Origin of the sequence: Rhizobium leguminosarum, from assembly GCF_019798305.1 — a bacterium.
Classification (GTDB): Bacteria; Pseudomonadota; Alphaproteobacteria; order Rhizobiales; family Rhizobiaceae; genus Rhizobium; species Rhizobium leguminosarum_U.
Genome location: NZ_JAAXDD010000012.1, coordinates 170,901 through 265,497 on the forward strand (window position 1 = coordinate 170,901; position 94,597 = coordinate 265,497).

Annotated in this window: 85 protein-coding genes (1 of these 85 running past the window's edge); 38 read left to right on the forward strand and 47 right to left on the reverse strand. The window is 61.3% G+C overall.

The features are described 5' to 3' along the window. The 10 genes from ltnD to HFO99_RS22085 all read left to right on the forward strand — a co-directional run. Positions 1-864 carry the 3' portion of an L-threonate dehydrogenase gene (gene ltnD / locus HFO99_RS22040; protein ID WP_222247566.1) on the forward strand. Its footprint begins 81 nt before the window's first position, so 864 of the gene's 945 nt are visible here — the last part of the coding sequence; its start codon lies beyond the left edge, outside the window; its stop codon occupies positions 862-864. 14 nt (positions 865-878) lie between these two features. After that, positions 879-1,655, forward strand: coding sequence for a 2-oxo-tetronate isomerase (otnI, locus tag HFO99_RS22045; RefSeq protein WP_222363591.1), 777 nt, complete (start codon positions 879-881; stop codon positions 1,653-1,655). Positions 1,656-1,658: 3 nt separating this feature from the next. Beyond that, entirely contained in the window at positions 1,659-2,939 is a 1,281-nt protein-coding gene (gene otnK, locus HFO99_RS22050; protein WP_222363592.1) for a 3-oxo-tetronate kinase, read from the forward strand. Between the two features lie 155 nt (positions 2,940-3,094). After that, positions 3,095-3,931, forward strand: a complete 837-nt coding sequence (locus HFO99_RS22055; protein ID WP_222363697.1) for a GNAT family N-acetyltransferase — start codon at positions 3,095-3,097, stop codon at positions 3,929-3,931. A gap of 13 nt (positions 3,932-3,944) precedes the next feature. Beyond that, positions 3,945-5,321, forward strand: coding sequence for an aspartate aminotransferase family protein (locus HFO99_RS22060; RefSeq protein WP_222363593.1), 1,377 nt, complete (start codon positions 3,945-3,947; stop codon positions 5,319-5,321). Between the two features lie 213 nt (positions 5,322-5,534). Continuing rightward, positions 5,535-6,248: an HAD-IA family hydrolase gene (locus HFO99_RS22065; protein ID WP_222363594.1), complete on the forward strand. Its 714-nt coding sequence runs from the start codon at positions 5,535-5,537 to the stop codon at positions 6,246-6,248. Positions 6,249-6,311: 63 nt separating this feature from the next. Then, the gene (locus HFO99_RS22070) at positions 6,312-7,922 is read left to right on the forward strand and encodes an ABC transporter substrate-binding protein (RefSeq protein ID WP_222363595.1); all 1,611 of its coding nucleotides are present in this window, start codon (positions 6,312-6,314) and stop codon (positions 7,920-7,922) included. Positions 7,923-8,013: 91 nt separating this feature from the next. Beyond that, positions 8,014-8,964, forward strand: coding sequence for an ABC transporter permease (locus HFO99_RS22075; protein WP_222363596.1), 951 nt, complete (start codon positions 8,014-8,016; stop codon positions 8,962-8,964). Then, positions 8,961-9,827 (forward strand): ABC transporter permease, encoded by an 867-nt coding sequence (locus HFO99_RS22080; RefSeq protein WP_222331829.1) that lies wholly within the window; start codon positions 8,961-8,963, stop codon positions 9,825-9,827. The genes HFO99_RS22075 and HFO99_RS22080 overlap by 4 nt, the downstream gene beginning before the upstream one ends. Next, positions 9,824-11,479, forward strand: coding sequence for an ABC transporter ATP-binding protein (locus HFO99_RS22085; RefSeq protein ID WP_222363597.1), 1,656 nt, complete (start codon positions 9,824-9,826; stop codon positions 11,477-11,479). The genes HFO99_RS22080 and HFO99_RS22085 overlap by 4 nt, the downstream gene beginning before the upstream one ends. A 331-nt stretch (positions 11,480-11,810) precedes the next feature. Here the strand turns inward: HFO99_RS22085 and HFO99_RS22090 are convergent, their stop codons facing one another. Further along, positions 11,811-12,287 (reverse strand): Lrp/AsnC family transcriptional regulator, encoded by a 477-nt coding sequence (locus HFO99_RS22090; RefSeq protein ID WP_003562931.1) that lies wholly within the window; start codon positions 12,285-12,287, stop codon positions 11,811-11,813. A 216-nt stretch (positions 12,288-12,503) separates the two neighbouring features. Between HFO99_RS22090 and HFO99_RS22095 the strand changes: the two genes are divergently transcribed. Beyond that, a complete protein-coding gene (locus HFO99_RS22095; protein ID WP_222363598.1) occupies positions 12,504-13,829 on the forward strand; it encodes an NAD(P)/FAD-dependent oxidoreductase in 1,326 nt (441 codons plus the stop codon). Positions 13,830-13,941: 112 nt separating this feature from the next. On the opposite strand, the gene HFO99_RS22100 is transcribed toward HFO99_RS22095, so the two are convergent. Genes HFO99_RS22100 through HFO99_RS22115 form a run of 4 tightly spaced genes read right to left on the reverse strand, consistent with a single transcriptional unit; the run spans position 13,942 to position 18,570 of the window. Then, positions 13,942-14,793: an alpha/beta hydrolase gene (locus HFO99_RS22100; RefSeq protein WP_222363599.1), complete on the reverse strand. Its 852-nt coding sequence runs from the start codon at positions 14,791-14,793 to the stop codon at positions 13,942-13,944. 11 nt (positions 14,794-14,804) lie between these two features. After that, positions 14,805-16,295, reverse strand: a complete 1,491-nt coding sequence (locus tag HFO99_RS22105) for an NAD-dependent succinate-semialdehyde dehydrogenase (RefSeq protein WP_222363600.1) — start codon at positions 16,293-16,295, stop codon at positions 14,805-14,807. Positions 16,296-16,309: 14 nt separating this feature from the next. Further along, positions 16,310-17,539 carry an iron-containing alcohol dehydrogenase gene (locus HFO99_RS22110; protein WP_222363601.1) on the reverse strand — a complete coding sequence of 410 codons (1,230 nt, stop codon included), beginning with the start codon at positions 17,537-17,539 and terminating at the stop codon, positions 16,310-16,312. Then, positions 17,536-18,570, reverse strand: a complete 1,035-nt coding sequence (locus HFO99_RS22115; protein WP_222363602.1) for an Ldh family oxidoreductase — start codon at positions 18,568-18,570, stop codon at positions 17,536-17,538. Before HFO99_RS22115 ends, HFO99_RS22110 begins: the two co-directional genes overlap by 4 nt. Positions 18,571-18,666: 96 nt before the next feature. Here HFO99_RS22115 and HFO99_RS22120 point away from each other — a divergent pair, with 96 nt between their 5' ends. Together HFO99_RS22120 and HFO99_RS22125 are read left to right on the forward strand one after the other, a co-directional pair. Further along, positions 18,667-19,365 (forward strand): GntR family transcriptional regulator, encoded by a 699-nt coding sequence (locus HFO99_RS22120; protein WP_222363603.1) that lies wholly within the window; start codon positions 18,667-18,669, stop codon positions 19,363-19,365. Positions 19,366-19,421: 56 nt separating this feature from the next. After that, positions 19,422-20,015: a DJ-1/PfpI family protein gene (locus HFO99_RS22125; RefSeq protein ID WP_064246445.1), complete on the forward strand. Its 594-nt coding sequence runs from the start codon at positions 19,422-19,424 to the stop codon at positions 20,013-20,015. 72 nt (positions 20,016-20,087) lie between these two features. On the opposite strand, the gene HFO99_RS22130 is transcribed toward HFO99_RS22125, so the two are convergent. From HFO99_RS22130 to HFO99_RS22145, 4 genes are read right to left on the reverse strand one after another with little or no spacing between them, the layout of a single operon-like run. After that, on the reverse strand, positions 20,088-21,278 hold the full coding sequence (locus tag HFO99_RS22130) for a M24 family metallopeptidase (RefSeq protein ID WP_222301614.1): 1,191 nt from the start codon (positions 21,276-21,278) through the stop codon (positions 20,088-20,090). 32 nt (positions 21,279-21,310) lie between these two features. Next, positions 21,311-21,724: a cupin domain-containing protein gene (locus HFO99_RS22135; protein WP_222301615.1), complete on the reverse strand. Its 414-nt coding sequence runs from the start codon at positions 21,722-21,724 to the stop codon at positions 21,311-21,313. A gap of 25 nt (positions 21,725-21,749) precedes the next feature. Further along, positions 21,750-22,592, reverse strand: coding sequence for a phosphoenolpyruvate hydrolase family protein (locus HFO99_RS22140; protein WP_222301616.1), 843 nt, complete (start codon positions 22,590-22,592; stop codon positions 21,750-21,752). Between the two features lie 11 nt (positions 22,593-22,603). Continuing rightward, positions 22,604-23,800: a Tm-1-like ATP-binding domain-containing protein gene (locus HFO99_RS22145; protein WP_222301617.1), complete on the reverse strand. Its 1,197-nt coding sequence runs from the start codon at positions 23,798-23,800 to the stop codon at positions 22,604-22,606. Positions 23,801-23,899: 99 nt separating this feature from the next. On the opposite strand from HFO99_RS22145, the gene HFO99_RS22150 reads away from it, so the two are divergent. From HFO99_RS22150 to HFO99_RS22185, 8 genes are all read left to right on the forward strand, one after another. Further along, positions 23,900-24,538, forward strand: coding sequence for a TetR/AcrR family transcriptional regulator (locus HFO99_RS22150; protein WP_222247525.1), 639 nt, complete (start codon positions 23,900-23,902; stop codon positions 24,536-24,538). Then, a complete protein-coding gene (locus HFO99_RS22155) occupies positions 24,535-24,723 on the forward strand; it encodes a hypothetical protein (RefSeq protein ID WP_222363604.1) in 189 nt (62 codons plus the stop codon). Before HFO99_RS22150 ends, HFO99_RS22155 begins: the two co-directional genes overlap by 4 nt. A gap of 170 nt (positions 24,724-24,893) precedes the next feature. Further along, positions 24,894-26,204 carry an ABC transporter substrate-binding protein gene (locus tag HFO99_RS22160; protein WP_222301619.1) on the forward strand — a complete coding sequence of 437 codons (1,311 nt, stop codon included), beginning with the start codon at positions 24,894-24,896 and terminating at the stop codon, positions 26,202-26,204. 156 nt (positions 26,205-26,360) lie between these two features. Beyond that, positions 26,361-27,266 carry a carbohydrate ABC transporter permease gene (locus tag HFO99_RS22165; protein ID WP_017956807.1) on the forward strand — a complete coding sequence of 302 codons (906 nt, stop codon included), beginning with the start codon at positions 26,361-26,363 and terminating at the stop codon, positions 27,264-27,266. Between the two features lies 1 nt (position 27,267). Then, positions 27,268-28,227, forward strand: coding sequence for a carbohydrate ABC transporter permease (locus HFO99_RS22170; RefSeq protein ID WP_130745959.1), 960 nt, complete (start codon positions 27,268-27,270; stop codon positions 28,225-28,227). Next, complete coding sequence (locus HFO99_RS22175; RefSeq protein ID WP_222301620.1) at positions 28,224-28,427, forward strand: hypothetical protein; 204 nt, start codon at positions 28,224-28,226, stop codon at positions 28,425-28,427. The genes HFO99_RS22170 and HFO99_RS22175 overlap by 4 nt, the downstream gene beginning before the upstream one ends. Beyond that, positions 28,424-29,533 carry an ABC transporter ATP-binding protein gene (locus tag HFO99_RS22180; RefSeq protein WP_222363605.1) on the forward strand — a complete coding sequence of 370 codons (1,110 nt, stop codon included), beginning with the start codon at positions 28,424-28,426 and terminating at the stop codon, positions 29,531-29,533. The genes HFO99_RS22175 and HFO99_RS22180 overlap by 4 nt, the downstream gene beginning before the upstream one ends. Next, complete coding sequence (locus HFO99_RS22185) at positions 29,533-30,609, forward strand: ABC transporter ATP-binding protein (protein WP_222301622.1); 1,077 nt, start codon at positions 29,533-29,535, stop codon at positions 30,607-30,609. Before HFO99_RS22180 ends, HFO99_RS22185 begins: the two co-directional genes overlap by 1 nt. Before the next feature lie 75 nt (positions 30,610-30,684). Here HFO99_RS22185 and HFO99_RS22190 read toward each other — a convergent pair whose 3' ends face one another. The 4 genes from HFO99_RS22190 to HFO99_RS22205 are packed head-to-tail and all read right to left on the reverse strand — an operon-like array spanning position 30,685 to position 34,492. Beyond that, complete coding sequence (locus HFO99_RS22190; RefSeq protein WP_222301623.1) at positions 30,685-31,659, reverse strand: NAD(P)-dependent oxidoreductase; 975 nt, start codon at positions 31,657-31,659, stop codon at positions 30,685-30,687. A gap of 21 nt (positions 31,660-31,680) precedes the next feature. Continuing rightward, positions 31,681-32,373: a FadR/GntR family transcriptional regulator gene (locus HFO99_RS22195; protein WP_222301624.1), complete on the reverse strand. Its 693-nt coding sequence runs from the start codon at positions 32,371-32,373 to the stop codon at positions 31,681-31,683. Positions 32,374-32,375: 2 nt separating this feature from the next. Next, a complete protein-coding gene (locus HFO99_RS22200) occupies positions 32,376-33,545 on the reverse strand; it encodes a mandelate racemase/muconate lactonizing enzyme family protein (protein WP_222301625.1) in 1,170 nt (389 codons plus the stop codon). 59 nt (positions 33,546-33,604) lie between these two features. Next, on the reverse strand, positions 33,605-34,492 hold the full coding sequence (locus HFO99_RS22205; protein WP_222301904.1) for a sugar phosphate isomerase/epimerase family protein: 888 nt from the start codon (positions 34,490-34,492) through the stop codon (positions 33,605-33,607). A 335-nt stretch (positions 34,493-34,827) separates the two neighbouring features. Between HFO99_RS22205 and HFO99_RS22210 the strand changes: the two genes are divergently transcribed. The 3 genes from HFO99_RS22210 to HFO99_RS22220 all read left to right on the forward strand — a co-directional run bounded on the left by HFO99_RS22210 (position 34,828) and on the right by HFO99_RS22220 (position 38,372). Next, the gene (locus HFO99_RS22210; RefSeq protein WP_222331812.1) at positions 34,828-35,679 is read left to right on the forward strand and encodes a sugar phosphate isomerase/epimerase family protein; all 852 of its coding nucleotides are present in this window, start codon (positions 34,828-34,830) and stop codon (positions 35,677-35,679) included. 599 nt (positions 35,680-36,278) lie between these two features. Then, positions 36,279-37,679 carry a selenium-binding protein SBP56-related protein gene (locus tag HFO99_RS22215; RefSeq protein ID WP_222301627.1) on the forward strand — a complete coding sequence of 467 codons (1,401 nt, stop codon included), beginning with the start codon at positions 36,279-36,281 and terminating at the stop codon, positions 37,677-37,679. 24 nt (positions 37,680-37,703) lie between these two features. Beyond that, positions 37,704-38,372 (forward strand): hypothetical protein, encoded by a 669-nt coding sequence (locus HFO99_RS22220; protein WP_168267021.1) that lies wholly within the window; start codon positions 37,704-37,706, stop codon positions 38,370-38,372. 234 nt (positions 38,373-38,606) lie between these two features. On the opposite strand, the gene HFO99_RS22225 is transcribed toward HFO99_RS22220, so the two are convergent. From HFO99_RS22225 to HFO99_RS22285, 13 genes are all read right to left on the reverse strand, one after another. Next, entirely contained in the window at positions 38,607-40,313 is a 1,707-nt protein-coding gene (locus tag HFO99_RS22225) for an adenylate/guanylate cyclase domain-containing protein (protein ID WP_222363606.1), read from the reverse strand. 400 nt (positions 40,314-40,713) lie between these two features. Continuing rightward, complete coding sequence (locus HFO99_RS22230; RefSeq protein WP_222247504.1) at positions 40,714-41,760, reverse strand: ABC transporter ATP-binding protein; 1,047 nt, start codon at positions 41,758-41,760, stop codon at positions 40,714-40,716. A gap of 13 nt (positions 41,761-41,773) precedes the next feature. Continuing rightward, entirely contained in the window at positions 41,774-43,474 is a 1,701-nt protein-coding gene (locus HFO99_RS22235; RefSeq protein ID WP_222363607.1) for a glycoside hydrolase family 32 protein, read from the reverse strand. 2 nt (positions 43,475-43,476) lie between these two features. Next, positions 43,477-44,370 (reverse strand): carbohydrate ABC transporter permease, encoded by an 894-nt coding sequence (locus HFO99_RS22240; protein ID WP_222363608.1) that lies wholly within the window; start codon positions 44,368-44,370, stop codon positions 43,477-43,479. Beyond that, on the reverse strand, positions 44,363-45,295 hold the full coding sequence (locus HFO99_RS22245) for a carbohydrate ABC transporter permease (protein ID WP_222363609.1): 933 nt from the start codon (positions 45,293-45,295) through the stop codon (positions 44,363-44,365). Before HFO99_RS22245 ends, HFO99_RS22240 begins: the two co-directional genes overlap by 8 nt. Positions 45,296-45,368: 73 nt before the next feature. Beyond that, positions 45,369-46,661: an ABC transporter substrate-binding protein gene (locus HFO99_RS22250; protein WP_222363698.1), complete on the reverse strand. Its 1,293-nt coding sequence runs from the start codon at positions 46,659-46,661 to the stop codon at positions 45,369-45,371. A gap of 46 nt (positions 46,662-46,707) precedes the next feature. Next, positions 46,708-47,718 (reverse strand): LacI family DNA-binding transcriptional regulator, encoded by a 1,011-nt coding sequence (locus HFO99_RS22255; RefSeq protein WP_222363610.1) that lies wholly within the window; start codon positions 47,716-47,718, stop codon positions 46,708-46,710. Between the two features lie 170 nt (positions 47,719-47,888). Then, entirely contained in the window at positions 47,889-48,638 is a 750-nt protein-coding gene (locus HFO99_RS22260) for a ribonuclease activity regulator RraA (protein ID WP_222363616.1), read from the reverse strand. Between the two features lie 21 nt (positions 48,639-48,659). Beyond that, the gene (locus HFO99_RS22265; RefSeq protein ID WP_222363618.1) at positions 48,660-49,823 is read right to left on the reverse strand and encodes a mandelate racemase/muconate lactonizing enzyme family protein; all 1,164 of its coding nucleotides are present in this window, start codon (positions 49,821-49,823) and stop codon (positions 48,660-48,662) included. 31 nt (positions 49,824-49,854) lie between these two features. Further along, positions 49,855-50,952, reverse strand: coding sequence for an ABC transporter ATP-binding protein (locus tag HFO99_RS22270; protein ID WP_222363619.1), 1,098 nt, complete (start codon positions 50,950-50,952; stop codon positions 49,855-49,857). Between the two features lie 11 nt (positions 50,953-50,963). Beyond that, on the reverse strand, positions 50,964-51,854 hold the full coding sequence (locus tag HFO99_RS22275) for a carbohydrate ABC transporter permease (protein WP_222363621.1): 891 nt from the start codon (positions 51,852-51,854) through the stop codon (positions 50,964-50,966). Further along, the gene (locus tag HFO99_RS22280; protein WP_222363700.1) at positions 51,851-52,810 is read right to left on the reverse strand and encodes a carbohydrate ABC transporter permease; all 960 of its coding nucleotides are present in this window, start codon (positions 52,808-52,810) and stop codon (positions 51,851-51,853) included. The genes HFO99_RS22275 and HFO99_RS22280 overlap by 4 nt, the downstream gene beginning before the upstream one ends. A gap of 73 nt (positions 52,811-52,883) precedes the next feature. Further along, the gene (locus HFO99_RS22285; RefSeq protein ID WP_222363623.1) at positions 52,884-54,362 is read right to left on the reverse strand and encodes an ABC transporter substrate-binding protein; all 1,479 of its coding nucleotides are present in this window, start codon (positions 54,360-54,362) and stop codon (positions 52,884-52,886) included. Positions 54,363-54,569: 207 nt separating this feature from the next. On the opposite strand from HFO99_RS22285, the gene HFO99_RS22290 reads away from it, so the two are divergent. The 4 genes from HFO99_RS22290 (at position 54,570) to HFO99_RS22305 (ending at position 59,145) form a co-directional block, all read left to right on the forward strand. Then, positions 54,570-55,280 carry a GntR family transcriptional regulator gene (locus tag HFO99_RS22290; RefSeq protein WP_222363625.1) on the forward strand — a complete coding sequence of 237 codons (711 nt, stop codon included), beginning with the start codon at positions 54,570-54,572 and terminating at the stop codon, positions 55,278-55,280. A gap of 53 nt (positions 55,281-55,333) precedes the next feature. Then, complete coding sequence (locus HFO99_RS22295; protein WP_222363627.1) at positions 55,334-56,500, forward strand: mandelate racemase/muconate lactonizing enzyme family protein; 1,167 nt, start codon at positions 55,334-55,336, stop codon at positions 56,498-56,500. A gap of 67 nt (positions 56,501-56,567) precedes the next feature. Next, positions 56,568-57,929 (forward strand): mandelate racemase/muconate lactonizing enzyme family protein, encoded by a 1,362-nt coding sequence (locus tag HFO99_RS22300; protein ID WP_222363629.1) that lies wholly within the window; start codon positions 56,568-56,570, stop codon positions 57,927-57,929. A gap of 16 nt (positions 57,930-57,945) precedes the next feature. Next, entirely contained in the window at positions 57,946-59,145 is a 1,200-nt protein-coding gene (locus tag HFO99_RS22305; RefSeq protein WP_222363631.1) for a mandelate racemase/muconate lactonizing enzyme family protein, read from the forward strand. 154 nt (positions 59,146-59,299) lie between these two features. Here HFO99_RS22305 and putA read toward each other — a convergent pair whose 3' ends face one another. Next, a complete protein-coding gene (gene putA, locus HFO99_RS22310; protein ID WP_222363633.1) occupies positions 59,300-63,007 on the reverse strand; it encodes a trifunctional transcriptional regulator/proline dehydrogenase/L-glutamate gamma-semialdehyde dehydrogenase in 3,708 nt (1,235 codons plus the stop codon). 27 nt (positions 63,008-63,034) lie between these two features. Then, positions 63,035-63,241 carry a hypothetical protein gene (locus HFO99_RS22315; protein ID WP_222363635.1) on the reverse strand — a complete coding sequence of 69 codons (207 nt, stop codon included), beginning with the start codon at positions 63,239-63,241 and terminating at the stop codon, positions 63,035-63,037. 172 nt (positions 63,242-63,413) lie between these two features. Between HFO99_RS22315 and HFO99_RS22320 the strand changes: the two genes are divergently transcribed. Next, positions 63,414-63,908, forward strand: coding sequence for an Lrp/AsnC family transcriptional regulator (locus tag HFO99_RS22320; RefSeq protein ID WP_222363637.1), 495 nt, complete (start codon positions 63,414-63,416; stop codon positions 63,906-63,908). Positions 63,909-64,141: 233 nt separating this feature from the next. Here the strand turns inward: HFO99_RS22320 and HFO99_RS22325 are convergent, their stop codons facing one another. Next, positions 64,142-65,038 carry a LysR family transcriptional regulator gene (locus HFO99_RS22325; RefSeq protein ID WP_222363639.1) on the reverse strand — a complete coding sequence of 299 codons (897 nt, stop codon included), beginning with the start codon at positions 65,036-65,038 and terminating at the stop codon, positions 64,142-64,144. A gap of 95 nt (positions 65,039-65,133) precedes the next feature. Between HFO99_RS22325 and HFO99_RS22330 the strand changes: the two genes are divergently transcribed. The 3 genes from HFO99_RS22330 to HFO99_RS22340 are packed head-to-tail and all read left to right on the forward strand — an operon-like array spanning position 65,134 to position 67,583. Next, a complete protein-coding gene (locus HFO99_RS22330; RefSeq protein WP_222363641.1) occupies positions 65,134-66,321 on the forward strand; it encodes an MFS transporter in 1,188 nt (395 codons plus the stop codon). 31 nt (positions 66,322-66,352) lie between these two features. After that, complete coding sequence (locus HFO99_RS22335; protein WP_222363642.1) at positions 66,353-67,099, forward strand: SDR family oxidoreductase; 747 nt, start codon at positions 66,353-66,355, stop codon at positions 67,097-67,099. A 13-nt stretch (positions 67,100-67,112) separates the two neighbouring features. Then, positions 67,113-67,583: a cyclophilin-like fold protein gene (locus tag HFO99_RS22340; RefSeq protein WP_222363645.1), complete on the forward strand. Its 471-nt coding sequence runs from the start codon at positions 67,113-67,115 to the stop codon at positions 67,581-67,583. Between the two features lie 134 nt (positions 67,584-67,717). Here HFO99_RS22340 and HFO99_RS22345 read toward each other — a convergent pair whose 3' ends face one another. Continuing rightward, positions 67,718-68,614: a LysR family transcriptional regulator gene (locus tag HFO99_RS22345; RefSeq protein WP_168255784.1), complete on the reverse strand. Its 897-nt coding sequence runs from the start codon at positions 68,612-68,614 to the stop codon at positions 67,718-67,720. Between the two features lie 128 nt (positions 68,615-68,742). Here HFO99_RS22345 and HFO99_RS22350 point away from each other — a divergent pair, with 128 nt between their 5' ends. Continuing rightward, a complete protein-coding gene (locus tag HFO99_RS22350; protein ID WP_222363647.1) occupies positions 68,743-69,600 on the forward strand; it encodes an NmrA family NAD(P)-binding protein in 858 nt (285 codons plus the stop codon). Positions 69,601-69,764: 164 nt separating this feature from the next. Here the strand turns inward: HFO99_RS22350 and HFO99_RS22355 are convergent, their stop codons facing one another. Further along, positions 69,765-70,802: a class I SAM-dependent methyltransferase gene (locus tag HFO99_RS22355; RefSeq protein WP_222363649.1), complete on the reverse strand. Its 1,038-nt coding sequence runs from the start codon at positions 70,800-70,802 to the stop codon at positions 69,765-69,767. A 180-nt stretch (positions 70,803-70,982) separates the two neighbouring features. Here HFO99_RS22355 and HFO99_RS22360 point away from each other — a divergent pair, with 180 nt between their 5' ends. Next, the gene (locus HFO99_RS22360; RefSeq protein ID WP_222363651.1) at positions 70,983-72,980 is read left to right on the forward strand and encodes a putative bifunctional diguanylate cyclase/phosphodiesterase; all 1,998 of its coding nucleotides are present in this window, start codon (positions 70,983-70,985) and stop codon (positions 72,978-72,980) included. 324 nt (positions 72,981-73,304) lie between these two features. After that, positions 73,305-74,957, forward strand: a complete 1,653-nt coding sequence (locus tag HFO99_RS22365) for an acyltransferase (protein WP_222363652.1) — start codon at positions 73,305-73,307, stop codon at positions 74,955-74,957. Between the two features lie 11 nt (positions 74,958-74,968). Here HFO99_RS22365 and HFO99_RS22370 read toward each other — a convergent pair whose 3' ends face one another. Further along, positions 74,969-75,856: a LysR substrate-binding domain-containing protein gene (locus tag HFO99_RS22370; protein WP_222363654.1), complete on the reverse strand. Its 888-nt coding sequence runs from the start codon at positions 75,854-75,856 to the stop codon at positions 74,969-74,971. Positions 75,857-75,967: 111 nt separating this feature from the next. Between HFO99_RS22370 and HFO99_RS22375 the strand changes: the two genes are divergently transcribed. From HFO99_RS22375 to HFO99_RS22385, 3 genes are read left to right on the forward strand one after another with little or no spacing between them, the layout of a single operon-like run. Beyond that, positions 75,968-77,221, forward strand: a complete 1,254-nt coding sequence (locus HFO99_RS22375; protein WP_222363656.1) for an aromatic ring-hydroxylating oxygenase subunit alpha — start codon at positions 75,968-75,970, stop codon at positions 77,219-77,221. A 10-nt stretch (positions 77,222-77,231) separates the two neighbouring features. Beyond that, positions 77,232-78,302, forward strand: a complete 1,071-nt coding sequence (locus tag HFO99_RS22380) for a hybrid-cluster NAD(P)-dependent oxidoreductase (protein WP_222363658.1) — start codon at positions 77,232-77,234, stop codon at positions 78,300-78,302. 41 nt (positions 78,303-78,343) lie between these two features. Beyond that, positions 78,344-79,624 carry a M24 family metallopeptidase gene (locus HFO99_RS22385; protein WP_222363660.1) on the forward strand — a complete coding sequence of 427 codons (1,281 nt, stop codon included), beginning with the start codon at positions 78,344-78,346 and terminating at the stop codon, positions 79,622-79,624. Positions 79,625-79,725: 101 nt separating this feature from the next. Here HFO99_RS22385 and HFO99_RS22390 read toward each other — a convergent pair whose 3' ends face one another. The 15 genes from HFO99_RS22390 to HFO99_RS22460 form a co-directional block, all read right to left on the reverse strand. Further along, complete coding sequence (locus HFO99_RS22390; RefSeq protein WP_222363662.1) at positions 79,726-80,754, reverse strand: GlxA family transcriptional regulator; 1,029 nt, start codon at positions 80,752-80,754, stop codon at positions 79,726-79,728. A gap of 55 nt (positions 80,755-80,809) precedes the next feature. Beyond that, positions 80,810-81,808 carry a 4-hydroxyproline epimerase gene (locus HFO99_RS22395; RefSeq protein WP_222363664.1) on the reverse strand — a complete coding sequence of 333 codons (999 nt, stop codon included), beginning with the start codon at positions 81,806-81,808 and terminating at the stop codon, positions 80,810-80,812. A gap of 16 nt (positions 81,809-81,824) precedes the next feature. Next, positions 81,825-82,676: an ABC transporter permease gene (locus HFO99_RS22400; protein ID WP_222363666.1), complete on the reverse strand. Its 852-nt coding sequence runs from the start codon at positions 82,674-82,676 to the stop codon at positions 81,825-81,827. Next, positions 82,673-83,521: an ABC transporter permease gene (locus HFO99_RS22405; protein WP_222363668.1), complete on the reverse strand. Its 849-nt coding sequence runs from the start codon at positions 83,519-83,521 to the stop codon at positions 82,673-82,675. The genes HFO99_RS22400 and HFO99_RS22405 overlap by 4 nt, the downstream gene beginning before the upstream one ends. 5 nt (positions 83,522-83,526) lie before the next feature. Further along, on the reverse strand, positions 83,527-84,633 hold the full coding sequence (locus HFO99_RS22410; RefSeq protein WP_409994943.1) for a glycine betaine/L-proline ABC transporter ATP-binding protein: 1,107 nt from the start codon (positions 84,631-84,633) through the stop codon (positions 83,527-83,529). Positions 84,634-84,718: 85 nt separating this feature from the next. Continuing rightward, positions 84,719-85,570, reverse strand: a complete 852-nt coding sequence (locus HFO99_RS22415; RefSeq protein WP_222331777.1) for a glycine betaine ABC transporter substrate-binding protein — start codon at positions 85,568-85,570, stop codon at positions 84,719-84,721. 77 nt (positions 85,571-85,647) lie between these two features. Further along, positions 85,648-86,994, reverse strand: coding sequence for an NAD(P)/FAD-dependent oxidoreductase (locus tag HFO99_RS22420; protein WP_222363672.1), 1,347 nt, complete (start codon positions 86,992-86,994; stop codon positions 85,648-85,650). After that, a complete protein-coding gene (locus HFO99_RS22425; protein ID WP_222363674.1) occupies positions 86,991-88,508 on the reverse strand; it encodes an aldehyde dehydrogenase in 1,518 nt (505 codons plus the stop codon). Before HFO99_RS22425 ends, HFO99_RS22420 begins: the two co-directional genes overlap by 4 nt. Then, a complete protein-coding gene (locus HFO99_RS22430; protein ID WP_222363676.1) occupies positions 88,501-89,412 on the reverse strand; it encodes a dihydrodipicolinate synthase family protein in 912 nt (303 codons plus the stop codon). The genes HFO99_RS22425 and HFO99_RS22430 overlap by 8 nt, the downstream gene beginning before the upstream one ends. Further along, positions 89,409-90,125 (reverse strand): GntR family transcriptional regulator, encoded by a 717-nt coding sequence (locus tag HFO99_RS22435; protein ID WP_222363678.1) that lies wholly within the window; start codon positions 90,123-90,125, stop codon positions 89,409-89,411. Before HFO99_RS22435 ends, HFO99_RS22430 begins: the two co-directional genes overlap by 4 nt. A gap of 393 nt (positions 90,126-90,518) precedes the next feature. Continuing rightward, entirely contained in the window at positions 90,519-91,091 is a 573-nt protein-coding gene (gene gfa, locus HFO99_RS22440; RefSeq protein WP_222363680.1) for an S-(hydroxymethyl)glutathione synthase, read from the reverse strand. A 54-nt stretch (positions 91,092-91,145) separates the two neighbouring features. After that, a complete protein-coding gene (gene fghA, locus HFO99_RS22445; RefSeq protein ID WP_222363683.1) occupies positions 91,146-91,982 on the reverse strand; it encodes an S-formylglutathione hydrolase in 837 nt (278 codons plus the stop codon). A 3-nt stretch (positions 91,983-91,985) separates the two neighbouring features. Further along, on the reverse strand, positions 91,986-93,113 hold the full coding sequence (locus HFO99_RS22450; protein ID WP_222363685.1) for an S-(hydroxymethyl)glutathione dehydrogenase/class III alcohol dehydrogenase: 1,128 nt from the start codon (positions 93,111-93,113) through the stop codon (positions 91,986-91,988). Between the two features lie 148 nt (positions 93,114-93,261). Then, complete coding sequence (locus tag HFO99_RS22455) at positions 93,262-93,957, reverse strand: dimethylsulfonioproprionate lyase family protein (protein ID WP_222363687.1); 696 nt, start codon at positions 93,955-93,957, stop codon at positions 93,262-93,264. A 14-nt stretch (positions 93,958-93,971) separates the two neighbouring features. Next, positions 93,972-94,597: electron transfer flavoprotein subunit alpha/FixB family protein (locus HFO99_RS22460; RefSeq protein ID WP_222363689.1), on the reverse strand; the 626-nt coding region annotated here is incomplete at its 5' end.

Consider the following 94,597-nt stretch of genomic DNA (forward strand, 5'->3'; position numbering starts at 1 on the left):
CTGTCGATGAAGCGCGCAGGTCTCGACGTCGTTGGATATGACGTCACGCCGGCGGCAGTGGACCGCTTCGTCGACGAGGGTGGACGTGGCGCGTCAACCCCCGCCGCTGCGGCAAAGGACGCCGACATCGTCGTCTCCGTGGTCGTTAACGGCGCGCAGACCGAGGCCGTGCTGTTCGGGCCTCAAGGTGTCGCGTATGTGATGAAGCCCGGCGCCGTCTTCATCTCATCGGCAACAATGGATCCAGCCGTCGCGCGCGATCTGGCCGGGCGGGTGGAAGCTCTCGGCCTGCATTATCTCGACGCGCCGATTTCAGGCGGCGCGGCCAAGGCGGCGCGTGGCGAACTGACGATCATGGCATCGGGCTCCAGACAGGCCTTCGACACGGCGCGCCCGGGTCTCGACGCCATGGCGAGCAAGGTCTACGAACTCGGCGACGAGGCTGGAAAAGGTGCGGCCTTCAAGATGATCAACCAGCTTCTCGCCGGGGTGCACATCGCGGCCGCCTGTGAGGCCATAACCTTTGCTGCCAAGCAGGGCCTCGACCTCGACAAGGTCTATGAGGTGATCACGGCCTCGGCCGGCAATTCCTGGATGTTCGAAAACCGCGTGCCGCACGTGCTTGCCGGCGATTATACGCCGCTCAGCAGCATCGAGATTTTCGTCAAGGATCTCGGTATCGTCCAAGACATGGCCCGCTCCGAGCGTTATCCGGTGCCGCTCGCGGCAGCGGCCCTGCAGATGTATCTGGCCGCCTCCGGAGCCGGCATGGGCCGTGATGACGATTCCTCGCTCGCGCGGCTCTACGCCAAGCTTTCCGGCGCTGAATTGCCCAGTTCCACCAGAGAGCCGCAGAGCCTGTAAAAGGAACGCTAGACATGCCGGTTTTTGCCGCCAACCTGACGATGATGTTCAACGAATGGGCGTTCCTCGACCGCTTCGACGCCGCAGCCGATGCCGGCTTTGCCGCCGTCGAATACCTCTTTCCTTATGAAGCCGCGCCCGAGGCCATCGCCGAACGGCTTGCCCGCAACAATCTGCAGCAGGCCTTGTTCAATCTGCCGCCGGGCGACTGGGCAGCAGGCGAACGTGGCATAGCGGCCCTTCCCGAACGGTTCGATGCGCTGAAAGCCGATGTCGAGCGGGCACTGGACTACGCGGCGGCGACGGGCGTCAGACGGTTGCACTTGATGGCAGGCATCGCCGACCGTCATGACGAAGACGCCGCCGCCTGTTACCGGCGCTCCGTCACCTATGCCGCCGGGCGGCTTGCGGAAAAGGGCATCGACCTGCTGCTCGAGCCGATCAACGGGCGAAACATGCCTGGATATTTCCTCAACGACTTCGGCGCGGCTGAGCGGCTGATTGCCGAATCCGGCCTGCCGAACCTGAAGCTGCAGTTCGACATCTATCACCGTCAGATCATCCATGGCGACGTCACCATGGCATTACGACGCCTGCTGCCGATCACCGGCCATATCCAGATCGCCAGTGTGCCGTCACGCAATGAGCCGGATGGGGAGGAGTTGAACTATCCCTATCTGTTCGGCGAAATCGACCGCCTGGCTTTTGACGGTTTCGTCGGCTGCGAATACATCCCGCGCGACCACACACTCGACGGTCTTGGCTGGTTCAAACCTTTTGCACGGAGCTAGACGATGGCTATTTTCCTCGGATCAATCGCTGACGACTATACGGGCGCATCCGACCTCGCCAACACCCTGACGAAGAACGGTCTGCGCACGGTGCAGACTGTCGGGATCCCTGATCCGTCGCTCGCGCTGCCGGATGTCGACGCCGTGGTCGTTTCCCTGAAGATCAGATCCGTCCCGGCCTCGGACGCCGTGACGGCTGCCACCAGCGCTGAGCGATGGCTGCGCCAGCGGGGCGCCGGCCATGTGCTCTACAAGATCTGCTCGACCTTCGATTCCACCGATGCCGGCAATATCGGTCCGGTCACCGAGGCCTTGAGCGAGGCGGCCGGTGGCGGCGTCGTGCTGGTGACGCCCGCCTTTCCGGAAACGGGACGCACCGTCTATCTTGGCCATCTCTTCGTCGGCGGACAGCCGCTGAACGAAAGCCCGCTCAAGCACCACCCCCTCAATCCGATGCATGACGCCAATCTCGTGCGGGTTCTCACCCGCCAATCGCGCAATGCCGTCGGACTGCTCGATCTCATAGCCATCGCGGCCGGACCTGATGCCGTCAAGGCGAGGCTCGATTCCTTTCGCACCGCAGCCGTTACTGCTGTTATCGCCGATGCAATTTTCGAACGGGATCTTGAAACGCTCGGCGAGATCGCTCTCGAAACGCCGGTGTCCACCGGTGCGTCCGGCCTCGGCCTCGGCCTTGCCCGCGCGCTCGTCCGCTCCGGCCGGATATCCTCCAGCGGTGCAACGACGACGGACGCCATTCGCCCGGTGGGCGGGCTTTCCGCGATCGTTGCCGGCAGTTGCTCCAAGGCGACGCTCCGCCAGCTCGACATCGCCGAACGGTCGATGCCCGTCCTGCGGCTCGACCCGGAGCGGCTGCTTGCCGGTCCGGATGAGATCGCCGCGGCGATTTCCTGGGCCGGAGACCGCATCTCCGCCGGCCCCGTCGTCGTCGCCGCGAGTGCTGCGCCTGAAGCCGTGTCCCGGCTGCAATCGCTTTATGGACGAGAGGCCTCCGGCCACGCGATCGAGACCGCAACGTCGATCATCACAGCCGAACTGGTGGAAAGAGGCGTCCGGCGCCTTGTGATCGCAGGCGGCGAAACCTCGGGCGCGGCCGTCGACAGGCTCGCCATTCCGGCATTTCTGATCGGCCCGGAGATTGCGCCCGGCGTGCCGGTGCTGCGCACGATCGGCAATGCGCAGGGCGATATGCTTTTGGCGCTAAAATCAGGAAACTTCGGAGGCGAGGATTTCTTTACGGCCGCGCTGGCGATGATGCACTGACAGGGCCTCGTTTCGATGAGTATCGGTCGGTTCCAGCATAAGATGCGGCGCCCCATGACAGCAGCGCTATAAGATACTGCATGAACTATGGCCTTCAGACGATCTGCCCGCCGGCGCTCCGGCAGACTGACGGGTACGAGATGAAGGACGCCCCCATGCAAGCAAGTCAGATCGAAATCGTCCCATTCGGCCCCGATCATCTGGAAGCCGCCGTTGCGCTCTCAAGGCAGGCGGGCTGGCCGCATCGGACCGAAGACTGGCAGCTGGCGCTCGCCTTGAGCGACGGGATGGTTGCAGTCGAGGACGGCAAGCTCGTCGGCACCGTCCTCGTCACGCCTTACAAGAAAGATTGCGCGACGATCAACATGGTCATCGTCAACGAGACGATGCGCGGCAGGGGTCTCGGCCGGAAACTCATGGACGCCGCATTGCTGGCCGCGGGAGACCGGCCGCTGAGGCTGGTGGCGACGACGGCAGGCCTGCCGCTCTACCAGAAGCTTGGCTTCCACGAGACGGGAACCGTGGCGCAACATCAGGGCCTTGCCGGAGACATCGCCGCACCGGTGGAAACGCAAGCGGCTACCGACGCCGACCTCCCTGCTATCGCGGCACTCGATCGCCGTGCCTTCGGCGCCGATCGCGAGGGGCTGCTCTCTTATTTCGCCGGGATCGGCGCATTCGCCGTCATTCGCCGCGACGGCCACGTTTCGGGGTTCGCTTGCCTGCGTCCCTTCGGCCGTGGCGAAGTGATCGGACCCGTGGTGGCCGCCGACCTCGATCAGGCCAGGAAGCTCATCGAACATTTCATCGCCAGGCGGCCCGGGCGGTTCCTCAGGGTCGATACCACTGATGAGACCGGGCTTTCCCCGTGGCTTGCCGAACACGGGTTCGCCCATGTCGGCGGCGGAATCACGATGAAAAAGCCCTTCGTCCAGCACGCCGCCGACCCGGCCGTTACCACCTTTGCCCTCGCCAGCCAGGCGCTCGGCTGATCCGGAGATCTCCATGTACAGCAATTCCCTCATCGAACTCGATCGCGCCCACCTCATCCATCCGGTCGCCTCCTATCGCGGCCATGAAAAGCTTGGCGTGCGCGTGCTCGCCTCGGCCAAGGGCGCGACGGTCACCGACGCCTCCGGCAAGCAGCTGATCGACGGCTTCGCCGGCCTCTGGTGCGTCAATGCCGGTTACGGCCACGAGAGCATCGTCGAGGCAGCGGCCCGGCAGATGCGCGAGCTTCCCTATGCGACGGCCTATTTCGGCCTCGGCTCAGAGCCCGCGATCCGGCTAGCCGGCGAACTCGCCGACCGCGCACCGGGCGATCTCAACCACGTCTATTTCACGCTCGGCGGCTCCGATGCAGTGGACAGCACGGTCCGCTTCATCCGCTACTATTGGCATGCCCGTGGACAGCCTCAGCGCGATCAGTTCATCTCGGTTGAACAAGGCTATCACGGTTCCTCGACGGTCGGTGCGGGTTTGACCGCGCTGCCTGCCTTCCATGCCGGCTTCGGCGTTCCATTCGATTGGCAGCATAAGATTCCGTCTCACTACGCCTATCGCAACCCGGTGGGCGACAATCCGCAGGCGATCATCGACGCCTCGCTTGCGGCGCTGAAAAGCAAGGTCGAGGCGATCGGGCCGGAGCGCGTCGCCGCCTTCTACGTCGAACCGATCCAGGGCTCGGGCGGCGTTCTGGTGCCGCCGAAAGGCTGGATGAAAGCCATGCGCGAATTCTGCCGCGCGCACGACATCCTTTTCGTGGCGGACGAAGTGATCACAGGCTTTGGCCGCACCGGCCCGCTTTTTGCCTGCACCGAGGATGAAGTCGTGCCCGATTTCATGACGACCGCCAAGGGCCTCACCTCCGGCTACGTCCCCATGGGCGCTGTCTTGATGGCCGATCACGTCTATCAAACGATTGCTGAGGGCGCGGGTGCGGCCGCCGTCGGCCATGGCTACACCTATTCGGCCCATCCCGTTAGCGCCGCGGTCGGCCTCGAAGTCCTGAAGCTTTATGAAACCGGCCTTCTCGAAAACGGCGTCAGGGCCGGTGCGCGGCTGATGCAGGGCCTGGAATCGCTGAGGGATCATCCGCTCGTCGGCGATGTCCGCGGCCGCGGCATGCTGGCCGCCGTCGAACTGGTGGTCGACAAGGTGAACAAAACGCCGTTGCCGGCATCTGCCGAACCCGCCCGCCGCATCTTCGATCGTGCATGGGAAAACGGCCTCGTCATCCGCGCCTTCGGCAATGGTGCAATTGGCTATGCTCCGCCGCTTTGCTGCACAGAGACGGAGATTGACGCGATCGTCGAGCGCACCCGCATCACCCTGGACGAGACGCTGGAGGACCCGGACGTGCGGCGGGCGTTGCAGGCCTGAGAATATCGCGAAACGGTCAGATTCGGTATTTTGTGCCGCCTCATGATGCCTATTCGGCGAATCCGGCACACTGCAGGTGACACACTGAAAACAACGAAAGGCCCCGGCAGATGCCGGCCTTGAAAAGAGCGGGACAAAGACCCCGCCAGCGGAACAGAATTTTCTTCTTCGAGAAGCCGAGCTCCCATCGGAGCCGAACACTGGGGAATTCACGTGAGCAAGAGCCTTTCGGAATTCAAATACATGACCTTCGACGTCGTCGGCACGCTTATCGACTTCGAGGGCGGCCTCAAGACCTGCTTCGCCGAGATCGCGGCCGAGGTCGGAAGCACCGTCAACGGCGAGCAGGCTCTTAGCCTCTACCGCGCAGCCCGCTACTCCAAGGATGCCGATCTCTTTCCGGACGACCTCGTGCGCGTCTACCTGGCGATCGCGCCGAGGCTCGGCCTGCCCGCTGAGCAAAAATATGGCGAACGCCTGCGGGATTCGGCGAAGAGCTGGAAGGGTTTTGCAGACAGCGGCGCAGCGCTGGCCAGTCTTGCGAAAGATTACCGCCTCGTTGCGATGACCAATGCCCGCCGCTGGGCATTCGATTTCTTCGAGAAAGAGCTCGGCAATCCCTTTTATGCCGCCTTCACTGCGGATGATACCGGGACCGAGAAACCCGATCCCGCCTTCTTCGAGAAGGTATTCGACTACGTCGCCTCGGAAGGACATTCGAAGGACGACATCCTGCATGTCGCTCAGAGCCAGTACCACGATATCGGGATTTCCAGGAAACTCGGGCTGACCAATTGCTGGATCGAGCGGCGACATGCCGAGAAGGGTTACGGCGGCACGATTGAACCGGCCGAGTTCACCAAACCCGATTACCATTTCACCTCCATGGCCGGCCTTGCCGATGCCGTGGCCGCCGCGCGCGCCTGACTTTGAAAGCAGATCGGACCTGCCCGCAACGGGCAGCCCGCCACACAAGAAAAGGGGAATGAGATGAACGACAAGATCACCAATTGGACCAGCTCCGACGATGCCAAGATCGAAAGCGCCATCCGTCGTGGCGCCACTCGTCGCGAGTTGCTGCATATGATGCTTGCGGGCGGCGTGGCCATATCAGCTGGCGGGCTCGTGCTTGGCCGCGCCGGCAAGGCGCTCGCCGCCACGCCGGTTTCCGGCGGCTCGCTCAAGGCGGCCGGCTGGTCGTCCTCGACGGCCGATACGCTGGACCCCGCAAAAGCGTCGCTCTCCACCGACTATGTCCGGTGCTGCTCGTTTTATAACCGCCTCACCTTCCTCGACAAGAGCGGCACGCCGCAGATGGAACTTGCCGACGCGATCGAGTCCAAGGATGCGAAGACCTGGACGGTCAAGCTGAAGAACGGCGTTACCTTCCATGACGGCAAGCCGCTGACCGCCGAAGACGTGGTCTTCTCGCTGAAGCGCCATCTCGATCCGTCCGTCGGCTCGAAGGTCGCCAAGATCGCCGCCCAGATGACCGGCTTCAAGGCGGTCGACAAACAAACCGTCGAGATCACGCTGGCCAGCCCGAATGCCGACCTGCCGACCATCCTGTCGATGCATCACTTCATGATCGTCGCCGACGGCACGACCGATTTCACCAAAGCCAACGGCACCGGCGCTTTCGTCAAGGAAGTCTTCGAGCCGGGCGTTCGGTCCGTCGGGATCAAAAACAAGAATTACTGGAAATCCGGCCCGAACGTCGATTCCTTCGAATATTTCGCCATCAGCGACGACAATGCCCGCGTCAACGCACTGCTTGCGGGCGACATCCATCTCGCAGCCACGATCAATCCGCGCTCTATGCGCCTCGTCGAGGCCCAGGGCGACGGCTTCACCTTGTCGAAGACGACGTCCGGCAACTATACCAATCTCAACATGCGACTGGATATGGAGCCCGGCAATAAGCGGGACTTCATCGAGGGCATGAAGTATCTCGTCAACCGTGAACAGATCGTCAAATCGGCGCTGCGCGGTCTTGGTGAAGTCGGCAACGATCAACCCGTTTCGCCGGCGAACTTCTATCATGACGCAGAGCTGAAAGCGCGAGCCTTTGATCCTGAGAAGGCGAAGTTCCACTTCGAAAAGGCCGGAGTGCTTGGCCAATCCATTCCGATCATCGCTTCCGATGCGGCGAGCTCGTCGATCGACATGGCCATGATCATCCAGGCGGCCGGCGCCGAAATCGGCATGAAGCTCGATGTGCAGCGAGTGCCATCCGATGGATATTGGGACAATTACTGGCTCAAGGCGCCGATCCACTTCGGCAATATCAACCCGCGGCCGACCCCCGATATCCTCTTCTCCCTGCTCTACACCTCGGACGCTCCATGGAACGAAAGCCACTACAAGTCGGAGAAGTTCGACAAGATGCTGATCGAGGCGCGCGGCTCTCTCGATCAAGACAAGCGCAAGACGATCTATAATGAGATGCAGGGCATGGTCGCCCAGGAAGCTGGTACAATCATTCCGGCCTATATCTCGAACGTCGATGCCACGACCGCCAAGCTCAAGGGCCTGGAAGCCAACCCGCTCGGCGGCCAGATGGGATACGCTTTCGCGGAATATGTCTGGCTTGAAGCCTGACTAAGCAAAGGAGACTGGGGCTGCAGCCCGCGCCCCAGTTTCCTCCATCTGCATTGATGGAACTTAACTCGAACGCAAAGGGAAGACGCCCGTGAACCGCCAGGTCTTATCCCTTGTACTGAGCAGATTGTTCGTCGCCGTGATCACCCTGGTGATCGTCTCCTTCGCCGTCTTCTTCGCGACAACGCTGTTGCCTGGAGATACGGCGACGATCCTGCTCGGCCAAGCCGCCACGCCGGAAGCCGTCGAAGGCCTGCGCAAGGCCATGCATCTCGACGAACCGGCGCTTTTTCGTTTCCTGCGCTGGATCGTCGGATTGCTGCAGGGCGATCTCGGCACGTCCTATGCCAACGAAATGCCGGTCGCCGCTCTCATTGCCGGTCGCTTTGTCAATACGTTGAAACTTGCCGGCGTCACCGCGCTTTTCTCCGTGCCGATTGCGCTGACGCTCGGGATCACCGCGGCGATGCTACGCGGCACCCTTTACGACCGGATCGTCACGGTGATCACCATCGGCGTCATCTCCGTGCCGGAGTTCATGGTCGCGACCTCCGCCGCGCTCATCTTCGCCGTCTATCTGAAATGGCTGCCGGCGCTGTCTTTCGCCAATGAGGTCCACAGTCTGACCAACCTGTTACGCGTCTATGCCATGCCGGTGATCACCCTCACCTTCGTCGTCTCGGCCCAGATGATCCGCATGACGCGCGCGGCTGTCATCGAGACGCTCAACACACCCTATGTCGAGATGGCGCTGCTCAAGGGCGCCTCCCGGCCGCGCATCGTCTTTCGCCATGCACTGCCGAATGCGCTCGGCCCGATCGTCAATGCCGTTGCGCTTTCGCTGTCCTATCTGCTCGGAGGCGTCATCATCGTCGAGACTATTTTCAACTATCCTGGTATCGCCAAGCTGATGCTGGATGCCGTCGCCACCCGCGACCTGCCGCTGATCCAGAGCTGCGCGATGATCTTCTGCCTGGGCTATCTGCTCCTGATCACCATCGCCGATATCATCGCCATCCTTTCCAATCCGAGGCTCCGATGACCATGACCAGTTCCGAAACCACCTCCGGCCGGCTGTCCGGAACCCGGTTTGGCTATCGCTTCAACATCGTCGGCGCGATCGGCTTCACTGTCATCTTCTTATGGGCGCTCGTCGCGATCTTCGCGCCGTGGATCATTCCCTACCCCGTCGGCGAAATTATCGATCTCGACTATTTCGGCCCGATGAGCCGGGAACTTTGGCTCGGCTCCGATTATCTCGGCCGCGACATGCTCTCGCGGATTCTGATGGGCGCGCGCTATACGGTCGGCATCTCGCTGGCGGCGGTCACGATCGCATGCTTCAGCGGCGTCGTGCTCGGCATGATCGCAGCGGTGGCCGGCGGCTGGCTGGACACGATCCTCAGCCGCTTCCTCGACGCTCTCAACTCCATCCCGAGCAAGCTGTTCGGCCTGGTGGTCGTCGCTGCCGTCGGCTCCTCGGTCCCGGTGCTGATCCTGACGCTGTCGGTGATCTACATCCCCGGCGCTTATCGCTTCGCCCGGGCGCTCGCCGTCAACATCAATGCGATGGATTTCATCACCGTCGCGCGCATCCGCGGCGAAAGCACCTTCTATCTCATTCGCTCGGAAATCCTGCCCAACATCGTCGGGCCGGTGCTTGCCGATCTCGGCATCCGCTTCGTCTTCATCGTTCTGCTGCTCTCCGGGCTTTCCTTCCTCGGCCTTGGCGTCCAGCCGCCCTATGCCGATTGGGGTGCGCTGGTGCGCGAGAATATCGGCGGCCTGCCGTTTGGTGCGCCGGCGGTGATGTTTCCCTCGCTTGCCATCGCCAGCCTGACGATCAGCGTCAACCTGCTGATAGACAACCTGCCGCAGAAAATTCGCGATCGGAGCACGCCATGAGCAATTTCATTGAAATCCGTGACCTGAAGGTCGAGGCCACCACCGATTCCGGCCGGCGCGTCGAGATCATCAAGGGTGTCAGCCTCGATGTCGCCGAGGGCGAGATCGTCGCGCTGATCGGCGAGAGCGGCTCAGGCAAAACTACCATCGCCCTGACCCTGATGGGCCACACCCGTGCGGGCTGTCGCATCTCCGGCGGCAGCGTTTCGGTCGGCGGCAAGGACATGGTCAGGCTCAGCGAGAAGCAGCGCGCCAAGGTACGTGGCACCGAAGTCGCCTATGTCCCGCAATCGGCCGCCGCCGCCTTCAACCCGGCCAAATCGATCATGGATCAGGTGATCGAAGTCACGCGTATTCACCAGCTGATGTCGCCGGACGATGCGCGTGCCAGGGCGGTCGAGCTCTTCCGGGCACTGTCCCTGCCCGAACCCGAGACGATCGGCAGCCGTTATCCGCACCAGGTTTCCGGCGGCCAGCTGCAGCGACTTGCCGCCGCCATGGCGCTGATCGGCGATCCCACACTCGTCATCTTCGACGAGCCGACGACGGCGCTCGATGTCACGACCCAGATCGAAGTGCTGCGTGCTTTCAAGTCAGTCATGAAGAAGGGCGGCATATCAGGCGTCTATGTCTCGCACGATCTTGCCGTCGTGGCACAGATCGCCGACCGCATCGTGGTCTTGAAAGGCGGAGAGACGCAGGAAACCGGCGCCACGGAAGAGATCCTCAACAATGCCAAGCATCCCTATACCAGGGAACTGCTCGCTGCCTTCGAGCCGAAGCCGCGCGGCGCGGCAGGCCCGGCCGAACCCGCGACCACTCCCCTGCTGAGCATCGAAGATCTCGTCGCGGGCTATGGACAGCGCCAGGCTGATGGCCTGCCGCTCGTTCGCGCGGTCGAGCACGTGAGCCTGAAGGTGGAAAAAGGCCGTAATCTCGGCATCATCGGCGAATCCGGTTGCGGCAAGTCGACGCTCGCCCGCACCATCGCCGGCATCCTGCCGGCCGCGGTCGGCAAGATCGTCTTCGACGGCACGGAACTGAATCGCAATGCGCGCAGCCGTTCACGTGATGAGTTGCGCGAGATGCAGATCGTCTTCCAATATGCCGATGCCGCACTTAATCCGGCAAAATCGGTCGAGGACATCCTCGACAGACCCTTGGTGTTTTACCACGGCATGGATCGAAAGGCGCGGAACGCCCGGATTGATCAATTGCTCGATATGGTACGCCTGCCCCGCAACCTGCGCCATCGCCGGCCGGGCGAACTCTCGGGCGGCCAGAAGCAGCGTGTCAACTTCGCCAGGGCGCTCGCCGCCGATCCGAAGTTGATCCTCTGCGACGAGATTACATCGGCGCTCGACACGGTGGTGGCCGCCGCGGTCATCGACCTGCTCAAGGAATTGCAGCGGGAACTCGGCCTCTCCTACATCTTCATCAGCCACGACCTCTCGGTGGTGGAGGCCATCTGCGATGAGATCGTCGTGATGTATGGAGGCCGGAAGGTGGAGGAAATCACCTCCTCGACGGTGAAGGCGCCGCAACACCCCTATTCGCAACTGCTCTTCTCATCGGTGCCGACGCTCGATCCGGCCTGGCTCGACGGGCTCCAACAGGATCCGGAACTGGTGCGGGCCTATTGCCGGCACTGAGCGCCGGTCTCCTGCAGCTTGCCAGACACGGCGCGCACCCGGTCAGGTCGTGTTGAAAAGCCTGGGCTCCACGGCACGAGATCTGCAAGTGGCGGCGAACATGGCTTTGGAAAGCAAGCCCGAACTCCTGTCGCAAGTCCTTCCAACCAGTATGAAACCTATGATTATAGGGAGAACAACCTGCGACAGAGAGAATCGGCATCTGGCAGGGCGGATTAGTCGGGGAGATACAGCTGGGTGAGGTCGGCCTGGAACCCTGAGAGATTGCGTTGCGGCCAAGGGGGATGAAAGCACATGCAGTTGTGATGCCGGCTGCGGTCCTTCTCGCCGGCTAATGCGGAAACAAGGTGGTCAACGGCATGTGGGCCTTGATGATCGGCGACTTCAGGACGACGAAGCTGAAATATTTGTCGATGCCGACGTCCAGGTCGGTAAGCCGCTCCATGATCGTCTGGTATTCGTCTATCCCCGCAGTGACGAATTTCAGCATATAATCGTAGCCGCCCGAAACCAGATGGCATTCGATCACCTGGTCGACCTTCTCGATCGCCGCCAGGAAGCGGGCGAAGTCGATCTGCCGGTGGTTTTTCAAGGTGATCTCGGTGAACACTGTCAGCGTCTGCCCCAGTTTGCTGACGTTGATCTGGGCTGAATAGCCTTCGATATAGCCCTCCGACTGCAGCTTCTTCACCCGCATCAAGCAGGGGCTCGGCGACAGATTGACCAGTTCGGCGAGTTCCACATTAGTGACGCGGCCATTCTTCTGCAGTTCGTAAAGGATTTTTACGTCGATCCGGTCGAGTTTCATCTCACACGCCCTCAATGACGCAGCAGATTATGCTGCTTGTTTCCCAGATCAACCTTAGCACATGACGTTGACCTGTCGATCGCGTTGCGAGACAGGCCGAAGCACAAACCGCTGCTGGCATCCTCCCAACACGGAATCTTCTGCTGCCACGAACCGATCTCCGGCAAAGCCGTGGCGTCGGATCCGCTACATTATGGTTAAAACGGAGACTCTCCCATGCCCGCACCGCTCAATCGCGTCGACACCACGCCGGAACTGCCTTCCACCGCTGATGTCGTGGTCATCGGCGGCGGCATCGTCGGCGTTTTTGCGGCCTATTATCTCACTCGGCGCGGATTGAAGGTCGCCCTCGTCGAGAAGGGCCTGATCGGCGCCGAGCAATCGAGCCGCAACTGGGGCTGGTGCCGCCAGCAGAATCGCGATGCCCGTGAACTGCCGATGTCGACGAAGAGCCTCGATCTGTGGGAGCGTTTCGCCACTGAGACCGGTGAGGACACCGGGTTCCGTCGTTGCGGTCTTTTCTATCTCAGCAATAGCGACGCCGAACTGTCCGGCTGGGCGCGCTGGCGCGATTTCGCCCGCTCGGTCGGCGTCACGACGCATATGCTGAGCAGCACGGAGGCAACCGAACGCGGGCATGCCACCGGCACCTCTTGGAAAGGCGGGGTCTTTTCGCCGACCGACGGCACCGCCGATCCGGCAAGCGCTGCGCCGGCCGTCGCGCGTGCGATCCTGAAGCTCGGCGGCACGGTGCATCAATCCTGTGCAGCCCGCGGCCTCGAGGTCGAAGGCGGAAGGCTCTCCGGCGTCGTCACCGAGCATGGCACGATCCGGACAAAGATCGCGATCCTCGCCGGTGGCGCCTGGGCCTCCTCCTTCTGCCGCCAGCTCGGCATTCGATTTCCGCAAGCCTCGATACGCTCGTCGATCCTCTCCGTATCGGCAGGTGCCGCCGGCCTGCCGGATGCATTGCATACATCCGCCGTGTCGGTGACGCGACGCCGCGATGGCGGCTACACGCTGGCGATCAGCGGCCGCGGCCGCGTCGATCCGACGCCGCAGCAGCTCCGCTTCGCGCCGCAGTTCCTGCCGATGTTCGCCCGGCGCTGGCGCAGTCTCGCACCCGGCGGGTTGGAAGGTTTTCGCTCAGGTCATGAATCTCTGGCACGCTGGCGGCTGGACAGGCCGACACCGATGGAGCGCATGCGCATCCTCGACCCGGCGGTAAACGAGACCACCGTTGCCCTCACGCATTCGCGGGCGCTCGAACTTCTTCCCGCACTGAAGAAAACCGATATCAGCGCGGCCTGGGCAGGCTATATCGACAGCACACCTGACGGCGTGCCGGGGATCGGCGAGATCCCTACCCTCCCGGGTTTCATCCTCGCTGCCGGCTTCAGCGGCCACGGCTTCGGTATCGGGCCGGGCGCCGGTCATCTGATTGCCGATATCGTCACAGGCGATGAGCCGATCGTTGATCCCAGGCCCTACCACCCCGACCGCTTTGCGACATCCGCTTGGGGCAAAGTCGCCGATTTTTAGGACGCGGTCGACCTTTGCGCGACGTTCGACGACGCGGATCGGCACGACTTGGTACCGGCCATAGGAGCCTATGCATCACGCTTCGATTGCCACGATCACGAAAACCAGGCGGTCAAGGGAAGGTGTATCGCTTCGGTTCCTCACTCACATTATTGGCAATAAAGGTGCGTAATGCTGCCGCCACAGGCGTGTCAGCGACGGCGAGATCGCGTACCGTGCTCATGTGATTGCCGTCTGCGACCTGCGATGCCCGCACGTCAAGCCCTTGGGCGGCAAGAATGTCCCTGAACGCATTCCCCTGAATTTTGAACGGATCAGTTTCCAGTTCGCCGGTCATGATAGCCACACGCGTTGCAGGATCGTGCTCGTGACGCATGGGCGTAAACGATCGCACCTCCTCGTCGCTTAAGGCGATCTCGTCATGCAGGAAAGACGCCTGCAGGGGTTCGAGATCATATAGGCCGCCGAGCAGGAAAGCAGCAGCTACGCCCGAAGGCGCCGGCGAGCGATGGAAGAGAAAGGTTGCAAGATGTGCGCCGGCGGAGTGACCGCTGACGGAGAATTGCTTCGCTGTGGCGCCAAAACGATCGGCATGCGCCAGCAGGAAAGCCTTGGCTTTCAGGACCTGACCAACCAGGACGTCCATTCTCGCACCGGGCATCAAGGAATAATCGACGATGGCTGCGACCGCGCCAGCGCCGGTAATGGTCTCAGCGACGCAGGAGTAGTCCTCCTTGGAGAACATCCGCCAATAGCCTCCATGGATGAACATGTGGATCGGCAAGTCCGAGCCGGCGCTATCTGGCAGGAAGATGTCGAGCGTCTCGCCAGGTCCAGCCCCGTAGGCGACGTTGGCCTCCATGGCTACAGCATGCCGCGTCGCAAGGCTGCGGGCCCGGAGATCGCCAACGATCGCGTCGAAATCTGCGACATGGTCACGAATGCGGAACGGATCGGCGGCCACAGGTTCCTCCCTCAGAAACTTGTCGCAATGTACTTGGCTTCCATGAACTCCGCGATACCGTGATGCTGTCCTCCTTCACGTCCAAGTCCGCTCTGTTTCACACCGCCGAAGGGGGCAGCGGGATCGGAGACCAATCCACGATTAAGCGCAATCATGCCCGCCTCGACCTTGGAGGCGACGCGCATGCCACGGCCAATGTCGCGGGTATAGATGTAGGCGGCAAGGCCATACTCCGTAGCGTTGGCGGCAGCGATGACCTCTGCCTCGGTCTCGAAACGGTAGAGCGGCGCGACGGGACCGAAAATCTCCTCGCACCCCATGTCGGAAGCCGGGGGAACATCGACAAGCACCGTCGGCGGATAAAAAAAGCCGGGCCGCCCTGCCAATGTTCGTCCGCCGCAGAGGGCGCGCGCGCCGCGCGAAATGGCGTCCGCAACCAGGCGCTCGATCTTCTCCACCGCCTTGCGCGTAATCATCGGACCGCATTCCGTATCCGGATCCACACCCGGGCCGACCCTGAGGGCGGACATGCGTCGGGTGAATTTTTCCGCGAAGACATCATGGATACCAGACTGGACATAAATCCGGTTTGCCGCCGTGCAGGCTTCACCCGCGTTGCGCATTTTCGCGACCATCAGACCTTCGATCGCCGCGTCAATGTCCGCATCGTCGAAAACGATGAATGGCGCGTTGCCGCCGAGTTCCATGGAACAGGAGATGACATTTTTCGCCGCTTCCGCCAGTAGCGTGCGGCCGACGCCGGTCGAACCTGTGAAGGAAAGTTTTCGCACGCGCGGGTCGGCCAGCATGGCTGCGATGACAGGGCCCGGCGTCGATGTTGACATCACGTTCACGACGCCCGGCGGCACGCCAGCCTCCTCGTAGAGAGCCGCAAGCGCATAGGCCGTCAGCGGCGTCTCGCTCGCCGGCTTCAGGATGACGGTGCAGCCTGCGGCAAGGGCCGGAGCGATCTTGCGGGTCGCCATCGCGGCCGGGAAATTCCACGGAGTGATGAGAACGCAGATGCCGATAGGCTGGTAATCGACGACGATGCGGTTTCCGCCGGCCGGGGCAATGCCGAACTCACCAGAGATGCGCACCGCCTCCTCGGCATTCCACCGAAAGAACTCTGCCGCATAGGCCACCTCGCCGCGCGCGTCGCGCAACGCCTTCCCGTTCTCGAGCGAAATGAGCCCGGCGAGCGTTTCGGAACGCTCCACCATAAGTTCAAAGCAGCGGCGCAGGATCTCCGAACGCTTTCTCGGCGGCATCTCGCGCCAGCCTTCCGCCGCACTTGCGGCAGCCTCTACGGCCGCCGCCGCATCCGCGACGGTGGCATCGGGCACAGAGGCAATGACCGCCTCGGTCGAGGGGTCGATCACCTCGATCCGGCCCTCGCCCGCCGCAGGCCGCCAGGCGCCGCTGATATAGAGGCCGCGGGAGAACGCGCTGAGGCCGAAGAAATCGTGGTCCGAATGCGGAGAATGCTGGTTGACGTTCATGATGATTTCCCAGGTCAGAGGGCGGAAGCGGGCAGGTCGCCGTCATAGGCGGCGCGCACCAGGCCGCGCATGGCGGCCGCATCGAAGGAGCGTGGATTATTCTTGATCAGCCGGCCGATGCCGAGCGCCTGCTCTGCGGCCCAGTCGATCCGGTCTTCCGGCAGGCCGAGCCCGGCAAGCGTCGGCGCGATGCCGATCGCGGCGAAGAGGCGGCAGACCTCGCCGATCGCCGCATCGGCAACTGTTTCGTCGTCCTCCACCCCGGTGGGATCAAGGCCGAGCGCCCTACCGACAATGGCGATGTCCGCGCCCGCGACGCGGCGATTATATGTCATGACATAGGGCAGCATGGTCGCAACCCCGAGGCCGTGCGGCGTATGGGTCAAGGCACCGACCGGATATTGCACGGCATGGGCCGCGGCGGTACCCGCCGTTCCGAAGGCGCAGCCGGCTGCGAGCGCACCCATCATCACATCGGCGCGCGCATCGATGTCGGAGCCGTCGACGAAGGCCTTTTCCAGGCTCCGGCTGAGGAGCCGGATGGCATGCAGCGCGAACTGGTCGGAGAGATCGCTCTTGCCGATGAAGACATGCTGCTGCGCGAGTTCAGGATCGCCGGGGCGGCGCATGGCCGTGAAGGCTTCGATGGCATGCGTCAACGCATCCGCACCGGCAATCGCGGTGAGCCCTGGCGGGCAGGATAAGGTCAGTTCCGGGTCGCAGATCGCCGCTGCGGCGATGAGATATGGGCTGGAAATGCCAACCTTCAGGATACGATCGGGATCGGAAACAACAGCAACCGGCGTCACCTCGGAGCCGGTCCCTGCCGTCGTCGGCACGGCGATGACCGGCAGGACGGGCGCCGGCACCTTGAACTCACCGTAGTAATCGGCGAGCGCGCCGCCATGAGCGAGCAAGAGGGAAGCGCATTTGGCCATGTCGAGACAGCTGCCTCCACCGATGCCGATCACCATGTCGGGCTCAAAGCCGCGCGAGGCTTCAATGCAATCCGCGACCGTATCTTGCGGCACGTCCGGCAGCGTCTGGTCATGCACCAGGACGACGATGCCGACCGCTTCAAGCGCGGCGATCATTTCCGCGAAGACCGGTGTTGCGGCAAAACGCGCATCCGTGCAGACCAGTGCGCGCCGGCCGGTCCTGCTGGCGACGCTCGCGAGCGCGTGGCGCTGGCCGACGCCAAACAGGATTTCCCGCGGCAACCTCAAGGCGGCAAACAGGCTCATGATCTTTGTCCCTCGAAGGCCAGAATGCGCGGGCGCGAAAGCCCGTTGAGGTCTTCCCAGAGGCGCTGGTCGATCTCGAACCCGTTGCGGCTTGCCGCCGCTCGCCGCCCACGGGCACGATCGCCCGGGATGAGAACCGGTTCGCCGGCGCTGGCGGGTGGTGAAGCGCGCACGGCATCGAGATAGGTCGACAGCCGCTCCGGCAGTCCCGGCGCCAGACTGGGCTCGATCAAGATGAAGACGTCGCCCTTGTTGCATGGCGACTGGCTGTCGAGCGTGCCGCGCACATCCGGCGCCAGCGCCGAGCCGGCAAGAGCTGCCACCAGCAGCTCCAAAGCGATGCCGACGCCGTAGCCCTTCGCGTCGCCGAAGGGCGCAATCGCGCCGGCCTTCGCACGCCCCGGATCTGTCGTCGGCTTGCCGGCCGCATCGCGCGCCCATCCCTCGGGAATGGGTCTGCCGGTCGCCGCGTGATGATGGATCCTGCCCATCGGCACGAGGCTGGTGGCGAGGTCGAGCACGAGCGGTTCCTCGGCCGTTGGTACGGCGATGGCGATGGGATTGGTGCCCAGCATCGCCCGGGTGCCGCCGAAGGGATGGACCAGCGCCTCACTCGACGAGAGCGCGATGCCGACGAGACCCAGTGCGGCGATGGCCTCCACATAATGCGCGAGCATGCCGAGGTGGTTGGCATTCCGCACGGCGACAAGGCCGATGCCGAGATCCGGAATGTGAGGCGCCAGCCGCTCGATCGCGGCCATGGCGACGACGGGCCCAAATCCCGACGAACCCTCCACCTCCAGCACCGCATCCGCGCGCCAGCGCTGCGTGCCCTTCGTCTGCGGGTCAATGACACCGCGATCGATGCGCTCGACCAGCCGCGGAAGCCGGTACAGGCCATGCGAGGGGTGCCCCTTCATCTCGGCCGTCACCAGGATGCGAGCCTGCAGCGCCGCATGGTCACGCGGTGCGCCATGCTCTTCCAGCAGGCGGGTGGCAAGTGCAAGCGCTGAGGCTTCGGATATGCGCATGATTTTTCCTCCCTATATTAAATCGTATAGGATATAGGATTGTCTTGGGCGCAGCATCGTGCTAGCGATTGAACCTGTCAAGAGGCAAGGCAGCAGATGATTTCGACGAGACCGAAGGAACCCTCGACGGGCACAACCCAGATACCGCGCGCCAACAGCCTGGCGGGCGACGTCTACGAGGCAATCTTCAACCAGCTCATGTCGTTGAAGATTGCGCCGGGGACGCGCATCACGGTCGACAACCTGGTCAAGGAGTTCAACGTCTCCCATACGCCGATCCGCGAAGCCCTCGGCCGGCTTGAAGGCGAAGGCCTCGTCGTCAAGCAGCATCTGGTCGGCTATCGTGCCGCGCCGCAGATCACGCGCCACCGCTTCGACGAGCTCTATGAACTGCGTCTGCTGTTGGAACCTGCCGGCGCTGCGAAGGCAGCCGAGGCGATGAACAACGAAAAGCTGGCCATTCTCACCGAGGCCGCAGGCGTGATGACCCGCAGCGACAACAGGGACGAACGAGCGAACTATTCGGCCTTCGCGCGCCAGGACGCCATCTTTCACGACCGGATCATGGAATTTGCCGGCAACGAGTTGATCCGCGAGATGCTGACATTCCAGCACACGCATTTCCATATCTTTCGCCTGATGTTCCATCGCCGCGTCACCGAGGAGGCGCTCGCCGAGCATCAGACGCTGCTCGATGCCTTTGCGGCGTGCGACCCGGACGCGGCTGCGAACGCAATGCGCATTCATATCGAACATTCGCGCGATCGGCTGTTGCCGGCATTCGACGAAATCTGAGCAACTGCGCCGGGCAGGGACGAGCCTGCCCGACCTGACAACGAGGAGGAGAACCCATGCCAGGCAAGAAAATCCTGATGCTCACCGGCGATTTCACCGAGGAGTACGAAATCTTCGTCTATCAGCAGGCGATGGAGGCGGTCGGCCACACGGTGCACGTCGTGTGCCCGGATAAGAAGGCCGGCGACATCCTCAGGACATCCCTGCACGATTTCGAGGGGGATCAGACCTACACCGAAAAACTCGGGCACAACGTCACCATCAACAAGACGTTTTCCGAGGCCGAGAACCAGCTCGACCAGTATCATGCCGTCTACTGCGCCGGCGGGCGTGGACCGGAATATATCCGCACCGACAAGCGGGTGCAGGCGATGGTGCGTCATTTCCACGAGCAGAAGAAGCCGATCTTTACCATCTGCCACGGGGTCCAGATCCTGATTGCGGTCGACGGTGTCGTTCGCGGCAAGAAGGTGGGTGCACTTGGGGCCTGCGAACCCGAGGTCACCCTGGCGGGCGGAACCTATATCGACCTCTCGCCAACCGAAGCCTATGTCGATGGCACGATGGTTTCGGCCAAGGGCTGGACGGCGCTCGCCGCCTTTATCCGCGAATGCCTGAAGGTGCTGGGAACAGAGATCCACCACAGCTGAGACGACGGTACCAAGGAACAAAAGGCCCGGCAGGTGACATCTGCCGGGCCTTCTTTGCGGTTGGGCCTGCAATCACGCTCGGCCGCGGTTCCAGCCGCGGCCGCGGTCGCCGAACATTTCATAGCCGCCATCGGTGATGGCAAGCGTATCCTCCAGCTTGATGAATCCGCGCTTCGGGTGAAGCATCGTCGTCTCGACCGAGATCACGCTCCCGGCTTCCAGCGGTTTGTCGCCATCGATGCCATCATAGGTGACGGGGTGATTCGTCATGAGGAATGGCGCTTCGTGGGCGATGAGGCCCATGCCATGGCAGAAAAAGTCGGTGAAGGCCGCCGACGGCGAGGCCTTGAGCTCGGCTTCTGCTGCCTCAATCATTTCACTGCCCGGAGCGCCTGCCCTGACCTTGGCGAAGGCTGCTTGCTGGATGCATTCGACTTCGGCCAGAAGGTCCTCCAGCTCCGCATCCGGCTCGCCGAGCACACCCATGCGGCAGAGGTCACCGATATATCCGTGATAGTTGCCGCCGGAATCGATCGACAGAATCTCGCCCTTGGCCCAGGCCTGCGGCGAGCCCGCGCGATTGTGGCTGGAGCCGAGCGTCAGCAGGCAATATTCGAAGTGCAGGCCGCGGTTCGTTTCCTCTCGGCGCAGCTGCTCGATGATCTCCATCTTCGTCGAGCCGGCGCGGGCCGCCGCGATCGTCGCCAGCATCGAGTCGGTGATCAGTTCGGAAGCGCGTCTCAGCTTTGCCAGTTCATCCGTCGTCTTGACGGCCCTCAGCCGCTCCAACACATGCGTGGCATCGACAAATCGAGCGCCATCCAGCCGAGAGGCAAGCAGGTCGCGGGCGTCGGAGGGCAGGAAGGCTGGCTCGATGCCGATGCGCCCACCGGCCTTGCCGATCTTCTTCAGGTGCTCGACGGCGAGCCCTGCGGCATCCTGCGTGCCCCAGCTCGCCGTATGTACGGCGGGCGTCCAGAATGGGTTGTTCTGGTGCTCCGCGCCCTCCATGCGGTTGCCCACATAGGCGGAGTGATCGGGCGCGCCCTTCTCATAAATCACCATCGGCAGGTACCGGCTATGCCCGATCGCATCCATAGCGGCGAAGAAGATGAACTTATAGCCGCCCATGAGATATTGGGTGTTGTGTTTGGAGGTGGCGACGATGACGTCGATACCGGCTTCCTCCATGAGACGGTCGAGCTTGGCCGTATCGAACGGCGTCACGGCGGCCTGCCTTGTTTGCCCTGCATTGTCGTTCATTGTCTTTCCTCCCAGAAAATGGATGCGCTGCCTCAGAAGCCCGGCGGCAGCAGGCGGAAGTCCGGCAAATCGCGAAGTGCGAGCTCCGGCCCGGCCGGTGAGTAGACCACGAAGAGAAGCATCTTCCCGCCACCAGTGTTCTTCGTCGAATGAAAGCGACTTTCGGGAATATAGATCGTGCAGCCGCTCGCGACCTGCTGCGTGATCGGATTACCCTTCTCGTCCTCGACCATCTGCTCGCCCTCGCCGGAAATCACAAAAATGATTTCCTCCGCGCCCGGATGGTTGTGGCGGGAATGGCCCTCGCCGCTTGGCAGCTCGACGACGCCGCCGGAAAAGCGGCTGGCGCCGTTGACCTCGGGCGCCACAGTCAGCGACAGCTTGCCCCAGTCGAAGCCGAAGGCGCTCACATCCTCAGGATAGATAAAGTACTTGTCCTTTACCATGAAACCGCCTCCTCCACACCCTTCCTCAGACGACCGCGCCGATGGCGAGCGCCTTGAAATCTTCGGTCTGCTTGCGAATTGCGGCCTCTGCCGGCAGGCGCTCCATCGAGCTTGCGCCATAAAAGCCGTGGCAGCCAGGGCAACGCTCGAGAATGTAGCGCGCATCCTCCGGCATCGAGATCGGGCCGCCGTGGCAGAGCACGATGACGTCGTCGCGCACGGAACGCGCTGCCTTGGCGATCGCGGTGATCTCATCGATGCAGTCATCAAGCGACTTGCCGGATGTGGCGCCGATCGTGCCGCCGGTCGTCACCCCCATATGCGCCACGACGATGTCGGCCCCGGCCGCCGTCATGGCGATAGCCTCGCTCTCGTCGAAGACATAGGGCGTCGTCAACAGGTCGAGCCCGTGGGCGGTGGCGATCATCTCGACCTCCAGATTGTAGCTCATGCCTGTCTCCTCGAAACTCTGCCGCATCCGGCCGTCGAAGAGGCCTATTGTGGGGAAGTTCTGCACGCCGGAAAAGCCCATTGCCTTGAGGTCGGCGAGGAAGCGCGGCATCAGCACGAAGGGGTCCGTGCCATTGACGCCGGCGAGCACCGGCGTCTTTTTCACGACCGGCAATACTTCAAGCGCCATGTCCTTGACGATCTCGTTGGCATTGCCATAGGCGAGCAGTCCGGCCGCCGAACCGCGGCCCGCCATGCGGTATCGCCCGGAATTGTAGATAATGATGAGGTCGATACCGCCTGCCTCCTCGGCCTTGGCGGAGATGCCGGTGCCGGCACCGCCGCCGACGATCGGCACGCCGGCTGCGATCATGCCGTGAAATTTTTCGAGGATGGTGCTGCGCGGGATGACTGGCATCGATTTGTCTCTCAGGGGTTGGTTATGTCACGATAGGCCGCGACGGCGGCCTCGGCGAAATCTGGATCGTTGATATGGAGCGGCAGGCGAATAATATGTCGCGATGCCGTCGGCTTCACCGTCGCCTCGAGCGCGGCGAAAAGCGCGGCGTCGGCTTGCGGATCGAAGAACGGACCGCCATCGATGTCGAGGGCCGAAACGCCCTTTTCGGGAATGAGGAAACGTACGAGGCCGTGGCAGAGATTGAGTTTGTCGCCGATCCAGCGGCCGATCTGCGCGCATTCGGCCGGCGTCGTGCGCATCAAGGTGACGTTCGGGTTGTGCCGGTAAAACAGCCGGCCGGCATAACGCTCCGGGACGGTCTCCGGCGCCCAGAAGTTCACCATATCGAGCGCACCGACCGAGCCGACATAGGGCAAGCCTTTGCGAGCAATGGCGCCGAAACGGTCCGAGGTGGCGGGCAAGACACCGCCGAACAGCAGGTCGCAGACCTCGGTCGTCGTGATGTCGAGCACGCCAGAGATGAGCTCGCTGTCGGCAAGCTTCTCCATCGCCCGCCCGCCCGTGCCTGTCGCGTGGAAGACCAAGCAGTCATAGTCCGCTCGGAGGCGCTCGACCATAGCGGATACCGCAGGTGTCGTAACACCGAACATGGTAAGCCCGAGGGCTGGTTTGGATGCAGTCACCTCAGCCGGTCGGCGGGCCATGGCAGTGATCGCCTGGGCGGCGTTGTGAAGAATGATGCGGCTCAGCCGGTTCAGGCCCGCCATGTCCGTGACCGAGGGCATCATCACGATGTCTGAAACATCGACAAAGGGAGCCACATCGCCGGATGCGAGCGTCGAGACCATGATCTTTGGCAGACCGAGCGGCAATTGGCGCATGCCTGCGGTAATGATCGAAGTGCCCCCGCCTCCACCGATACCGATGACGCCAGCGATGTCCTGGCGCTCCACGAGGAAGCGCGCAAAGGCAATGCCCATCGCCTCGACCGCCGTTCCGCGGTCGCCGCTGGCAAGAACGGCTCCAGCCCCGTCCGGATGGCACGCCGCCACTGCGACGGCCCTCACATCGACGGAGGTTTGAGGCTCGCGGATGCCGACGTCGACACGGACGGCAGCCCCGCCCGCCGCTTCGATGCAAGCGGCCAGATAAGCAAGCTCCTCGCCCTTCGTGTCGGCCGTGCCGACCACGTAGATCTGCTTCATTTCCCCTCCGAGACCGGTTGGGTTTCCTCCCAGCATATCCCACGTCCGGGCAAAGCGATGGGCCCTTGCAAATTTGTGAGACGCGCGTATCATAAAGATATGGATGTCTCACGTCAACAGAACGAAACAGCCAGGACCGAGCGAGGCCCGCGTGCCCGAACGCGAAAACTGATGCTGGAAACGGCAACGCGGCTCATGCAGTCCGGCATTACTCCGTCGGTAAGTGAAGTCGCCGAGGCTGCCGAAGTCTCGCGCGCGACGGCCTACCGTTACTTTCCGAGCCAGGCCGCGCTCGTGCATGCCGTGGTGGATGAGGCTCTGGGGCCGATACTCAGCTGGTCGTCGGACAGTCCGGATGCACGCACCCGCGTTGCCGACCTCTTGGCGACCGCAATGCCGCGCATCGATGAGTTCGAAGCCACCTTCAAGGCGGCGCTGAAACTTTCGCTGGACCAGTGGGCGCAGCGCCAGGCCGGCACGCTCGGCAACGAGCCGCTGTTCACGCGCGGCCACCGGGTCGACCTGCTCAAGTGCGTGACGGCTCCCCTGCAGGGCACCGTGCCGGCCGAATCCCGCGAACGTCTTGCGCAGGCGCTTTCGCTTGTCTTCGGCGTCGAGGTGCTGATCGTGTTGAAGGATATCTGGGGCCTGACCTCCGAAAGCGCGCAGTCTGTTGCCGAGTGGGCCGCCAGAGCGCTTGTTGATACGGCGTTACGGCAGGCGGAGAGCAAAGCATGACGTGGGGAACCTTCAGATTAATCCAACAATTGGTTCGACCAGATGAAGCAAATGTGGTCGGGATTGGCGAGCAGGAACGTGAGTTCGCCCGACAAGTCTACACGAGCGAGCCGCAATTGTGGGAAGAGATCCAGAAGTCTGGAAGACGAACCTTCGCGAAAATGCTCTCCGAGGCTCACTCTTGACGATATTGGCATTTGGTACTACCAGATTAGAGAATAACATTCAGGCTTGAGATCTGAAACGCGCCAGGGTCGGGGAGGACCCCAGCACGAAAATCACCCAGGAGGATCGGGAAGCCGGATCGGGAGGCCCGCGATGACGCGGGAAGCGTGCATAAATGGGAGGAAACGTTATGCGCAAAACTATGGCCGGTCTCTTTGCCGGTGTCGGATTGATGTGGGCCTGCGGAACATCCGCACAGGCCCAGGAACTGACGATTTTCTGGGCCGAGTGGGACCCGGCAAATTACCTTCAGGAACTCGCCAACGAATACGAGGCTGAAACCGGCGTCAAGGTCACGGTCGAGACCACACCATGGTCCGACTTCCAGACTAAGGCATTCACCGAGTTCAACGCAAAGGGCTCAGCCTATGACATGGTCGTCGGCGACAGCCAGTGGATCGGGGCTGCGTCAGAAGCTGGACACTACGTCGATCTCACCGACTTCTTCACCAAGCACAATCTGACCCAGGTAATGGCTCCGGCGACGGTCAAATACTACTCCGAGTATCCGGCGAACTCGAAGAAGTACTGGTCAGTTCCGGCCGAAGGCGACGCCGTCGGCTGGTCCTATCGCAAGGACTGGTTCGAAGATCCCAAAGAGATGGAGGCGTTCAAGGCGAAATACGGTTACGACCTCGCCCCGCCAAAGACATGGGCCCAGATGCGCGACATCGCCGAATTCTTCCATCGCCCAGATCAGAAGCGCTTCGGAATCGCCATCTACACCGACAATTCTTATGACGGTCTCGTCATGGGTGTCGAGAACGCAATCTTCTCGTTCGGAGGCGAACTCGGCGACTACCAGAGCTACAAGGTCGACGGCATCATCAACTCTGACAAGAACGTCAAGGCGCTCGAATTGTATCGCGAGCTCTACGGCTTTACGCCTCCGGGCTGGGCCAAGTCCTTCTTCGTCGAGAACAATCAGGCGATCACCGAGAACCTGGCGGCGATGAGCATGAACTACTTCGCCTTCTTCCCGGCCCTGGTGAACGAGGCGTCGAACCCGAACGCCAAGGTTACCGGCTTCTTTGCCAATCCGGCGGGGCCGAACGGCGAACAATTCGCAGCGCTCGGCGGCCAAGGCATATCGGTCATCTCCTACTCAAAGAACCAGGAAGAGGCGATGAAATTCCTCGAATGGTTCATCAAGGACGAGACCCAGAAGCGCTGGGCCGAACTCGGCGGCTACACGGCAAGCGCCAAAGTGCTTGAATCCCCGGAATTTCAGAACGCCACGCCTTATAACAAGGCTTTCTACGAGACCATGTTCAAGGTCAAGGACTTCTGGGCAACACCTGAATATGCCGAACTGCTGATCCAGGCGAACCAGCGCATTTATCCCTTCGTCACCGCCGGCCAAGGCACGGCGAAGGAAGTGCTCGACTCTCTAGCAGCGGACTGGAAAGCGACGTTCAAGAAATACGGACGCAATCAATAGCAAACGCGATCAGCGGAGGGGCTCCGTCGCCCCTCCGTTTGCATTCTGCATCTCGCGTCCAAAGGCGCGGTTCGAGAGGGCGCGGCGCCCGGAATTCACTTCGCGCATCGTGATGCTTTTCCGGCATCCGGCGCCGACTCTCGGAGGAGGAGAGGATTGGCAACCGCAGTCATGACATCGCTGGACACGAAATCGCGTGCCGCATCCCGCGGCATGAGCGACATCCGCATTCGCAATCTCTTCATCATCCCGACGATCCTGTTTCTGATCATCTTCAACATCTTTCCGCTGATCTATTCGCTCGGCTATTCGTTCACGGATTTTCGCGCCTCGACGAACGCGCCGGCCAACTTTGTCGGCCTGCAAAACTACCGCGAATTGCTGAACGATCCTTTCATCTGGTCGAATTTCGCCATCACCGCGAAATATGTGATCGTCTCTGTGACAGGGCAGGTGATCGTCGGCTTCGGCACCGCGATGCTGCTCAACCGCGACATTCCGCTGAAGGGTCTTTTGACGACGCTGCTGCTGCTGCCGATGATGCTGTCGATGGCCGTGGTCGGCCTGTTCTGGAAGCTGCTCTACGACCCGTCCTTCGGCATCATCAATTACGCGCTCGGCCTCGGCTCCTTCGAGTGGCTGTCGAATCCGGACATGGCGCTCTATGCGGTCGCAATCACGGACATCTGGATGTGGTCGCCCTTCGTGATGCTGCTGTCGCTTGCCGGCCTTTCGGCCGTGCCAAAGCATCTCTACGAGGCAGCGGCGATCGACCGGGCGGGACCGTTCTATACCTTCTTCCGCATCACGCTGCCACTGGTGGCGCCGATCCTGATGATCGCAATCATCTTCCGTACGATGGAGGCCTTCAAGACCTTCGACCTCGCCTACATCCTGACCAGCCAACCGACGACCGAGGTGATCTCCATCCGGCTCTACAAGATGGCCTTCCAGGAGTGGCAGACGGGGCGCTCCTGCGCACTCGCCTACATCGTGCTCATCATGGTTCTTGCGATCACAAACATCTACGTCAAGTACCTCAACAAAGTGAAGGAGCGCTGAGATGGCTGCCGTCCAAACCCGCTCCGAACGCGCGCTGAACCGGGTGGCGATCGCCGCCGTATTGGTCATCACGTTGATCTTCCTGGCGCCGATCTACTGGATCACCTCGACGGCCTTCAAGCCGCGCAATCTCGCGACCACCATTCCGCCGACGGTGCTCTTCGAGCCGGAACTCTCGCCCTTCGTGAAGCTCTTCACCAAGCGCTCGCAACTGCGCGGGGCGCCTACCCCTGAAGAATATGCCGCCGCCCCCTGGTGGGAGCGGATGGTGTTCGACGGCGGCGAGAAGATCGTTCGCTCCGGCCGCGGCGAGGTGCAACCCTCCGGCTATCCGAACCGCTTCATGAACTCTCTGATCGTCGCCATCACGTCCACGGTGCTGGCCGTCGGCATGGGAACCTTCACAGCCTACGGCTTCTCGCGCTTCAAAGTGAAGGGAGAGGCAGACCTTCTCTTCTTCATCCTGTCGACGCGCATGCTGCCGCCCGTCGTCGTGGCGATCCCGATGTTCCTCATGTACCGCGTCGTCGGCCTCAACGACACGCATTGGGGGCTCATCATCCTCTACACTGCCTTCAACCTTTCCTTCTCCGTTTGGCTGATGAAGGGCTTCATCGACGAGATCCCTAGGGAATACGAGGAGGCCGCGCTCGTCGACGGTTACACGCGGATGGAGGCCTTTTTCAAGATCGTCATCCCGGAAGCGGCGACCGGCATCGCCGCGACCGCGGTCTTCTGCTTCATCACGGCCTGGAATGAATATGCATTTGCGCTGATCATGACGAACCGGCGCGCGCAAACGGCTCCACCCTTCATTCCGAGCCAGGTCGGCTCAGGCCTGCCGGATTGGACGGTCATTGCGGCCGGCACGTTCCTGTTCCTGCTGCCGGTCGCCATCTTCACCTTCCTGCTCAGGAACCATCTCCTGCGCGGCATGAGCTTCGGAGCGATCCGCAAATGACCTTGCGCGCCTTGAACCAGAAATATCTCGAACCCGGTGCGCAATATCTGATGATCCTCGGCATCATCGCGCTCTGCCAGCCCTGGAACCTGTTTCTGCATCGCTACGGCATAACGATGACGCTTGTCGGACTGATCGCCTTCATGGTGACGACCAAAATCCCGCGCGACGCGAAACCAGACGAAGGCAGCCATTCATGACGCAGATCGAACTTCGCGGGATTCAGAAATATTTCGGTGCCGTCCAGGTCATCAAAGACCTTAATCTCGCCATCGCCGACAACGAATTCATCGTGCTGCTTGGACAATCGGGCTGCGGAAAGACGACGACATTGCGCGCCGTCGCGGGGCTGGAGACGATCGACGAAGGCGACATTCTAATCGACGGGCAGCCGGTGCAGCATATCAAGGCATCCGGCAGGGACATCGCCATGGTGTTCCAATCCTTCTCGCTCTATCCGCACATGACGGTCTACGAGAACATCGCCTTCCCGCTCCGCGCGACCCGGATGAGCCGTGCAGATGTCGATGCGTCGGTCCGCGAGATCGCCGGTGTGCTGCGCATCACCGGTCTGCTGGCCCGCAAGCCTTCGGCGCTGTCAGGCGGCGACATGCAGCGGGTCGCGATCGGCCGCGCGCTCGTGCGACGTCCAAAGGCCATGCTGATGGACGAGCCGATCGGTGCGCTCGACGCGAAGCTGCGCGAGGAGATGCGGGCGGAAATCAAGCGTTTGCATATCAAGCAGGGTTCAACCACCATCTACGTGACGCATGACCAGGTGGAGGCGATGTCGCTCGCCGACCGCATCGTCATCATGCACGAGGGCATCCTCCAGCAGATCGGCACGCCGGAAGAGGTTTACGCGCAACCCGCCAACACGTTCGTCGCCCAGTTCGTCGGAAGCCCGGTCATGAACATGGCGCCGGCGACCGTCAGCGAAACGGGCAGCCATACCAGCGTGCAGGTCGGCGACGGGACGATCGGCTTCGAGTTCCCCGCCGTGCTGGCCAACCGCCTCTCCGACGCAAGAGCCGAGAACGGCAAGCTGACACTCGGGGTCCGGCCTGAGGGCGTGCTCGTTTCACGGGAGCCCCGCGAGGGCTTCATGCCGGTCGAGGCGCATATCATCGAGCCCCTCGGATCGCACGACATCGTGGACCTGAAGGTCGGTCACCAGATGATCAGGGCACGCACCAAGAGTGGTTTCGTGCCTGGTCCCGGCGAAGCCGTCTGGGCACGCATCGACCCCGCCCAGGCACATTTCTTCAACACCGCGACCGGCTCGTCGCTGGGGATCAGACTCTGATGGCGCATATCGAACTCAAGGGCATTACCAAGACCTTCGGCAACCACACGGCGCTGAAAAACCTGAACATCGACATTGCCGACGGCGAGTTCTTCGTGCTGCTCGGGCAGACCGGCGCCGGCAAGACGACGACGCTGCGCCTGATCGCCGGTCTCGAGAAACCGACCGCAGGCCAGATCTTCATCGACGGGCAGGACGTCGCCGACTGGGGTACCGCCGAGCGCGACGTAGCCCTGGTGCTCCAGCAATATTCGCTTTATCCGCGCTATACGGTGCGGGAGAACCTGGAATTTCCATTGAAATCCCGTATCCGCCGTGTTGAACCGGGGGAAATCAAGGAGCGCGTCGACCGCGTTGCGAAGACCCTACGCATCGAGCATCTGCTCGACCGCAAGACGGACCGGTTGTCGGGAGGCGAGATGCAGCGCGTATCGATCGGCCGGGCCATCGTGCGCAAGCCGCGTGTCTTCTTGATGGACGAACCGCTTTCGGCGCTCGACGCCAAGCTTCGCGAAGCACTTCGCACCGAGCTGAAAAACCTGCAGATGAATCTCGGCGCGACCTTCCTCTTCGTCACTCACGACCAGATAGAGGCCATGTCGATGGGCGACAAGATCGGTGTCCTGAACAATGGTCAACTGGTGCAGACGGGTACGCCGCAGGATATCTACCGAAACCCCGTCAACACCTTCGTCGCGCGCGCGGTCGGTTCGCCGCCGATGAACCTGATTGCCGGCACGCTTGCCGGCGGCGAGGCAGTGGCCAGCGAGGGCTACCGGCTGCCCCTCGGCAACGGACACGGGATCGCGACAGACGGTCGCCCGCTCACCTTCGGCATCCGTCCCGAGGACATTTTTCTCGACAACGGCGCGCCCGGCGAAGCACGGGTCCACGACGTAGAAAACCATGGGGTCGAAAAGATCGTGACGCTGCGCACCGGCGAGAAGTTCATCCACGCGACCGTGCCGACACAGACGGCGCTTCGAATCGAGGATGAGGTTCGCTTTTCGTGGAATCCGGAAAAGGTCGTGCTGTTTGACGCCGGAAGCGGTGTAAGCCTGCGGCACGCGGGCTGACCTCATCCGAACAATGGAACCGGTCTGGGCGGCACGGCGCGGGCGGGCAGCGTTTCATGCTGTCGCGATGGGGCGCTATGCGGGAAAGCGCCGGCGGTAGTGTTCTACCACTTCGGGATTGCGCAAGTTGACGGGCAAGTCGCCCTTGATGACGCGCAGGGCTTCGCTCGCAACACCTGTTCCCATGCGCATCATGCTCTCTTCCGTCAGGCCAGCCAGATGCGGCGTGACGATGACGTTGTCAAAGCCGAAATAGGGATGATCGAGCGGCAGCGGCTGCGTTGCGAAGACGTCGAGCGCGGCTCCGCCGATGCGGCCGTCGCGCAGCGCCTCGATCAATGCCGCGTCATCGATCACCGGGCCGCGCGAGACGTTGACCAGAATGGCAGCGGGCTTCATGCGCCCGATGCGACCAGCATTGAGCAAGCCGGTCGTCTCCGGCGTCAGCGGGCAGCAGAGCACCACGATATCGGCCGTCGCAACAAGCTCATCGATAGCCACGAAACGCACGCCGTCCGGCACGTTTTCCGGCGACCGGCTCGTGGCGACCACCTCCAGGCCGAAACCGAACTTCGCGATCTTGAAAATCGCCTTGCCGACATTGCCCATACCGACGATGCCTATGGTGCGGCCGACGAGGTCGACGGCCGTATCCGACTGGGCGCGGCCCGCCACCCAGCCGTTCTGACGCAGTTGGCGGTCCATCAGGCGGAAGCGCCGAAGCAGGGCCAGTGTCACGAGGAAGACGTGCTCGGCGACAGTCGAAGCATTGGCGCCCGGGACGTTGGCGACAAGCACGCCGGCGCGGGTCGCCGCATCCATCGGCACCATGTCGAGCCCGGCGCCATGGCGGATCGCCGCGCGCAGCGCCGGCGCATCCTCGAAGAAGGCCGGCGGGATCGGCGCGCGTATGACGACGATGCCCGCGCCCCGGCCTTCTCGCAGCAACGTTTCGGGATCGGGCGCGGAAGCGACGCGCAGATCACCCGCAGCCTCCAGCATGGACTTGGCCGCAGGGTGCAGTGGATGTGTGGAAAAGATGAAGCTCATCGGCCCTCCCGCCGGTTGCGCCTATCCGGCTGCCTTCGCTGGACCGCCGATGAGACCCTTCCAATAGCTTTCCGCACCTTGAAGATGCGCGCTCATCAGCGCTTGGGCCAGATTGCCGTCTCGGGCAAGCAGCGCCTCGTAGATGCGGATATGTTCCTCATGCGAGCGCCGGCTGCGGGCGGCGTCGGCAAAATAGATCGGCAGGCGGTGCTCGCCCATGACGTAGTAGACGCTGCACACCCGATGGAAGACGCTATTCTTGGTGGCGCGGACGATCTCCAAATGGAAATCCCGGTCCTCGCGCGCCAGCCCCTCGCCGGCGGAAAGCTTCGCCTCGGACGCGGCGAGGATATCGCGCAAGTGCTCGTAATTCTCCTCCGTCGCCCGATCGCAGGCGAGCTCCGCGGCCTTGATCTCATGGATCTTGCGAAGCTCCACGGTCTCGTAGATCAGGATGGGATCAAGCGGCACGCCGGCGCGGGCAAAGAGGGCCATTGCCTCCACGCTCGCCTCCGTAGTCGTCAGATAGATGCCCGATTTGGCCCGGCGCTCGACGATGCGCATTGCCTCCAGAATAGCGAGTGCCTCGCGAACCTGGCCCCGGCTGACGCCGAAATGCTCCGCAAGCTCTCGCTCCGAAGGCGTACGGCCGTTGCCGCTCGAGTTCGAGAAAAGATGGGCCGCGAGATCGGAGAGGAGGGAGTTTTCTTTCATCGTCACTGTCTTTGCGCGTGAGTCTCCAGGACCCGCTGATTGATCGTGAAGCCCAGGCCAGGCCTGTCCGGGATCTCTATCATACCGTCTTTCACCGACACAGTGTCCTCGACAAGATCATGGATCATCGGATTGGCGCCGAGCGAATATTCGATGATGAAGCTTGCCGGGGAGGCCGCGCACAAGTGCAGGCCGGAAAAGAAGCAGGGCGCACCGGCCCAGAGATGCGGTGCGAAACGGAGATTGAAGGCACTGGCCAGCGAACTGATGCGCATCGCCTCCGTAATGCCGCCGCAAAAGGCGGGATCGGGCTGGAATATGTCGGCGGCCCGAAGCATGGCAAGATCTCGGAAGGCAAAACGCGTCGCCTCGCTCTCGCCGGCAGCGATCGGCACGTTCCCAGCCGCGCGCACCTCCGCCATGCCCGGCTTGTCATCGGCTATCACCGGCTCCTCGAACCAGGCGAGGTCGCAATCGGCAACCATCTGGATGAAGCGCTTCGCATCGGCAACAGTATACGTCCCGTGCGCATCGACCATCAGGTCGACGTTGGGGCCGACCGCTTTGCGCGCCGCCCGCACGCGCGATGCCGAGACATGCGGCGCACGATCCATCGCGCCGACGCGCATCTTTACTGACTTGAAGCCGCCGGCCGCGATATAGGACCGGAGTTGATCACCGATCCGCTCCGCACTCTCCCAACCGCCCGAGGCATAGGCGGGCAACCTGTCGGCCTTGCGGCCACCCAGCAGCTTCCAAACGGGAACGCCGAGCGACTTGCCGAGAATGTCCCAGAGCGCGATGTCGACCGCGCTGATCGCCGCGACGGAAAGGCCGCGCCGCGCGATCTCGGGCATGGAGTGACCCGAACGCGCCGCCGTCTCGTGGCGTACGCCGTTATAGAGCATCTCCCATATGGTGGAGATGTCGGCAGGATCGCGGCCGATGAGCTTCGGCCCCACCTCGTGGTTGATCATGTGGACCAGCGTGCCGTAGGTGCCCGCACTGCCCGCGGCATTCTTACCCTCTCCCCAGCCCACGATGCCGTCGTCCGTTTCGATCCGCAGGATCGCGCTATCGAAGGTCGTCAGGCGGCCGAAGTCGCTGCGGTGCTGACGGCTGGCCTCGATGGGAATTTTAACCCACCAGGCCTCTACGGTCTTGATGCGCATGTCTCGGATCCCCTGCCCCGCACGGCCCGCGAGCCGCATGGCATATGTCGTTCCGTTCGTTACTTGATCAGCGGCAGGATCGTCTCGGCAGTGATCCGCATCTGATCGTCGTAGAACTTCTCAGTGAGAAGGCTCGAGCCGTGGTCCTGGATGAATTTCAGCTGCTCCGGCGGAATATCGACGGGGTTGCGCTCGACCATGTCGGGATATTTGGCGGCCGGCGTCCGGTCGACCGGAGCGACGAATTCGTTGGTGACCGCGCCGTCGTAACCAATCTCCTTCAGCGTACCGATGATCTTCCGCCAGTCGAGGTGACCGAGGCCGGCGGCAAAACGATTGTTATCGGCGACGTGGAAATCGAACAGGCGCTTTCCAGCGAGCCGGATCGCTTCATACATGTCTTCCTCCTCGATGTTCAGGTGGAAGGCATCCAGGCAGACCCCGCATTCAGGGCTGACGGCATCGGCGAGCGCCAACGCTTGGGCGGCACGATTGAAGAAATAGGTCTCGAAACGGTTGAGCGGCTCGACTGCAATGCGCACGCCCCTCTTCTGCGCATGGGCAAAACACTCCTTGGTAGCGTCAACCACCCATGTCCACTCTTCCTCCTCGGTGCCATCCGGCACCACCTTGCCGACGGTTGCCGGCACCAGGGTGAGGATCTCGCCATCAAGTTCGCTGACCATGGTGATGACGCTCTTGACATAATCTACCGACCTGGCGCGCTGGCCTTCATCCCTGGCGGCAAGATTTCGTTCGCCGAGCGTCAGCGTAACGGCGCCCCAGCAGCGGATGCCATGCTCTTTCAGCAGCGCACGCGTCTCCTTGACGTCGTACTGTGCCGGCTCGCCGGATATCTCGATGCTCTCGTAGCCATATTTCTTGATGCGCTTCAGCGTGACGGCGAGCGGTTCCGCCCGCATCCAGTTGTGTGTCGAAAGATGCATGAGGTCCTCCCAGACAGTTGCAGCACGTTCGACCGCCAAGCGGGCGGCAAAGGTCATGTTATCGTTGGCCATCTCGCCGGCTTCGGCAATCTGGTTTGGCCAATTCTCGTTATTTGAAAGCTCTAGCTCAATTCTTGACCCTCTGCAAGACGGAGCCAAAACCTCGATATTTCTTTGGCCGGTCGGGATTTAATCCTGCATTTCTTGCTCAGACGCGAATCCGACACCCCAAGCGTGCAATAATCTGGCTTGACCAGATTCGAAGTTTTGGTATGACCAGATCTGAAAAAGTGATAGGGCGTCGCGCAGTGGCGGCAGGGCCAAGTGGAGGGGAGATGAAGATCGGCATGTGCATGTTCCTCTGGACGACAAGTGTCGGCCGGAAACACGAGGCACTGTTACGCGATATCAAGGACACGGGGTTTGACGGTGTCGAGATCCCGATCTTTTCGGGCACACCTGATGACTACCATCGGCTGGCAGACATGCTCGACCGGATCGGCCTGGAACGGACCGCAGTTTCTGCCATGGGCGACCCGCAGATGAACCTGATCGCCGCCGACGCCGCGACCCGCAGACGCGGCATCGACTACATGAAATGGGCCATCGACTGCAGCGATGCACTCGGCGCGACGATGCTGAGCGGGCCGCTGCATTCGACGCTCGGCAAATTTTCCGGAAGCGGGCCGAGCGCGGCGGAACTCAAGCGCTCGGTTTCCTCGCAACGCGCGATCGGCGATCATGCAGCAAAGCACGGCGTCACGATCGGGCTTGAGGCGCTGAACCGCTTCGAATGCTACCTGTTCAACACGATGGACGACCTTGCGGCCCATATCGACGCGGTCGGACATCCGAATATCCGCGCCATGTACGACACCTTCCACAGCAATATCGAAGAGGCCGATCCCATCGGCGCCTTCACGCGAAACAGTGACCGCATCGTCCATGTCCACATTTCGGAGAACGACCGCGGCGTACCGGGGCGCGGCAACATTCCCTGGGCGGAGACGTTCAAGGCGCTACGTGCGAGCGGCTACGACGGGTGGCTGACAATCGAGGCCTTTGGTCGGGCGCTCAAGGAACTCGCCGCCGCGACAAGGGTCTGGCGCGACTTTTCCGAGACACCGGAAGCGGTGTATCGCGAAGGCTTGCGCCATATCCGCGATGGATGGCACGCGGCGGCGTGAATACCAACCGATTCTCGCCGCGGTCGATAAGGGAACCGTCCGCCTGAACGCTGCACTGGCAGGCCACGCCTTACGCCTGAGCAATCACTTCTGCCTGCTCTCATTGAGCACCAGGTTCCCTTGCATATCGGAGGGATTTCCGAAGGCGTCCGCTCAGGAGACATCCGCTCAGGAGACCAGTGACATCGGCGGGCGAAGCGCCGCCGCCACATACCTCCGAGCGTCATTGACCGACAGGACCTAGCGGCCAGTCACCTCGATGACCTCGCCACCCTTGTGTGCGCATGTTGGCAATGCTGAATTCGCCGGCCGTTCAATGTGGGGATAACAGTATCACTCGTAACGATGGCTTCGCGCGGCCGCCGGGCATCGATTTTGTGATGCCAACCAAGCTCCTCGTAGCATCTGTAGTCCATGTCATTGATTCCTCTTCCGGTGCAAATCGAGATTGTAGTTCTCTAGAATCCGTGAGATTCTTCAAAGTCGGATGAAAATAGCGCGCGAACAACAAAGCGTCTCGACGTTTTCGGCGGGCGTCCAAACGCAGGTCGTGCCCTGATTATCTGACGGGCTGCTTAACCCGCCAAGGGAGGACGACGATGACTGTACGGCCAGACCGGACTTTCCACGCGACTGCCAAGCTCGCAATGCAGGCGCCAGTCGAAAATTTTGCATACACTTTGATGTTGAGTCCCGACTTCTCTCGGCCTGATGGATTAGCAATAGTTGACGTAGACCCGAAGTCAAAGGACTACGGCAAGGTCATCCATAGCGTGATAATGCCAAACAAGGGCGACGAGTTTCACCACTTCGGCTGGAACGCGTGCTCTTCGGCCCTTTCGCCGCTGAACGGTCATCCGTTTCTCGAGCGCCGGTTTCTGATCATTCCCGGTATTCGATCTTCGCGCATCTACGTAATAGACACCAAGGGCGGACCGACCAAAGCCAAAATCCACAAGGTCATCGAGCCAGAAGAAGTGTTTGCCAAGACGGGCTATTCTAGGCCTCATACGATTCACTGCGGTCCGGAAGGTATTTATGTCTCGACGCTTGGAGGCGGTGGCCCTGAGGGCACCGACGGACCTCCCGGCATCTTTGTCATGGATTGCGAGACGTTCGATGTCATCGGGCGCTATGAGATCGATCGTGGGCCACAGGACAAGCAGTATGATTTTTGGTGGAACCTGCCACGCGACTACATGGTATCGAGCGAGTGGGCACTTCCGCCGCAGTTCGAGAAGGGCATCGTCCCGGAAGATCTCCTGTCGAACAAATACGGACACCGGGTGCATTTCTGGGATTTGCGCGAACGCAGGCACGTGCAGACCATTGATCTGGGAGCCAATCACCAGATGGCACTGGAAGTCCGCCCCGCCCATGATCCGGTAAAGGAATACGGTTTCCTTGGAGTGGTCGTTGACACGACAAACCTTGAGGGATCGATCTGGACATGGTGGCGCGAGGACGGCAAATTCCATTGCGAAAAGACGGCGACTATCCCGCCCGAGGCAGCCGCGAAAGATGACCTTCCCCCGCTTTTGCAGGGCTTCGAGGCAGTCCCGCCGCTGGTAACCGACATAGACCTATCGCTCGATGACCGCTTCCTCTACGTATCCTGCTGGGGGACCGGTGAGATGCGCCAATATGACGTCACCGATCCTATGAAGCCTAAGCTTGCAGGGTCCGTCCATATTGGCGGCATCACGCGCAAGACCAAGCATCCCGGCGGCGGCGACTACAGGGGCGGACCGCAGATGGTCGAGATCAGCCGTGACGGCAAACGCGTTTACTGGACCAACTCCCTGTATTCGACCTGGGATGACCAATTCTATCCCGATGGTATCCCGGCAGCCATGGTCAAGGCCAGTGTCGGCGAGAACGGTGGGATCACCCTGGACAAGGACTTTTTTGTCAAGTTCCCCGAGGGGTATCGCTCGCACCAGATTCGTTTGGAAGGCGGCGATTGCTCAACGGATTCATTTTGCTATCCATCGGTGTAACGGACTGCTCGGATCAATGAAGCGATGAGCGAGTGGACGACTGCCGGGTCTCTCTGGTTGGCCGTCATCGCCAGCGGCATTTATCATGGCGTCAACCCCGGCATGGGCTGGCCGTTGGCCGTCTCGGCCGGACTGTTGGACAGACGTGCCAGCGAATTGTTCCGGGCGCTCGGCCTTTTGGCAATGGGCCACTTTGTGGCGATGATTGGCATCCTGCTGCCCTTCGGCGCGATGCTGACGCTGATTGTCTGGGAACGACAGATCCGCATCGCAGCCGGGTTGATCGTGATCGCAGCCGGAATCTATCTCTTGATCAACCGGCGCCACCCGCGTGTTCTTGCCCGTATCCCGCCGGCGCAACTGGCGTTGTGGTCCTTCGCGGCTGCCACCGCGCATGGCGCCGGGCTGATGCTGGTGCCGATTTATCTAGGCCTGTGCTTGGCCGCGGAACCGGATGTCGGACACCGAGCGGCTGCCACGCTCATGACTGGTAATCTGATCACCGCCACCGCCGTCTCCGTGGTCCACGCGGCCGCTATGATTGTAAGTGGCGGCGTTATCGCCATTGCCGTCTATCGATGGCTCGGACCCAAGTTCATCTCACAAAGCTGGTTCAATCTCGATATCGTGTGGGCCGCGAGCCTGATCCTGGTGGGGGGAATTGGGATCGCGAGCCTCGGATTCGCTCAGTAGGCCTGAGGCCCTCGATGGTAACGACAACCTTACGGTATGATGAATTCGGGGCTACGGGCTCGTCGCCACCATGATGCAAGCGGTCCAGCGGAAAGTCATGCGAGACTCGGGCTGGTTGACGCGTTTTGTGGAGCGTCTGATGAAGCTTGGCACTGCGATCCAGGCCGCCGTTCTCGCGCAGCGCATATCCGTTGATAAAGTCCTCGAACGCGTCGCGATTGTCCCCACCCGCTGTCACATCTCCGGCAGGCCGGCCTTTCGAAAGCCGTCGACAAAGTGGTCTCGTACAGATGCATCGCGCAGCGGCTGGGAACTGAGCCAATGGCGGATCGTGAAATGAGGGTGGGCGATCAGGAACAATTCTGCTTCTCGCCGCGCCTCCTCAAGGTGGCCCAACTGCGCAAGCGTAGCAGCCAGGAATTTGCGTGAGTTGGTACGATACGTGCCTTCCCTGCGGAGTGTCGCGGCTGCCGCCTCATAGTCACGCGCGGCGTACTGCGCCTGCCCAAGATGACAAAGATACCAGCAGGTTGGATGGGGATTGAGCCGCAGAGCCTTTTCGATTTGCGCTAGTCCGTCGGCAACCCTGCCGTCCAGCACGGACATGTCCGACATGGCGGCCCAGGTGTCGGCGTGGTTGGGGTCCAGCTCCAGGGCCTTGGCGAAGGCGGCGTCCGATTCCTCCCATCGCCGCTCATAAGCCAAAATGGTCCCCAGAACGTAACGGCAGCCGGCATCGTTGGGATCCAGGTCGACCGCCTTCTGCGCGAACGTCACCGCCATTCGACGGTTAGGATCTTCGGGCTCGCCGAAATGAGTCCAGGCAAGCCAACGGTTATAGGCGAGCAGACCGAGCGCCTCGGCATATGATGGCTCGAGCTTGACCGCGCGTTGGAGCAGCATATAGGCCTCACGCTCAGTTTGCGGCGACTCTTCCGTCAGGAGGCGGGCGCGCACGCACAGATCGTACGCCTCGAGGTTCTTCGGCCGGTTGCGCTGCTTCGGGATGGTCAGCCGGCCGACGAGGGCTTCAACAATCTTGGCGTTAACTTCGTCCTGCAATTCGAAAACATCTTCCACCGTCCTGTCAAACCGGTCGGCCCACAAGTGCTGGCCGCCAAGCGCATCGATCAATTGGGCATTGATGCGGACACGGCCCATTGCGCGTCTGGCGCTCCCCTCCAGGACGTAGCGGACGCCGAGTTCCTGGGCGACCAGCCGGACGTCGACCGGCTTGCCCTTGTAGCAGTACACCGAATTGCGCGCGATGACGAACAGGCCAGCCGTACGGGAAAGGTCGGTGATCAGGTCTTCGGTCAAGCCGTCGACGAAAGGCGCGTCCGCTTCATCCCCGCTCATATTCGTGAACGGCAATACGGCGATCGAGGGACAATCGGGCAGCGGCAATGTGCTCTGCAGCGCATCCGGCCAATGCCACACGCGGACCGAGCGAGTGAGATTCTTCAGGTAGCGTTCGCCTGCATCAAAGAACCGGTCGCCGATCTTGCCGACGATCTCACCGTGAACTTTGGCTGAAATGCATATACCGCCCGGTGCGGCCTGCGTCTCGAGTCGCGCCGCGACATTGACGCCGTCGCCGAGGATGTCTGACCCGTCGTCAATGACATCTCCCAGATTGACGCCTATACGCAAAAGCAGGCGCCGGTCTTCGGAAGCCTCAACAGCAGTGGTGGCCCGTTGCATTTCCAATGCTGCTGCGACCGCGTCGACCGCGCTACCGAATTCGATCAGGAATCCGTCGCCCACGACCTTGAAGATGCGACCCTTGTGGCGCATCACGGCCGGCTGGATAACGCCAGAACGGAGTTCCCTGAGGTTCGCCAGCGTTGCGACTTCATCAGCCTCCATCAGGCGTGTATATCCCACCACATCGGCAACGACGATGGCGGCAAGGCGACGCTGAATAGATTGGTTCGTCATGTGAGGACAAGCCTGATGACCAAATTAGCAAGTTATTGTTCAACCGCAGGTAAGTCAACAAATCGTAAGAGGTAAATTCCAAGCGATCTCCACCTCCATCGAGCCGCAATCCTTCTTTGTGACCGACGGCGTCGAGGTGGACGACACGGAAATGAGTATCCACGAAAAGCGGACGGTTCTTGAACGTCTGGTGATGGGCGGGACGGTCCGGTCGCTGCTACCTGCACCGCCCTCGGAGCACGTTTGGCAGGCGCGTGGCAACAGATCGCCGTGCAATTGGCTAATTCGATCAACTGAAGGGCCGAACACCCAAAGCTAAGTTGTCGCAAGCCTGGACGGCACCGGCACCGAACCGCGCCCGTCAATTGACGGACGCGGCTCAGCGGGAGGCGCCGGGGGATCAGCCTATCCGACTGCCTTCGGCGGAGAAGAGGTGGACTTTCTCGGATTTGGGCGCGAGGTGGATTTGCTGGTCAGGTTTTAAATCCACCCGCCGGTGCAGCACGACGGTTGCCGTCTCCGTGCCGACACGCACCGAAAGATGGGTCTCCGCACCGGTCGGCTCAACAGTCAGCACGGTGGCCGGAATGCCCGTCTCCGCAATGTCGAGGTCCTCAGGGCGGATGCCGTAGGTGCGCGCCGCGCTTTGGCTCAATTGCGGCGGAAGCGGCAGGGAAACACCGCCTTCGATACGGAAGCCGCCGTCGCTGACGCCGCCCTCGAAAAGGTTCATCGACGGCGAGCCGATGAAGGCGGCGACGAAGGTGTTATCTGGGCGGTCGTAGAGATCGAGCGGCTTGCCGATCTGCTCGATGCGGCCGGCGCGCATGACGACGATCTTGTCGGCCATGGTCATCGCCTCGATCTGGTCGTGAGTGACGTAAACGATGGTCGTGCCAAGGCGCTGATGCAGCTCCTTGATCTCGCTGCGCATGGTCACCCGCAGTTTGGCGTCGAGGTTGGACAGCGGCTCGTCAAAGAGGAACACTTTCGGATGGCGTACGATGGCGCGGCCCATGGCGACGCGCTGGCGCTGGCCGCCGGAAAGCTGTTTCGGCAGGCGCTCCAGCAGGGGTTCGAGTGCGAGAATGGCGGCGGCTTCGCTCACCAGCTTGTCGATTGTCGCCTTATCGCGCCCCTGCAGCTTCAGGGCAAAGCCCATATTTTCGCGCACCGTCATGTGCGGATAGAGCGCGTAGGACTGGAACACCATGGCGATATCGCGCTCCTTCGGCGCGACGTCGTTGACGACGCGGCCGTCGATGCGGATTTCACCGCCGCTGATATCCTCTAGCCCCGCCAGCATGCGCAGAAGCGTGGACTTGCCGCAGCCGGACGGCCCGACGAGTGTGACGAACTCACCGTCCGCGATATCCGCGGAAACCCCGTGGATAACGCTGGCCGCGCCGTATTGCTTCAGAACCCGGTCGATTGCCACCGATGCCACTGTCTGTCCTCCCTCACAGTTTCAATTGCCAGACGCCGGCCGCGGCGACGGCGCCGGTGAGCGTTGCCGAACGTGCGGCGGCAAAGCCCGGAATGCGTTTGGACCCGGTCCAGCGGCCGTTGTCAGCGAAGACCTCGATGGAGCCGGCATCGAGGAAGATGCGCAGGCTCGACGGTTTCGCCCCGGTGGCGACGTAACGTGGCGGCGTTTTACCGGTGCGAGCGTCGAAGACAATCGCCAGACCATCTGCATCGAGTTTCACGCCTAGATCGACATCCGGATGATCGAAGGTGAGATCGAAGGCGGCGCCCGGCGCGGTGAGATCAAGTACGATCTCGACGGCGCCGGTGCCGAGCGGCACGGTCTTGCCGGCGACAAGCGCGGTGTCATCAAGCAACTGATGGCGCAGGCTTTCGACGGCTGCGACCGGTGGGGTCAGCACGGTGTCGCCATCGAGAAGCACGCGGCGCGGCAGGGTCATGGTCGTCGGGAAATCATCCTTATTGGAAAAATCCGTCCAGTTGGCGAGCCAGGCGATGCCGACCGGCTCATTGCCATCAACGAAGGCCTGGAAGGCATAGGCATCCGAACCGAAATCCAACTCCTGCACGAATTCCGCGATGAAGGTGCGGCCATCGAAACCACCGACGGTGACAGAGGTGAGGTTGCGGCGGCCGGTGGCCGGGTCGCGGCTGGTGAGCAGACCGAAGATCAGCCCCCAGCGGGTTTCTGCGTTTTTGCCGGAAAGCGGCACCATGCAGGGGCATTCCGCCGCCGTCATGCCGAAACTGTCCTCGCGATGGATGATGCCGAGGAAGGTCCAGCCATCGGCGCCTTGCGGGTCCGCGGTTTCATAGAGCAGTACGACGCCGCCCTGCCTGTCGCGGCTGCCGAGCAGCATCTTCCAGCGCCCTTCCGGGCCTTTGAAGACATAGGGGTCGCGGAAATCGGTGGTGAGGTTCAAGCCTTCCGGGCGCAGCGGCATCACGATTTCCGGCGGGCCTGCGACGATGCCGTCGCCGCTGACAGCGGAAAGCTGGATTTGCTCTTCCGGTTGCCGGTCACGCACATGCTCGGTGTAGAAGACGCGGATTTCCTCACCTTCCGGGCCGCTGCCGGGGATCGCCGAGCCGGAGAAGGCGCCGCCGCGGCCATCGTCCTTTTCCGATAGATGCGCCGCCGGGAAGAGGAACATGGGCAGATGCGTCCAGCGGACGAAATCCTTCGAGACGGCATGGCCCCAGTGCATGGTGTTCCAGCGCGGCTCATGGGGATAATGCTGGTAGAAGAGGTGAACCTTTCCGCCGAACCGTCCAAAACCGTTCGGATCGTTCATCCAGCCGAAGGGCGGGCGGAAATGGTAGCTGTCGGGCACGTCGGGGGCGGCGGTGCGGGCATCGCTGTGCAGGACGCGGATGCCCTCCTTCATCACGGTTTCCGGCCGGAAGGCATAGGCGACGGAAAGCGCTGTGGTTGTCGCATCATAGGACAGCGTGGCACGACCGCCCTTCGCGAGGGTCACAGCGCAGAACTCAAATTCCCCCGTGCGGCGGGTTGAGGGCTCGCCGACGTCGTTGCCATCGACCGCGACGAAGAGCTTCGCCTCGCCGCCGGCATGGCGCGCCTTCAGCCACAGATGCAGAACCGTGCCTTCGGACAGCGCCGCTTCGATGGTTTCAGGTGCTGACGTTTCGGATTTTGCCTGCAGAGACATGATCAACCTTTCACGGCGGAGCCGACGAATGAACTGACGAACCAGCGCTGGAAAGCCAGATAGAGAATGAGGACGGGGATCATCATCAGCACCGAGGCGGCCATGGCGCGGTCCCAGTAGATGCTGTCCTGTCCGAAGAAGGTGGCGATGGCGACCGCAATCGGCCGAGCGTAGTCGGTCTGGGTGACCAGCGTCGGCCAGAGATACTGGTTCCAGCTTTCGATGCCCATGAGGATCGAGACCGTGGCGAGCGCCGGCAGGCTGAGCGGCATGTAGATCGACCGGTAGATGCGGAAGGCCGATGCGCCATCCATTTCCGCCGCTTCATAGAGTTCCTTCGGCAGCTGCGCGAAGAACTGGTAGAAGAGGAAAACATAAAGCGGGCTTGCCACCCAGGGCAGGATCTGCACCGCGAAGGTATCCGTCAGCCCCGCCCGCGACATCATGACGACGAGCGGCATGATGATGCTTTCCTGCGGAATGACATAGAGCGCGACGACCAGCGCCAAGAGCGCCGCCTTGCCGCGCAGCGAGCCCCAGGCGAGAACGAAGCCCGCCATGGAATTGACGACCAGTCCGGAGACGACAGTGGCGACGAGGATCACCAACGAATTGAAGAGATATCGGCCATAGGCCAGTTCGCCGGAGAAATGGGCGACCTCCTTGTAGTTCGACAGCGTCGGGTCGCTGACCCAGAAGGCGCGGAAGCTGCCCATGTCAGCGAGGATGCGGAAGCGGTCGTCCTTCAGGCTGGCGATCAGCAGCATGAACAGCGGCGAGATCATCACCAGCGCGATGACCAGGATGCAGAGGCTCTGCACGATGCGCAGGCTTCTCGTGCCGTTGCCCCTTGCGATTGCCAGCGGAACGGGCTGGCTCAAAGCGAGATCAGACATCGAAGCGCCTCAGGAGTTTGCGCTGCAGGAGCGCGATCAGAAGAACGATGACGAAGAGGATGACGGAAACGGCCGATGCGTAGCCGAGTTTCTGCTCCTCGAAGCCGGCGCGCACCATGTAGTGGACAACGGTTTCGGTGCTTTCGTTCGGGCCGCCCTGGGTGAGGATCGCCACCTGCGTATAAAGCTTGAAGGCCTGGATGGTCGTGATGACCAGCACGAAGACATGGGTCGGGCGAAGGCCGGGCATAGTGACATGCCAGAAGCGGCGCAGCGCGCTTGCCCCGTCGATGCGGGCGGCATCGTATAGTTCTTCGGGAATGCCCTGCAGGCCGGCGAGATAGATGATCATCTGAAAGCCATAGGCCTGCCAGGCTGAAAGCAACACGATGGAGAACATCGCCCAGTTGGGGTCGCCGAGCCAGTCGATCGGCTGAATCGTACCGCCGGAAAGGAAACCGACGATCTGGTTGAGCGGGCCGCTCGGATACTGGAAAAGCGTGCCCCAGATGACGCAGACCACCACCATGGAGGTGATCGCCGGCAGGAAGAACAGGCCGCGCAGCAGGTTTTGCATCGGCAGCTTCTGATGCAAGAGTAGCGCGGTCAGGAAGGCGAGGCCGCACTGCAGCGGCAGCACCCAGACGGTGAAGCGCGTGACGTTCCACAGCGAGGTCCAGAACAGCGGATCGGTGAAGACGCGCTCGAAATTCAGGAGGCCGACGAAGCGCACCGGCGTCGGGCGCGGCACGAGCGGCTGGTTGGTCATCGCCGTCCAGAAGGACAAGAGGAACGGCGTGATCAGGAATATAGCCATAAGCAGAAAGGCAGGCGCGATCATCGCCATTTCCTGCCAGAGCCGCCGCTTGTCGCGGCGTTTCGCCGGACGCCGCAAAGCGGGGGTGGAGGTCTGTTGCAAAGTCATTGTTTCCTCCTCATCGGTCATCCTTCCCGAGATGGACAGGGCCGGCAGGACGAGCCGGCCCCGTCAAAACCCCTTACTGCTGCTCGTCGAAGGGCGGGTAGCCGGCGTTGTCCTCGATATCCTCGTCGATCTTCTTGGCAGCGGCCGTCAGCGCTTCCTGCGCGTCACCACCATTGAAGATCTTGTCGACGGCCTGCATGAAGGCCGAGGTGATCGTCGGATAGGCCGGGTGCGGCGGACGGGCGATCGCGGTCTTGGAAGCCTGCTCAAAGGCGATGGCGAGCGGACCGCCTTCCGCATAGAGCGGCGATGCGGCGGCGAAGCTCTTCAAGCCCGGATAGGCGGACTGGGTCTTGGCGTACTCCCGGTACTCCTTGTCCTTCAGCAGGAAGCTCAGGAACTTGCCGGCAATCGCAGGGTTTTCCGAGGTCGCGGAAATGCCCCAGATCCAGGTTCCGTTCGGGCTCACGCCCTTGTCGCCGATCTTCGGCAGCGGCATGACGACGATATTGTCCTTCATCGCTGCCGATGCCTCCGCGTAGAACCAGTGGCCGCCCATGGCGAGCGCGGCCGGCTGTCCCTCGGCGTAGAACTGGTTGGTGCCCGACGAAGTCGGTACGACCCAGCCCTTCTTCACCCAATCCTGCATCATCGTCAGCGCCTTGACGCAGGACTCGCCATCGAGCGTGCCGCTGGCCTTCCAAGTCTTGCGGTCGATCAGGTCGCAGCCGGCGCTTTCGAGCAGGGGGCCGTAGGCATAGGTGATCCACTCGGTCTTGATGCCGTAACCCCGGAAGGTGTCGATCGGCCACTTCACGCCTTCAAGCTTGGAAAGCTTTTCGAGATAGCCTTCGAATTCCTCGCGGGTCCAGGCATCGTCGACCGATTTCGGAATGCGGGCGCCAATGGCTTCAAGGTATTTCTTGTTGCCGTAGAGCACGACCGAGGAGTCGGTGAGGCCGATCGCATAGAGATCCTTGTCGATCGGATAGGTGCCCTGGGCAATATTCGAATCCGTCATGTCATCGAGCAGGTTCTTGTCAATCAGCGGCTTGACGGGTTGCAGATAGCCGGACCAGACATAATTGGCGAGGAACGGAGCATCGAGTTCCATGATATCGGGCAGCTGCTTGGCCATGACGGCGGCGCTGAACTTTTCGTTATAGGCATCGTGCGGCGCGTAGATCATCTCGATGTCGACATCGGGATTGGCGGCCTCGAAGCGGGCGGCAACATCGCCATAGGCCTTCACCCAGCCGGGATCGCCCTGGTGCATGACGTGGATGACGGTCTTCGCCTCGGCGAAACCGGCGGTCGCGACCAGCGCGGCGGACGCTAGGAGCGCGTAAAGTAAACGATTACCCATTGAAGTGCTCATTGATATTCTCCTCCTGTTAGACACTATTCGATGTTCAGACGGATGCCCGTTCGACCAGATGGAACGGCAGTTTCCGCAGATGCGGCGGTTCGGGCTGCTCGGCCAGGAGGATCTCCATGGCAAGGCGGCCCATGGCGCGGTGCGGCAGGGCCATCGTCGTCAACGGCGGGTCCAGCCGCGAGGCAAGCTCGACCTGGTTGTCGAAGCTGGCCACCGCGATATCATCCGGAATGCGAAGGCCGGCGCGGGCGAGCGCCGCATAGACTTCCATCGCTACGCGGTCATTGCCGCACAGGATGGCATCCGGCCGTTGACCGGATTTCAGAAGCGCCTCCACATGAGAGGCAACAAGGCTTGGCGCGCGGTCGCTGTAAACGCTGCGGCGCACCGCCGGGAACACGCCGACGGGGTCGATGCCCCCCTCCTCAAGCGCCGCACGAAACCCCACCTCGCGCAGCGTGCCAGCGAGAATGCCCGGCAGGTTGATAAAGGCGATGCGCCGGCGGCCGGCGATGAGCAGATAATGCACGATCTCCCGCGCGCCGCCCTCTTCGTCCGGCACCAGCGCGGTGACGCGGCCGGCAGCCTCGCGGCAGTTGATCATGACGCCGACGGCGCCCGCCAACCTGTCCGACAGGGCGACATGCTTGTGGTACATGGCGGCATAAGCAACGGCGCGCGGCCGGAACTGCTGCACCTCGTCGAGCACCGAGCCGATAGACTGGCCGCTTCTGTGGTTGACCGCAAAGACCGCCATGCCGGCGCTGCGGGCCGCCCCGTCGAGGCCACGCACGATCTCGGTGGCGAAGGGCGAAGTGATGAGGCCGTCGGAGACGACGCCGACCAGCGGCAGCCAGCCCTGACGCACGCCACGCGCCGCCAGGTTGGTGACGTAGCCGAATTCTTCCGCAATGGCCTTGATCTTCTGGCGCGTATCGTCCGACATGCGGGCGGAGCCGCCGTGCAATGCGCCGGAAACCGTCTTTACCGAGACGCCCGCACGTTCCGCGATGTCAGAAAGCGAGACTGCCACGATCTTCACCATCCTCCTTGGGTTATCGATTACCCAATAGTGGCAGAGGACGCGTTTTGTCAAGCGGATATTACGCGCACTGCTCGACGTTCCGCTGGCAATTGAGGGAGAACGCCAGCCTTTCTCGACGCGGTGCGCAAGTCGATGCGGCAGGTCGCCGCCCGCCTCCGGTAATCGAAAGGCTAACTTCGGTTCTCCAAGCGGTTTGTTTTGCGCCACTCTTCGTACTCTCCGCGGGCATCGTCATGCAGCGGATAGTAGCGCTGCAACGGCCCGCCCTCCATAAGCTTCACTCGCGAGAACTCCTCCCAATCGTGATGCTTTTGCGATTCTTCGATTACCTTCGAGGCCATTGCGACTGGAAGCACCACCACCCCGTCGTCGTCGGCGACGATGATGTCGCCTGGGATGACCGTGACACCGCCGCAGGCAATCGGAACGTTGACGGCATTGGGATAGATGCTGGTCTGCACATGGTAGTTGGGAGTCCAGCCGCGCAGCCATAGGGGGAGATCTAGCTTCTCGACATTGGGCCGATCGCGCATGCACCCGTCGATTACGATGCCAGCGCCGCCTCTGCCTTTGAAATACGTCGACATCATATCGCCAAAGACGCCCGAGCTCATGTCGCCGCGCGCGTCGACCACGACCACATCGCCCTCCTGCGCGTGATAGAGCACGTGCCGGTGCAACTGCGTCTCCGGATCGGCATATTCTCCCTCGGTGAAGAGGTCCGGCCGCTGCGGCATGAACTGGAGCGTCAGCGCCGGACCGACGATCGACTTCCCGCGGTTCTGCGGCACGGGACCGACCATGTGCGGATTGCGGAAGCCCATGTGGCCAAGCGTGCCGGCAACCGTCGCGGCGCCGATTTCCTTCAGTGCGTCGATCAGGTCTTTGGGCGGTCGCGTAATGTCGGGAGTATGGGTCATTTTAGACTCCGGTGGATGAAACTACCAGTTTGTAACAGAACCGTCGCGGCGCTTCAGGTGAGGCGCTTCCCAGAAACGAAAGCTCTCCGCCTTGACCGCCTCTTCGTTGACCTCGACGCCGAGCCCCGGCAGATCGCTGACCGGATAGTCGGGGCCGTCGAGCCGTGGTTGCACGGGGAAGAAGTCGGAATTATCAAAGCCCAGCTTTGCTTCGGGCGCCCTGGTCTCGAGCCAAGCGAAATTCGGTACCGCGGCGGCAAGATGGATGGTCGCGGCCGTGCAGACTGGGCCAAGGGGATTATGCGGCATCAGGTCCACATAGTGCGCCTCGCTCCAGCCAGCCACCTTCATCGCTTCGGTTAGCCCGCCAACATTGCAAACATCGAGCCGGTTGAACTGATGGATGCCGCGCTCGATGTAGGGCAGGAACTGCCACTTGCTGGCAAATTCCTCGCCGATGGCGAACGGGATGTCGGTCATCGTGCGCAGGGATTCGTAGGCCTCCGGTGTCTCGTCTCGTATCGGCTCCTCGAGGAAATCAAGCACGCCACGGCCGAGCTTGTTGCAGAAGCTCGCCGCCTCTGCCACCGACAGCCGATGGTGATAGTCGATGCCGAGGACGACGTCGTCGCCCAACGCCTCGCGCGCCTTGTTCAGCATGCTTGCGGTAGCGCCGATCGATTCGCGCGGCTCAAAGATGTCCTTGCTGTTTTGCCCGATGGGAAAGAAGCGGATCGCTTGCCATCCTTGTGCGCGTAGTTCGCGGGCTCGTTCGATGGCAACATCGCCTTCGGCCTCGTCACCGGTCGAGGCGAAGGTAGGAATGCGGTCGCGCTGCTTGCCGCCCAGCAGGTCGTAGGCCGGCACCCCCAGCGCCTTGCCCTTGATGTCATGAAGGGCAATGTCGATAGCGGAAATCGCCGCCTGCAGAACGCGCCCGCCTTCGAAGTATTGGCTGCGATAAACTTCTTGCCAGATCCGACCAATCTGCATCGGGTCGCGGCCGATGAGAAACTCGCGATAGTGCTCGATTGCGCCGAGCACGGCCTTCTCGCGACCGCTCAAACCGCTCTCGCCCCATCCGAAGATGCCGTTGTCGGTCTCGACCTTGACCAGCATCTGGTTGCGGGTTCCTACCCATACTGGATAGGGCTTGATAGCGGTGATTTTAAGCTTCGTAGTCATCCACACCCTCGTTCCAGACGCATCGGCTGTCTCAGTCGGCCTTGAGGGCCATTTCTGTTTCGCCGTCGAACAGATGCATCCGCTCCTGGTCGAACTCGAGCCAAATCGGCTCGTCCGGCGCAACGGCAATGGTCGGCGGCACGCTGACATTGACGATGGCGCCAGACAGGAACGCCTGTACGAAGGTGACGTCTCCGGTCGGCTCGACCGTGTAGGCCTTGGCAGGAAGGCTTCCTGGCACCGCACTCTTGTGCAGTTTGATCGTCGAGTGACGTGCGCCGAGCACGACTTTCCTGGTGGTTGCCCTAGCGACCTTCTGGGCGTTGTGTGACGAGAGCTCGAGGCGCCAGCCCTCTGCGCTGGTCAACACGGTATTGCCGCTTGCCGTTGATGCCTCCAGCGGAACAAGGCTCATCGCCGGGCTGCCGACGAAGCTGGCGACGAATATGTTCACCGGATTGGCAAAGACCTGCGCCGGTGAATCGTATTGCTGCAGGTAGCCGCCGTTCATCACCGCCATCCTGTCGGCCATGGTCACCGCTTCGAGCTGGTCGTGCGTCACATAGATGATCGTCGCCTTGAGGTCCTGGTGGAAGCGCTTGATCTCTGAGCGCATCTGTACGCGCAGCTTCGCGTCGAGGTTGGAGAGTGGTTCATCCATCAGGAATACCGCCGGATCTCGAACGAGGGCGCGGCCGAGCGCCACGCGCTGCTGTTGTCCTCCCGAAAGTTCGCGCGGCTTGCGCTCGAGCAGCTGCGTCATGTCGAGCACTCGCGCTGCTTCCCTGACCTTCTTGTCGATCTCGTCACTTGGCAGTTTGCGCATCTGCAGCGGGAACGCTAGATTTTTATAGACCGATTTTTGCGGATAAAGCGCGTAGTTCTGGAACACCATTGCGATGTCGCGGTCCTTGGGGTCGAGGTCGTTGACCACCCGGTCGCCGATGACGATGTCGCCCGATGTGATGGGGATCAGCCCCGCTACAAGATTGAGCGTGGTCGTCTTGCCACAGCCTGAAGGGCCTACGAGCGCAACGAATTCGCCGTCGTTGACCGTCAGCGAAACACTGTTGACAGCTTTGAAGCTGCCATAGGTCTTGACCAGATCTTTGAGGACCACGTGGGCCACCGGCAACTCCCCTAGTGCTTGACTGCGCCTTCCGTAAGCGCCCGTACGAAGTATCGTTGCAGGACGAGGAACAGGACCACGACGGGCACGCTCATCATAAAGCTGGCCGCCATAAGGCCCGGAAAGTCCGTCGTATTTTCCGAGAAGAAGCGCTGGATGCCGACCGGCAGCGTCAACTGGTCGTTCTTGGAGAGGAAGGTGTAGGCGTAGATGTACTCGTTCCACGCGCCGATGAAGGCATAGATTGCCGTGGCGATGATTCCTGGCGCCGAGAGCGGCATCACGATCAGGACAAAGGCTTGGAACCGCGTCGCTCCGTCGATGCGTGCCGCCTGCTCGAGCTGCACCGGGATGTTGTCGTAGAAGCCCTTGAGGAGCCAGATTGCCAGCGGCAGGCCGAATGTGAGGTAGGTGAGGATGAGCGACGCATGCGTGTTCACCAGCCCGATCGCGCGCATCAGGATGAAGAGCGGCACGAGAAAGATCACGGCCGGGAACATGTTGCGAAGCAAGACGGCGAAGAACAGAAAGTTTCGGCCCGGGAAGGTGAAGCGCGAAAACGCGTAGGCCGCAGGAACTGCCACGATGACCGAAAGGATGGTCGTGGCGGTGGAGACGAAAAGGCTGTTCCAGAAGAAGCGGAGGAAGTCCTGGCCGACGCTGTTTTGCGGATCGAGCAGCTTCTGGTAGCTGGCAAGAGTGGGTTGGTCAGGCCACCATTGCGGCGGGAATTGCATGGCCGCGAAGCCGGACTTGATCGAGGTGATCAGCATCCAGATCATCGGCAACGCGGTGTAAAGCAGCATGAACACGAGGAAGATGCGTCCGCCCCACCGCCATCCGTCGACGCGCATACGGCGACGGGCCTTGCCTCGAGAAACAGTCTCGGCAATCGTGCTCATGCGCTCCCATCCTTCCGCTCGTTGCCGCTTAGCGCACGGACGTAGAAGTAACCGAGCGACATCAGGATCAGGAACAGCAGCACCGAATAAGCCGATGCCACCCCCCAGCGCTGGCGGCCGAAGGCGAGCTCATAGATGTGGGTAATCCAGATATGCGATGCGTTCGACGGCCCGCCGCCGGTCATGATCCAAGGGATGATGAAAGAATTGAAGTTCGCCACTGCCAGCAGAAGGATCGTCACCGTCGAGACATTTCTCAAGTGCGGGAAGGTGACGTGCCAGAACCGCTGCCATGCATTGGCTCCGTCGACTTTTGCGGCGCGCAGCAACTGGTCCGGGACTGTCTGCAGGCCAGCCATCATCATGATCATGGCAAACGGAAACTCCCGCCAGATATTGACGACGATCAGGGAAGGCAGCACAGTGCTGACACTGTCGATGAAATTCGGCGGCCTGTCGGCCAATCCGAGGCCGACCAGCACCGCGCCGATAATCCCAAAGTCCGAATGGTAGATCCACTTCCAGATATAGGACGCGGCGACCGCGCTGATGACCCAGGGAATGATCAGGACGGCGCGCAGGATGCCACGGCCGACAAAGTCGCGATGGAGCGCGAGCGCGCTGCCAAACCCCAGGACAAATGAGATGAAAGTGGATCCCAGTGTCCAGATAAGAGTGTTCGAGGTCACCTTCCAGAACACCGGACTTGTGAGGATGGCGGTGTAATTGCCGAGGCCGATGAAAGTCTTGTCCCGGAGCTGCAGGCCCGGCGGCGTATTGAAGAACGACAGCTCGATCGTATAATAGATCGGATAGGCTATGACGATGAGCATCACGGCGATCGCAGGAAGCACGTACGCGTAGTCAGCGCGATGCTCCCAAATCTTTCGCAGCACGCTGGACCCCTCGGGTTGCAGTCTTCGGCGAGCCTCGGCCTTGCCAGTCAAGATCGTCACTGTGCCCTGCCCTTGTTCTTGGGAACAAACCGGCTGCAATTGAGGCGCAGCCGGTCAGATCGTCGGGCTTGGACTAGAGTCCGCCGTCCATCAGGTCTTTCACCTTCTTGGCTGCGTCGTCCGCTGCTTGGTCGACGGTCATGGCTCCGGTCAGGGCATTCTGCAGCATGTCCGGGATGATGATGTTCATGATCTCGGGGGACTGTGGCAGCGCAGGGAACGGGATACCGTATGGCAGCATCGAAGTCGTGACATCAAGGAACTTGATGTTGTCCAGACGTTCCTTCATCCATTTGGTCTTGAAGCCGTTAAGGTTTCCCGGGTTCGAGCCGGCATAGGCCATCTTCAGCGACCATTCAGGGCTCGTCCACATGCAGATGATAGCCTTTGCGGCCGGCTCGTCTACCTTGCCGCCCTCGACATATTCGGGCTTCAGGATGTGAATGTTGGAGCCGCCAAACACGACGGCACGCTTGCCGTCGGGGCCGGTCGGGATCAGACCGTAGCGCATGTTGTCGATGACGGTCTGCGCCTTGTCCTTGTCGGTACCCGTCGCCTTCTTCTGCAGGTCGAGCATGACGTTGTAGTCGGACGGGTGCGAGATCATCATGCCGAGCTGGCCAGCGAGGAAGAGGGGCTGGTTGTCGGCCTGCTGATTGGTGAGCGCCGAAACCGGAACCGACTTGTCGCGAACATACATATCGTAGGAGGCTTGCAATGCCGCCTTGCTCTGCGGGCTATTAAGCTCGACCTGCTTATAGGTCGGGCTCGCGGTGGCTTCGTCGAAGACGCCGCCGCCATAGGCCCACAGCTGCGGCATGAAACGGTACGGCGTATTGCCGGCATTCTTGCGAGCCACGAGGCCGTAACCGGCAATGCCGAGCTTGTCGTGGATCTGCTTGGAATCCTTGACGACGTCGTCCCAGGTTGCCGGAGCCTTGTCCGGATTGAGGCCTGCACGTTTGAAGATGTCGGCGTTCCAGATGAACGCCATCGTCTCGTTGTTGGTTGGAATTCCGTAGGTCACATCCTCCCAGGTCACGGCCTTCATTGCGCCGGGCCAGAAGTCCTCGGTCGAATATCCTACATCCTCGGGCTTGAGCGGCTGCAAATAGCCCTTTGAGGCGAACTCGGTGCCGCCCAGGATTTGCAGGCGGACCGCCATGGGCGCTGCATTGCCAAGGAGCGCGGTCCGGAACTTGTCCAGCAGGTCGTTATAGGTGAGGGCTTGTTCCTCAAGCTGGATGTTTGGATAGGTTTTGCGGAAGGTCTCGAAGAACTCCTTGTAATACTGGCGCAGGAGATCGGGGTCGCCCTCGAAGACGCCCTGATACCAGAATGTCAGTCGCCCCTTGTAGTCGAGGGGCGTGACCTTGGCGCAATCGGCCGCCGTGTCAAAATCCTCTGTGCCGGCAATGGAGCGCACATATTGCGGCGACCACTTGCTCAAGTCGACCGGCGCACCCAGCGCGGACGCGGACATCAACGATACCATCAAAGCAGTGGAGACAGTGCCGCGCAGTAGCGCACCACCGAGTGAAATCCTCGTCATAAGTTATCCTCCAGGTTCTCCCATGCCGCTCTGCGTCGAGGCGAGCGGTCTTTGCTCCCCGGCCGCGGGACTTTCCACCCAATGTATCCCTTCGACCTAATCATACGTTTTCAGATTGAAGATTGTCTGTCAATCAAAGAAATCGTACATTGTTTATAGGAGCCTCGCGTGATATCCGAACAATATGTGTATTGATTGGGGACCGTCTTGGCCGGAACAAACGATTTTAAAGCAAAGCCACCCGAAGGGATCGACGCAATCGGGGCCTCCAGCGAGGGCGCCTCGCTTTATCAACTGATCAGGGATGACATCATCGAAGGGCGGCTCGCTGCCAACGAGCGGCTTGTGGTCACCGATCTGGCCCGGCGCCACGGCACCTCAACCAACCCCGTGCGCGAGGCTCTGCAACTGTTGCGCGGAGAAGGCTTTGTCACCCTCGTTCCCAACCGCGGAGCGCGCGTGCGGCCCATAGATCAGGATTTTGTTCGGGACATCTATGAGATCGGAGTCTTGATCGAGCCGGCACTGACGCGATGGTTCGTGAATATGGCCACCGTCGAGGACATTGCCGAACTCGAACGCATCCAAGGCCTGATTGAAGACAACAACTTCGCCGACACGTTCAGGCACAGCGAGCTGGACACCGCCTTTCACACCGTAATGTACCAAAAGCACTACAACCGCCATGCCGCCGAGCTTTGGTGGAAGCATCGCGAGGTGCTTCGAGCCGTGAGCCGGCGTTTCAACTTCACGCTCGCCCGGCGGGCCGCGATCCTTAGCGAGCATCGCGAGCTCATCGCGCATGTAAAAGCGGGAAATGCGAACGAGGCAGCTGAACTCATTGCACGCCATGTCGAGGGCTCCGGCCGGCACATCCTCGAACACATGCGCGCGCGCAACGCCGCTCGGGCAGGATAGAATACATAGCCTGGAATATCGTTATCCCGACCATTTCAATAAAGGCAGTTGAGATGAAAATCACCAGCGTTCGGCCGTGGCTAATCAGATCCGATGCTTCTTATTGGGGAGAGTTTCTGTTCGTCGAAGTGATGACCGACGACGGGGTGAGCGGCTGGGGAGAGATCACCACCACGACGAGGCTCGCCAATCGCGCCCTCTGCACGATCCTGCGGCAGATCGGTGCCGCTTTGACAGGCGAGGACCCGGCGCGTATCGAGTATCTGTGGCACAAGATATTCCGCAGCTTCACCTACATGGGCAGTCGCGGCGCCGCAGTCGAATGTGTAAGCGCCATTGACATAGCCCTTTGGGACATCCGAGGCAAAGTCTTGGGCAAGCCAATTTACGAGCTGTTGGGCGGACCGGTCCGCGATGAAATTGCGCTCTACACCCATCCCAACCAGGCCAAATTTACCAGCAAGGAGGCTGTGGTCCGGGAAATTCGAGACATCGTCGAGTCCGGCCACACTGCGCTCAAGTTCGATCCTTTCCCCCAGCAGGGGCGCACCGCCGATGGACAGCCTCGTGAACAGCGGGACGGCTACCTCGACGGCAGCATGACCCGCAAGGATGAGCGCGAAGCCGCCGAACTCACGGCTCTGATCCGCGAAACGGCGGGCTCTGATGTCGACATCCTCATCGATGCGCATGGCCGGTTCGACGTTCCCACCGCCATTCGCCTCTGTCGGAGCCTCGAGGAAGCCGGTCAGATCGACTGGTTCGAGGAGCCTTGTCCACCTGAGAGCCTCAACGCTCTCAGGCAGGTGCGCGAAAAGGTCAGCGCCGCTATCTCGTGGGGCGAGCGCGGCCACACGAAGTGGGATTTTGTGCCGGTGCTCGAAAACAGGCTCGCTGATTACATCATGCCTGATGTCACCTGGACCGGCGGCATTACCGAACTAAAGAAGATTTCTGCCCTATGCGAAGCCTACTACATCCCGGTCTCGCCACATGACGCCGCTGGACCGATCAACGTGGTTGCGGGAGCGCAGGTGATGATGACCGTTCCCAATTTCTACAAACTTGAAACGTCAGAGTGGAACCTGGGCAAATACGATCACCTCATCGACAGACCACTCGATGTTTCGAACGGCAGCCTCAAGCTTGCGCCCAAGCCTGGTCTCGGCATCGAAATGAACCGCGACTACCTTCAAAATCACGAGATTGAACTGGCCTAGCCAACAATCTACGCCGCCCCCAGCGTGCGCAGCGGCGAACCCCGCCGATCAGAATGAGGATTAAATCATGCTAGAGGCAGATGGAGCCGACGAGGCGCTTAATCGAGTGAACACGCATTCCAGGCCGTCCGACCTTCGCATCACTGACATGCGGGTCGCCGAAATTATCGGCGCGCCGTTCACCTCAGTACTGCTTAAGATTTACACCAATCAGGGTATCGTCGGGCTTGGCGAGGTGCGCGACGGCGCCAGCGCCACCTACGCGCTGATGCTGAAGAGCCGGTTGCTTGGCGAGAACCCTTGCAACATCGACCGCCTGTTTCGCCGGATCAAGCAGTTCGGCGGGCACGGCCGGCAAGGCGGCGGCGTATCGGCGGTTGAAATCGCGTTGTGGGATCTTGCCGGCAAGGCCTACGGCGTCCCCATCTACCAGATGCTCGGCGGTCGGTTTCGGGACAAAGTGCGCGTCTACTGCGACACCGATGCCACCGTGCCGAGCGGTACGGCGACTGGCAGGCGCCTCAAGCAGCGCATGGAGCTCGGCTTCACCTTCCTCAAGATGGATTTGGGATTGATGCAGATCGCGGATGTACCCGGTGCGGTCGTGTTTCCCGCCGGCTCACTAGAAGGATACCGAAACGGTCCCAGTCGCGGGCCGATGAAGACTATTGAAGAGCGGCGCGTCCGCAACGCTGCGTACGATTTGCATAATGTCCCGCACCCGTTTACCGGCCTCCACTTTTCCGACAAGGGCCTCGACTTCCTTGAGCAATACATTGCCGAGGTTCGTGAGGTCATCGGCATGGATATTCCGCTCGCCATCGACCACATCGGCCACATCTCAGTGCAGAACGGTATTCGCCTTGCCAGGCGAATTGAAAAATACGTGCCAGCCTGGCTCGAGGATGTGATCCCATGGCAGTACACTGAGCAGTACCGACAACTGCAGGACGCCACTACGGTGCCGATCTGCACCGGCGAGGACATATACCTCAAGGAGGGCTTCGAGCCTCTGCTCAAGAGCGGCGGCCTCTCCATTATCCACCCGGACCTGCTCACCAGCGGCGGCATCCTCGAGACCAAAAAGATCGGCGACATAGCGCAGGACCATGGTGTCGCCATGGCCATCCACATGGCAGAAAGTCCAATCGCCGCCATGGCCGCGGCACATGTCGCGACCGCGACTGAAAACTTCATGGCGCTCGAATACCACTCTGTCGATGTCGACTGGTGGGACGATATCGTCACCGGCCTTCCCAAGCCGCTGGTGAAGGACGGCTTTATCACTGTTCCGGACAAGCCGGGCCTGGGGATTGACGACGTCGTCGACGAGGTGATCTCGCAGCATCTGCAGCCGGGCGTCACCGGCATTTGGCAGCCGACGGATCGCTGGGACGATGAGTATTCCTGGGATCGCACCTGGAGCTGAGGCAAAAGAACCGAAGATGAAGATCACCGACCTCCGCTGTGCCCTTATCGGCCAACACCCGATCGTCCGCATCGTGACGGACGACGGCCTCTATGGCCTGGGTGAAGTCGAATTCACCAAGTCCTACCTCAAGCCCTTTGTGCTGCATTTCCGCGAGGCGCTGATCGGCGAGGACCCGACCGACGTCGAGAGAGTGATGCTGAAGATCCGCCAACGCGGCTCTTTCAAGCCGTACGGCGCGGCGGTGAGCGTTATTGAGCATGCACTGTGGGATATTGCCGGCAAGGCCGCGGGCGTGCCCGTCTATAAACTGCTCGGCGGCAAGGTGCGCGACAAGGTGCGCGTCTACAACGGCTCGATCCGCCAGAAACGCACGGGCGACCGGCCGGAGGACTACGCCGCCGACGTCAAATGGATGATGGAGCAGCCGCAGAACTTCTTCATGGTCAAGCAAGGAATCTCGTTCCACTCCAAGATGAAGGACACCATCGAGGACTTCCACTACGGCGTGACGCAGAAGAAGGCCGGCTATCACGGTGCCATGGATCAGGGCGCAATCAGCGAGCGCGGTTTCAATCACATGCTCGACTGCGTGATCGCGATGAAGGAAGTGCTCGGCGATAAGGTCAGCCTGGCGCTCGACTGCGGGCCGGGCTGGATGCTGCCCGATGCGATCAGGTTCGCTCGCGCGGTCGAGAAGTACAATTTGATGTGGCTCGAGGACATGCTGACTGGCGACTACGTGCCGTGGGTCAATCCGCAGGCCTATCGAGAACTGACAACCTCCACCTCGACGCCGATCCACACCGGTGAGCAGATCTACCTGCGACATAATTTCAAGGAACTGATCGAGACGCAGGCGGTACGCGTCATCGGCCCCGATCCAGCCGATATTGGCGGTATTGCCGAGCTCAAATGGGTCGCCGAACACGCCTACATGCACTCGATCCTGATGGCACCGCACGGCACCGCCAACGGCTTGTTGGGGCTCGGCGCGTTGATCAATGTCTGCGCCACCTTGCCGGCAAATTACATCGCGTTCGAATACCCGAGCGCCACCGACCCCTGGTGGGAGGACCTCGTCGTCGGCTTGCCGCCGCAGATCGTGAAGGACAGCATGGTGGACCTGCTGGAAGCGCCGGGGCTGGGCCTCGATATCGACGCCGAGGCGGCCAGGAGATATCTCAGGGAAGAGGATGCGGGCTTCTTCGACTAAACCTCCCTCCACCTGCATGACGTGAATCGTCTACGCAAATAACTGGAATGACACGCTTCGCGTCATGCAGCGCTAAGAAGCCCTCTTCTCGTCTGAGTTTGATCGGCGATATATGCCGACGATGACCATATTTTCAACGCCCTCGTCCTTTTACTCAGCCGATGGCCATGAGGCTTGCATTGCCCCCGGCAGCCGCGGTGTTGATCGACGTCGACACTTCCTCCAGCAGCCAATTGAGGCAATAGGCTTCGGGATCGCTCGCCAATTCCTCGCTCGTCGCGGCCTGGACCAGCAGAAGCGGACCAGGCAGGTGAGCAATCTTCTGATTGACGGCCAGAACCCTGTCGCGATCCCCTTCGACGAGCGCGCCGGAAAACGGACCGTCCTTCTCCCAATCCGAGGTCCAGTAAATCCGGCCGGCGACAGCCGCCGGAAGATCCGCCAGAACGGATTTCGATAGGGAGCCGGCGTCCACGACGATGTGGTTGCCGGTCGATAGGGCTGCGGCGATCTGGCGATGAAGCCCGCCTTCCGTCTGCGGCACGACGAGAATACGGCCGCGGGGATGGAGCGCGTAGAGATTGAGCTCCCCGACCGGACCGGTGAGTTCACGTTCGAGACCGAGCGCCGAGCGGCTCGCATATCCACGCGCCGCTTCCCCCTCGCCCGATAAACCCTTCTTGTCGAGCCAGGCGATGTAGTCACGAAGGGCAAGGTCCGTATGAACGGAATCCTGCTGCGGCGGCACGGGCGCACGTTGCACCAGCCGGCCGATATAGAGCGGGCCGCCGGCCTTCGGTCCCGTTCCCGACAGGCCGCGGCCGCCGAACGGCTGCACGCCGACGACGGCGCCGATGATGTTCCGGTTGACATAGAGGTTTCCAGCCTTGATGCGGCTGGTCACATGCGCGATCGTTTCGTCAAGCCGGGTGTGGAGCCCGAATGTCAGACCATAACCCGATGCGTTGATGTCGTCGATCAGTCGGTCGAGCCCGTTTCGCTTGAAGCGGACGACATGCAGAACCGGTCCGAAGATCTCCCTCGTCAGGTCCGACAGGGACTTGATTTCGATGATCGTCGGCGGAACGAAGGTCCCCGCCGCCGCACTTTCGGGCAGCGGCAGCTGATCCACCTTGCGGCCTAAGCCGCGCATATGCTCGATATGCTGGTCGATCTCCGTCTTTGCGCTGTCATTGATGACAGGGCCGACATCGATGCTCAGCCGGTCGGTACGGCCGATCGTCAGCTCGCGGAAGGCGCCCTTCAGCATATTGAGGGTCCTCTCAGCGACATCGTCCTGAAGGCAGAGAACCCTGAGCGCCGAGCAGCGCTGACCGGCGCTATCGAAGGCAGAGGCAATGACGTCGGCCACCACCTGCTCGGCCAATGCCGAGGAGTCGACGATCATGCCGTTCTGCCCGCCGGTTTCGGCAATCAGCGGAATCGGCTTGCCGGTCGCCGACAGCCGTTCGGCCAGCTGCGCCTGAATCAGGCGGGCAACTTCGGTCGACCCGGTAAACATGACGCCTGCCGTCTCCTCCGCCCCGACCATGCCGGCGCCGAGGCGGCCGCTGCCGGGCACGAACTGCAAGGCACCGACCGGCACACCCGCCTCGTGAAGGATCTTCACACTCTCCGAAGCGATGATCGGCGTGACGCCGGCCGGTTTCGCAAGCACGGGATTGCCGGCGACCAAGGCTGCGGCGACCTGCCCGGTGAAAATCGCCAGCGGGAAATTCCATGGGCTGATGCAGACGATCGGGCCGAGCGGCGGATGCGAGGGGCCGAGCGTCTTGCGCGCCTGCTCGGCATAATAGCGCAGGAAGTCGATGGCCTCACGCACCTCGCCGACGGCATTGGCCGCAGACTTTCCGGCCTCGCGCATGACGATGCCCATCAGCACCTTGATGCGGGCCTGCATGATGTCGGCCGCCCGTTCCAGGCAGGCGGCACGCTCGGCCGGCGGCACGGCGGCCCATTGCGGCGCGTGCTGTGCAGCCATCCGGACGATGCGCGCTGCCTCCTCGACCTTCACTTCGGTCACCGTGCCGACGACATCCCGGTGATCGGCGGGATTGAGAACATCGCGGGTCACCCCATCCGTAGAGCCGTCGGCAAGGATGGGAAGTGCGTGCCACGGCGCAGCAGCCGTAGAAGTGAGCGCCTTAGCCAAATCCAGAAGGGTGGCCTCGTTTGAGAGATCGAGACCATCGGAATTGGCCCGGGCGTTGCCGTAGAGCGCCTTCGGCGAGGCGATCTGCACGTGGGGCGCGCCAACGATAGGCATGGCCGCCACGATTTCGGCGGGATCCGCGATCAGGGCCTCGACCGAGACATTCGGATCGGAGATGCGGTGCACGAAGGAGGAATTGGCGCCATTTTCGAGAAGACGTCGAACCAGATAGGCGAGCAGCGTCTCATGCGTTCCCACAGGCGCATAGATGCGGCAGGGCCGGTCGAGTTTTTCCTTTCCGACGACCTCGTCGTAGAGCGGTTCGCCCATGCCGTGCAGGCATTGGAACTCGTATTTGCCGACGGTGAAATCAGCACCCGCCAGACGATAGATCGTGGCGAGCGTCTGCGCATTATGGGTGGCAAATTGCGGGAAGACCGCATCCGGAGCATCGAGCAGCTTGCGCGCGCAGGCGACATAGGCGACATCGGTGTAGATCTTGCGGGTATAGACCGGATAGTCGTCGAGACCGTCGAGCTGGGCGCGCTTGATCTCCGCATCCCAGTAAGCGCCCTTGACGAGACGGACCATGACCCGGCGCTCGGAGCGGCGGGCGAGATCGATGATATGGTCGAGGACGAAGGGGCAGCGCTTGCCATAGGCCTGCACAACGAAGCCCAGCCCGTCCCATCCGGCAAGATCAGGGGCAAAGCAAAGCTCCTCGAGGAGATCGAGTGAAAGCTCCAGCCGATCGGCCTCCTCGGCGTCGATATTGAGGCCGATATCATAGGTCTTGGCGAGAACGGCCAGCGCCTTGACCTTCGGCAGCAGCTCGCTCATCACCCGGCCGGCCTGCGACCTCACGTAGCGCGGATGCAGGGCCGAAAGTTTGATCGAAATGCCCGGGCCGTCATAGATGCCGCGCCCGTCCGACGCCTTGCCGATGGCGTGGATCGCCTTTTCGTAATCGCGGTAATAACGCTCGGCATCGGCGCCCGTCGTGGCCGCCTCGCCCAGCATGTCGTAGGAATAACGGAAGCCGCGCGCTTCCAGCGGCCGGGCGCGCTTCAGCGCCTCTGCGATCGTTTCACCGGTGACGAACTGCTCGCCCATCATGCGCATCGCCATATCGACGCCGCGACGGATGACCGGTTCGCCGGCGCGCGCAATCAGCCGCGTCAGCGCTGCCGACAGGCTTCGGTCGTTGACCGTCGAGGTGAGTTTGCCGGTAACGACGAGCCCCCAGGTTGCGGCATTGACGAACATGGATTTACCGCCGCCGATGTGGGAGGTCCAGTTGCCCTCGGCGATCTTGTCGCGGATCAGCGCGTCCCGGGTTTCGGTATCGGGAATGCGCAGCAGCGCTTCGGCGAGGCACATGAGCGCCACGCCTTCCTGGCTGGAGAGCGAATATTCCTGCACCAGCCCTTCGACACCGGTCCCTTTATGCTTGGCGCGCAATGCTTCGATCAGGCTGCGAGCCGTGCTGCGAATGTCATAGCGTTTGGCCTCGGAGACGCGCGCTGCCGCAACGAGCGGCGGCAGGCATTCGGTTTCCGGCCGGCGATAGGCAGCCGTAATGGCCTGGCGAAGTTCGGATTGCGGTCGGATCGGTGGGGCAAAGCCGGAAAACGGCGCGCCATCGGCGGGGTCTTTGGATGGAGTAGTGTCGATCGCTGCGTTCAACATGAAGGTCCCTATCAGTCGATATCTAGTTTAACGGATGAATGAGACGCCGGGTTCATCGTCCCAATCAGCGCCGTCCGAGGCGGCCGGGCCGGAATCTTCCGTCTCGCGAAGCGGACGCGCATCCGGCTTGTTGCGCTTGAGGGTGAGCGCCGCTGCAACCGCTCTTATCGCCACCGGTCGGTAGTGAGCGAGCAGGTCGGGCTTTTGATCGTCATCCGGTTCTTCCTTGCGCATGCATGACCCCATTTTGCGTCCGGCGCCGATGCGATCCTGACGATCCGTCAAGCGCCTGCGCCTTCCATCCCATTGCCGATGATAAACTATCACAGATCGCGGATCGCGATCTCACTTGATTTTTGCAGATTTTAGCCTGTATGAACTTATTAAAGCAGTCTTGAAAGTTCAAATGGCTAGCGAACCCGACATCTTTAGTGAATTGGACCAATTCGACAGAAAGATCCTCGCCGCACTCGCCGAGGACGGTAGGCTGTCGATTACCGATCTGGCGGCGCGTGTCGGATTGTCGAAGACGCCGTGCCAGATCCGCTTCAAAAGGTTGATCAGCGAAGGATATATCGAAGGCTTCAAGGCCGTCCTCAATCAGTCGAAAATGCAGCTCGACCATATTGCTTTCGTCGAGGTGAAGCTTTCCGATACCCGCGAGGACGCGCTGAAAAGCTTCAACGATGCCATCAAGAAGATCAGTGAAGTCGAAGAGTGCCATATGATCGCCGGCAGGTTCGACTATCTCCTGAAGATCCGCACGCGCGATATCGGCCGCTACCGCCGCGTCCTCGGTGAGCGCATCTCGACACTGCCCCACGTTGCCAGCACATCGACGAATGTCGCAATGGAAACGGTCAAGGAAGGCTGGGACAAGTCCGGTTCGAGTTTTTCGTGAACTTGTTGTCGGCGATCGGCCCAAAGCAGCTGCGCACACCTTTCGACATCATGCTCTCGCTTGCCGACCGCGTGCGTTCGGTTTCACCGGCACGCTTTTGCCGTACTATATCCACCACGCCGGCGGCGCAATCATCGACAGCGCCCAGTAACAGGCCTCGGCAACTGTCGATGAGCAAGGGGCGCAGTCTGTTGACCCCGTTGTCCGGCAGAGCCTCTCGACGTGAGTGTTGGTTACCGATGCCGGTAGCGAAAGGCTTCGACGAAGGCGGAGAAAGCCGGGGATGAATGGCGCCGGCTGGGGTAATAGAGATGATAGCCTTGGAATGTTGGCGCCCAATCCGCCAGAACTTCGTTCAGTTGACCGCTGTCACAATATTGCCGGACGAGGTCCCTCGGCACATAAGACAGCCCCGCGCCATCGAGAGAGGCATTGATCGCCGGCCCTATGTTGCTCATCACGAGCTGGCCTTCCACACGGACGCTGAACTCGCGACCATCCTTTTCAAACTCCCAGGCATAGAGAGCGCCTGACGTCGGAAGACGCAGGTTGACGCAATTGTGGTCCGTCAAGTCATGCGGGGTCGAAGGCACAGCGCGGGCCGCAAAATATTCCGGTGATCCGACCACGGCGTAAGAGATATCGGGCCCGATGCGAACGGCCACCATGTCGCGCGCAATCGCTTCGCCGAGCCGCACGCCGGCATCGAATTGGCGCTCCACGATATTTGTGAAGCCGTTGTCTACGATGAGTTCCACGGTGATATCGGGGTAATCCCGTAAAAATGCCGGCAGCCTCGAACGGAAGACCAGCTCCACGGCATCATCGGGACATACGAGGCGGACTGTGCCCGAAGGCTTGTCGCGCAGCGCGCCGAGGGCACTGATCCCGGCGGCGATGCTCTCGAAATGCGGCTGGATAGTTTCCACGAGGCGCGTACCGGCCGCCGTCGGGGCGACGTCGCGTGTCGTGCGGGAGAGAAGCCGGACGCCGAGCCGGGCTTCGAGCGCGCTGATCGTATGGCTCAACGCCGAGCGCGTGACTCCCAATTTTGATGCAGCGCGCGTGAAACTTCGCTCCTGAGCCACCTCCAGAAACGCACGCATTTCCGTAAACTCGTCGCGCCGCATTGTTGAATCTCCTTCATCACGACGTTCAGATTATGGCTTCTAGTCGCGCAAAACCAGTCCAGCTATCTATTCTGCCAACGGACAGGAGAACATGAATGACCGTCGAGTTGACATTGAATGAGACCTCACTGACGGACGACGCGGCGACCTCATGGTCTGCTGTGACCTGTCTCTCGCTTCTGACTTTCCTGCTGGTGGGGTTGGAATTTCTGCCTGTGAGCCTTCTGACCCCGATCGCCAGGGACCTCTCGGTGTCAGAGGGGCAGGCCGGATTGGCAATCACCGTGTCGGGAGTCTTTGCGGTTATCACCAGCCTTCTCGGCAACGCATTCCTGGCGAAGATCGACCGGAAGTCTGTCGTCTTGCTCTATACGGCGGTTCTTGTTGCATCGAGCTTGGCGGTTGCCCTCGCACCCAACTTCCTTGTCTTTCTCGTCGGGCGGTCCCTGATCGGCGTTTCGATCGGCGGCTTCTGGTCGCTGTCGACGGCTCTTCTGGCGCGCCTGGCCTCGGACCATGACCTGCCCAAGACCATTGCGCTTCTGCAAGGTGGCACCGCATTCGCCCTCGTCCTTGCCGCACCGCTCGGTAGTTTCCTTGGCGGATTGATCGGATGGCGGGGAACATTCTTGATCACGGTGCCGATCGCAATTGCAGCGCTTGTCTGGCAACTGGTGGTCCTGCCGAGGATGCCGGCGACATCAACCGTCTCGGTGGCCAGAATGTTCGGGCTGCTGCGCAATCGCACATTCGCGATTGGAATGGCGGCGACCGCTCTCGCCTTCATCGGCCAGAACGCACTGTCCATTTATCTTCGTCCGTTCCTCGAAGGCGTCACGGGCCTCGAATTGAATGTTCTGTCCATGGTGCTTCTCGGCCTTGGCGTCGGTGGACTGGCTGGAACCTCCGTCATTGGCTTTGTCGCCCGGCGCCACCTCCGCCTCGTTCTCGTAGGCATGCCGGGTGCTCTTGCGCTCCTTGCCCTGCTGCTGATCGCTCTCGGGCCGTTCGCGGCGGTTACGGCATCCCTGCTCGTCATGTGGGGATTTTTCTCAACCCCGATTCCGGCTGCCTGGAACACCTGGATGGCCGCCATTGTCCCCGGTGAGTTGGAAGCGGCAGGTGGACTGCAGGTGGCTTTGATCCAGCTCGCCATTGCCGGCGGCGCTTTCGCTGGCGGCATGCTGTTCGACACCGCGGGATGGTGGAGCACCTTCCTTCTGGCCGCCTGCTTTCTCGCCGGTTCGGCTGTCCTCGCCGCGCTCGCCGGTCGCCGTTCCTGAACCTTCAGAAATCCCAAAACAGGAGATCATCATGTCTCGAGGAATCGAAAACAAAGTGGTCGTCATCACCGGGGCAAGCAGCGGGCTTGGCGAAGCCACCGCGCGTCACCTTGCCGAGCGCGGCGCTTCCGTCGTCCTCGGCGCACGGCGTAGCGACCGCATCGCTGCGCTGGCCGAGGAGCTGGCCGCCAAGGGCTATAAGGCCAAGGCGCTCCAAACCGACGTCACGGACCAACTTCAGGTCAAGACGCTCGTCGACACGGCCGTCAACGCGTTCGGCCGCATCGACGTGATGCTGAACAATGCCGGGCTGATGCCACTTGCGCCGCTCGAACGGCTCAAAGTTGACGAGTGGGATCGCATGATCGACGTGAACATCAACGGGGTGCTCTATGGCATCGCAGCAGCGCTTCCCCACATGAAAGCCCAGAAGTCGGGGCACATCATCAACGTGTCTTCCGTCTACGGCCATGTGGTCGATCCGGGTGCGACCGTCTACTGCGCGACGAAATTTGCCGTGCGCGCCCTCTCGGAAGGGCTGCGGAAGGAAGTGAAGCCATACAACATCCGCACCACGATCATTTCACCCGGCGCAGTGAGTACCGAACTCCTCGAACACATAAGCGAAAAGGACATCCAGGCGGGCACCAAGGAGTTCGTCAGTAAAATCGCGATCGGCGCGGACACGTTCGCCCGAACGGTCGCCTTCGCGGTGAACGAGCCGGACGATGTCGACATCAACGAAATCCTGTTCCGGCCGACGGCTCAACCTGTCTGACGCGAGGCGCGCTATGTCGATGACATCCAAGTTCATGAGCCGTCGCGCGGTGCTGGGCGGAACCTTGGCCGCCGCCGCTCTCACTCTTGTGGCGCACGGGCAGGACGAGCACAACTCGACGGGTCACGGGGCGACAGACCTCAGGATCAGGATTGGCTTCAACAATCTGATCCTGACCGCGACACTCTTCGACAATCCGACAGCGCGCGATCTCATTTCCATGCTGCCCTTGAACCTCAAGATCGAAGACTACGGCAGGAACGAAAAGATCGTCCATCTGCCGCGCAAGCTGACCGAAGAAGGCAGCGGTGCTTTCGGAAACGAGCAGCCGGGCGACCTTTGCTACTTCAAACCATGGGGTAACCTGGCTCTGTTCCATGCGGATTACCGCTGGGACGGGCTGATCCGGCTCGGCCGCTTCGACAATGGCTTCGCGCCGTTGCTGGTGCGCGGCGAGTATCCGGTCCGCATAGAACGCATCTGACACGGTGCTTTATGGCCGGAGATGTGAACGCCTTCCTCCCAAGCATGAAAGAACCCAACAGACGATAAACTTCCGGAAACTAGAAAGCCGCGGCCGGCTCAAGCCAGCAGAGGCGCTCGACGGGGTGCCTCCGTCTATTCGATGATCTCGACGCAGAAATCTATAAAGGCCCTGACCTTAGCCGGAACATGCTGACGCGAGGGATAGAAGGCGTAGAGCGGGAATGTCTCGTCCGACCAGTCGGGAAAGAGGTTCACGAGCTGCCCATTGTTCAGATAATCCGCCATCCCGAGTGTGAAGACTTGCGCGATGCCGATCCCCGCAAGGCAGGTCGCCAAGGTCGTGCCGGCATCGTTGACTAAAATGCGGCTGCGGGTCTCGATCGAGACGACCTCGTCACCCGACCGAAGCTCCCATTCGAAAGGCCTTGCGGTCAGCGGATCCTGGAACTGGATACAGGTATGCTCGCTCAAATCCTGTGGACGGCTCGGCCAACCATGCCGCTCGATATAAGCGGGAGCCGCAATCGTGATCACGGGCGTCTGCATCAACAGGCGCGAAATAAGCGACCTCTGTGCAGGCTCGCCAAAGCGCACCGCGACGTCCATGCCATCAGCAACAAGATCACCGATCTCGTTGCGGGTGAAGATCTCGATCTGAATATCTGGGTAACGATCGAGGAAGGCGCCGAGCCGCGGGCCGAGCACAAGGCGTGAAAAATATGGGTCGACATTGACTCGCAGTCGCCCACGCACCGCCTGTCTGGCGCCAACAGCAGTCTGCGCAGCCTCTTCGATGCCGCTCAAGAGTGGGGCCACCTGTTCGTAGAATCGCGCGCCGTCATCGGTCAGCCGCATCGTGCGTGTTGTCCGATCGAGCAGCCGCAGACCGATCCGCCCCTCCAGCCGCGAAATGGCGCGGCTGACACCCGACGCCGATAATCCCATTAGCTCCGCTGCCCGCGCAAAGCTTCCGCTCTCGATAACGGCGGCCAATACGCTCACGCCATTCAATAATCGTCCGTCAAACATCGCGTATCCGTGATTTTTAGTCACCAATTATGTGACAGAAGCGCGCTTCAGTCAAAGGCTTCCGAAGGACATGATCGGCATAACAAACCGCCAACCTGCTGGCGGCGGAGCAGCAAAGGAGTCTAGCCATGTTTGTGATCACCGGAGTAAGTGGCCAAGTCGGAGGCATCGTCGCCGCGCGTCTGCTGGAGGCGGGGGTGCCGATACGCGCCGTCGCGCGCAATGCGGAGAAAGCAGCAGAATGGAAGGACAAAGGCGCGGACCTAGCCTTGGCCGAGATGACCGACGCCGATGCGCTCACCAAGGCTTTCGCCGGCGCCGACGGCGTCTTTCTGCTGATCCCGCCCACCTTCGATCCGACCCCCGGCTTTACGGAAGTGCGCGCGGTCATTGCGGCGCTGGAGACCGCGCTTCTTTCTGCTGATCCCGCCAAGGTCGTTTGCCTCTCGACCATCGGCGCGCAGGCCAGAGAACCTAACCTCTTGAGCCAGCTCGGTCTCGTTGAACAGAAGTTATCTGCCTTGCCAATGCCGATCGCCTTTCTGCGTGCCGGCTGGTTTATGGAAAACACGGCTTGGGATATCGCGCCGGCGCGCGAGACATGTGTCCTCTCAAGTTTCCTCCAGCCGCTCGATCAGCCCTATCCGAGGGTTTCTGTCTTCGACGTCGGAGCCAAGGCGGCAGAATTGCTGCAGCACGACTGGGTGGGCAAGCAGGTCATCGAGTTGACGGGGCCAGAGGGCGTCACGCCCAACGAAATCGCCGCTGTCCTCTCGTCCATCCTCGGAAAACCCGTCCGGGCAGAGCCGGTCGCCCGCGACACCTGGGAGCAGATTTTCACCGACCAAGGCATGCAAAACCCCCTCCCGCGGATGCGCATGATCGATGGTTTCAACGAAGGCTGGATCCGGTTCGACGGCGACCCGGTGAAGGGCACGACCACGCTGGACACAGCCATAAGCCGCCTGATTAGCGCCGGCCGATAAACAGCTTAAAGGCCGTGGAGGAGAGCAGCCACGACCTTTCTCATGCAGCCTCTGATAGGGTCGACCCAGGATTTGAACTGAGGAATTGCTCCGAAGACTACCGGAACGGACGGCAGCGCCCAGTTACTGGCTCAAACGCCATTATATGTCGGCCAGCGTGCGGCCTACTGCGGCTTTTGAATTTCACAGTAGACAATGTTGCGGTTTGAGCCTGGCCAAACAGACACCTTCACATCCGTCCCGGCCACGCTTTCACTGGCGAGCGAGCCCATCTCTCGCTCCGACCGCAACAGCAACGCCCAGTTCATGAATGTCTCCATATAGCCATCGACGTCCGTCTCCGGAGAGAAGTTGGCAAATAGGAATGTACCGCCAGGCTTCAGCATGCTGATGCACTTTCTGGTCAGCCTTACGGCTACCGCGTCCGGCAAATAGTCATAGAGACCCGCGGCATAGACGAAATCGAACATTCCCAGCGCGTGCCTTCCAGCGATGAGAGATTTGACCGACCCGTTCACCGCTTCGACAGACGTGCCGGCGAAATCGCGGGCGACGGTTCCAACGCTCATTGGGTCTTGATCCAAAGCCACCCAGCGTCTGATCGCGCCGGCGCTCAGAGCGTGCGACAACGGCCCCTCGCGAAGATGCCCGGCGGCGATCGCAAGGATTTCGGTGGCGCCAGGCCGGGTCGAAGCAATTTCGTCTACGCGGCGAGCCAGAATGTCTCGACGCTCCCTTACCGCGACGGATGACGAAGCATGCCGAGTGTAGCCGTAGATCGAGCGTCCCAACTCGCTCGCTGATGCGACGGCGTCCTCAATCTCAGGTCTGCCGTAGATGAAATCGAGAAGACGTGCGTCGCCAGAATAGCCGCGCGGCTTTTCAAACGACCAGCGGGTCAATGGATCTTGATGAAGATAGTGAGCAACGGGATGAGATTGCGCGATCGGAACGATGTCGTCCCACACCTGCGGATGAAAGCGCCGCCGCATCTGATGCAAGGCTTCGGTAAGACGCTCGATGATCACATGAGGCTCGACGCCAGATTTGAACTGACGGATCGACACGTCAAGGCTGAGGGCAAGCTTGGCTTGGGCAACGATAAGATCGCCGGGATCTGGGGCAGCAACCCTCCTTGCCACCCGACGAATTTCACCTGGCGCAACAAGACTTTCACCGTCGAAGACCAGGCTTTGTACCATTTCGAGACCCCTTTGACATAGCGTTAAGCATAATCAACCTCGAAACAGGATGCGACTAGAATCTACACGGGATAAGGGTAATTCTACTCTTGCGGGTCTGATGCTACCCCTCTAACAAAGCTCAGCAATAAGACAAACCGGTTGCAGGTTGCCGAACGCGATTTTGGAGGGCGCCGAAGTATGGCTTACTTTTCAACATACTTTAGATGGCTCTCAGGCCGGTGTTATTGCATGATGGCGGCTTGTGCTAATGTCCAACACGACGAGTCAACCGCCGGCATTTCATTCGCCGCGGCCCTCAAGTCTCTGAAAACTGAAAATGATGCTGTCCGAAGGCAGAGCTCACGGCATGGTCTTTGGATGGCGGTTGCCGTTTATGTGGCCTTCGCACTTCCCGACCGTTGGCTGATCCCCGATGTTGCGCCTGTGACGATTGCCGCGCGATTCGTCGTTGCAACGATCGCTCTGCTGGTTTTCGAGACCCTGCGCCTGGCAAGAGCGAAAACCGTCTGGCTTGACATTACGTGCGCCACTGCACTGCTTGTGGGCTATGTGGGCTGGCTTTACCCGGCGATTGCCACCCGCGACGTTACCGCCATGTCATACTACATGATATTCGGCGCCATCTTCATGATGGGCGCCAACCTCTTTTTCAGTTTCCCGTTTCGGCTTTCGGTGATCACCTCGGGCCTCGTTCTCTGCGCATTTTTCGTTACGATCGAGGAATTTTTTCCTTCGAGCCAAACCTACAAGCTTGCCTTCGGGATGTTCTACATTTCGTGCTTTGCCTTCACCTCTTTCGTCAATTGGCGATTGAACGTGGAGCGTCGAAACGTGTTGCTGAACGCGGCGGAGGCTCGCCACCAGCACTGGGAAGCGTCGGAGCGCGGAAGATCACTGCTCGAGCTTTCACATACTGACTACCTGACAGGCATAAGCAACAGACGCGCGCTGGATCGGCGGCTCGACGAATGCTGGGCCGCCTGGAAAGACGAACGCCGCGACTTCTCCGTGTTCCTCATCGACGTCGACTTTTTCAAACGCTTCAATGATCGCTACGGACATCAGGAAGGAGACCGATGCCTGACTGTCATCGCCAATGCGCTGAAGGCGGTCGTAGAGTCGTCCGATGGCATGATCGGCAGGTATGGTGGCGAGGAGTTTATCGTGGTCATGCCGGCTGCCCTTCCCAAGGTCGCCATGACTCTCGCCGAGAAGATCAGAATGGAAGTCGAGTCACTTGCGATTGCTCACGACGAGCGACCAGATGATATGTCCACCGTAACCGTCAGCATCGGCCTCGCCTTCACCCGCGAGAAAGTTGGCGAGAAAGTCGAACGAATAGTCCGTGAAGCCGACCTCGCTCTCTACAATGCCAAAGCAAGTGGCCGAAACTGCATTCGCAGTTTTGATCCGCTGTTGCCTCGCCCCGACGACCATGCTGGTAAACTCGTCCCGCTGCTGGCGGCCGCTATCGATCGCAAGCTGGTCTCACTCGTGTACCAACCGATCTTCGACGTGACCAACGGGAAAGCAAGAGCTGTCGAGGCGTTGATGCGCCTCAGGATGCCGGACGGCACGGCGGTTTCGCCGAAGACATTCATTCCCGTTGCAGAACGAAGTGGCGCTATCCTCGAACTGGGCAGGTGGGCGATCGAGACGGCATGCCGGGATATACTGATGACCGATCGCATGGCTACCGTCAGCGTCAACGTGTCACCGATACAACTGCGTTCCACCGGCTTTGCTGCCAGTGTCGCTGATATCCTTGCTCGGTGCGGAGTCTGCGGGTCGCGACTAGCCTTGGAAGTCACCGAGGGCCTGGACATGGATATGCAGTCGGAGGTGCTCAAATGCATTGCCGATCTGCGCGCACTCGGCGTCGAAATCTGGCTTGACGACTTCGGCTCCGGCTTCGCGGGCCTCTCTTGGCTGAGGGCAATCGAGTTTCAGACGGTCAAGGTCGATAGAACTTTCCTGCACGACAGCTCGAACCCACGCGGTCTGACGATGCTTCAGGACATGATTGTTCTCATCCGCAATCGTGGAAATACGATCCTGGTGGAAGGCGTCGAAACTGCAGCACAATATTCCCTTCTCAAGGATCTTCGCATCGACCGCGCCCAGGGCTTTCATATGGGAATGCCGGTGAGCGCTGAATTTCTGAGTGCAGCATAACTCGACCTCAAGGTTTTCAGATGGTTCAGCACGCGGCCGATGATCGGTGCGTGGCGCATGACGTCTCTGCAGATCGCGAATTCTGACGCCTCAGCCGCACCGACCGCCCGCAAGGCAAACAAACCGCTATGAGGGGGCAGTTGCGATCGCATCGGTCGCCGGGAGGCCAGGCCCGATCAAAGCAATGGGAGCCATTTCAACGGAGCTGCGCCGCCATTGTCGGAAGTCTTGCTTTTGGACGAATCAGGCCCTCTGATGCAGCGAGGCAACGGATCGCTAAATCAGACGAATGTTCAGCGGTCGAACCTGAGAATGAGGCGCAGGATGGATCACGCCAACAGCCCGCAAACATCGGCAAGCGAAGAGAGGGAAGCACGCAGGCTTCAATACCTGACCTGGGAACACGTTGCGTCGGACCTCGGTCACCCGGCTCACCTTGCCCGCAAGGCGGAAATCCGGCGATCATGCGGTGCGGAACTGGCCGAGACGGCCTACATCGCCGAGAATGCCGCAGTCTTCACCGAAAGCCTGACGATGGGTGAGCGGTCCTGGATCGCCGGGCACGCGCTCGTTCGCGGCCATGTGATCCTCGGCGACGATTGCACCATCAATCCCTATGCCTGTGTTTCCGGCACTGTGACGTGCGGTCATGGCGTGCGGATTGCTTCGCATGCCTCGATCGTCGGCTTCAATCATGGCTTCGACGATCCGACCGTTCCTATACACCGCCAGGGTGTCGTCAGCATCGGCATCGTGATCGGTGACGATGTCTGGATCGGCGCCAATTGCGTGATCCTCGATGGTGCAACAATTGGAAACGGTGCGGTGATCGCCGCCGGAGCTGTGGTCACCGGAAACATTCCCGCCATGGCGATTGCCGGTGGCGTACCCGCCCGGGTGCTGCGGAGCCGAGGCTCGGCGCCGAAGAAAACCGGCAATGGCGACATCGAAGATCAATTGGTCAGGCTCGGCCAGAAAGCGAAAGACCAGTGGCCGGACATCCTTGCACGCTGGAAAACGCAAGGATCCTATGAATCGCTGGAAGCGGACGGCATCCGCAGACCGGCGATCCGGCATCTCTGCGATGCAATCGAGATCGCTGCCGGCTTCGGCCACCTGCCGCCCGATCTCGATGCGGCGGAGACAGTCGAACGTCTTCAAGGTCTTCAGGACCGAGAGACCGGCCTCTTCCTGGAAGAGCATCCGCGCACCCATGGCAAGGCGCTGAGGGATGATCCAAAGGCGCTCTACAACGTCCTTGCGGTTGGCTATGCGCTTGAACTGCTTGGTTCCGGTCCGCGCCAACTGGTCCATGCAGTCGAGCTCGACGCCGGGGAGCAGGATGAATGGCTAAGCGCCCTGCCCTGGTCGACCCGGGCATGGCACGCCGGAAGCGTGGTCGATGCGATCGGAACTGCCATGTACTTCAATGCGAAGTATTTCGGCATCAGGCATTCACGGCAGGCGTTTTTCGAGTGGCTGAGCCGCAATGCCAACAGCCTTTCGGGGCTATGGGGTGAACCGACCGCGGCGGAAGGATGGCTTCAACCGGTCAACGGCTTTTATCGCCTGACGCGCGGCACCTACGCCCAGTTCGGCGTGGCACTTCCCCACCCGCACGCCTCACTCGAAACGGTTCATCTCAACTATCGCAACCACAAAGGCTTCGTTGCTGCAAAATACAATGCGTGCAACCTGCTCGATACGATTCATCCTCTGCTGCTGATTGCCCGTCAGACCGACTACAGACGGGCGGACGGCGAGGCAATCGCCCGCAAGGTCATCTCAAGGGCGCTGGATAGATGGCGGGATGGCGAGGGATTCCCGTTTGCCGATGGTGGTGAACCGAGCTTGCAGGGAACGGAAATGTGGCTTTCCGTCATTCACCTGGCGGCCGATTTTCTGGGCCTGGCAGATCGCTTCTCCTTCGTCCCGAAAGGCGTCCACCGGACGGCAACTGTGGGACTGGGCCTGTAGTTATGGCTTGATCAACCGTGCAGTGATGCCGTCAGCCAGGCGGCGGCAAGGTCGCGTGCATTGCTTCGCTTGGCTTTGACGGGCACGATCACGTTGTAGCGATCTTCCGCGGCAAGCTCGCCGCCGTCGGCCTGCACCAGAGTTCCATCCTCCAGAAAGGTGCCCACCAGCATGCGCCATCCCAAGGCAATCCCTTGGCCTGCGCGCGCGGCTGCGATGGTTTCGGTATAGTGGTTGAACCGAAGCGACGGCTTTACCTCGATATTGGCGCCGGTCAGCGAAAACCACTGCGCCCAGCTGTACCAGGAACGATCGAGAACGTCCGTTTCGATGAATTCGTCGGCGGAGCCGAGCGGGCCTTCGCCGCGACGCCTGAGATAGTCGGGAGAGCAGACGGGGCAGATGACGTCGCCATGCGAGGCGATGACGGTGCTATCGCTGAAGGGGGGCACACCATATCGAATTGCCACGTCGACTTCTCCGTCATCGAAAGCGATCGGGCTGTCCTGGGATATCACCCGCACCAGAATGCCGGGGTTCGCACGGCGAAACTCGGCCAGCCGCGGCAGCAGCCAGAAAGAAGAGAATGCAACGGTCGCCCCTATGGTCAACACGTCCTGGCTGCGCGACTGGAGCGCTTCCACGCTCTCGGCAATATCGGCAAAGCTCTTGGCCAGGGTGGCTCCGAGATTGATGCATGCCGCCGTCGGTTCGATCGCTCTATGCTTGCGAACGAATAAGGGTTGGCCGAACTCCTCCTCCAGCAATGCAATCTGCCTGCTGACAGCCGCCTGGGTGACACCAAGTTCGGTCGCAGCCGTGGTGAAGCTCTTCTTTCTGAGCACCGCCTCCAGGGTCACCAGTGCCGTCAACGACGGGATGCGTCTTCTAAAGTGCATCACAGAACCCCTCATCGCATGATAAAAAATTATGCGAACCTAATTTTTTATGCCGTTGAAACAACCGCGTTGCAAGGGCAATCTGGGGAAACTCTCGCATAAGAGGTTCTGATGCTAAACAAGCTCCCATCTTCCATTTCCGCCCTTCTCGACGCTCGTGCCAACGGTCACTCTCTGCCGGCCGGCCTTTACGTCAGGGAAGATGTGTTCGAAGCAGACATCGACGTCTTCTTCCACAATCACTGGATCTGTGTCGGTCTCGATTGCGATGTTCCCGAACCCGGTGATGCCACGGTCATCGATATCGGCAAGACGAGCCTGATCCTTCTGCGTGACGACGACGGAGAAATTCGCGTCCTGCACAATGTCTGCCGCCATCGCGGCTCCCGCCTTCTCGATCCGGGCAAGACGATCGTCTCAAAACTCGTCTGTCCCTATCACACCTGGACATACGAACTGACGGGTGAGCTCAGCTACGCGCCTCACATGGGCAAGGACTTCGACAAGCAGTGTCGGAGCCTCAAGCCCGTCACTTTCAAGTCGATCGGCGGACTGATTTATGTCTGTCTCTCCGACAATCCGCCCGAGGACATTGCTCTCCTCGAACAGGCCATGACCGAGCGCCTCGCGCCCTACGACATCCGGAACGCAAAGGTTGCCTTCCAAACCGATGTCATCGAGGACGGCAACTGGAAGCTGACGATGGAGAACAATCGCGAGTGCTACCATTGCTCCGCGAATCATCCGGAACTCTGCGTCTCCTTCGTCGATCTCGATTTCGGTTTCGATCCGGAAACGCTGAGCCCCGAGGATCGCGAACAGGCCGAAGAGCATTTCAGGCTCTACGAGGCACGCACGCAGGCATGGGAGGCAGACGGCTTTCCCTCGGCTGCCGTCGAACAGCTCGCCGACTGCGCCACCAACTTCCGCACGCAACGGCTGATCATCGCTGGCGCCGGTGAATCCCAGACCCATGACGCCACCGCCGCATCGTCCAAACTGCTCGGGCAGATGACCCGCAAGGATCTCGGGGACACGCATCTCTGGGGCCACAACAGCTGGAACCACTTCATGGGCGACCATGCCGTGGTGGCAACCGTCATCCCGCTCTCGGCGGGCAAGACGTTGGTCAGAACCAAGTGGCTGGTCCACAAGGGCGCCGTCGAAGGCGTGGATTACGATCTCGACAAGCTGACGGATGTCTGGGTCGCGACGACGGACCAGGACGCCGATCTCGTCGCGCGCTCCCATGCAGGCACTCTCGACCCGGCCTATCAGCCGGGCCCCTACTCCCGCTTTTCCGAGACCAACCTCGACAAATTCGCCAGCTGGTACATCGATCGGATGCGCGCCCATGGATACTAGGAGCCCGCAGATGCCCGTAGCCAGGGCCGCCCTTCACGACATCTGGAACCCGGAAGAAGACGACGCCCTCGTCTGCCTCGACGTCCAGCAGGAGACCCACGACGTCAAGACATTCACCTTCGCCTCCCATGAGGGCAAGCGGTTCGCGTTCAAGGCCGGGCAGTATTTTCTGTTCGACCTCGAACACAATGGAGACGCTGAAAACAGGTGCTACAGCATCTCCTCCTCGCCGCATCGGACGAACGCCTTCTCGGTGACGGTGAAGCGCGTTCCCGGCGGAAAGATCTCCAACTGGCTTCATGACACTCTGGTTCCCGGCGCGACCGTCAAGGCGAACGGGCCGCTCGGCCATTTCGTCAGGCCCGAGACGCCGGGACGTAAGCTTCTGCTTTTGTCCGGCGGCTCCGGCATTACCCCGGTCATGTCCATTCTGCGGGAGATCGCCGACAGTTGCGAACCCGCCGACGTCGTCTTCATGCATGCCGGCCGGACGCCGCAGGATCTGATCTTTCGTGACGAACTGGCCTGCATCGCCCGCAGGCTGAAAGGCCTTCGTCTGCATTTCCTCCCGGAGACGGTGGCCGGCGAGCCGTCCTGGCCCGGCCTGACCGGCCGTATTTCGAAAGACTACATGCGGCTGGCCGTTCCCGATATCGCCGAGCGAACCGTGATGTGCTGCGGCCCCGCCCCGTTCATGGCCGCCGCGCGCGGCATTGCCGCCGAACTCGGCGTGCCGGGCTCGAACTATCTGGAGGAAAGCTTCGACGCCGCGGTCATCGACGAACCCGAAATCCCTGCGGTTCAGGAGGCATCTGCCAAGGTCTTTCTGGTCACCTTCTCGAAGCAGGCCCGCAGCATCGACGTCTCCGCCGACCAGAGCGTGCTCTCATGTGCGAAGAAGTCAGGCGTCAGGATCCCGTCGTCCTGCGCGAATGGCGTCTGCGGCACCTGCAAGTCGAAGCTTACGTCAGGCACGGTCGACATGAACCACAATGGCGGAATTCGTCAGCGGGAAATCGACGCCGGCTTGTTCCTGCCCTGTTGCTCCAAGCCGCTCAGCGATCTGGTCATCGAGCGCTGAACATCCGGGGCGTCGTTCACCGCAAACAAGGATTGACTGAGATGCTGCGAGAGGAAAGCGATTCCGCCGAGCTGACCGGCTCGACGGTGTTCAAGGACGCGCGAAAGCAGGCATACCTCAACCCTGAAGGAGCCGACCGGCCTCTTATCAGTCCTGTGCCGGCCACGACGCTCGATCGGGCTCGCCGCTATCGTCTGGAGCGCCTGCGCGGGAAGATGCGCGAATGGGACTGCGGCGCCCTGCTTCTCTACGACCCCGTCAACATCCGATATGCCTTCGATTCATCGAATATGAGCATTTGGACGATGCATAACGCCTCGCGCTACGCTTTGATCCTCGCCGATGGTCCGGCGATAGTTTTCGAATTCGAAGGCGCCGAACACGTCAATGACGGGCTTCCCGGCATCGACGAGAGCCGGCCGGCGAAGTCATGGATATTCTTCACATCAGGCAACCTTATGGAACCCCGCCTGAAAACCTGGGCGGACGAGGTCGCGGACCTCGTGAGCCGCAATGGCGGCAACAAGCGCGTGGCGGTGGACAGGCTCGAACCGGCGGGCGCGTTCGAATTGCGGGAACGCGGCTTCACGCTCTTAGACGGTCAGGAACTGGCCGAGCGGGCGCGATCCATCAAGAGCACTGAGGAAATCGAGCTGATGAGATGGACGATCCGTGTCTGCGAAGCGGGCATGGCGCGGATGTACGAGGTGTCCGAGCCCGGCCGCACCGAAAGAGAGATCTGGGCCGAGCTCCACTTCGAAAACGCACGCAGCGGCGGCGAGTGGCTCGAGACCAAGCTGTTGACCGCAGGCCCGAGAACAAACCCCTGGTATCAGGAATGTTCGGACTACGTGGTCAAACGCGGCGACATGATATCCTTCGACACCGACATGATCGGACCCTACGGCTATTGCGCCGACCTCTCGCGGTCGTGGACAGCGGGACACGTCGCGATGAATGCCAAGCAGAAGCAACTTTACGTCGCCGCCCGGGATCAGATCGAGCACAATCTTTCAATCATCAGGCCCGGGATGACGTTCCATGAATTCAACGAACTGTCGTGGCGGATTCCGGAGAAATACCAGCCTTATCGATACACGCTTGCTCTGCACGGAACCGGAATGGCGGACGAATGGCCGGGGATCCTTCTGCATCCGGATTTCGACCCTGATTTCAGCGGCCTCATCGAGGAGGGCATGGTGCTCAACGTCGAAAGCCTGATCGCCGAGGCCGGATCCGAGAGCATCAAGCTGGAAACCCAGGCTCTGATCACGGCCAAGGGAGCGGAGCGGCTGGACACGGTTCCGTGGGAAGAGTTCTGAATAAGCCTAGAGCAATGCCGAAAAGTGTGATCGGTTTTCGGACGACATCATGCTCTAACTATATAATTTAGAACAGGATTCAGATTTTAGGCCGACCCGGCCTAAATCATCCTGTTCTGGTGTGCTCTCGAAGAGGCTGCACGATGCTGCGATGGGGTTTGCCCGAATGTGCGCTTAAACGTTCGCGTGAACTGCGAGGCGTTTTCAAAGCCGACATCCAGCGCGATCTCGATCAATGGCGCCCTCGACTGGGCAAGGATCGATTTCGCCCGCTCCATGCGAACCCGATTATAGGCTTTGGCAGGAGACATTCCCGTCTTGTCGATGAAGATCCTCTCCAGTTGCCGCCGTGACAGACCAACCGTGGCGGCAAGCTTCTGTATAGACATGCTGCCATCGACGAACTGTTCCATCGTAATCATCGCCGCCTTGACGCGGGCGTCGTCATAGTCGTCGTAGAGCGGACGCCGGGGCTGTATGTCCGCTGAAGTCCGGGCCTTGTCGATCTGAAGGACCTCCAGCGCATTTCGTTCGGCGTCGCGGCTGATGTATTTCCTAACCAGCAACGCGGCCATGTCGGCTGAACTGCTGCCGCCGGCGCAGGACCCACGCTGGCGGTCGAGATTGAAGAGCCGGTCGGAACGCACGTTGAGATCGGGGAAACGCTCCCGGAACTCCTTGTAGTGCAGCCAGCTCACACAGGAGTCATGCCGCTTCATCAGGCCAGCCGCAGCAAGGATGAACGACCCCGTGCACACGCCGATCAGCGGCACCTTCTTGGCGTCCGCCTGCTTGAGAAAAGCGATGGTTTCCTGGTCGACAGGGTTTTCCACCGTCAAAAGGCCGCCGACGACCACGATGTAATTGAACTTCGACGGATCGACGAAATCGGACGTCGGAGCGACCTGAACGCCGCAGCTCGCGGTGATCAGGTGACGCGTGCTGCCAATCACCTGCCAGTCGGCAAGCACCCTTCCGGAACGATCCTGCTCGTCGCTGGCAAGCCGCAGTGTGTCCACGAAGAGCGCGAAGGCGGACAGTGTGAACGATCGCGCCAGAACGAACCCCACCTTGAGCCGGGCAGCCGACCTCGTAGCGTCGTCTGCCTGCCGATGCTGTCCGGGTCGCATGGTCATCTCCTTGCCGCTCTTACCGCGCCATCCGTCTTTTCAGACGAAAACGCGCTCATCGAATCTGAAAGCCATGCGCCAGCGGATCACGATCGTCAACGAAAATGGTGTTGTGCCCAATGACGCGCGCCCAGCCTCCGATGCTTGGAAGAATGCCGCTGTAGGATCCAATGCTCGCCTCGGCTTCGACCCGCCCCTCGAAGACGGTTCCGATCAGGCTTTCATGGCGGTATCTCGACCCGACGGTAAGCCGTCCCTTCCCGTAGAGCTGGGCCATCCGGGCGGAGGTGCCGGTTCCGCCCGGCGAGCGATCGATGGCCTTCTCGCCATAGAAGACGGCGCAGCGTCCATCCGAGACTTCATTCAGCGGGCGGTCGCACCAGATGGCGTGATGCACGCCGCGTATCCTGGCGTCGTCGGGATGGACGGCGTCGCAGATACCGGCAAGTGCCGACCTGAGCCTCTGGCTGCAGCCGACAATGTCGGAGGCGGTCATGCCGTTGAGGCCGCTCCAGTTATCCTGTGGTTCGATGACCGCATAATAGTTGCCGCCATAGGATATATCGACACGTAGACGGCCCATTCCCGGCACATCCACCTCGAAATCAGCCTCATGGAGATAGCTCGCCACATTGTGGAGGCGAACGGATTCGACATATCCGTCCTTCTCCTCATAAGTGACGTCGACCCTTCCTGCAGGCGTTTCGATGGCAACCCTTCCAGGCTCGCGCGGCTTGACCAGCCCTTCTTCGATCGCAGCGGTCACCATGCCGATGGTGCCGGCGCCGCACATCGGCAGGCAGCCGCTCACCTCGATGAAAAGCACGGCGAAATCGCAATCCTCCCGATAAGCCGGATAGATGATCGCGCCCGACATGATGTCGTGGCCCCTTGGCTCGAACATCAGCGCCTTGCGCATCCAGTCATGGTCCCGGACGAAAATCTCCCGACGCTCACCGATCGGCGCATGCGGAAGCAGCGGACCGCCTCCGGCGACGAGGCGGACGGGATTGCCGCAGGTATGCGCATCGATACAGAAGAAGCTGTTTCTCATCTTTTCATGTCCTTGCTCATCCTGCCTTCCGTGGCCTGTCGCGGTCGAGCAGGCTACGGGACAGCCGGTCGAGCAGAAGGGCGACTGCAACGATCGCCAGGCCCGCCCGCAGGCCAAGCCCCATCTCCATGCGGGTCAGGCCGCGCGTCACCTCCGCGCCGAGACCGCCGGCGCCGACGAGCCCGGCCAATACGACCATCGCCAGCGACAGAAGGATGCATTGGTTGAGCCCAACCAGGAGCGTCTGCCTGGCCAGGGGAATCTCGATCTTCCAAAGCACCGAACGAGGAGGCGCGCCGATGGCGCTGCCGAGTTCCACGAATTCTCTCGGCACCTGGTTGAACGCCAGCGTGGTCAGGCGGAGCATCGGCGGAATGCCATAAACGATGGTAGCGATGATAGCCGGCACCCGTCCAAGGCTGAAGATCATCACCGCAGGAATGAGATAGACCCACGGCGGCACGGTCTGCATCACGTCGAGAACCGGACGAACCATCGCCTCCAATGTCTTGTGGCGCGAGCACAGGACGCCGATCGGGAAGGCGATAAGCACGGAGATAAAGACAGCGACAGTGACCAGAGAGAGGGTCTGCATCGATGCCGTCCACAGTCCCATGAGGAGACAGAAGCCCAGGCAAAGACCAGCAAGGATCGCGGCGCGCAGACCGACGGCGACGAATGCCAGGACGACGACGATCGCGATAAGCCCATAGGGCGGCACGAAGAGGAGTGCCGCCTCGAACCCGGAAAGAACCGCTTCGATCAGATAGCTGATCGCCGCAAACAGTGGATGCAGGTTGGTGTTGAGCCAATCGACTGACGGCGCCAGGAAAGCGCCGGGCGAAAACTGCAGGATGGATGGGTTCATGACTTCCTCCCCGTTCCCAAGCGAGCTGCGCTCTGGGTTATCCTGTCAAGCACCATGGTCAGTACCACGATGGCGATCGCTCCATTGATCGAGGTCGCGATGTCGAGCGTTCTGATCGCGCCGTAGATCGTTTCGCCAAGCCCACCGGAGCCGACGATGCCGGCGATGACGACCATGCCGAAGGCCATCATCAGGCTCTGGTTTATGCCTGCCATGATGCTCGGCAGCGCAAAGGGAAGGCGGATCTTGAAGAACATCTTCGCCGGCGTCATCCCGAGCGCCTCTCCGAGTTCGATGAACTCCGTGGGCGTCATCCGGATACCGAGAGAGGTCAGGCGGATTGCCGGCGGCACCGCGACGATCACCGTCGCGATCAGTGCTGTGGCCGGTCCATAGCCGAGCAGGGCGATCGCCGGCAGCAGGTAGATATATGGCGGAAGCGTCTGGATGAGATCGAGGCCGGGCTCCATGAAGCGGTCGAGGCCGGTGAAGAAGCCGGCGGCAATACCGATTGGGATGCCGATCGCCAGGGCGAGCGCGGTCGCGGTCAAGACCAGCGCGAGCGTGCTCATCGTCTCCGGCCAGAGTCCCATGGAAAAACAAAGCGCCAGCGCTGCGCCGCTCAGCAGTGCGAACCAGACATTGACCAGCCGCCAGCCGATGAGCGCCACGATCAGTGCGACCAGGTAGAAAGGCGGAAGCTCGAGGAGCCAGAGGATCCCGTCATAGAGCCCTTCGAGAACCTGTCTGATGGTATCGAAGAGGAACTCGCCGTTGTCGCTCACCCACTCGAGCGCCGAGTCCGTCCATTCGTCGAAAAGATCGGTGAAGCCTGAACTATCCATGTCAATCAGCTCCAGTTGTGGGACGCCGCCGTGAGATCGTGGGTGGACGTCCCCTTGACGCCAATCAGCAGGCTGCGTGGCGTCACCACCCCGACGATCTGATCGTTGTCGACGACGGCGATGGCATCGCGCTCCGACTGCATCGTCAATGTGATGAGTTCGTCGATGTCGGCATCCGGCGTCGTGCGCGCCAGCAACGCGATGTCGGAGTTCGTGGCGCTTTGCTGGAATTCGGCGACGCTGCGCATGACGGAATGCGCCTTGATCAGATGAAGGCGGGATATGCCGGCGACGAATTCGGCGACATAGGCATCCGCCGGGTTGAGGATGATTTCCTCGGCCGTGCCGGTCTGGATGATGACGCCGTCCTTCATGATCGCAATGCGATCGCCGATCCGGATCGCCTCATCGAGATCATGGGTAATGAAGACCGCGGACTTGCCCAAGGCTTTCGTCAACTGCCGGAATTCGTCCTGAAGCTGGCGCCGGATGAGTGGATCAAGAGCGCTGAACGGCTCATCCATCAGAATGATCTCGGGGTCGGAAGAAAGTGCGCGGGCCAGCCCCACGCGTTGCTGCATGCCGCCGGAAAGCTCGTTCGGATATCGGCTCACCCAGTCGGCGAGGCCGACCTTCTCGAGCGCTGCAACGGCGGTCTTGTTTCGCTCCGGCTTGGCAATTCCCTGAACCTCGAGGCCGAAGGCCGCATTTTCGAGGACTGTCCGATGCGGCAACAGGGCGACGCTTTGAAACACCATGCCGATGTTCCTGGCGCGCATCTGCCGGAGATCGACCGGCGACAGGGCGGCGAGGTCGCGTCCCTTGACGAGGACCTTGCCGGAGCTCGGCGTGATCAGCTTGTTGAGAAGTCGGATGAGCGTCGATTTTCCGCTTCCCGACAAGCCCATGATGCAGAAGATTTCGCCGCGCCGGACCTCAATGCTCGCATCGGACACGCCGACGACGCAGTTGAACTCCTTCAAGACCTCTTTTTTGCCGAGGCCGCGCTCCTTGATCGACTTCATTGCCGCAGCGGACTTGTCACCGAAGACTTTCCAAAGGGATTGGCAGTCGATCAGGACATCATTGATATCGGAATTTACGGTTTTCATAGCGATCCCCTTTGAGCCATTCAGAGTTGGCTTCTTCATTAGGTTTCAGGGTGGCCGCCCGACGGATCGGACGGCCACGACGCGTTTAGTTCTTCTTGATGTTTTCCCAGCGCTTGATCAGGTCGGCATGCGCGCCGATCCAATCCTGCACGGCCTGGTCCATGGTCTTGCCTTCATTGACTGCGCCGTTGATGGCGGTGATGTCGGCAATCGGCACGTAGACACTGGCCATCACTTCACGCGCATGCGGGTTCTCTGCGGAGAAGCCCTTGTGGCCGATCCAGTAATAGCTCTGCGGCGGCGGGAATACGCCCTTCGGATCCTTGAGGTACTTGACCTCGTACTTCTGGACCATCCAGGACGGCTCCCAGATCGTCACCGCAATCCACTCCTTGCGATCATAGGCGGACTTCAGCGCCGCCGTCATCGCGGCGGTGCTGCCCTCGACGAGCTGGAGCTTGAGGCCATAATCCTTGACCGCGTTAGAAGTATCGCGCATCAGCCCGGCGCCCGGTTCGATACCGATGATCTTGCCGCTGAACTTGTCGGCGTTTTCATTGAGCTGTTCCAGCGAGTCGATCGGGACATATTTAGGAACCGCGACGCCCTGATAGAGGCCGTGCGACACGGGTGAGATCTTCTCGAGCCGGTTCTTGTTCTTGTTCCAGTAGTCCTGCGCAACATAGTCCGTCTGCGAGGTGAGAACCTGGATGTCACCCTTGGCGAGAGCGGCATAGGCGATGCCCCATTCGGAGAACTCGGTCACCTTGACCGTATAGCCGGCGTCTTCGAGAACCTTCTTGGTGATACCCGTGATGGGCGTCAGGTCCTCCCACGACATCGTGCCCATGGTGATCGTCTTTTCTTCCGCGCGAGCAGGAAGGATGCTGACCCCGATCATCGCAGCAGCGCAGAGCGCCTTCCACAAAGTCTTCATTGTTCTTACTCCTGTTTTTCGTTCCCATTGTCATTGAAGTCTGCGAGCGGGCAGTCTTCATATTGCGCGGCGAGAGATCATCCCTCGCGGCCTGCACGCAATTCCTGAAAGCGGATAACCGAATTGACCCCCAGCCACGCAAAGGGCTCGGGAGGTAATTTGCTCGGTTCCGGCTGGTTCCTGTATCGGTCGAGTTCGGGGCTACCCGCGCCGGCAGCCAGATCGGCCGCCATCATCCCTGCGAGCGTGCTCTTGACCGTGCCGAGGCCATTCTCGCAGCAGGCGGAAAAAAGCCCCTCTTCGACCTCGCCGAATGCCGGCACATGGTTTCGGCTGAGGCAGAGAGCACCCGCCCAGCTATATTCCATCGGCAGGCTTTCCAGTCCGGGAAAGCGCGCGTCGAACGACCGGCGCTGCTCGGCCGCCACGCCGGCGACCCGCCTCTCCGACACCTGGAGGCTCGGGTCGTAGGTGAACCTCGTCCTGATGACGATTCTCGAACGACCATCGGTGGTGATCTTTCGAACCGTCGCTCCCATCGGGTCGGCCGGCAGCAGCGCCCAACGATCTGCGCCCGTCACATCGCCGCCGAACTCATTCTGGGAAAAGGCTGATGTCATCGACGCGTAGGTGAAGATGTGCATTAGCCGTCCGCGGAAATGGCCGAAGCTTTGAATATGGCCGTTCACGCCGAGAATGACCTTCGGCGCGGAAACAGATCCTCGACCGGATTTCGCCTTCCAGGACCTGCCCTCGCGCGAAAGCTCCAGCACCGGCGAATGCTCGTGGATGGCGACCTTTGAGCTAAGTCCCCGCGCCAGGCCGCGGATATAGTCGGCGGGCTGGATCATCACGGCGCCTGGCGTATAGAGCCCTCCGCGATAATAGCGCGAGCCGGTCATTTCCCGCATCTGATCGGCATCGAGAACGCGATGCTCCTCGCCGATCTTTTCGAGCGACTTCCGGTAGTTGTCGTTAAGCCCGAGCCCCCGCTCGGAGGCGGCCGCATTCACCTTGCCCGACGGATCGAAGGTTTCCCTGGACAGGCCGTATTCCGCCGCGACATCGGCTGCGAAGGAAATCGCCAGACGGTTCTGCCTGATCTCGTCCTTGGTCGCCTCTTCGTCGGCCACCGAATATTCGCCTGAGGACAGATTGTGCGGCACGTCGATCATGAAGCCGGAATTTCTCCCGGCCGGTCCCTTGGCGACTTCGCGAGCCTCGAGGAGGACGATCTTGTCCTCAGGGCGCAATTGCGAAAGGCGGCGCGCCGCCGACAGGCCGGCAAACCCCCCGCCGACGATTAGCCAGTCCGCCGTAATGTCGTGTTCAAGCGCTGTTGCGGGAAAGGCGCGTTCGCTGATCGCCTCCCATCCCGAAATGCCGGTGTCGACCGGCAGATGCTTGATCACATGGTGGGTCATCGGATCGTCTCGTCGATCGAGCGTTCCGAGACATCGATCCAGATGGTCTTGAGTTCGCAATAATTGTCATGGGCGAAGACCGACTTGTCGCGGCCGCCGAAGCCGGACTCCTTGTAGCCGCCGAACGGCGTGCTGGCGTCGCCTTCGCCGAAGCAATTGACCGTGACGACGCCGGCACGGATCTCACGCGAGAGCTTAATCGCGTTCCTCAGGCTGCCGGTATAGACCGATGCTGTCAGACCGTAATTCGTGTCATTGGCAAGAGCGATTGCTTCGGCAAGCGAATTGAAAGTGGTCACCGAAAGCACCGGTCCGAAGATCTCTTCCTGGAAAAGACGGCTGGCAGGCGTTACGCCCTCGACCACTGTCGGTTCGATAAAGATGCCGCCATGCGTTTCGCCGCCGTGGGCGACCGACAGCTTCTCCGTCCTGGCGTCGTCGAGGAAGGATTTCACCTTCTCGAAATGGGCCTTGCTGACAAGCGCGCCGATGCGGTTTGCAGGGTCGAGCGGATCGCCCGTCTTCCATTCGCGCATATAGGCGCCGATGCGCTTCAGCAGCTCGTCCTTGACCTTGGAATGAACGATGAGACGCGACGTGGCCGAGCAGTTCTCGCCCATGTTCCAGAAGGCGCCGTTGACGACCTGCTCGGCAACGAGGTCCAGGTCTTCGGCATCGTCGAGAACGACGGCGGGATTCTTGCCGCCGCATTCGAGCACGACGCGCTTGAGGTTCGAGTCTGCGGCGTAACGCAAGAAACGGCGGCCAGTCGGCGTCGATCCGGTGAAGGCCACCATATCGACATCCATGTGCAGGCCGATCGGCTCGCCGACCTCCTTGCCGCCGCCGGTCACGACATTGAACACGCCGGCTGGAATGCCCGCTTCATGGGCAAGCTCGGCGACGCGCAGCGTGGTGAGCGTCGTCTCCTGTGCCGGCTTGACGATCACCGAGCAGCCGGCAGCAAGCGCCGGGCCGATCTTCCAGGCCAGCATCAAAAGCGGAAAATTCCACGGAAGCACACATCCGACGACGCCGACAGGCTCACGCACGATCATCGTCAGTGCGTTGGCGCCGACAGGCGCAGTATTGTCATAGAGCTTGTCGATCAGTTCGGCGTGCCAACGAATTGTGTGAATGGTATCGGGAACATCGACCGTCTGGCATTCGCCGACCGGCTTGCCACTGTCGAGGCTCTCCATGACGGCGAGTTCGTGACGATTGTCCTCCAGCAGCCTGGCGAGCTTGAGGAGCACCGCCTTGCGTTCACCTGGCGAACGCAGCCGCCAGCGGCCGTCGTCGAAGGCTTGCTTTGCCTTGGAGACGGCGGCGTCGACATCGGTGGCGTCGCATGCGGCGATCTCGGCGAGAACCTCCCCCGTCGCTGGATTCGTCGAGGTGAATGTCTGCCCGGAATTGGCCGGACGAAAAGCGCCGTCGATGAAGGCATTCGTCGGAAACTGAAGGCCGGCGGCGATCGCCTTGTATTCGGAGGCGGTCAAGGGTTCATGCATGATTTGCTCCCGAGGTGATCTGGGCGACAGTGCGCTTCAACGTGGCGACGACGGTCTGAAGGGTTCGCTTTTCTTCGGAGTTGAGCGGACGCAGCGGCGCGCGGACCGATCCGACATTCAGTCCGATCAATTCGCATCCGTGCTTGATCGATTGAACGAACTTCCCGCATTCCAGGAAATCCATGAGCGGCAGCATCGCCATCATGATCGCGCGGCCCTTGTCGAAATTCTTTTCGAGCAAGCAGGCCTCATAGAGGGCGACATGTTCGCGCGGGAGGAAATTGGAGCCGGCGCAGACCCAGCTCTTCGCGCCCCAGGCGAAGAATTCGAGCGCCTGGTCGTCCCAGCCGCAGGACAGCGCAATATGCGGAAATTTCCGGGCAAGCAGGTGCAGATTACCCATGTCGCCGGAGCTTTCCTTGATGGCGATCACGTTCTTCGACTTGCCGAGGCGGGAGAAATACTCCTCGCCCATCATCACGCCCATGCGGGCCGGATAGTTGTAGAGCATGATCGGCAGGTTCGCCGCCCGGTCGACGGTCAGGGCGTGGACCGCATTCTCGCGTTCGGTCGGCAGCGCGTATGGCGGTGACGACACCAGGATCGCGTCCGCGCCGATTTCCTTCGCCGCCTTGGCGTATTCGACCGAATCTTCGGTCCGCGTGGCGCCGGTTCCGATAATGAGCGGCAGCCGCGTGCCGATGATGTCCCTAGCATAGGCCGCGAGCTCGAAACGCTCCTGGCTGCTCTGGGCGTAGTACTCGCCCGTCGAGCCGCCGACGATGATGCCGTGGACGCCCGCCTCGATCAGCGATTCGAGCACGGCGGCAAATCCAGCCCTGTCGATCTGACCATTTTGGTCGAGCGGCGTCACCGCCGGCGTATAGATCCCCTCAAACTTCACGACGATTTCTCCAATAATTGCGTGGCGGGGCCGCCGAGGAAGGCGTCCGCCTTGAGGCCTTGCGGGGCGATGAACATTTCCATGTTCTCGCGGGACAATTCCCAGTGTTCGAAGACGAGGTCGACGACGGCATTTTCGTCGTGAGCGCCGAGTGCATCGATGAAGCTGTCATGATGGCCGACGGCCACTTGAAGCCGCCGCTTCATGTCCTCGTTCCTCGGCCGGAAGAAGGTGTGGCCGATGCGCGCGTGGTCGATAAGCAGCCGGCCTAGGCTCGGCTGCAGATAGACGTTGCCCGACATCTCGCCGAAGATTTCGTGAAAGCGATTGTTCTCGAGGACCATCGCCAGAGCGTCCATGTTCTCGCTGGCGGAGCGGAACCGCTCCTGGGTCTGCTTCAGGTCTGAAAGCTGAGTAGGCTTGAAGTTCTGCACGGCGAGACGGCCGATCGCCGCGTAGATCATCGGCGCAACAAGAAAGAAATTTCGCAGGGTGGAGTGGTTCATTGGGATGACCCGCGCGCCCCTGTTCTCGCGGATGTCGATATAGCCCTCACCGGCAAGGCGACGGAATATGTCGCGGACCGGCGTCCGGGAGAGGCCGTATTTTTCGCTCAAACTGGCCTCGTCCAGATCGGCATCCGGATTCAGCTCCATCGTCAGAATCTGCCGTTTCAGATCTTCGTAGAGATTGCTCTTGGGTGTCTTTGCCATCGTCGCTCTCCGGCCGCTCGTTGCTCTACGCCGTGAAGATGGCACGCCTCTCGGGGCGAGTCAACAATTGTGTACTTTGCGTACACAGTTCGTATTTTTTAAATACACAATTGCACCGAGCAAAGCGGCCCGGTGCCCGCAAGTCATTTCAAAGCGCTCCCCATGATCGGCGCTCCGCGGCAGCGGCCATCGCGGAGTTTCCTTCCAAGCGGATTATCGTGGCAGGTCGGTGAGGATTTCTCTGCAGTCGAGATGCGGTGCGCTCGACATTGATCATCAGGCGCCGGAAGCCTGGCCGCCGGCAAGCCGGTACGCGGCCATCACGGAGTATCTCGATATCCGGATAGCGGCGGTTTTGTCGGGGAGCGCCGCCTCGGCGCTCCCCAGGATCGATCACGCGGCCAGGACGCCGCTCTTCTTGGCGGTCCAGGTTGCCATATAATCCATAAGTCCCGGGTTCAGGCAGTCGTAGGGCTCGAGGCCCGATGCCTTCAGCTGCGCTCTGACGGCGTCCATCTTCGCGGGGTCGAAGCCGCTTTCGATGATCGACGACACAAAGGCTGCAAAGCCCGGCTTCGCCCAGCCGCTTTCCTGAAAGCGCTCCGGATGGACGAACGACAATCCCTGGAACGGATGTTCGCGCACGACCGGCCCATACATATGAACGCCGCATTCCTTGCAGGCGTGGCGCTGGATCAAGGCGGTGGAATCGACGACGGCGAGCTTATCGCCGTTCTCCAGGACTTCGACGCTTTCGGTCGGAGCGACCGCCACGACCGAAAAGACGGCACCGTCGGGCTTCCAGCACTTCGTGCAGCCGCAGGCGTGATTGTGGGCGATATCGCTCTTGATCCTCACCTTCACGGGATTGCTGGCGCACTTGCAGACGAGCGTCCCGCCTGCGAAAGCAGCGTCAGTCGCCCGAAAGCCTGAATCCACTGCCGGATGTATGGCTATGCTGGTCATGGGTTTCTCCTCCCCTTCTGGGCCGTTTGCGATATGCCCGGCCAAGCTCTGCAATCAGTCTCCCAATCTTCGCGCGTGCCAGCGCAGATGGTCTTCCATGAATGTCGAAATGAAGAAGTAGGAGTGGCCGTAGCCTTCCTGCATGCGAAGCCGCAGGCTGATGCCGGCCGTCTCGCAAGCTTGCCTGAGCTCGTCGGGGCGCAATCCATCCTCCAGGAAGCTATCCGCCGTCCCCTGGTCGACGAGGAATTCGGGGAACCGGTGCCCGTCTTCGATCAGTGAGCAGGCATCATATGCCCGCCAGCGGGCTTCATCCGCTCCGAGATATTTCCGGAATGCCGGCTTTGACCAGCCGGAGACCGACGGATGGCTGATCGGCGCGAAGGCCGAGCAGCTGCCGAAGCGGTCGGGGTTCTTGAGCGCGATCGTGATCGCGCCATGTCCCCCCATCGAGTGACCGAAGATTCCCTGTCGCGTCGTGTCGACCGGAAACTCGGCTGCGATAAGTTTCGGCAATTCATCGACGATGTAGCTGTACATCCGATAGTTCTTAGCGAACGGCGGCTCGGTGGCGTCGACATAAAAGCCGGCGCCTTTTCCGAACTGCCAATTGTCGGGTTCGTCCGGGACGGCGTCGCCCCGCGGGCTGGTGTCGGGGCAGACGATGATCATGCCGAGTTCTGCGGCAAGACGCCGATACTCGCCCTTTTCCATGACATTGGCATGGCTGCAGGTCAGACCGGAAAGGTACCATAGAACCGGCAGCTTCCGTGCTTTGGCCTGCGGCGGCAGGAACACCGCAAAGGTCATGTCGCAGCCGCAGACATCCGAGCGATTGATGTAAACGCCCTGGGTGCCGCCATGAGAATTTTCGGTCGAGATGGTCTTCATGGCTCAGTACACGACCACGCCGCGGATGCTCTCGCCCTTGTGCATCAGCTCGAAGCCCTTGTTGATGTCTTCGAGCGGCATGGTGTGGGTGATCATCGGATCGATCTGGATCTTGCCTTGCATGTACCAGTCAACAATCTTCGGCACATCGGTGCGGCCGCGCGCGCCGCCGAAAGCGGTGCCCATCCAGTTGCGGCCGGTCACCAGCTGGAACGGACGGGTGGAGATTTCCTGGCCGGCGCCGGCAACGCCGATGATAACCGACTTGCCCCAGCCGCGATGGGAAGATTCCAGTGCCTGGCGCATCACCTTGGTGTTGCCGGTGCAGTCGAAGGTGTAGTCGGCGCCGCCGATCAGGTCGCCGTGGCGCTTGGTCAGGTTGACAAGGTAAGGCACGATGTCGTCACCGACCTCCTTCGGATTGACGAAGTGGGTCATGCCGAACTTTTCGCCCCAGGCCTTGCGGTCAGGGTTGATATCGACGCCGATGATCATGTCGGCACCAGCAAGCTTCAGACCCTGAAGCACGTTGAGGCCGATGCCGCCAAGGCCGAAGACGATCGCCGTGGCGCCGATCTCGACCTTGGCGGTGTTGATGACCGCGCCGATGCCAGTTGTGACGCCGCAGCCGATGTAGCAGATCTTGTCGAAGGGGGCGTCCGGGTTGACCTTGGCAAGGGCGATCTCCGGCAGCACGGTGAAGTTCGAAAAGGTCGAGCAGCCCATATAGTGATGGATCTTGTCCTTGCCGATCGAGAAGCGCGAGGTACCGTCCGGCATCACGCCCTGGCCCTGGGTCGCGCGGATCGACGTGCAGAGATTGGTCTTGCGGGAAAGGCAGGAATAGCACTCGCGGCATTCCGGGGTGTAGAGCGGAATAACGTGGTCGCCCTTCTTCACCGAAGTGACGCCGGGGCCGACATCGACGACGATGCCGGCGCCCTCATGGCCGAGAATGGCCGGGAAGAGGCCCTCGGGATCGGCGCCCGACAGGGTGAAATCGTCGGTGTGGCAAATACCCGTCGCCTTGACCTCGACCAGCACTTCGCCGGCTCGCGGCCCCTCCAGCTGCACGGTCATCACTTCGAGCGGTTTTCCTGCCTGTGTGGCCACGGCGGCGCGAACGTCCATTTTGATATCCTTCCTGACAAATTGAATTCTGATGCTGCATATTCGAAGGGGCCAGCTCTCGCCGATCTGCTGCTGCTTCACCGCGAGACTTCACGCTCTCGCGTTCGGCTTTTCGTTCATCTCAGGCTCGCTGTTGCCAAGGACCCTATCACCTCTCCCGCTCAATCTGGCACCAGACCGCCAGCAGCGGCCGGGCTGTGCATCTTATCGCGAAAGATTCGCCGGCGTCGTTCGCAAAGACCGTACCGACACCGCCAGAGAACCACTCGGAATCGCCAAGGCGGATTTCCCCCGGCGAAAGCAGAATGAAGGCGCGGGGCTGGGTCTGAACATGATCGGGGAATCTTGTATAACGATCCATATAGATCACGCCGACCCTGAGATCGGCGCGCTCCTCCATGCCGCCGGGACCGACCAAGACCGCATGGGAATGCGTATCGCCAAAATTCAGGCTTGCAAACGGACCGGAGCGGCCGCGTCTCCAGAGCAGCTGGTCGGCGAGACTACGGAACTGGCCGGCGATCGCCTCGTATTTCCGTCCCGATTTCGCAAGATGGTTGATGGCGTCATCAAGCCCCTCCGGCGCGCCGGGAAGAGACCCGCCCTCCGGGCGCACCTTGCCGGTCTTGAGCAGCCTCTGGAGAACCTTGCCCGCGACGAAGCTGGCGACGGCAGGAGCCTCCGCCGACAGCATCAGGCCGCCGATGTCATTGAGAAATTCCTGCAGCGGCCGGGAGCGCCTCTCTCTGCCGATGTCGTGCAGCCGTATATATGCCGGCTTCTCGTCATCGTTGAGAAGAAGGTCGGCACCAGGTTTGATTGGACGTCCCACGACGCGCGCCACGTTCGGTCTCCCCGCTAGAGCGCCTTTTGCAATTCCGGCAGGACATCGAAGAGATCGGCGACCAATCCGTAGTCGGCGACCTGGAAGATCGGCGCCTCCTCGTCCTTGTTGATGGCAACGATCACCTTCGAATCCTTCATGCCGGCCAGATGCTGGATGGCGCCCGAAATGCCGCAGGCAATATAGAGATCAGGCGCCACCACCTTGCCGGTCTGGCCGACCTGCCAGTCGTTGGGCGCATAACCGGCATCGACGGCGGCTCTGGATGCACCGACGGCAGCGCCCAGCTTGTCGGCGAGCGGCAGGATGACTTCCCTGAACTTTTCCGCCGAACCGAGTGCCCGGCCGCCGGAGATGATGATCTTGGCCGACGTCAGCTCCGGACGGTCGGAAGCCGACAGCGCATCGCCGACGAAGGTCGAAAGCCCAGGATCGGAAACCGCCGGGATCGCCTCGACGGTGGCCGAACCACCCTCCGGTGCGGAGGCGAAGGATGCGGTGCGCACGGTGATGACCTTCTTGGCATCGCTCGCCTGCACCGTCTGGATGGCATTGCCGGCATAGATCGGCCGCTTGAAGGTATCGGACGAGATCACCTCGATGATCTCGGAGACCTGGGCGACATCGAGAAGAGCCGCCA

Coding starts and splice junctions, on each gene's coding strand:
- gfa (WP_222363680.1), bottom strand. CDS start 91,091: ATGACCAGCATAGCCATACATCCGGCAGTGGATTCAGGCTTTCGGGCG.
- HFO99_RS22265 (WP_222363618.1), bottom strand. CDS start 49,823: ATGACTACGAAGCTTAAAATCACCGCTATCAAGCCCTATCCAGTATGG.
- HFO99_RS22450 (WP_222363685.1), bottom strand. CDS start 93,113: ATGGACGTTCGCGCCGCCGTGGCCACACAGGCAGGAAAACCGCTCGAA.
- HFO99_RS22055 (WP_222363697.1), top strand. CDS start 3,095: ATGCAAGCAAGTCAGATCGAAATCGTCCCATTCGGCCCCGATCATCTG.
- HFO99_RS22315 (WP_222363635.1), bottom strand. CDS start 63,241: ATGCGCAAGGAAGAACCGGATGACGATCAAAAGCCCGACCTGCTCGCT.
- HFO99_RS22255 (WP_222363610.1), bottom strand. CDS start 47,718: ATGGTGAAGATCGTGGCAGTCTCGCTTTCTGACATCGCGGAACGTGCG.
- HFO99_RS22410 (WP_409994943.1), bottom strand. CDS start 84,633: ATGAAAACCGTAAATTCCGATATCAATGATGTCCTGATCGACTGCCAA.
- HFO99_RS22325 (WP_222363639.1), bottom strand. CDS start 65,038: ATGCGGCGCGACGAGTTTACGGAAATGCGTGCGTTTCTGGAGGTGGCT.
- otnI (WP_222363591.1), top strand. CDS start 879: ATGCCGGTTTTTGCCGCCAACCTGACGATGATGTTCAACGAATGGGCG.
- HFO99_RS22200 (WP_222301625.1), bottom strand. CDS start 33,545: ATGCGCATCAAGACCGTAGAGGCCTGGTGGGTTAAAATTCCCATCGAG.
- HFO99_RS22210 (WP_222331812.1), top strand. CDS start 34,828: ATGAAGATCGGCATGTGCATGTTCCTCTGGACGACAAGTGTCGGCCGG.
- HFO99_RS22160 (WP_222301619.1), top strand. CDS start 24,894: ATGCGCAAAACTATGGCCGGTCTCTTTGCCGGTGTCGGATTGATGTGG.
- HFO99_RS22215 (WP_222301627.1), top strand. CDS start 36,279: ATGACTGTACGGCCAGACCGGACTTTCCACGCGACTGCCAAGCTCGCA.
- HFO99_RS22425 (WP_222363674.1), bottom strand. CDS start 88,508: ATGCATGAACCCTTGACCGCCTCCGAATACAAGGCGATCGCCGCCGGC.
- HFO99_RS22380 (WP_222363658.1), top strand. CDS start 77,232: ATGCCCGTAGCCAGGGCCGCCCTTCACGACATCTGGAACCCGGAAGAA.
- HFO99_RS22235 (WP_222363607.1), bottom strand. CDS start 43,474: ATGTCTCTGCAGGCAAAATCCGAAACGTCAGCACCTGAAACCATCGAA.
- HFO99_RS22420 (WP_222363672.1), bottom strand. CDS start 86,994: ATGACCCACCATGTGATCAAGCATCTGCCGGTCGACACCGGCATTTCG.
- HFO99_RS22080 (WP_222331829.1), top strand. CDS start 8,961: ATGACCATGACCAGTTCCGAAACCACCTCCGGCCGGCTGTCCGGAACC.
- HFO99_RS22340 (WP_222363645.1), top strand. CDS start 67,113: ATGTCGATGACATCCAAGTTCATGAGCCGTCGCGCGGTGCTGGGCGGA.
- HFO99_RS22260 (WP_222363616.1), bottom strand. CDS start 48,638: ATGACCCATACTCCCGACATTACGCGACCGCCCAAAGACCTGATCGAC.
- HFO99_RS22305 (WP_222363631.1), top strand. CDS start 57,946: ATGAAGATCACCGACCTCCGCTGTGCCCTTATCGGCCAACACCCGATC.
- HFO99_RS22140 (WP_222301616.1), bottom strand. CDS start 22,592: ATGCCAGTCATCCCGCGCAGCACCATCCTCGAAAAATTTCACGGCATG.
- putA (WP_222363633.1), bottom strand. CDS start 63,007: ATGTTGAACGCAGCGATCGACACTACTCCATCCAAAGACCCCGCCGAT.
- HFO99_RS22095 (WP_222363598.1), top strand. CDS start 12,504: ATGCCCGCACCGCTCAATCGCGTCGACACCACGCCGGAACTGCCTTCC.
- HFO99_RS22130 (WP_222301614.1), bottom strand. CDS start 21,278: ATGAACGACAATGCAGGGCAAACAAGGCAGGCCGCCGTGACGCCGTTC.
- HFO99_RS22350 (WP_222363647.1), top strand. CDS start 68,743: ATGTTTGTGATCACCGGAGTAAGTGGCCAAGTCGGAGGCATCGTCGCC.
- HFO99_RS22390 (WP_222363662.1), bottom strand. CDS start 80,754: ATGCGACCCGGACAGCATCGGCAGGCAGACGACGCTACGAGGTCGGCT.
- HFO99_RS22275 (WP_222363621.1), bottom strand. CDS start 51,854: ATGAGCACGATTGCCGAGACTGTTTCTCGAGGCAAGGCCCGTCGCCGT.
- HFO99_RS22125 (WP_064246445.1), top strand. CDS start 19,422: ATGCCAGGCAAGAAAATCCTGATGCTCACCGGCGATTTCACCGAGGAG.
- HFO99_RS22060 (WP_222363593.1), top strand. CDS start 3,945: ATGTACAGCAATTCCCTCATCGAACTCGATCGCGCCCACCTCATCCAT.
- HFO99_RS22070 (WP_222363595.1), top strand. CDS start 6,312: ATGAACGACAAGATCACCAATTGGACCAGCTCCGACGATGCCAAGATC.
- fghA (WP_222363683.1), bottom strand. CDS start 91,982: ATGAAGACCATCTCGACCGAAAATTCTCATGGCGGCACCCAGGGCGTT.
- HFO99_RS22415 (WP_222331777.1), bottom strand. CDS start 85,570: ATGAAGACTTTGTGGAAGGCGCTCTGCGCTGCTGCGATGATCGGGGTC.
- HFO99_RS22220 (WP_168267021.1), top strand. CDS start 37,704: ATGAGCGAGTGGACGACTGCCGGGTCTCTCTGGTTGGCCGTCATCGCC.
- HFO99_RS22170 (WP_130745959.1), top strand. CDS start 27,268: ATGGCTGCCGTCCAAACCCGCTCCGAACGCGCGCTGAACCGGGTGGCG.
- HFO99_RS22400 (WP_222363666.1), bottom strand. CDS start 82,676: ATGAACCCATCCATCCTGCAGTTTTCGCCCGGCGCTTTCCTGGCGCCG.
- HFO99_RS22180 (WP_222363605.1), top strand. CDS start 28,424: ATGACGCAGATCGAACTTCGCGGGATTCAGAAATATTTCGGTGCCGTC.
- HFO99_RS22085 (WP_222363597.1), top strand. CDS start 9,824: ATGAGCAATTTCATTGAAATCCGTGACCTGAAGGTCGAGGCCACCACC.
- HFO99_RS22105 (WP_222363600.1), bottom strand. CDS start 16,295: ATGAACGTCAACCAGCATTCTCCGCATTCGGACCACGATTTCTTCGGC.
- HFO99_RS22185 (WP_222301622.1), top strand. CDS start 29,533: ATGGCGCATATCGAACTCAAGGGCATTACCAAGACCTTCGGCAACCAC.
- HFO99_RS22090 (WP_003562931.1), bottom strand. CDS start 12,287: ATGAAACTCGACCGGATCGACGTAAAAATCCTTTACGAACTGCAGAAG.
- HFO99_RS22120 (WP_222363603.1), top strand. CDS start 18,667: ATGATTTCGACGAGACCGAAGGAACCCTCGACGGGCACAACCCAGATA.
- HFO99_RS22370 (WP_222363654.1), bottom strand. CDS start 75,856: ATGCACTTTAGAAGACGCATCCCGTCGTTGACGGCACTGGTGACCCTG.
- HFO99_RS22355 (WP_222363649.1), bottom strand. CDS start 70,802: ATGGTACAAAGCCTGGTCTTCGACGGTGAAAGTCTTGTTGCGCCAGGT.
- HFO99_RS22320 (WP_222363637.1), top strand. CDS start 63,414: ATGGCTAGCGAACCCGACATCTTTAGTGAATTGGACCAATTCGACAGA.
- HFO99_RS22385 (WP_222363660.1), top strand. CDS start 78,344: ATGCTGCGAGAGGAAAGCGATTCCGCCGAGCTGACCGGCTCGACGGTG.
- HFO99_RS22190 (WP_222301623.1), bottom strand. CDS start 31,659: ATGAGCTTCATCTTTTCCACACATCCACTGCACCCTGCGGCCAAGTCC.
- HFO99_RS22175 (WP_222301620.1), top strand. CDS start 28,224: ATGACCTTGCGCGCCTTGAACCAGAAATATCTCGAACCCGGTGCGCAA.
- HFO99_RS22145 (WP_222301617.1), bottom strand. CDS start 23,800: ATGAAGCAGATCTACGTGGTCGGCACGGCCGACACGAAGGGCGAGGAG.
- HFO99_RS22360 (WP_222363651.1), top strand. CDS start 70,983: ATGGCTTACTTTTCAACATACTTTAGATGGCTCTCAGGCCGGTGTTAT.
- HFO99_RS22205 (WP_222301904.1), bottom strand. CDS start 34,492: ATGCATCTTTCGACACACAACTGGATGCGGGCGGAACCGCTCGCCGTC.
- HFO99_RS22150 (WP_222247525.1), top strand. CDS start 23,900: ATGGATGTCTCACGTCAACAGAACGAAACAGCCAGGACCGAGCGAGGC.
- HFO99_RS22435 (WP_222363678.1), bottom strand. CDS start 90,125: ATGGCAAAGACACCCAAGAGCAATCTCTACGAAGATCTGAAACGGCAG.
- HFO99_RS22240 (WP_222363608.1), bottom strand. CDS start 44,370: ATGTCTGATCTCGCTTTGAGCCAGCCCGTTCCGCTGGCAATCGCAAGG.
- HFO99_RS22345 (WP_168255784.1), bottom strand. CDS start 68,614: ATGTTTGACGGACGATTATTGAATGGCGTGAGCGTATTGGCCGCCGTT.
- HFO99_RS22405 (WP_222363668.1), bottom strand. CDS start 83,521: ATGGATAGTTCAGGCTTCACCGATCTTTTCGACGAATGGACGGACTCG.
- HFO99_RS22155 (WP_222363604.1), top strand. CDS start 24,535: ATGACGTGGGGAACCTTCAGATTAATCCAACAATTGGTTCGACCAGAT.
- HFO99_RS22195 (WP_222301624.1), bottom strand. CDS start 32,373: ATGAAAGAAAACTCCCTCCTCTCCGATCTCGCGGCCCATCTTTTCTCG.
- HFO99_RS22285 (WP_222363623.1), bottom strand. CDS start 54,362: ATGACGAGGATTTCACTCGGTGGTGCGCTACTGCGCGGCACTGTCTCC.
- HFO99_RS22295 (WP_222363627.1), top strand. CDS start 55,334: ATGAAAATCACCAGCGTTCGGCCGTGGCTAATCAGATCCGATGCTTCT.
- HFO99_RS22300 (WP_222363629.1), top strand. CDS start 56,568: ATGCTAGAGGCAGATGGAGCCGACGAGGCGCTTAATCGAGTGAACACG.
- HFO99_RS22110 (WP_222363601.1), bottom strand. CDS start 17,539: ATGAGCCTGTTTGCCGCCTTGAGGTTGCCGCGGGAAATCCTGTTTGGC.
- HFO99_RS22335 (WP_222363642.1), top strand. CDS start 66,353: ATGTCTCGAGGAATCGAAAACAAAGTGGTCGTCATCACCGGGGCAAGC.
- HFO99_RS22250 (WP_222363698.1), bottom strand. CDS start 46,661: ATGGGTAATCGTTTACTTTACGCGCTCCTAGCGTCCGCCGCGCTGGTC.
- HFO99_RS22245 (WP_222363609.1), bottom strand. CDS start 45,295: ATGACTTTGCAACAGACCTCCACCCCCGCTTTGCGGCGTCCGGCGAAA.
- HFO99_RS22395 (WP_222363664.1), bottom strand. CDS start 81,808: ATGAGAAACAGCTTCTTCTGTATCGATGCGCATACCTGCGGCAATCCC.
- HFO99_RS22330 (WP_222363641.1), top strand. CDS start 65,134: ATGACCGTCGAGTTGACATTGAATGAGACCTCACTGACGGACGACGCG.
- HFO99_RS22225 (WP_222363606.1), bottom strand. CDS start 40,313: ATGACGAACCAATCTATTCAGCGTCGCCTTGCCGCCATCGTCGTTGCC.
- otnK (WP_222363592.1), top strand. CDS start 1,659: ATGGCTATTTTCCTCGGATCAATCGCTGACGACTATACGGGCGCATCC.
- HFO99_RS22375 (WP_222363656.1), top strand. CDS start 75,968: ATGCTAAACAAGCTCCCATCTTCCATTTCCGCCCTTCTCGACGCTCGT.
- HFO99_RS22365 (WP_222363652.1), top strand. CDS start 73,305: ATGGATCACGCCAACAGCCCGCAAACATCGGCAAGCGAAGAGAGGGAA.
- HFO99_RS22135 (WP_222301615.1), bottom strand. CDS start 21,724: ATGGTAAAGGACAAGTACTTTATCTATCCTGAGGATGTGAGCGCCTTC.
- HFO99_RS22115 (WP_222363602.1), bottom strand. CDS start 18,570: ATGCGCATATCCGAAGCCTCAGCGCTTGCACTTGCCACCCGCCTGCTG.